Genomic DNA, 91,124 nt, shown 5'->3' on the forward strand with positions numbered 1-91,124 from the left:
GAATCGGAAACGCTGCGCCGTAAAGCGTGCGACTTCTTCATCCGATAATCGGGTGCGGATTGGCAGGCTTCCAAAACTTTTCGACTCTTCCATCAGTTTGCGTAAGCGCTTGCGATGTTTCGGCTGAATATCGACTAATGCTGAGAGCTCATCAATCAAGCTATCGAGATCTTGGGTAATCTTGGAAGGGGTAATTTCTAAAGTGTAGGCAGAATAATTACGCGCCAAAATGACGCCATTTCTGTCCAAAATCAAGCCACGATTCGGTACGATAGGCACCACCGAGATCCGGTTTTCATTTGCTTTGGTTGCATAGGCTTCATGTTTGATAATCTGCAGCCAAACATAACGCCCCAATAAAATACTAAAACAAACGAAAGCCAGCACACCAATCACCAGCAGGCGCACCCGAAATAAATATAGCTCACGCTCAGTATTTTTTAGTTCCGTCATACTTACTTCACTCCAGACTGAGATTGACTTAAATCGGACGCGTATTGTCTTTGTTGACTGCGCGACGCTGCGGAGCGAGAAGTAGCCAGGAAGCGACAGGCCACAATGCGGTGGTCACTGCGCATTCTAAGAAAAATAGCCAGCCAGGAAAATGCGAATCAGAAGACAGTAGTCGCACGGTCAACTGAACTAATTGAACGCCAAGAAATAATGGGAAGACATGCAAGCTCTGAGCGACCGGAGGAAACCACAAAACACGGCGATGAATAGAAATCGCAAAGTAAGATAATAAGGTGAACGCCAAAGCATTCTCGCCCAGATAAACAGCGTCATGTACATCCATCAGCAAGCCCATCACGAAAGCCACGCCGATTCCCACTTTACGTGGTTGATGGATACTCCAAAACACCAGCACCAGTGCGACGAAATCTGGCATACCGACATGCACGCCCCAAGGAAACAAGTTCAACATGAACGCAGCTATCAAACTGATCGCGATGAAAAATGAATTTGCGGGCAATAAAATGTAATGAGGATGGCTCATTTTTTATCCTCTTTGGCGGCACTTGCTGTCACACCACGCACCTCGGTTTTTGGCGGGTTTGGATTTTGCGTGACAGGCGTTGAAACTATAGGACTCGCAGGTACGACATCGGCGCTCAACGGAATCGCTTCCTTAGGCAACGTCTTGTCATCGTCTTTTACCGAATCGCGCGTAACACGACGATTAATCTTTTCTTTCTTCGTCCGCTCTTCTTCTGATTCTGGTGGTGCTAACTGACTGGTATCGACTAACAAAATCAATAATTGCTTATGCTGTTCAATACCAGCCACTGGTGTACACAAAACGACTTCAAATGTCGTACTCGCCTTGCTCTCCACCTGGGTCACTTTAGCGACTTGCAAACCTGCGGGATATACACCATCCAAACCCGAGGTAATCAAAATATCTCCGAGCTTCACGTCCGCATTACTAGTGACACGCATTTCTAGATGCGCGGAACGACCTCGCCCGTTAATCACACTGCGCATTCCGCTGCGCTCGACCTGCACGGGTATGGCCTGATTTTTATCCGTCAACAAAGTTACTTCCGCGGTCAGTGGAAAAACTCGCGTCACCTGACCAATCACACCGCGCTCATCAATCACTGGCTGCCCGATCGCAACACCTTGCTGCGAACCTTTATTCAAAATAATTTTGCGCGCATACTCATCGCGCGCGTCATATAACATTTCTGCCAACAGCGATTTGCTTGGAGTGCGTTCTTTCAATTCCAATAAACGACGCAAGTGCGCGTTTTCACTTTCTAACAAAGTGCTCTTTTGCAGGGTTTGTGCTTGCAAGATCTGCTGCTGTTTTAAAGCCCCAAGCTCACTCTGCAAACGGGTGGTAGAAGCAAAATACTCGCCGAGGGATTTAACCGCATCGCGCGGCATTAACACGAGCATTTGCAAAGGATAGAGTGCGGTCGCCACGACCTGACGTACTCGCACCAACGAATTCAAGCGCGAATCAACCACCAAGAGGGCGATTGCGAAAACTGCGAAGAACACCACTTTAACGCGCGCTGATGCGCCCTGTTTAAAAAGTGGTGGTGGACTATGTTGCATAGATGAGCGCCAGCGAACAAGCAATAAAAACTTAAAAAAAGATCTGGCATTCTACATCTGCCAGATCTGACTTTAAAATATTTGTGAGTACCGCCAGACCAAAACTGGATCTGGCACTTCACTCAAAATCAACGTGAATGACGATGTGTACTTCGACGCTGATTCCGCGCAAAATCTGCGCACAGATTATTCGTAAGAGAACAAAGAACCTAATTTATCCATACGTTCTAATGCCATTCCAGAACCGCGTACCACACAAGTCAAAGGCTCTTCTGCGACCAACACAGGCAAACCCGTTTCTTCCATTAACAAACGATCCAGATCGCGCAATAAAGCTCCGCCACCTGTCAACATCATGCCTTTTTCGGCAATGTCTGCACCGAGTTCTGGCGGCGTCTGTTCCAAGGCATTTTTTACTGCAGAAACGATGTTATTCAGAGGATCGGTCAACGCTTCCAAAATCTCGTTACTAGAGATAGTGAATGAACGTGGAATACCTTCTGACAAATTGCGACCTTTCACTTCCATTTCCTTGATTTCAGAACCAGGGAAAGCGGAACCTATGGTTTTCTTAATCGCCTCAGCAGTTTGCTCACCGATCAACATGCCATAGTTACGGCGAATGTAATTGACAATCGCTTCATCAAATTTATCACCACCGACGCGCACAGAACCTTTATACACCATACCGCCGAGTGAAATCACGCCGACTTCGGTTGTGCCGCCACCGATATCAACGACCATAGAACCGGTCGCATCAGACACTGGCAAACCAGCGCCAATCGCTGCAGCCATTGGTTCCTCGATCAAATACACTTGTGACGCACCTGCGCCTAATGCAGATTCACGAATCGCACGACGCTCAACTTGCGTGGAACCACAAGGCACGCAAATAATGATGCGCGGGGAAGGTTTGAAGAACTTGGTGTCATGCACCATACGAATAAACTGCTTGAGCATTTGCTCAGTGACCGTGAAGTCGGCAATGACGCCATCTTTCATCGGACGAATCGCTTCAATATTGCCAGGCACTTTACCCAACATTTGCTTCGCTTCTTTACCTACGGCCTGGATAGTTTTCTTACCATTTGGACCGCCTTCTTGGCGAATCGCAACTACCGAAGGTTCATCCAAAACGATGCCTTGGCCGCGTACATAAATCAGCGTATTGGCAGTACCTAGGTCGATTGCCAAATCATTACTACGAAAAAAACCAAACATGTAAATTCCTGTGTATTCTGTATTGTCGATGTGGTGCCAGTGTTGCGCAACGGAATGTCACACTTCATGCCAGCATGTACCGCTACTTAGCGGTACGAAAACTTGTTCACTCTTTACGCTGCTTAAATGCCGAACAAATGCCAAATAAGTTCAAATTTTCACAAAAAGCACGGTAAAAACCACGTCCTACCGGAATGAAAATAAGATGTTTTCAATGAACTTAACAACAAAAGAGCGCAAATCACCAAACTCATTTGCATTAAGGCCTTCATCAAGCACCTCTCGCATCTCAACATCAAAACCGCAAATTTCATCATCAAACTCGATATCTTCGGCGATTTTAAGAGTATTAACCCGACATTCTACCTTATAATCCTAGAAATCATAGGCAATCAACCAAATAGAATTTGCACTTTTTTTGGCGCTTTTTACAAGGCTTGAAAAGCATAAAAAATTCATAATCCAGCATCATCGCGGATGGTTGAAAGCACAAGTTTCACGCAACTATTTATTGTTATTAACATCATTTTGGCGCGCCAAGCGGCGTGGTAAACCATGTCTTTAGAATTGAACGATGTAAAACGTATCGCCAATCTGGCACGACTCGAATTAACCGAGGCACAAGCCAACAGCAGCTTAGAGAAGCTCAATGGCTTTTTTTCTATCGCCGAGCAGTTAAAGGCTGTCGATACCACGGGCGTCGCGCCATTAAGCCACCCGATTGCAGCGCTGATGCCGGAGATTTGCTTGCGTTTGCGTGAAGATCAAGTTACCGAAAGTAATCATCGCGAAGAATATCAACAAGTCGCACCCGCGACTCAAGATGGCCTCTATCTCGTACCAAAAGTCATAGAATAGAACGCCCTCATTCAGTCATTTTAAGCATGCCAGCACAGTAAGCAAACAATGCTGGCATGAAGCTACGAATCAAAGAATACGCTGAGAAAATCCATGCACACGCACTCATTGAAACAACTCTCTGCCATGCTGCAGAGTAAACAAGTCTCCGCAAGTGAATTAGCGGCACATTATCTAAGCCGCATCGAAACCAGCAATCTCAATGCCTTTACCCATGTTGATCGCGCTTTGACATTGGCACAAGCCGCCGCTGCCGACCTGCGTTTGGCCCAAGGCAACACCACCGCATTGACGGGCATTCCGATCGCGCACAAAGATATTTTCGTCACACGCGACTGGCGCTCCACAGCAGGTTCACGCATGCTGGAAAATTACGTCAGCCCGTTTAATGCAACCGTCATTGAACTCTTTAATCAAGCTGGCACAGTCACCTTGGGCAAGCTCAATTGCGATGAATTTGCTATGGGTTCGGGCAATGAAAACTCTTATTTTGGGCCAGTAAAAAATCCGTGGGATCTCAGCGCAGTTCCAGGTGGCTCGTCTGGTGGCTCTGCCGCAGCAATTGCTGCACGCCTCGCACCAGCAGCAACTGGCACCGACACTGGTGGCTCGATTCGCCAACCGGCTGCATTCTGCGGCGTAACAGGCATCAAGCCCACTTACGGCAGCGTCTCACGTTTCGGCATGATCGCATTTGCATCCTCGCTCGATCAGGGCGGCCCGATTGCGCAGACCGCAGAAGATTGCAGTTGGCTGCTCAATGCGATGACGGGATTCGACGAAAAAGATTCAACCAGCGTGCAACGCGACAAAGAAGATTTTTCACGAAATTTAAATCAAGACATCAAAGGTTTACGCATCGGCGTACCACGTGAATTTTTCGGTGAAGGTCTCGCCAAAGATGTAGAACAAGCAGTGCGCGCCGCCTTAACAGAATACGAAAAAATGGGTGCAATTCTGGTCGATATTTCTTTGCCAAAAACTGAGTTATCGATCCCCGTGTATTACATCATCGCCCCAGCCGAAGCCTCATCAAATTTGAGTCGCTTCGATGGCGTGCGTTATGGTCATCGCGCAGCTGAGTACAAAGATTTGAACGACATGTATCGTAAGACCCGCACTGAAGGTTTTGGTGAAGAAGTCAAACGCCGCATTTTGACTGGCGCTTATGTTTTATCACATGGTTATTACGACGCTTACTACTTGCAAGCACAAAAAATCCGCCGCTTAATTGCGCAGGATTTCCAAGCTGCATTTGAACAATGCGATGTGATTATGGGCCCAGTTGCGCCGACAGTTGCTTGGGATCTTGGTGATAAATCAGACGATCCGGTGGCGAATTATTTAGCCGACATTTTCACCTTATCGACTAGCTTAGCGGGTTTACCTGGCATGTCTATTCCATGTGGTTTTGGTCAGGGTGAAAAGAACGGCAAACGTCCGGTCGGCTTGCAGATCATCGGCAATTATTTTGCAGAAGCGAAATTGTTGAATGTCGCGCATCAGTATCAGCAAGCGACCGATTGGCATACGAAGACGCCAGAATAGAAGCAAATAATAAGGCCCTCATGTCGATTAAGTTAAGGATGTAAATTTGTAGGGCGGGTGAAACCCGCGCCGTCAGAACATCGAGCACCTAAGCAGCGCGGGTTTCACCCGCCCTACGAGATAGCTCAACTGAATTGCAGTGCCCCTAACCCTCTGGCGAGAGAGTAGCTTAAAAACATAGATACACCACGAAGGTATTATTGAAGGATTCATTATGCAATGGGAAGTCGTTATCGGATTTGAGACACATGCACAGCTCAAAACCAACTCCAAAATTTTCAGCGGTTCATCCATACAATTTGGCGCAGAACCAAACACGCAAGCCAGCCCAGTTGATCTGGCCTTACCCGGCGTCTTGCCGGTGATGAATAAAGGCGCGGTAGAAAAAGCCATCCAATTTGGCTTAGCCGTTGGCGCCACCATCGCACCGGAATCGATCTTTGCGCGTAAAAATTACTTCTATCCGGATCTGCCAAAAGGCTATCAAATTAGTCAATTTGAAATCCCCGTAGTGCAAGGTGGCACGGTCACTTGCGTCGTTGAGAAAGATGGCAAATCGGAAGTGAAGGTAATTGAATTAACCCGCGCACATCTGGAAGAAGATGCGGGCAAATCGCTACACGAAGATTATCAAGGCATGACCGGCATTGATCTCAATCGCGCTGGCACACCACTATTAGAAATCGTGACTGAACCAGTGATGCGCAGCGCTGCCGAAGCAGTCGCCTATGCCAAAGCCTTACACTCGCTAGTTGTTTGGTTAGATATTTGCGATGGCAATATGCAAGAAGGCTCGTTCCGTTGCGACGCCAATGTCTCCGTGCGTCCAGTTGGTCAAAAAGAATTCGGCACGCGCTGCGAAATCAAAAATTTGAACTCTTTCCGCTTCCTCGAAGAAGCGATCAATATCGAAGTACGTCGTCAAATCGAATTGATCGAAGACGGCGGCACCGTGGTGCAAGAAACTCGCCTCTACGATCCTGATCGTAAAGAAACACGTTCTATGCGCAGCAAAGAGGATTCGCAAGATTATCGCTATTTCCCTGATCCAGATTTGCCACCATTACGCATTAGTCGTGAATGGGTAGAGCAAGTTCGCAGCACCATGCCAGAACTGCCGACAGCAATGCGTGAACGCTTCATCACGCAATTCGGTTTATCCGATTACGACGCGATGATCGTCACGCAATCAAAAGCGATGGCAGCCTATTTTGAAGCCGCCATTGCCGCCTCTCCAGATGGCGATAAGGCCGCACAAGCAAAGCAAATTGCGAACTGGTTGATGGGCGATGTATCCTCCACTCTCAATCGTGAAGGCATAGACATCACTGCAATCCCAGTCAATGCAGCTCAACTCGCATTGTTATTACAACGCATCGCCGACGGTACAATTTCCAACAAAATCGCCAAAGAAGTATTTGCAGCAATGTGGCAAGCACCATTAAGCGATGTCGATCTGGCGGACAAAGTCATCGATGCGAAAGGTCTTAAACAAATTTCGGATGTCGGCGCTTTAGAAAAAATTATTGATGAAGTGATGGCGGCAAATCAGCAATCAGTCGATGAATATCGCGCGGGCAAAGAAAAGGCGTTTAACGCCTTAGTTGGTCAAGCGATGAAAGCCACCAAGGGTAAAGGGAATCCTGCGCAAGTGAATGAATTGTTGAAGAAGAAGTTGGCGGGATAATCAACGAGATTGTCGATTACTTAGGCAAAACGCGTCTTGAAATTTATCGGGCGTTATTAACTATTTTTTTGGCCGCGATCGTAAATCTTAAAAATTAACACTCCAAATATACATCTTAAGAAAATAAATAGAACTTACGCAAAATTGCACTGACTAGGTGAATCCAACGAGGTCAGCGTCTGTTTTGCGTAAATCCTATAAATAGTAAATCGTTTTTAACTGACCGGTCGCACAACTGAGCCAGCTAACATTCCGCCATCGATATTGAGTTCGCTCCCGTTCATGTAAGCAGCTTCATCACTCGCCAACAAAACTGCAACCGTCGCTACCTCTTGCGGCATACCAAATCGTTTCATCGGACATTCACGCACTAGATCTCGCATACGTGCATCTCGATCATCGCCTTGCCCTAACATAGGCTCCCACATCGGCGTCAATATCGCCGCTGGGTGGATAGAATTACAGCGTATCGGCAAGCCTTGTTCCGCGCAGTAGAGCGCTACGGATTTGGTGTGATTACGCACTGCCGCTTTAGATGCTGCATAAGCAGTTGCAGCAGGAATGCCAACCAAACCAGAACGGGACGAAATATTAACAATCGATCCCCGAACAGCGGTTTTTCGCATGGTTTGAATCGCATATTTACATCCCAAGAATACGCCATCAAGATTGGTCGCCAGCACTGCACGCCAATCCGATAAGCTAGCATGTTCAGGATCATGAGCAACAAAGCCATTTTCGAAGCCATTTTCGAAACCAGTAATGCCCGCATTATTCACCAGTACATGGAGCATTCCGAAGCGCTGCAAAACCTCGGCCGTCGCGGCTTGCCATGCAGATTCATCACGCACATCTAGTGGCAGATAAATGGCGCGGTCTCCTAAGGAATTAGCTACTGCAGTTCCTAATTGATGATCAATATCGGTAACAATCACGATCGCGCCTTCATCGACAAAAGCGCGCGCGATAGCTTCGCCAATGCCGCGCGCCGCGCCGGTGATTAAAGCGACTTTTTGATGTAATCGCTGCATCAATTTCCCTTCTTTTCTACTTCAATTCAGGACAAAAAATTTAAAAATCTTAAACCGACATAGGTCGATTAAACTTCCATTCTGCAATGAGCAAATTGGGGACCCAACACAGCCACGAGATAATCGGATAACACAGTTCAAACGGTAGCCCGAGCACCATAGACAAAGGCAAATAAATGCGCAAAGTGACCGCTGCTAAAGTCAGTGAAAAATTGCGTATCATCCATTGCTGATGACTGACAATATCGCCTTGTCGGATTGCCCAATACGCCCGAGCACCAGTGAACAACCACAGTAATGCTAAAAGCCCAAAACCCAAGTTGGAACCTAAACCGCCATAAGCAAAAGCTGCCATCAACAAGCCAGCTAAACCACCTAATAGCACACCCAAGCCCAAATAAATCTTACCCAGCCATCGGTGTAATTGCGGTCGACTCGCACGCAAGCGTTTTGAGAATTGAAATGGACCTATCAATAAAGCCAAACTAGAAGCAAAGATATGCAGGTAAACAGCAACTCGATGATTTTCAAAATTGGTTTTCATATCGGGATGCACCAAACTTCCCAAAGGAAACGCGGCATAGGCAATCGTGGCGTAAGCCGCTACACCAAGACTTAATACCAGCATCAGGCCATACAGGATTTTCTTATGCATAGAGTCATTCCGATGAAGAATTTTTCGCTGCCAACTCGGTTAACATCGCTTGCAGTTTTGGCTCTGGTTTCCAGTAATTTGGGCCTTTCATGACCTTGCCGCGCTCATCGTAAATCGGCAAACCATCCGCACCAAGCTTAGAAAAGTTCGATTGCATAATAATCGACAATACCTGATCTAAAGGCAAACCAAATTTAGCCATTTCTGATGCGCAGTAAACTTGAATATCGCCGAGCAAATCTGCCAACATAGTCAAGACTTCAAGTGGATCTTTCCCTGCATTTTGCGCGGCAATGATGTCATCCATCTCATGCACTTCTTCCATCAAGATATCTTTAAACGCCGCCATCCGCTCTGCAGCAGGGACGCCGACATCGAGTGTGGGCGTGACACTGACAGGCAGTTTATAAATACCGTTAAATTTCTTAATATCTTCTGAAAATGGTCTCATAGCCTTATGACTCCTTTATGTATAAACAACAGCGATAAAAAACTACATGGATTCGACAATTCTTTTAATCTTTTCAGCTTTTTCAAAATGATCAAACTTGTGCGTCATGATCCACCAGGTAGCAGCTTCCATCAAGAGTTCTGGATCATCATTTTTATTCGCAAAGAAGGCGTAAAAAGATAAGCCAACATCGCCCCCTTTTTGCGCAATCTTGCGTTCACAAACGTCGAGAATTTTCTGTTTTAATCTTGGTTGCATTTTGTCTTTTTTACTTTCATTCAAATATTTCAGCATCGTTTAAAATTCAAACCTTTAAACACCATCTGTGCTGCGCCTCGTTCCAGATCATAATGCGCCAAGCGACGTTGACCGCGTTGTTGTCGTGCTTGTTGCGCATCCAATGCCGCCAATTTTTGCGCGATCAAGAGATTTGCTAATTTCTTATTCGCGTATTGACTGCGTTCGGTCTGCACTTTAACACTGATTCCGCTGGCAATATGGGTGGCGCGGATCGCACTATCCGTCTTGTTCACATGTTGCCCGCCAGGGCCGCTGGCACGACAAGCTTCGTAGCGTATGCTGTGATCCATAGCGCTTGCCTCAGCTTGAAACAAGCGCACACCGATGAACCAGTTTTTACGTGGATGACGCAAGCGATAAGGGCTTTCACAAATCCATAGCAAACTACCTTGCCAGTCTTGAATCCAGTCCAAATTTTGCTCACTATGTTGAGATTCAAGGCTAAGTAATAATGATTTATAAGTCATTGGATGCTCAGCAATTACTGCTTCGATCAAGTCTAAGCGACAGTGATGTTGCTCAGCCTCGACCTGCAATACTTGCCAGGTTTTTGCCACGGCCAAACAGCATTCCGCGGGACCTTGTCCTGCTGTGATTTGCACTAATATCATACGCAGCAAGCTCCCGAAGTTTTGTAACTCACGAGTGGTTTGAGCTTAGCGACCAAATGAATCAATCCCGCTTCTTGCAAGGAAAAAATCACACTATCAATCGACTTATATGCTTCAGGCGCTTCTTCAAAAATCAAACCTTTGTCGTGGCAGATGACGCGACTATCTAAAGCCGTTCTACTCAACTGTGCGGCGGTATAGCGTTTGCTCAAACGTGCTTCACATTCGCTCCGCATCCATTTTCTGCCCGCGCCATGTGCGAGAGAAAATAAACTGAGGCAAGACAATTCCGCGTCGAGTGCTTGCACTAAGTAAGAATAATCACCTCGTGAACCAGGAATAATCAGTAAGCCCGGATCGGCTGGTGTGGCGCCTTTTCTATGCAAAAAACCATGCTCACCATTGATACTGATTTCGCTCAAAAAATTATGATGGATATCCAATACCGTTTCGGCAGCACTCGACAAATTCGCACAAATGCGCTCGGCAATCAGACTGCGATTTGCTTGCGCATACTGCAAAGCTCTCGCATGTTGCGCCCAATATGCAGCAGCGGAAGCCGACTCAGCAAGCAGGCCCTCATGTCCAAATTGATCGATATGTTGACGTAAGATCTGTCCACCAAAGCCACGTGAACCGCTGTGTACCAAGAGCATCATTTGTTTGCGATCTAACGCATAACTTGCGAATAAAGTTTGATCGAAAATTGCATCAAACTGCTGCAACTCGGCGAAATGATTACCGCCGCCTATGCTACCCAAACTGTGTTCAAAACCCGTGTCTTGCATCTGGCAAGAGTTCACCCGCTCTTGCCAGAAATCACTTTGATCAATTAGAGGCGCATCAAGATTGCCTAAACGTTTAACAAGTTTATCGAGAGATAATTTAGCGGTCGATAAATCGGTTTTTAAGAGACGCATACCGCAACCGATATCGCCACCGATTAAGGCGGGATAAAACCGGTCAACAGAGAAGAATGCTGCGCCCACCGGGTAGCCGCGCCCCGGATGTAAATCAGGCATGCCTGCCACCCGACGCATGCCGGGTAATTTTGCTGTCGTTTGTAATTGCTGGATTGCGCCTCCTTCAATCCATGTTGTTGGTGAGGCGATCACAGAAATATTATCTGCGATGATTTGTAATGAGGAATTGCCCATTGCGTTTCAACCTGTGAAAAATGCAGGTCGTCGCCAGGCTGCTGTAGTTATCAACTAAAGCTGTACATCATATTATGAATTGAATCCGATAAATTGGTTCAAGCAAATATTATAGGGCTTACGCAAAACAGACGCTGGCGTTGTTGGTTCGCCTCGCCGTACAACCGTACTGTCTTCGGCTTCCCGCCTAGCCAGCACAATTTTGCGTAAGTCCGATATTAGAAATACGATTATGCCTGACGCAACCCGCTAAAAATAAAAGCGTGTTGAGAGTGCAGGTTGATTGAATTCATGATGAGCTCCTTTTTTTTATTATTGTTAGAGATTGAAAAAAACGAACCGACAAGGCGATTCGTTTTTTATTGTAGCAAGCTTATTCAAACTTCGTAAAGCCTTAATTTTTTCCCGCACTTAATTTTTGCATCAGAAGTCGAATCATCTCTCTGGCATCAAGCGGGTTATCAGGAAGCACGATATCAGGATGAATGAGCGCCGGCTCTCTCTTGCCGGATGGTCTATCCAAAATGAAGCGTGGCAGTGTAATTTCTAGTCGGCTATTCGGCAAAATGTGTTCGAGATTGGTACCGCCACTTTGTCGCGTGCGGGCATAACCAGTTTCACCAACCAAGCTAGCAAATCCAAAATCTTGCACAACATTACTGAACAACACGGCAGAGGAATACGTTAAACGTCCTACTAGTACATAAACTTTACCGCCGAAATGCTCAGGATGATCCGGCTCCGGCTGCACCCAAGTATCGACCTGCCCGTGAACGATGTCACCCACTTTTTCTGTTGCACTGGCACGTCCAGCCAAGACTTTTTTGGTATACGAAGAACCGTTGCGATAAGCTTGATTGGCAATATAGCGCAGCAAACCTTCCTTCCACATCACATCATCACCTCCCGTATTTTGACGTATATCGATCAACAAGGTTTTGATACCCGCCTGGCGAATTTTACTAAAAGCGTCTTGCATCAATGCCAGATAAGCTTTGTGCTCTTTCGAATAGAACGTATTCACGGTCAACAAGGCAGTATGGTTATCTAATATTTCAAACTGAAATTGCTGCTTAAAGTCCTGATTGTTTTTTACCGAGGTTGGCTCTATCGGCATTGCCTGCAAGCGCAAATGTTGTTCACCCCTTGTGGTCGCAATCTGCATATCGAAATGACTGGAATCGCCAAAGAGCTTCCAATAAAAAAACCAAAATCGTCTTGACACCAAATTCGCTTGTAAGCCGGGCGAATCGCCACTTGCATGCACTAGGATGTCCTTGACGATTTGCGTCATCGGTACTGAATTAATTTGTAAAATACGCGCACCAGCCCAAGTTGTATCGCCCATTAAATCACTACGAATACGGGCGCTACCATCGGTCTCGACTTGCACTTCAAACGGGAAGAAAGCGCCACCATGCCGCAAATGTGTTGCAACCTCATCGGCAATACTAGGAAAAGTCACCGTCACATGAGCATCATAAAAATACGGATTCAATTGCGAAAAACTACGCCAAGCTTGATCCCGTGTCATAGGCTGTTTTATCTCTTGCTCTATACGCGCAAAGCGCACGTTCAATTGCGGTAAATCCGCACTAAATCCTAAATCTGGATGGATCGTCGCTATCGCTTTTTTGATGAATTGCAAATCTTCTTGCAACTGCGCAGGCGTCAGCAAACTTTGCGCAAAGACCAATCCACTTTGAGAAAACAGCACAATCGTACAAATCGAAACCCAGCGATATAACTTCAACATAAGAATCCTATTCTTCGTCATTAATTAAGCCAGAGTGTAAGCCTTTTACATAAAGAGTAAAATTAACACTTTCTAAATTTAACATTAAGGTCAAACCTAATGATAAGCAGCGATGATCTACGCTTTTTTGCCTTATTAGCCAGCCACACATCCTTGGCAGCAACGGCACGTGCATTACATGTTACGCCGCCTTCCGTCACGCAAAGGCTGCAGCTACTAGAAGAAAAGTTGCAAATCAAATTGCTACATCGCCAAGGTAAGCACACCAGCTTGACAGACGAAGGTCAATTATTATCAGAACGGGCGATTTTGATACTGGCGGAAATGGAGGACCTGCATCAGACTTTGAGCCAACAGAAACATAGTTTGGTGGGTCGCTTAAAAATTTTAGCGCCATTTGGATTTGGCAATCAGTACGTCGCACCGCTGGCAGCACAATTTCAAGCACAGCATCGGAATTTGTCGGTGGAATTAGAGCTATCAGACAACCCCAAACATCAACCATCGCAAGCCTGGGATCTGATCATTCACATCGGTGAGCTGCATGATTCCACGATGATCAAATCGGTACTGGCGAAGAATCAGCGATTTTTATGCGCAGCGCCTAGTTATTTGGAAAAATTCGGCCAACCAAAAACTTTGCAAGAATTACGTCAACATCATTGCTTGGCATTACGAGAAAATGCAGAAGATGTCACACTGTGGCGTCTGCGACTGAATGGCAAGCAAAAAGATGAAACTCTACGTATCAGTCCACAACTCGCCAGCAATGATGGGCGCGTCGTTAAACAATGGGCGCTCGATGGCTATGGCATTATGTTGCGCTCAGAATGGGATGTGGCGGCCGAAATCAACACAGGTCAGCTAGTCAAAATTCTACCGCGATACAAATTGCCAAATGCAGATATTGTCGCCTTGTTAGGTAGCAAAGAAGCGCAACGCTCAGCACGAACCATGCAATTTTTAGATGAATTGAAACGAAGCTTGAACCCTGCACCTTGGCAAAACTGAAGATGGCATCTCAACTTAACGCTTCACCCACCACCATCGCAATAAAAGAAAAACCAGGCCGCCTAACAGCCAGCGAAATGACAGCAAAATATCTTTCCAAGAGCTTTCGCCAACGCCAGACCAAACCTGTACAGTCATTGATTCCAATTCAAAATTATCAGCTCTGACTAATTCCAATAATGGTCGCACTGCACGTGATTCTTTAAAGCGAATAGGCGAGGTCGCCTTACTCATCACCACTTTCTCACCCGCCTTGACGCCAATTTTAGAGAGCCCTGGAAAAGCCGAAGTGCGAGCGCTTCCATCATTAAAATCCCAACCTGAATTCCACAAAGTGCTGACATCACCAGCAGCTTTTGCTTTACCTTTTAAGATAACAAGCATGGTATAGGGACCACTATCTTTGCCAGCATTGATCGATTCACCCAGCCAACGCTCAGATGCTGCTGTAACTGATTCCATCGGGCCGGAAATTTTTTTATTTTCTTCCGGTGGCTGGAAGTTGGCAAGCCTTGCGATGTCTTCCGCGCTGACCTGGATTTCCAGATCTAAGCGTCGCCCATATTCACTCGATTGGGTATTACTCTGTGCGAATATTGGGCTACAACCAAACATCGATAACAAAAAAAGAGCTTTGGCAACGAAGGAAGATCTGCCTCGCAAAGAGGACAGCAATAGTGAATAAGTCAGATTCATATCATAGGGAAATTAAAAAAATGCGAGGCAGAATAGTGGCAGCAGAGACGATGACACTTAATGTGGAGTGCTTAATTTTAACCCGATAATGCCAAGTAAAATCAGCGATAAACTGAGTATTCGAGCAAGGCTTGCTGGCTCGTTAAACAAGACGATGCCAAGAATCGCGGTACCAATCGCACCGACACCCACCCACACGGCGTAAGCGGTGCCAACTGGTAGCGTCTTCATAGAAATACCCAGCAAAGTCACGCTAATTAACATCGCAAAAGCAGTGATGACGCTTGGCCATAAACGTGTAAATCCATCGGTGTACTTCAAACCAATTGCCCACACAATTTCAAATAGACCAGCACACAACAGGATCAACCAATTAATGGTTATGGAGTTCATCGTTATTGAGTTCATCTTTATTCCTTCAGTATTGAAGGGGTCGTCCCCAAGAAATACAAAGCCAGCAGGTCGTCCTGCTGGTAGGTGAGATTATATCAACTTGATTGCGTCCATATTTCTCGAACTAGAAATTCTGCCTCATCTGGATAGCTGGCTAGCTTACTCTGTAGGATGGGCGTCAATGGCACTGTTTGAAATCCAAATCGTCGCCAATAGGGTGCCGAATTTTGAACAGCAACCAAGCATGTACGTCGCATTTGCCACTGTGCGCAACGAGCAAAAAAACAATCAATGAGTGCTCTCGCAACGCCTGTGCCACGCGCATATGGGTGCACGGATAAATCATGCAGATATAGGCAATCAGGCTGTGATGGAATTTCACAAACTTGCACATTCAGCGCAGGCGGAGCTGATGAAGTCCAGGGCAAAGAAATGAGATAGGCGATCAATTCATCATTCATCGTCGCAACAAAACAACTCAAAGGTGAGGCGTTTAACTTTGCATGTAATGAAATCGCAGACTCAGGAATATCGCCACTATAGCAAGCCGCCTGCACGAGTAAAATCTCGTCCATATCTTCTGGCTGCATCGGGCGTACGATAAACTCGGTCATTACATTAACTCAAAAAACTTAACAAATTAGGTGAATGAACATCATAAACATTCTTCATCAGGGAAGCTCATGATTATTTTCGGCGTAATAGTGCTAGTCGCTGAGCGACAAAATCAATCTCTTCAGGTCGATCACAAGATTGTATGATCGGCGCATTCGCATTACCATAAGCGGCAACCAAATAAGTTTTACCAACCGCAACCGTCGTTCCACATTCGGCGCTGCGTAATGCAGAGAAAACGACCACCGAATTCTTAGGCGCGCCTTTAAAATTCTCTTGTACAGAAAACCGAAAACTCCGGCCAGGTGTATTTAGCCCTGGTAAGTTTGCAGCAGTGACTTTACCAACAAAAACCATCACCGCATTGTGCATCATAGCGTCCACCGTTTGCTGATCCGTGCTTAAAGTCGTCGGACAACTGCATGTCTGGCTCACAGGGTCCACAGGGCTCAAAGGGCTCATTAATAGCACCGTCAACAGAAATACACCTGAAAACATCGTACATCCTTTTTAATATGCGCTGACAGCTTGAAATAAATAGCAGCGTGTTCAAGGCCGCAACAAAGCTTAAACCCAGAATTTCTATTAGGATTTGAGACGATGGTGGATGCACTTTTCGAGGCAGTTTTTACGTGAATGAGGCGCAAATAGCGAGCTATTTGCAACGAAGAACGAAAAAAAATGACCGAAAATGCGCCTAATGAAAAATCTGGGTTAAATGACTGTCGTCGCCAGATATTACTCCAAACGCTTACTGCGCCCAAGTTTTTGACTAAAGACTAGAGCCTGTTAGCATTTAGATTGATTGCAAGATATTCAATAAACCAATGCTGCCTCGGTGTTTGCATGCCCAGTCATTTTCAGACGCGCTTTCTACATGCAGATTGATATCCGTTCGTTTTTAACAGTCATGAACTAAATCAGACCTGCACTGTCATAAAAAAGTATCGACAAAATCTTATTGGGATCGCTATGAGTATCGCAAATTTTTTCACTTTATTGGCACTTTCAAGCTTGCCAACTGCCGAACCTGATAAAGCGACCATCGCAGCCATTGAAGCGACATGTTTTGATTATATTGACGGCCAATTAGAAGGCAATCCGCAACGCGTTGCCAGATCATTGCATCCTGATCTGGCAAAACGCGCAGCGATTGGTGACACGCCGGACGAACGCCTTGGCTTACGTCGTATGTCGAAAGAAGAGCTGGTCAGCTTGACCAAACAAGGCGCCTTAAAAACACCAAAAGAACAGTGGGACAGAAGTTGTAAGATTCTCGATGTCACTGATAATGCAGCATCCGTGCGTCTGGAAACACCATGGTTTGTCGATTATTTCCACATGGGGCGCTTTGGAGATCGATGGATTATTGTGAACGCACTTTGGTATAGCAAACCCAAGAAGTGAGATCGAAGGCGGCTAACGACGTTCAATTCGGCAAGCATAACAACCATAAGTCGGAAACCTGACCAAGATAAACTGAACATCCTCGCGCTCGAATAATCTTCTGACGTCCATCTCACATTGCACAGGTGAAGTCAGACAGGCATCGACTATGCGTTCCTGCATGGAATAAGCACGCAAAACAAATTGCTGGCCGAGATACTCAGCTTTGACTAACTCAGTCAGGTGCGACGGAAATATCTCAGTGGACGCTTTTGCGTGAATAAAGACAGGTCCGTATTCTTTGTACGGACCCGCCATCTCAAACGGGCAATAACTTGCCAATATCAACTCTTCGCCTTTTACCGCTCTACGCAAACTGTCTCTGCACGGTTCACCGCCGCTGGCGATCAATCGTTCCACCAATTGAGCTTGGTCGTCTATGCCGACAACACGAGCACGTTGTAAGAACGTCGATTTAATAGGAATGATTTTGTAACATAAATCAAATTGCGCTTTTTGTTCTACTTTTTGTTCTACTTTTTGTTCCATGATTCGGGCTATTCAAATGGATGTTGAAGAGCCTCCATTGTCAAACATCAGACTCAATCGTGATCGCCAGATTCGGACATGCAATTACACCTATCCGTATTATGGAATCGTCTCTGCCATCATCAGCAGTCGATTAACGATTGCATCCAAACCTGGTCGTTGCGCAGTAGGAATGAACATGGCGTTTGCCAACAAAATCAGTGTCATTTTCTTCTGTGGTACTTGTCGATAGGCGGTCGCCATACCACCGGTAAATCCATAAGTCGCAACACCATTCAATTCAATTAAATCCCAACCATACGTAAAATTTCTGGGCTTTTCATACACAAAGGGCTGACGTAATTTAGTCAAACTGGCTGCTGAAATTAAGGCTCCCTCTTCCAGTTTTTTATTCCATTCGAGAAAAGTATTCATACTCAAATTCAAACCCGCCGCACCATAATTATATTGAGGAAAATGCCAATTCCGCTTAGTGAGTTTGTCGCTCGTATTGTTATAACCTGTACTAAAATTTGGCATGACCGCAAGGTGATTCCCTTCAAAAAATGCGGAAGAATGTGTCCCTGCAAACTGGGTTTCCATTATGTACGCGCTCAGGCTTTTCCCAAGTATCTTTTGAAAAATACGATTGAGTAGCCAGTAATTCGTTTGGTTGTAATCAAACTGAGTGCCGGGTTTAAATAGAATCGCCTTCGCATACACCGCTTGTTGTGCTTCTGCTTCAGGTAAGTTTTCATACGCAACAATATCGGGGAGCCCCGAAGAGTGACTCAGTAAATTTTCAATTTTTACTTCACGCCACGCCTCAGGTAAATCCGTCAAAAAATTCACTAACTTACTATCAAGCGATAATTTGCCTTGCTCTATCAATCGATGAACCGCGACTACCGAAAAAATCTTGGTACTGGAAAATAAAGGAAATACGGTGTCATCGGTAACAGGCACGGAGAATTCGATATTTGCCAGCCCATAATTAGCTCGGTGTATCAGCTTGCCATCTCTGACTATCGCCAGCACGAGACCCGGGATTCGATGTGATTGCTGTATCTGTTTCACATAACGATCAATCTCGTTCTCGGTTCGAGCACGAGATTGAGGCACAATGAACAACAATAGACAAAAAAAGCAAACTCGCGCCACACAAACCAACATCATTTCTTCCCATCGAGTAAGCGAATCACAGCTTCTGCTACAGCGACCGAAGATTCCCAATTCATTCCTGTCACCAGACGACCATCAACTTCAATATGACTGCTACCATTCGCGCCAGAGGTGAATTTTCCTTTGCGTTGCTTAATCGTGTTTTCCAGAGAAAAAGGATAGGCTTTGAAAACTGGCGATTGCTGATTCAAGTAACGATCTGGAAAACTGGTCAGCACTTTATCGCTCATCACGTATGTCCCATTACTTTGCTTTAAATTGCTAATCCCTTGCGTACCCTGGCAAATTGCTGCAAGCACGCCGCCTTGCTGCTCATAGATTTGCATAGCGATTGCTTGTATCGCCCGGTTATCCGCAATCTCGATAATTGCCGAGCCACCACCTATGTAATTGATAGCGGCATAATCCTTCGCCGCGATCTCAGCTGGATGTTTGGTATGCGCCAGCGCCCACATAAAATCAGGACTATAAAGATGCTGCCTCTGCACCGTATCTGAGGTATTGATCATTTCCAAAGGCACAGAACCGCCCTGCTGGCTCACGAAATCCACTGCATAACCGGCTTTGATAAAGGTCTGATATGCATACGCTAATTCAGGAAAATTATTCCCTGTACTCACCGATGTGCCGGGATAGTGCTGCGCATTCGACACCACAAACAGAATCTTGCGACCATGCTGCGGTGCATTTTCTCGAATCGCAGTCTTACTAATAATTTGCCAGGTGCCTTGGATTTTTTTGAGCAAAAATACATCGACAAAGCGTATGCCTGGATTAAGCAATAAAATCTCTGCTTTTGCGGTAGCGACGTCGCCAGTGACATCCATGCTAATTAAACGACCAAGTCGGCCATTAAATTGCCCTTTTTTATCCTCAGGGAAAAGTTGCGCATACTCCAATGCACCCATTTCACGCATGGCATCGTCCTTGCCCGGTAAATATAAACGTGCATTAACATAAAAGGCTTTGTTGATCTGACTTTGATCGTTATAACTGGTGCCATTCAAATACCAGTGTATCGCTTGTTTAATACCTTTTTCGTCGTCACTAACATTGATATTATTAGTCGCCGCAGACACAGCGGCAACACCGTGAATTGCCATGCCTAGCCAACAGCAAAGAAGAAAAATAATACGTACTAAGAAACCTTGATTCATCGCTTCACCTTAATCCGAAAAATAGATATTCATTATTCAAATACAAATCGGCGTTCAGAGCGAACTGAAATTCGAAAACGTCAAAAGCGCGCACGGCTATGAACACCTGTTTTGCAGATGTTCAATGTAAGCTAAATAAGGATATTTGCTGCTCCAAACCATGATTCAGGACTCCAGAATCATAATTTCAGAGAACAATGCGCTATGGGGAAGTCGTAGCGCTAGAAGCTGCGCGATAACTGGCAGGGGTCTGTCCTGTGATTTTTTTGAACGCGGCGAAGAAGGTGGAATTGGAATTGAAGCCACAACGTTCGGCGACTAATTCCATGTTCAAATGTGGCTCATTGAGCAAAAGTTTTTTGGCTTCATCAATACGAAACTCGTTCACATAAAGATTAAAACTTTTATTCAGCTTGTCGTTTAAGACTTGGGAAACGGTGGTTTGCAAGCTACCCGTTTTCTTGGCTAGTAAGGCTAGCGTCAAATTCGGATTTAAATGTAATTGCTGCTCATGCATGACTTGATTCAACGAGATCAATAAGCTGAGTGCATCGTCTTCAGCCAATTTACGATTTTGATACTTTTCTTTCTTTTCCGTCTCAACGACAGCTTCTTTACGCAACATCAATACGACAACCGTGATGTGTACAGAAAAGGTAAAGGATAAAGCGCCGACAATATACGAGGTAAATGGGGTGCTCAGATAAGCAATCAAAATCAAGCCACTACTGCCATAAACGCTCAGAAGAAGCAAAGTATGACGGGAAATACGCGCTGCCCCGTCGAACAAAATCACACGCGATTGCCACAACTGCCAACCAGCCGCCAATAAATATAAGAACCAAAAGGCATGTATGCCATACGTGCAATGACGCCAGATGTAACGATACTCAGAATAGGGAAAGAGCAGACCAAGAGCGATCACAAAAAAAGACAAGCCGAGATGCCAGCACCATTCGCGCCCCGCAACATCTTGTCGTAAAGCGCTCAGATGATAGTGCACATAAAGATAGGTCAAAGGTCCGATCAACAAACATGCTGATAAACCAAACTGTAAAAATTCAACCGCAAGATTTGGGTTGAAAAAATAGAAGGTTGATTTGGCCGTACGTACTGAGATCGCTAGCAATAAGGCTCCCAACATACTATTTGCCAAGCGATGCGGACGGCGACTAAAGAAATAGATCGCTAAGAAAATACCGTTCATCGCACCCAAGGCGCTGAATAAGAATAAGAATTGACCTGCGATCATTAACGAATGCTAGCGGAATAGGAACGAATAGAATTGGCGAGTATAAACTTATTCGTATGCACGTAGTCAGCTTATGCATTATTACTGGATCAACTTGGGGAATTTTTTAGGCGGGCTTTGCCTGTAGCAGGACTTATGCAAAATTGCGCTAGTTGAAGCTCATTGCCTGCTTCGGTGCGCACGGCGCACCCTACTTGCTCCCTTTATTCTTGAGGTCAATACGGCTTTCTCCGTTATCGAGCACTACAAGGAAACACAAGGACGCCAGCGTCTATTTTGCGTAAGTCCTATGAAATAGTGTTCGGTTAAACTCTGCAAGAAGAACTGCCATTTCCGCCTTCGTGGAAACGACAGATTTTGAGCTTATATTACTTCCAGTACTCTGTGATTTTTGAAACTTTTTCATCCTTGAATTCAAATACAGAAAGATGAATCTTTCCCGACTTATTCTCCATACGCTCAATCGCGGCACCATTTAGCCCCGCAATGACACGCAGAATTTTGTAGCGGCCTTCCTCTAAATTGTATCGACCAGCTTTTTGTATTCTGAGGGTATTGCCCAACAATGTCTCACGCGAGTAAATGCCGCCATAAGCAGCATGCACATAAGTAAAATCATCAGAGTACATCGCAAAAAGTGCCTCAACATCCTGCGGTGTTGAATTGCGCATCATTACCTTGTTTTGTGCCAGATTCACTTTGTCGATCAAAGCCTCAACTTGACTCCCATTGGCTTCCTGCTTCTCTTGTGCAGATACCATAAACGAGAAACTGAGCATCAATATTGCGAATATCCATTTCATCTTTAATCTCCAAAAATCACAAGGAAAACACCAATAAACGAGCTTTGCATGACAAACAAGAGTGCTAATTTTCTTTTGGCTAAAGCTATGCAAAAATTCGGATATAGGACTACGTCTTGAATACAAAAGTTCCCAAATTCATAAACGAATTTATATACACATTCAAAATACATAAGCCGCAGACAGAAACGGTAGCCAGAAAATGTAATCTGAATTCAACCCAAGACAACACTCGTGATACTGTACTAAACAGGCAATACTAGCTCGCTAGCAAAATACGGAGAACGACTTCATCATCCGAGGTCTGGCCTCTCTTTGAGAAGCAGGAGAACACAATGGGACTGTGGAATAAACTGCCAAATGAATCCCTCGTCATGCATCTACAACTGATGTCACTTGCAAACATTAACGACGCACATTCATATGCATGAGATCTCATTTTTAGAAGCTCACGCTAGCTTAGAAAACAGCATAGAGGATGTTTTAGCTTAAGAATGTTCAGAATTTACCCGGTCTTGCCTTGACCTTAGCACCATCGACATCTGCTCTTAACATTTCACCCGTGCCCTTCCAGGAAAAAGGTTCGCAATGGTCATTCGCCGGATTTTTTCTGCTAAGCGTGCACTGAAAGCCAGTACCAGTACAATTAGCTCGAATCTGATCGAGTAAATTACGCTGCTTCTCGATTTCCTTGGCAAAATCCTTGGAGCCAAAGCTGAGCAGCAAAGTTTCTTTGGCAAACCCACTACATTTCTGAATTCGCTCAGCAGAAATTCCTTGAAATGCCTGTGCTAAAGTTTTCGCGGTAGCAGATCCTTCAGGATTAGACTTTTTATTGTTTTTTGAATTATCACCACTTACGCTGCTCGCTGGCGCCGCTTCAACTACTGCCTCAGTGCCAGCGATTTTTTTGCCATTCATCGGTGCGGTACGTGCATCACCATAATGTACTTTACCATTTGCATCGGTCCATTTATAGACGCCTTGTGCATATCCCGAGTTCATCGGAATCGAGACAGTCAAAAGTAACATCAAGCAAACCTGCCAATGCGTTTTGCAGTACGTTTTAAGATTCGTAGCATTTGAATCAGGTGTATTAGACTTTTTCATGATGAGGAATTTGGTTAAATTACCATTTAATGATTAATTTAAATTGTAAGTAAGAAGGCTTAAATTTTAAGCATGCGGCATCATATCATTTCAACTACAGGAACATTTAGACTTCATACAAATCAGGAGCATCTGGAACTTAGCATCTGATCTGAAAACTACTTGTGATACTGTACCAAATAGGCAATACTAGCTCGCTAGCAAAATGCGGAGAACGACTTCATCACCTGAGGTCTGGCGATGAACACCGCATCAATTTGATTGTAAATTTGGCGTAATTTTTCTCACGATGAGAGGTAGGAGAACACGATGGGACTGTGGAATAAACTAAGTAATGAATTCATCGATATCGTCGAATGGTTAGACGACAATCCCAATGTGATGGTGCATCGCTTTGAGCGCTACCAGAACGAAATCAAGATGGGTGCGAAATTGACCGTGCGCGAAGGCCAGGTCGCTGTCATGGTCAACGAAGGCCAGATGGGTAAGGGACAAGTAGCCGATGTGTTCATGCCTGGGATGTACGATCTCAGCACTGAAAACATGCCGATTCTCAGCACGATCAAGGGTTGGAAATATGGTTTTAATAGCCCATTCAAAGCCGAAGTTTACTTCTTCAAAACCACACGCTTCACCAATTTAAAATGGGGCACTGCGGGTCCGGCGACCATGCGAGATCCTGAATTTGGTGTGGTGCGTGTGACCGCATTTGGTATCTACGGCCTGCGCATTCGTGATGCGAAAACGGTGTTGCTGGAATTAGTTGGCACTCAGGCAGATTTCACGATTCAAGATATCGAAGAAAATCTGCGCGGCAAAATTGGCTTGCGGATTAAAGAAGTGATGCCGGAAATCGGCGTACCGGTAATCGACTTAGAAAGTAAAGTCAGCGTCGTCGGTCAGCGCATACAAGAAAAAATCGCAGGCGATTTTGAGCAGTACGGCTTAGAGCTGTGCGAGGTGCAGGTACAAGATATCGGCCTGCCAGAAGAAGTTGAAAAAGCCATAGACCAACAAGGTGCGATGCGCGCCATCGGTAATATGCAACAGTTCGCCCAATATCAAGGCGCACAAGCACTGCGTGATGCGGCGCAAAATCCTGGCATGGCTGGCGCAATGATGGGCGTTGGCGTGGGTGGTATGTTAAATCAAAGCATGGGGAACCTGTTTACTGCGAACAATACAGCGCCTGCTGCTACCGCTGGCGCGGTGCCGCCACCACTACCGGGCGCAACGCCTTATTTTGTCGCTGTCAACGGCGCACAAGCCGGCCCTTTCGAACGTGCGGCTTTACAAGCACAAGTCGTCAATGGCACATTGACACGCGACAGTCTGGTTTGGCGTCAAGGCATGGCAGCTTGGGCGAAAGCTAGTGAACAAGCAGATTTGATAGATCTGTTTGCCGCTTTGCCACCACCACTACCGCCACAATAAATTATTTGCAGCGCCGATCTCACATCGAATGAATCTCGTCCGATGTGAGGTCAGCCGCAGTTTCAACCGTAGTTTCAGCATTAATTTCGCCATAACCGCCATCGTTTTTTGGACTAGCTTGTGACAACCAAAACTTACCCCTGCACTCAATGCGGTGCCAAACTTGAATTCGCACCCGGCCAATTGGCACTCAAATGTCCGTACTGCGGCAATCAAAATCAAATCGAAGCCGATGAGTCCGAGCAAACGATTGCTTACGAAGAGTTAGATTACGAAGCTTTCTTAAGCAAGCAAGCTGGCAACGAAGCGGTGATAGAACAGCAAACGGTCAAATGCACAGGCTGCGGCGCGCAATCGCAATTTGCACAAAACATCGTCTCGGATCGTTGCCCATTTTGTGCCGCGCCGATGATCGCCGCCAACGCTTACGCGAAACGCCAGATTCAACCCAAGGCCATCGCGCCTTTCGACATTAAAGAAAGCGATGCCCGCAAAAAATTCAGCGACTGGGTCGGCGGCCTATGGTTCGCCCCCAATGCCCTCAAACGCGCGTATCGTGCAGAACGCGGTTTGAAAGGAATTTACACACCCTATTGGACTTATGACGCCGATTCCGACACGCCCTATCAAGGACAGCGTGGCGTCGATTACACCGTCACCGAAAGTTATGTACAAGATGGTGAAACTAAAACACGTCAGGTCACCAAAACCAATTGGTATCCAGCCGCCGGTGAAGTACAAGTCAGTTTCGACGATGTCGTGGTCATCGCCTCCAAAACATTACCCAAACAATACGCTGACAACCTCGCGCCCTGGCACCTAGACAAACTACAAGCCTATCGCGATGACTACGTCTCCGGCTTCACGGTAGAAGCCTATCAAGTCGCGCTAGAACCAGGCTTCGTCGATGCCAGAACCATCATGGAAGACAGCATACGCAACGCCATCTGTCGCGACATAGGCGGCGACCATCAACGCATTACGTCTATGCAGCCACGCTATTCCAACATCAGTTTCAAACATATCTTGCTACCAATCTGGCTATCGTCCTACAAGTACGGCGAAAAGACATATCGCTTTTTGGTGAATGGACAAACCGGTGAAGTACAGGGCGAGCGACCATACTCGTATTGGAAAATCGCGGGGGCGATTTTGTTAGCGTTTGTTGCTGTGATGGTAGTGATTGCTTTGACGAAAAAGTAGCGTGAATTTGAACTTGGCGTATGAAATAAAAGACCGACGCTTGCATCACATACAGCTTGTTTTCAGATAATCTCAGCGCGAACTCGGCTTAGGCACGGCGCTAAGCACCATGCCCATAGGACGCAAAAGTTTTTCCACTGTGGCTAAGCTCGGACTTGATACTTCGCGTTCAATGTCTTGCAATGTACGTGCCGACACGCCACATAATTTTGCATACTCGGCGATAGTAAAACGTAAGCTGGTGCGTATCTTTTTGATGACTGCGGGGATGGGCATACCGGGATCTGCGGCAAGTTCTTCGGTCAAAGCACGCCGCGCCTGTATTGCCTCGGCGGGCGACAGTGGAATAAAACGTTTATCCATCTACAAACCCTCCAATTGCGATCGAACATGCGCTATCGTCTTTTCAAATGGTCTGATAAATTCTTCCTCTATCCCCAATGACTGCGCGTCTGCGACCAGCGTTGCCAAGGGTTCAGCCATTATCTGAACGCTAGTTTTCACTGCATCAAATTCCAATGCCGCCGCATCACAAGCCTGACGAATGACACTCGCCCATTTGGGCAAACCATCATCATCTTGTTGCCAACGAATACGCCTTGCGATGCCATCGGGATGTAAATGCATCGGCGCGAAATCAAATAAAGGCGTTAGGGATATCGTGCCATCATGTCGGCGTTGTATTGCCGTATTACGCGCATGATTATCTTTATTGCCCAATGCAATATTCGCGATATCACGCTTGATATACTCAACGATATCGCGCATAGGATCACTGCTGACTTTAGCTAACTGACAACACACTTCATTATGCGAAGGCAGCTTACCAAATCCGTTGACACCACACATTGACGCTATGCTCTCTTGAGCGTACCGTAACACTTTTCCATCCCGCACCTCCCGATCAAAACGAGGAATGAACAAAGCACGCTCACGCAAACTCAACTCGGCGTGAACATGCAATCCCAATCGCTTTGCCAATTGCATATACGGCGCTTCCAAACGCAAAATATTCGCTAAAGCAAGGTCACGGCCGCGACCAAACTTCACGATAAAATGCGCCTCGGCCAACTCGTCGGGCAAAGTATGATCAAGGTAGTACAGCCCATCATGCGCACGAGTGAGCAGGATCTTTGGCCACTCACCTTGTATGCCAGAAGATCCCGCTAAAAATAGTCCGTGCTGGGCGAGGTATTCATTAAAATCACCAGCCCTCGATGCGATCTCTGCCATCGTAAAGCCACGGGTGTTGGCATCGACGTTTTGACCACTACGCGCAGCAATCCACTCATGCGCCTCCTTGATCCGGATATTTCCAATAGGATTACCAGCACCTGCACAGAGCAAAGCCCAGTCTGCCGCAGGCCCTGCTGTTTCGCTCCGCGCCAATTGCTTCAACAACTCGGCCCGTCCGTAGCCTTGCGGCAGCAAGTCAACCAAAAAAGCAGGCCAAGCCTCGCCCGGATAACTACGCAAATCAACCGGGATATTCACCGACACTGCGGCAGCGTCTGATCTCTCCCAATAAGGCAGCGTATATTCAGGCAAGTAGATCAAATAGGTAGACGCAGCCATCCCCAGCACGGGGTCGCCAGTCAAATCAAGCGCAGCCGCATCGCGCCAAGCGCCATCGATAAACAACTGTAATGTACAGGTCAAGATATTCATATGCACAGAATACTATCAGCAATATATGCAAATTAACGCATATTTATGCAATAAAAATGTGTAAATGTAGCAAAAACATAAAAATGATGCGATTTGCCACTGCCTGCAGTTAAGCAATGCCTAGTATTCGAAGATATGACTAGCTTATGTACTTGGCGCTAAATGGATTCGGACCCAAGGCAATACATTGATTTTCTAAGAACGGTGTACTGGAGCATCAATACGTCATATAAGCAATAGGAAGTAGTCGTTTCGATTTCAAATTTAAAAGCACTATTTCCACTGCTTTTTCTCTACAATCCACCGCTTTACAGCATAGTGAATATCTCCCCTTATTTGCAACCTCACCACCATTCATCGCCGTAAAACGCTCATACAAGCCAAGATTCTTACCGTTAATCACAATGGCATTTGTGATCCTATTTAGTGATTCTAAAGTAAGGCTTTTTTAGATTCAGTGTCACTTTTTTTACTTCAGCGAGTGACATGCTTATAAGGAGCGTTCTATGCAAAACGATATCAAATCAGTCAAACATCTTATTCAAAAAAACCAAGCTCAAAACAAACGCACATCGCTGCAAATTCTCTTCATTATGCTCGGAGCATTTAGTCTATTTTTAAATGTCGTGATAGCCACACAATCCTATGCACAAGCATCACATACGATGCCCAAACATACTTCAGGCATACCAACATTTCAAGCGCGCGATGGTCGTACTCGCCCTACTATCGCCGTCATTGCTGAGAATCGCTTTACCGAGCTAACCGATTATGTCATTCCATATTCGATACTCAAGCATGCAGACATTGCAGAAGTCTATGCTCTAGGAATGCAGGAGGGAATAATACAAATGTTCCCCACCTTACGCCTGCGAGCACAATTTAGTGCGGCGCAATTTGATAACCTACATCCAGCAGGCGCCGATTATGTGATCGTACCTGCCGTGCATTACAGCGAAGATCCAGAATTGATATCGTGGATTCAATCTCAAGCAAAAAAAGGTGCAACCATAATTGGAATCTGCGATGGCGTATGGGTACTGGCAAATGCCGGATTATTGGAAAACAAACGAGCGGTCGGGCATTGGTATTCGTTTGATGATCTTGCCAAGCAATTTCCTCGTACTCAGTTTATCAAGAACAAGCGCTATTTAGCGGATGGCAATATTGTGACTAGTACAGGCATCAGCGCATCCATCCCCGTTTCTCTGGCTTTGGTAGACGCCATTGCTGGCGAGGTGAAAACGAAAGCGCTAGCAAATGAACTAGGAATACCGAAGTGGGATGACGAACACCGTAGCGCTGACTTCACATTGTCGGCGAAACACATATGGACAGCGTCAATCAATTGGCTAAGATTTTGGGGCAAAGATAGATTCATGGTACCGATCTCAAACGGCGTCGATGAACTATCACTGGCACTGCTCGCGGACGCTTACTCTCGTACCTATCGTTCTACTGTATTTAGCTTCGCAAAAGATTCCATCACCAGCTTACGCGGACTGCAAATTGTGCCTGAACACTCAGAGCCAGCAACAAATTCACCACTACTTTTTTTACCACCCAATTTAGCACCTGGTCACAGTTTAGACTGGATTTTGCAGCAAATTGCACTGCGTTATGACGAGAGGTCCGCCAGTTTTGTAGCGCTACAGATGGAGTACCCCTATCGTCCAGCAAAAGAATAAAGCGCATCCATATTTTTTCTCAAAAATGATAGCGCTTTATTTGATCGAGAAAATTCGCGGCACTTCAGTCGAATCAGACAACCGATGAAATTCAAGGCGAACGCCCTTATTCTTACTAGTAAATTACAGGTATGGTTTTATTCGCGTTTATTGCGGTGGTGCCGGTGATTGCTTTGACGAAGAAAGCACTTTGAAATTCGCGGTCGAAAATTCTCCACCAACACAAGAAAATAGACAAATGAGCCGTAAATCCATAAAATACGGCTCATATTATGATTGGTATTTTCTATGAATACGGCTCAAAAACCTCGTTATACATGGCAAAACCCAGAATGGCCTCGCTATCATTATGACGTTCAAGCATTAGCGACCTCGCTGGCACAAGCCCGACACAAGTTGGAACAACTAGAAATTAAACTGCGAGCAATTGGTTTAGTTCAAGGTGATGCCGATGCAATGGCGAGAGATATTTGGGTGCAAGAAGCGCTAGCAACTGCTGCGATTGAAGGTCAACAACTCGACACCGATCAGGTACGTTCATCTGTCATGCGCAAACTTGGATTAGCCAACGCAGGCATCAGCGCCAGACATATTGATGGCTTGGTCGAAGTCATGTTTGATGCCAGTCATGATCTCGACACACAACTTCATGCAGAGCAACTGTGTCGCTGGCAAGCAGCGTTGTTCCCACACGGCATATCTGGCATGCAGCGGATACAGACTGGGCAATTCCGTAGCTTCGAGGATGCCATGCAAATCGTCAGCGGCAAAATCGGTAAAGAAATCGTGCACTATCGCGCTCCTGATTCTGCCCATGTGGCGGCACTGATGGACAATTTTTTGGCATGGTTTAATGCCCCACCTGAACAGACTCATCACATCGACGGCATCCTACGCGCCGCCATCGCTCACCTCTGGTTTGAAACCATACACCCCTTTGAAGATGGCAATGGACGCCTAGGCCGAGCCATCATAGACCGCGCCTTGGCGCAAGACTCCCACATCCGCAGCCTAGGCATCGCGGGCTTTACCGCGATGTCACGCACACTACTGCATCAACGAAAAGCCTATTACGATGCACTGAACGCAGCACAAACGGGCGGTCTGGATATCACGCCATGGGTAGAATGGTTCTTGCAACAATTCATCGCTGCCTGCGCGGGGAGTGAAGACACCATACAACAAGCTTTACGCAAATCCCAATTTTGGATCAAGCATGCACACAGCAATTTCAATCCACGTCAACGCAAAACACTACAAAAACTACTAGACGCTGGTGACGGCGGTTTTGCGGGCGGCATGAGCGCCGAAAAACACAGCAAAATCACCGGAGCATCCAAAGCGACCGCCACCCGCGACCTCAGTGATTTATTGCGCCAAGGCGCGTTGCTGTCTTATGGTGTTGGTAAGGCGACTAAGTATGCGATTGATGTTGAGGGTTGGCATTTGGATTTGCGTGGGGTGGGTTGACTGGGAGCTTCGAAGAAAATACATACAATTTTCGGTCAACAGATATCAACGATCAACTTATTGAGTTATTTATTTTTTATGCTGCAGAACCTTATATTACAATGTCAAAAACCAATGAGTTAGCCTACTTGGCTTCAATAAATTTTAGCGATTCTTTCGATGAAGCACTTTGCAAAAAACCACAATTCATTATCAGCATCGCAACTAGCAGCTGCGGCGGGAATATTTTCCTCCAAAGTTATTCAAGAGATGGCTAGAACAGGCAAATCAGAAACATTTTCCCGACTAGCGACTCAATCAGGAATGATTGATTTAATATCGAGATCTACCCCAATTAGTCATTTTTTCGACCAAGTATTTAATGTACTTCAAAGATCCGATTATCGACACGAATATTCCTACAAGAACTTAATTGCAAACAAACAATTACTTGGAATTCATTCATTAAAAACCGCTTCAATGCTTAGCGAGTTTCGCATCGGAACGAGCAAGGCAGATTTGGTAATTTTAAATGGAACATCAACAGTTTATGAGATAAAGTCCGAACGGGACAACTTGCGTAGATTAGAAACTCAAATAAGTGCATATCGCAAAGTATTTGCGAGAGTAAATGTAATAACTGGCATCAATCACATTGAATCTCTAAATAAAATTCTTCCTGATGATGTTGGGATTTTACTTCTTAATAATAGAAGTAATATTAGTGTCGTTCGTAAATCTGCAGAACTGCCAGAACGAACTGATCCAGTGAGTATTTTAGATTCGGTCACAAGAAATGAAGCATTCGCGATTTTAAATCACTTGAATATAGCTTTACCAACAGCACCCAATACACAGATCTATAGCGTTTTACGGCGCATCTTTACAAATTGCGATCCCGCCGAAACCCACGAAGCGATGGTAGCAGTACTAAAAGAAACGAGAACACTAATACCGCTAACTGATCTGTTAGATCAAATCCCAACTTCACTAAAGGCTGCTATATTGTCTACTCCAATTAAAAAGCAAGATCATGAACGACTAATTGGTGCGATAAATACACCCAAAAAAGAAGCCCTGCTTTGGACATAAGGTGAATTATGTACTATCCCTACTTCCGTGGAAAACTATACGATTTAATAACCATTCGAGAAAATGCAGAATTGTTGGCAACCAATAACTTTATTCCAATTGTTGAGCCGGTAAAACAAACGCTTAATGGGCTAACAAAAACTATCGAAGCTATAAACACTGTCCAAGGTGAGATGATTTTGATAGTAAACCCTACCTATGGAGATCATGTCGGCGACTGCAAAGCGTTAAACGATCTTTTACTGGATACCTTCAAAAGTAACAGTAATATTCTCGTCGGAATTCTATTGAGCCAAACCACTACCATCACAGACATTCAATCAATCTGCGACCTCCACAAAAACTCTCGACGAATCGCTTTTATTCATAACGGATTTACGAACACAAGCGATTTAAATACATATATTCATTCAAGGATACAAAATTTTCTTCATATATTTATCGAAAAAAACGGCGGCAAACTGTATCGGGGAAAATTCAAAGATACTACCCGAATATTGGTCAGAGATAGTTTTGAAAAGCGTGCAAATCGGGCATACGAAGATACTGAGCGATTCTCAGAACTTCACCTTACCTATCAAGACGAGGGTATGGATGGATTTGGGGATTTTCTAATTGTTAGCGATGAATTTTCAGAATCTGGCGGACCAGCATACGCGGTTGCGATTCACATTACATTTATCGACACCGACGACGACGACGTAATGCATATCCATCATTTCAAGTCAGATCGATTTGACACACCAACGGACCCCGCAGGAAAATTTGCGGAAGCACTTGCCAAACTGGATCGAGAAGTGAATTCAGGGATATCAAAAGTTAAAAAAACAGACGCAATTTTGGAATTTTTAGACTTAAAGTCACGAGGACATTTTCCTGGTCTCGGATACGTAAAAAAACTGTCAATGCAACATCATCTTGAGACAATTGCAGATTTCTTTTCTACTAAGAGATAATAAATGCTGTGCTGCGCTAATTGCATTGCGGATGAATTCTTTCGTGTCGAATTTTTCGCTGGATCTAATATTGTTGGACGCTGCTCCTACTGCAATACGGATAATTCGAAACTCCTCTCTCCAAGAGCACTAAAAACTCATTTTGAATTACTGCTAAGCATATATTCACCAGCTGAAAATGGGCTATCCCTTGTTGAGCTATTGCAGACAAACTGGGCACTTTTCCCAGCAGATCGTCTAGTTCGCTCAGTCGTAAAAGACCTTCTTTCAGAAATTCTAGATGATGGAGAAATTGTAAGGCAAAAATTTGAGCTACCAACGTCGAACAATTCCGACTCTCTTTTAAAATGGAAAACTCTCCACAATGAACTCAAACATATCAACCGATTTTTTCCACAAACGAAAATCAACTTTGACCGTTTAGAAGAGTTGTTTGGACATGTTTTGATCAAAGAAGAGAATATACCTAAAATTTGGTATCGCGCTCGTATTCAGCAAGGAAGCGCCCCATACGCTATAAACGAAATGGGTGCACCTCCAAAAACATTAGCATCACATGGGCGCGCAAACCCAGCTGGTATTCCTTATCTCTATTTAGCCTCAAATGAGCTGACCGCAATTTCTGAAGTCAGACCGCATACTGGTGAAGACGTAAGCGTTGCGGAATATTCGATCATAAATGGACTAAAGCTAGCGGACTTGCGACACCCTCGTCGTACCGTATCGCCGTTCCAACTTGAGGATGAAGCAGATATTCATAGCTTACTTATTGACATTGATTTTCTAGAGCAGTTAGGAAATGAACTCACCAGACCAATCATTCCGAAGTCTGCTGCATATGACTATATTCCAAGCCAATATTTATGTGAATACATAAAACAATGTGGCTATGATGGAGTTATCTATAAAAGTTCAGTTGGAAATGGAATGAATACTGCGCTTTTCAATCCAGAAAAGGCTGATTGCCTATCTGTAAAACGAGTTCAAATTTCCAGAGTTTCAGTTGAAATAAATACGCCATAATACTTCCACATAGAAATTGTTTTTTACTATCGTTGAGAACGATCTCAACATAAAGAATATTTCATCATACTCACCTACCACTCTATCTAAATTAAGTACATTGACGGCTTGTGTTATGCCATGCTCGGTGACGACAAATGGTAAAGATTCGGAAATTTTAGATTTTTAAGGTGTTCACAACTTGTGACCACCTTGTTTTTGCGCATCTAGCTAAAACATAAAATAGACATCTTGCTTTGTCAACGAAAGCCGCTGGATTCCCGCCAAAGGCACGCGGGAATGACGTAGTTTGCGGCTACTTATGAAAACCTCAAGGACTTTAATCTCCCACGCATCCTTGAGGTATTCCCGTCAAAAAGATAATTACTTCCCACCCCGCGGATCAACCACATTCACCGCCTCAGGCGAAGGTCCATAAGCGCGGATATCTGGTCGATACATATCCTCAGCATAAGTCCCTGGTACATGGAAACGGCCTGGTGTGACGACGCGTAGCATGTAAAACAGATTGATCGGATTGCCATTGAGTCTGACCGCGGCAACGAATCTATCGTCTCTGTATTCTTTATGCTTGATGCGTTCATCTGCCATCGCGGCTGCGAGGTTCACGCCATCGATACTGAATTCACCAGCTTGAGGGCCTTGTGAGATATTGAGATTTTCTACCTCTAAGCCAGCTGGGATGTGGTCGATCACCATTGCGTCTTCTATCACTTGCTTCGACTTGGCTGTGACGCGTACGATCAACATGTCGCCAACTTTGAGATTGCCGCCACTCCATGGTTTACCTGCGACGGTAAACCATTTACGCTCTAAGCTGATTTTTTCTGTGCTTGGAATTGGCAATTTCAGTGGATAACCGCTGGCTTCCAGTTCTATCCACAGTGGATTCGACCCTTTGTTTTCCAGAGTGATGCCTTTGATTGCTAAGGCTGGATCGAAGCTGCGGCTTTCGCTGTTTTTTGAGCTGATGGTGCTACTGCCATCGGCGGTTTTGAGAACCACTTCCCACGGATCGGTGACGGTGCCACCTGCTGCACGTGCCGCTAAAAATAAGGCGATACGTTCTTGCGTAGAGAAATAGCCGCGTGGTTTGCCGAGACGATCTGCCAAATTGGTCAGCATGGTTTCGCGTTGTGGGTGCGCGACTTTATGGCGCAACATTAAGGCGTAAGACATCGCTTGATCACGCACAGCCGTACCATAATCACCGAGGTAATCCCAGTCCCAGTCAGTACGTATGCCATACGGTTTCGTCATAGCATCATTGAAGGCGACATCAGCACGTTTTTGATCGCCCATCAATTGCAATGCTAAACCCAGATGTACCAAGGCGAGTGGTGATTTGGCACGATCACGGTAGCTGTCGTGCAGCAAACGTAGCGATGCTAACGACGCCTTTTGATCACGTGCCAACATGTAGCCAATATGCGCTAATTCTGCAAAGCGTTGGTGACTATTGCGGATCAAATCGTAGTCGCGCCAATCATATTGACCGTTGGCGTTTGGTTTGACGGCTGCAGGTAATGGTGAGAATTGATTGGCTGCGCCATTGAGTTTTTCGGTCATCCATTTTTGCGCACGTTTACTCATTTCTTCGGGCACGTTAAAACCGGCTTCACGTGCGTCGGCTAAGAAGCTGGTGACGTAAGGTGTCAGCCACATTTCATAGGAACCATCATTGCCATTCCACAAACGGAAGCCACCTTCTGCGCCTTGCATGCCGGCGATGCGGCTGATCGCGCCTTCGATAAACTTAGCGCGTTGTTCACGCGTATGCGGTACTAGTCCGACCGCTTTTGCGCCTTCTTCATCGATGTAGACATGTGGATACGCCGCACTGGTGGTTTGCTCTAAACAGCCATACGGATAGTCGAGCAAACCCTTGACGATGCTGCGTACATTCAATGGTGGGCGATTCGACATCGCAACACTCAAAGTTGCCGAGCCACGGTAGAAACGTTCCACCATATTGGCATCGAGTTTTTGCGTCGCGCCGGGTTCTATACGCAGTCGACGCGCATCTTGTTCACGTGGTACGGGCGGTTGAATTTGTAGTGCGAATTCTCTATGAATCACGACAGGTTTTGCACCTGCCGTTTTGACATCGAGACTGATGCGTGACAAACCAAATGGTTCGGTCGGCTCTACATTAAAACGCAAGATCGTTCTTTGCTTAGGCGACAGCTTGACATTGCGTTCACCCTCAGCGATTTTCAATAATTTATCAGCAGAGAGTTTGATGTTAATGCTCTGCTCGCCTTGCATCATATTGGTCACATCCAATGCGAATGTCGACGTATCACCAGGGCCGATAAAGCGCGGTGTGGCGATCTCGGCGACGATAGGTGCGCTGACCACGACTTCTTTATCAGTGCTGCCATATGCGTCATCGGTCGATGCGACTACCATCACGCGCAAGGTACCATTGAAGTCAGGGATATTTAAAGGAACATCAGCTTCGCCTTTATCATTGAGCTGCACGGGGCCTGAAAAAATATCAACCAGCTTGACCTTTTTGGGCATGCTCTTCGTATCGCGTTTACCTGCGTCACCACCCCATTTGATTTTGCCGGGCGTACCATCCATACGCTCAATTAATTTGCCGTAAATATCGGTCAACTCGGCGCTGAAGCGATGCTTGCCGAAGAAGAAATCAAACGGATCGGGCGTTTTAAAACTGGTGATATTCAGAATGCCGACATCGACAGCAGATACCGTGACCATCGCCTTTTTACCAGCAGCATTCTCGACTTTGACTTTGGCGATCATGCGTTTTTCTGGTTCGACTTGGGCTGGTGTGGTCACACTCACTTTCAACTTGCGGGCTTCACGTGCCAGCGGCAACCAAGTCAAACCTACGGCGCGTGCAGGCGTGACTTTATCGCCTTGACTACCTGGGCGGAATACGACTGTCGAGATATACATGTCGGAACGATTCCAGGCTTTATCAATGGGGATACTGACTGTCGTACCGTCTGTGCTGACGGAGACACGCTTACTCCATAAGACTTTATCGGCCTCGACTAAAACCAAGGCTTCACCATCATGCGGTGGAATAATTTTGAGTTTGACATCGTTGCCCGGTTTGGCTGGCGCACCCTCCAATTGCAGGCGAACACGATCAGGTCGATTGCCTACGCTTTCACTGTCTTGCGCATTCCAGCCAGCGTAGAAAAAGTAACGTGCAACTAAATTGGTTTCAGGATCAGTGACTTCTAAACGATAGCGTCCCCACTTCACAGGCACTGTAAGTTTGGCGCGGTTCTTTAATTCCAAAGCGCCCGCATGGATGGTTTCTTCACCTTCGGTATAACCAGAGTGCCAACCGCGACCTGCTTCAAAACGCCAATAGTATTCACGATCTTCACGCACCAATTTGAATGGTGCTTGTTTCAGCACAGAAAATTTACCTGCGGTATTCACGCGAATAATTTCAAACTCCGCCATGCTGCCTTCGCGTGCCACATCTTTTTCGAACAAGGGGCGTATGCCTACCATATTTTGAGCTGGCCACCAGACGCGTTCTATCGAACGCACGACTGGACGACCGCCAGACTCTAATAGACTGAAAGCAGCACGTACTTTCAAAGGTGATTTTGCATTGGCCACGAAAGGCACATCGATCTCGGCTTTACCACTATCATCCAGACTAGTTTCTTCTAATTCAGAGCGGCTCTTATTCGTATCATCGGCAAAATCACCGAAGATAAAGCCCGGCCATTCTTTAGCCACAGGATTTTTGAAACGCTCTTGTGCCACGCTGCCGAGCAAGCGATTACCAGCCGCTGGCGCGCCGTACAAATAATCGCCTTGCACAGCTACACTGAAACTAGTGGTATCAGCCAATGGCGTGGTTTCCGATGTCAAACTCAGCTTCATGCGCTCTGGCAAAAATTCTTCCACTTGGAAAGTGTAAATAGAATCCGGTCGTTTCGCCGTCGGATCAGCGCGGAACTCTAAACTCCATTTACCCGTTGCAGCATCAGGTGGTAAATCGATTGTGTTTTGCAAATAGCCCGGTGTCTTAGAATTAGGTTGCCAAATGCTAGAGCTGACGACATCGCCACTTGGTTTTTTCAAATCGACTTTAATTGGTGCGGGCGGTAAGGCAACACCTTCGGCAGTGCGCGCCATTAAAGATGCGGTGAATTTTTCCCCCGGGCGATACAGATCACGCCCAGACCATGCGAACAATTTGGCATCTCGCGGTAAATGTCCACCGATATCAAATTCAGCTAAATCCAGTCCCGGCTCTTGCAGAGCGATAATCGAAGTTTCCTTACCTCGTTTGGCTAACAACAATTTGGCACCATTCGGCAAACCCGGCAATACGCCGTGACCATCGCCATCCGTTTTGCCGCGCAATAAAACTTTACCCTCATCGCCCAACACTTCCAGATCGACGCTACCCTGTGCTGTGCCATCTTTAAGTGAAGTGGTAAACACATCGGTTTGCTTTATTTGACGACGTACATGCAAACCAATATCACTGACATAGAAATACGTGACTTGATAATCGTAGTCATAATGTCCGGGGCGACGCATCACCGCAACATAGATGCCGGGTTCTTTGAGTTCCGTTATTTTTTCAACGGGCAGGAAACTCACTTTACGACTATTAGGCACTTCATTCGTGACGAAACGATTTTGATAAACACTCTGCGCAATTCCTTGCAAGGCATTTAATTGCCAGCCTGAAGTCAAGCCTTTGAGTTTGTTGCGGTTACCATAATAGTCATAATAATCTTCGTCGCCGCCTTCGCTGTCCCCTTCTCCCTCGTCATCAGTATTTTGATTGTGTCGGTTTTTGCCGATCACCATGTCGATGAACTTCGGCAATTTTTCTGGCGAAATGCGTAAAAACTCTACATCGACCTCGGGAATATTGACGGTAACGACTGGCAAACCGCCATTCAAACCTGCGGGCAGCACCGTCCCCTTACTCGCAAAGAAATAGGATGGCGCCATTTCATCGCTGATGACTTCGCAACTTGCCGCATTCTCCAACTTCTTGCCCGAACTGGAAGCGAGCATACCACTCAGTTTGACACTGTATTTATGACCCGCTTTCACAAATGGAAATAGCAAAACATGGGGATTGTCTGAAACGATCCACCCGCCCTTCACCAAGTCACTGGGTTTGGAGGCAGCAGTTGCCGAAGCATCGCCAGATTTCACTTTATTTTTATCTGCCTTGCTATCACCAAGATCAGAAACTTCAATTAACTTATCTAGCGCTTGATCGGCATCGACGCTTTGCGAAAACATCACCGCCAAAGCTGGTTTGTCGTCGTGTAATCGTGCCAGACATGATCCCATGGTGAACGGCGCATCGGGATTCGCCAACACCGCATCGCCGCTCACTGGCGGCACAGTCTTGTGCTTTTTCGCCCACCATAAACCAGTACCACCTGCCACCAATGCCGCACTTAGCAAAGCGATGCCTATACTTTTTTTAGAAAATTGCGCCATATCAGTTTCCCTATTTTTTGATGATGCCAATATAACATCTTGGCAGACAGAAAACACTTAAATGCCAGATTACACACAAGTATTTGTCAAAAGAAATGCTTATTTAATTGATGATTTTGCACACTTAAAAATCATGCAAATACATTAATGAGCATGAAAATGCAATTTGAATTTGCCAATAATACCCCCAAAAAACAACAAGGTTTTTGATCATATTGCACGTACCAATTCGCTCATGTAGTATGAATTGGCCTAATTCTTGAACGCAAGCGGGGCATACCAGTTATACAAAAAAACCAATCAACACTCGATTGTTGATGGATCATATTTACAAACAAATGGGAGCAAGAATTGAAAAATAAGACTACAAATTTCGGCCGTTCGCCGAATAAAGAAATTTTTGTGAAGAGTGCGATTCAAGTCGCAATCGTATTATTAGCAGCAGGTGGAATTGCCAACGCACAAACCGCCACCCCGGCCAAAGCAGATGAAAAAGCAGCGGCAACACAGGAAGTTCAGCAGGTTGTCGTCACCTCCACCGGTACTCGTGGCTCAAACCGAACGGTGATTGATACTCCAGTGCCAATTGATATTTTAGCGGCTTCAGAACTAACCAAGACCGCTCAAGCATCACTTGATAAAGCCCTAGCCTTCCGCGTCCCCTCCTTCAATACCGTACAAACCCCAGTCAATGATGCAACCTCCCTGCTAGATCCTTACGAGATTCGTAATATGGGTCCAAGCCGTTCACTAATCTTAATTAACGGCAAGCGTAAAAATGCTAGCTCACTGGTGTACACCCAGACATCACCTGGGCGCGGTGAAAGTGGCGCAGATATTTCAGCCATTCCTCAAGACGCAATCAAGCGTATTGAAGTTTTACGTGATGGCGCTTCCGCACAGTATGGTTCAGATGCGATTTCTGGTGTCGTCAATATTATTTTGAAAGACAATCCAGAGGGAACATCGATTACAGGTCGTGCGGGTGTAACCCACGAAGGTGATGGCAAGATGCAATCGATCAGTCTCAACCATGGTCTGGCGTTGGGAGATAGTGGCTTTGTCAATTTGACCGGTGAAATTTCCAAAAATGGCTTAGCCTCTCGTTCGGGCATTGTCAGTGCGCGCGGTGAAGCGGCAACGTTTGGCGGCGGGCCTGAAACATTTGCGGCAGACCTTGCCGCAGTCAACGCCTTCCTGGCAAAGAAGCCTGACGCAGGCAATATCAATGGTTCACCTGAGTCGCGTACGGGGAAGTTCTTAGTTAATTCACGATATGACGTCACTGGCGAGGTGAGCGTGTATGGTAACGCAGCATATATAGACAAGAAAATTGATAGTTATGCCAATTATCGTACGCCATACTGGCGCCCGACAGACTACGGTTTGTTACACCCAGCTGGCACACCATATGAAGGATATGTTCCTGGATTTTTAGGTGCGCTAAAGGACTATAACGCAACGATTGGTACAAAATTCGATGTTGCTGGATGGTCTGCTGATGTGAGCTTGACTATCGGTGGCAACGAGCAAAAGTATACTGTTACTAATTCAGTTAACCGCGGCATGGAAGATGCCTATCTGAAAGCAGTAGCGGATAAAACGCCGTTGCCAAAACATGGACAAACACGCTTCGAAGCTGGTGGCTCAAAGTTTACACATACAGTCTGGAATGCTGACTTTTCAAAAGAGTTAAGTAAGGGCATTAATGCTTACTTTGGTAGTGAAATTCGCTCAGAGAAATACACTTTGATCGCTGGGGAAGAAGCTTCGTATTTGTATTCTGGCGCAGATTCATATGCTGGCAACACACCAGACAACTCCTTCAGTTCCAAACGTTCCAACTATGGTATCTATGGCGGAGCCACATTTAACACAACGGATAAACTGATTATTGATGCAATCGGTCGCTATGAAAAATACAGCGATTTCGGCAATGCGATGATCGGCAAACTGAGTGCTAAGTACCAATTCAATGACCAATTTACATTGCGTAGTTCATTGTCCACAGGCTTCCGCGCGCCATCGCTACATCAAATCTACACTCAGAAAGCGCAGTACTCTTTCTCAGGTGGATCAATCCAAGTTTCCGGCTTGGCGAGCAATGTATCAAAAGAAGCTGCAGCACTGGGTGTTCCGAAGTTAAAAGCTGAAAAATCTACCAGCATCACTTTGGGGTTAGGCTATAAGCCAAACAAAGACACCAGCATGACACTGGACTACTACAATATCTCTCTCAAAGATCGCATCATTTTGGGTAAAGAAATTAAACCAAGTGGTGACGCAACTGCAGAACTCGATAAGATTCTGAAAGCAGCAAACATCGTATCTTTGAGCTTCTTTGCCAATGCATTGGATAGCCAAACATCTGGTATCGATTACGTGTTTAACCACCGTAACATGCAATTAGGTGATGGCAAATTACACTTCAACTGGTCTGGTAACTACTCATTGAAAAATGAGCGTGATGGCGCAGTCAATAATCCTGCTGCGATTGCAAAAGCTGGCCAATCTGTTTTGGATATTACGCAAGAAGCCTTGATGTTCACTTCACGTCCGAAGTACAAATCCATCATTGGTTTCGACTACGATATCAGCGACTTTAACTTCTCCGTCAACAATACGGTGTTTGGTCCAACCAAGTTCAGAAACGCAGATCTCGATCAAAACTTAGCGGTCGTCTTCAAAACCAAAACTTTGACAGACTTTTCAGTTAACTACCAAATCAACAAAAACATGACCTTGGCGTTTGCGATTAACAATATGTTTAATGTGACACCATCATGGAAATTGGAAGCAGCTGGAGACAAAGCTAAAGGTCAGGCTATTCTCGATAGCAAGACAGTGGACTACACTGGCCGTACGCCAACGCAAATTCAGTCTGATAACATCACATTTGACCAACGTTATTCCATGGTCACTTATGATGGTTCGCATTTCAGCCAATTAGGTCGTATTTACAATCTGTCTCTGAACTACCGCTTCTAATTCCATTTGGATTAAAGCAGATCGAAACTGACATCGTTTCGACAAACAAAAAGACCACGAATTATTCGTGGTCTTTTTTTGTGTTCAGACTAAGACAAGAACTACGTTGACAATTCAAGCTGCGCCAAATACGACAAACCAGCAATCGCACGACTACCATACCAAGACAGCATTTCTCCATCAACCAGTTTCACGGGCTTCTGAATTTGCTGTTGTAGCTGCTCTGCATGCAACTGCGTAAAACTATACGGTTCCGTTGACAAAAGCACGACATCAATTGTGTGCAGAGATGCATCATCCCAATCAAACACGGGATAACGTTTTTCAATTTCTGTGATTTGTGTCGTTTGCCACTGCTGCCATCCACGTAACGCAAGATTCTGTGCGATATAGGTATCGCGACTGACTGTCATCCACGGATCTTTCCAGATGCAGTAGAGCACATTTTTTGGTATTGAATCTACAGGTATTTGCAGCAGATTTTTTTCAAATTCTGCACACAATTGCTCAGCGCGTGGCAAGACGCCAAAGACCGCGCCAAGTAAGCGAAACATGCTCAAATTATCTGCAGGCTTCACTGGATGCGTCACAACAATATGCGGAATAAACTGCGCCAACAGGTCCACAGTTGGCTTTTCATTTTCATCAATATTAACGATCAAATGTGTCGGAGCTAACTTTTTCAGCTTTTCCAAATTAACGTCTTTGGTGCCACCAATTTTAGGAATATCACGAACAAGTTCTTTAGGATGTATGCAGAAGCCAGTTCGTGCCACCAAAAATTTTGCCAACCCTAAATCACATAATAACTCTGTGATCGAAGGAACGAGACAAGCGATCCTAGGGTGATCACTCAGTCCGACAGGTGTATGTTGGGTTCCTATTGCATCGGTCAACCAAGGTGTATTCAATTGCATATTGCGGCTCTTTATTGATCTGAAGATGAGCGTGACTTGCGAGGGGCATTTGCAAACAAGAAGTCATAAAGAAAATTTGGCAAAGTACGTAATACCTTGGAGACCACTCCCATCTGCCACGGGATGACGCGATAACTTATTCCACGCTGAATACAGGTGATTGCACGCTTGGCGAATTGATGTGCTGGCATCAAAAAGGGCATCGCATAAGTATTAATTTGCGTCATTGGCGTATCGATGTAACCCGGTGCGATGGTAACAACCTTAATTCCACTCGAACGCAATTCCACGCGTAAAGATTCGCAATAACTGATCACCGCCGCCTTCGAGGCACTATAAGCACTAGCACCTGGCAAACCACGAATACCGGCAACACTGGCGATACCAACCAATCGACAGTTACTGGTATCGGCATGCATTTTCATATGCTCAATAAATGGTGAGAACGTTGCGACTGTGGCGAGAACATTGGTATCCATGACACGCCGAAAGACGGCCAAATCTTCACTTAGTTCAGTCAAAGTACCAACCGAAATTCCTGCACTGGCGACAACCACATTAACCACACCAGCCAGTTGAATAAAATGTTCTGCCGCCGAATATAAGGATGCATGGTCGTTCACATCCAGCGCATATATCTGATGCAATTCTGCATTTGGCAAGGTATCACGCAAAGCTTGCAAAGCGTCGTGACGACGACCTACTAATGCTAAGCGCGCACCTTGCTCCGCATATTCGCGCGCAATCGCGAGTCCCAAACCAGATGATGCGCCTGTAATAAAAACTGCTTGCATAAAGATTGTCCTCGATTCAGTTTGCCAATATTTGCGCTGCGCACTCTGTGCCAGACAAAAAAAATCCGTCATATCGACGGATTTCTTTTGCGGCTGAAAAACGCCTTAGCTTACTTCTTTTTATTCACAACCGGTGCGGCACCGGCAGGATTTTTTTCTTTGTACGCTTTATCAACCAGCCAATCCATCACAACTAAACCAGCATGTGAACCATCACGTACTTTCGACTTCGCAAACAAATCTGCAGGAGAAACGATGAAGCGACCATCAATTGCAACCATCGGAACGCCATTAATCTTGTAATCACCCATCAATTGAACTGCACGATTGACTTTCGATTGAATCGCGAAAGAACCATAGATGTCGGTGAATTTCTTTTTATCCAAACCAACTTTCTCTACATATCTAAACACGTCTGCATCACTTGACAATCGATTACGGTCGATATGATAAGCGTTAAAAGTTTTCAATTGATATTCATCCACCTTACCCATCGCTTCTAAAGTGAAATACAACTTTTGTTGCGAGGCCATCAAATCACTGAACTTCACATGCACACGCTTCACCACGATGCGATCACCTTGCTTTTTAATCCAAGCTTCGAGGTAAGGCTCGAATGCATTACACGCTGGACAATAATAGCCAAAGAATTCTGTGACTTCTACTTTTTTACCTGCATCGGTTGGCTGTGGGCGATCCAAAACAGTGTATTCCTGACCTAGACGCGGTTCTTGCGCTGCCGCAGAGAAAGATAGGAAGGCAATACTGACTAACAGTAACTGACGAAATAAACGCATGGTTTCCTCTTAATGTGTGAATTCAAAATAATATGGCAATATTTACTTGGCAGATCGTACGATAGCCGTCTCTACACTGTTCTCTGACAACTTGGCGCGCATTTTGTTCATCGCATCGAAACTTTCAAACGGCCCGACTCTCACTCTGTGCAAAACGCCATTGTCGCCAGCCTTCTCAGAGACCGCAGCCTCAACACCCACCATCGCCAATTTAGCGCGCGCACTTTCAGCATCTGCAACTTCTTTAAACGCACCAATCTGCAGGAAATAAATGTATTTATCGTCTGCTACGTCTGGCTTGGAAGCTGCAGTCGGTGCCGCCTGTGCTGCAACTGAAGCAGGTGCAGCCGCTGCAGCATTGGCTGCGGCACTTAAGGCGTCTGCTGGCTTAGCCGCTTCCACAGCTTTACTCGCCGCCACTTCCTTCGCTGCCAGACTGACCGCGTCTTTATTGCCATACAATGGTTTGTTAGGATCCTGCATCTGCGCCAATGGCAAATCTGCTTTATCCGTTTTACCATTTTTATTGGTAAAAGGCGTCGACGCTTTGTTAATCACCAAGGCAACGATTACCGCAATTCCCAGACCGATGACCAGACCAATGATAATTCCCATTAAAGTATTACCAGACTGACGACGACATTGTACGGAGTTCTTCTTTGTGCTTTTACTATTAACGAAATGCATATTTCCCCTAAATCTACAGTGCTTGATTGTTATGCCAACGAACTGCTTACATTTGATTTGGTGCAGAAACCCCAATCAAACTGAGGCCATTACGTAAAACCTGACGCGTTGCCAGAATTAACGCTAAGCGCGCCAACTTGGTTGGCTCATCATCGACTAATACACGTTCGGCATTGTAATAACTATGCAATTCGCCTGCCAAATCACGCAAGTAGAATGCAACTTGATGCGGTCCCAACTCTTCTAAGGCTTTTTCCAACATTTCTGGATATTCGGCCAGCTTTTGCAATAAAGATGCTTCACGCGGGGCCGTCAATGGCGATAAATCAACCTCTTTCAATGCGGCCAAATCGGCGTCAGATTCACTGTACTGCGCTAACATACGGCAAATACGCGCATGTGCATAATGCACGTAGTACACTGGATTTTCATCAGACTTAGCCAACGCGACATCAACGTCAAACACAAATTCAGTGTCTGCTTTGCGTGAAATCAGGAAAAAACGTACTGCGTCACGACCTTTTTGCACATCGCCGCCACCCGACCATTCGATCAAATCACGCACCGTCACGTAGGAACCAGCACGCTTGGAAATTTTCACTTCCTCACCATCTTTCATGACGGTGACCATTTTGTGCAAAACATAATCTGGATAACCTTGTGGTATCCCCTGATTGACCGCCTGCAAACCAGCGCGCACCCGCGCAATCGTACCGTGATGATCACTACCTTGTACGTTAATCGCTTGACTAAATCCACGCTGCCATTTGACCACGTGATAAGCCACATCCGGCACGAAGTAGGTGTAAGTGCCGTCCGACTTTTTCATGACGCGATCTTTATCATCACCGTATTCTGTCGTACGCAACCACAAGGCGCCATCTTGCTCATAGGTTTTACCAGCAGCAATCAAGGCCGCAACAGCCGCTTCAACTTTTCCATCTGTATAGAGCGAAGACTCAAGATAATAATTATCGAACTTCACACCGAATGCTAACAAATCAATATCTTGTTCGTTTCGCAGATATGTCACGCCAAATTGACGGATAGAATCGAGATCATTGACATCACCATTAGCGGTAACAGGCTCACCGTTACTGGCAGAAACCGTTTTCTTGGCTAAGAAATCCTGAGCAATCTCGGCGATATATTCGCCGTTATAAGCAGATTCTGGCCACCCAGCTTCGCCGGGCTTAAAACCCTTGGCACGTGCTTGCACTGACAAAGCAAGATTACCGATCTGCACACCCGCATCGTTATAGTAAAACTCACGCGTCACCTGATAGCTTTGCGCTTCTAGCAGTGCCGACAAGGCATCTCCAAGCGCACCTTGGCGACCGTGACCTACATGCAGAGGACCCGTAGGATTCGCGGAAACAAATTCGACAATCACTTTCTTACCAGCGCCTTTAGCACCTTTGCCAAACTGGTCTTGCTGCTGCAAAATCGTTTTCACGACAGCTTGTTTTGCCGCCGCCGTAACACGTAGATTAATAAAGCCTGGACCGGCAAGTTCTGCGCTGGCGATCAAAGGATTGTTTTGCGCTAACAAAGCATCGACAATCTGTTGCGCTAATTCGCGTGGATTTTTCTTCAAAGGCTTCGCAATTTGCATTGCAATATTACAAGCAATGTCACCGTGTGAAGGGTCGCGCGGACGCTCAAGTGCGATCGTAGGATTGAGTTCAGTTCCAGCGATGATCGGCGCGACTACGCTTTTTAATGCTTCGAGTATGTCTTGTTTTTGCTGAGCTAACATGGTGTTTAGATAGTTTTTTGCTGCGCGCGAAAATCACGACACAAGCAAATATTTTAGAGAAAATTAGTCTGCATTATAACCTTTGTCCGACAGCTAATTTACGGCAAACGATCCCAAGCTAGGTAAAAACATCGGAATATCGTACCGACCTTCCTCCTGACCCGCATAGCAAACGCCTATTCCTCATTCAATTGAAGTAAGTTTTCTGCACAGAAGCGTCTACAAGCAAGCAACGAAGGTGTAAAATCAGTCGCTTTTCCTCTTCTCTGGATTGCACATGTGGTTTAAGAATTTACAAGTTTTCCGTCTTCCTGCGCCTTGGAAAGTCGATGTTGAACAATTGAATATGCAATTGGCATCACAGTCCTTTTCCAACACGGGCTCTGGCGATATGCAAAGCGAAGGCTGGGCATCACCTCGCGGCAATGAGCAACTGGTACACAGCGTCAACCAACAGTTGTTACTTTTATTGCAAACAGAAAAGAAACTATTGCCTTCGTCCGTCGTAAACCAGGTCACCAAAGCGCGCGCCAAAGAACTGGAAGAGCAACAGGGTTTCGCTCCGGGTCGCAAAGCCATGAAGGACTTGAAAGAGCGCGTCACTGATGAGTTATTACCACGCGCCTTTTCTATCACGCGGCAAACATGGGTTTGGATCGATCCGGTCAATGGTTGGTTAGTGATCGATAGTTCTAGCCCTAGCAAAGCCGATGAAGTGATCAAGCTACTCTTGAAGTGCGACAAAATCCCGATGGAAAGTTTGCGCACTAAGATTTCCCCGCAAACAGCGATGACCGATTGGTTAGCTGGTAATGAAGCACCAAAGGGCTTCACGATAGACCAAGACACTGAGTTACGCGCGCACACTGAAGATAAAGCCACCGTCCGCTATGTACGTCACTCAATTGATCCGGACGATGTGCAACGTCATATTGCTGCGGGCAAACAATGCACAAAATTAGCCATGACTTGGGATGACAAGATTTCCTTTGTTCTCTCCGAGAATCTGGCAATCAAGCGTATCAAGCCTTTGGATATTTTGAATGAAGATAAAGATCAGCGTACTGCGGATGAAAATGAACGTTTCGATGCCGATTTCTTGTTAATGGCTTCTGAATTAGCCAAAATGATTGATGATATTGTGTTTTCATTAGGAGGACAGCTAGCCGATCCTTTGGCTGCATAGAACGAAAGCCGCTCACTAAACGTCCTAACTGCCAGCTTATGCTGGCATTTTTTTGCCCGCACATTTGAGAATACAAAACATTTTATATAGCTATTGTCACCAAACTACTGGTTGTAGCATCAGATGCATCTGACACATCAGTTTTGTATAGACGAAAAAAAACGCGCCTTAGCGCGTTTTTTCTTACAACTTGGCGGAGCGGACGGGGCTCGAACCCGCGACCCCCGGCGTGACAGGCCGGTATTCTAACCAACTGAACTACCACTCCGTTTTAGAAACGTATCTGTTCTTCAATTATTTGATGGTGGGTGCTGAGAGGCTCGAACTCCCGACCTACGCCTTGTAAGGGCGCCGCTCTACCAACTGAGCTAAGCACCCATATTGCCAAAATTGACAACTTGCTTAGTTCAAATAACTGCTTGCTGTGTCATCAGCAACGACAGAAACAAGATTATAGGCACATTTCTAAATTCTGTCTAGGGGGTCTGCATATTTTTATTCGAATTAGCTTGAGGCCACTGGCGGACCTGGAATAATGGCAATTTCTATCATTCCTTGCTTAATCGCAGCAGAGAAGTCTCGTTCCAGCTCAGGCAAGGCTTGTTCATACGGAACCAGCAGACTCAAAAGACCGTATGCACGATTGCGTCCATTCACTTTCCCCATATACAAAGCCATGTCAGCTAGCTGCATTGCTTTCTCCCAATTGCAAGCAGACTCTGGCACGCCAGAAAACGGAAGTGAAATATAACCAGCACTGACCGTCACGGGGATCGCATTATTCCCTACTAACACCGGCGTTGTGCCAATTGCCTTCAGTACACGCTCAACCAAGGGCGCCAATAAAGCCGGTTTCGTTTTCGGTGCATAAATCAAGAACTCCTCGCCGCCCCACCGCAAAGTCATATCACTATCTCGCACAGCGCTACGTAATCGATTCGCCACTTCAATCAATACCGCATCACCTGCAGAGTGTCCCCAGGTATCATTGATATGCTTGAAATGATCGATATCCATAATAATCAAACAATCAGGGCTATCGGTATCAGCTTCACGACGCTCAGGAGAAACATCTTCCCCTCGCTCTTTCATCATTTCCAAAAATGACCGGCGGTTATACAAGCCAGTCAAAGGATCGCGCACAGAATGAAACTCCAACTGTTGATTAACCTCTTCCAAACGTTGGTTCGTTTGCTTGACCTTACGATAGAGCATGTAGATAAAAATACCGCCCATAATGGTCAGCATTGCGCCAAGCAAAGTCACGATTTGTTGTAGGCGACTATTTTTGATATCGGCATCTTTGATTTGATTTTCACGCGCCAATAATTCTATTTGTTTTTTACGCTGATCTGCATCGAACTGTTCTTGCAATGCGGCGACAGTTTTTGATCGATCCGCCCTGAACAATTCATTGCTGAGCTTTTGCTGCTCACGCGTATATTCCAAGGCTTCTTTATACATTTTCGCATTCTCATACATGCGGCTAATTTCACCAACGGTGGCTTCAACGTCCGCCTTATCGCCCTGATCTCGAGATTGCTTTAAAACTGGCGTCAGGTACTCCATCGCTTGCGAGATCTTTCCTTGTCCACCTAATGCAAATCCGATATTGGCTTTTGCATTAAAGATGGAGAACTCATCTTGAATAAATTCTGCCTTCTTTAAGGCTTGTCGCGCTACGTTTTCAGCGAGAACAAAGCTATGTGTGCGCAAATGAAGATCGGCAATATTACTAAGAATCAGTGCCTCCATTTTGGGAATATTCGCATCTTGAGACGCCTTCAGTGCACGTTCATAAGCAACCAAGGCTTCTGGATAGCGCTTCAAATCACCTAATGCCATCGCCTGATTTTGTCTTAGCGTGGCAATTAGTCGTGGCGAATCAACTTCGCCCGCCAAGGCTAGCGCGTCATTTGTGACAATCAAAGTCTGTTCAGGATTTTGCATTGTCAAATACAAACTGGCTAAAGTCGCTAAACGACGAATTTTGGAAAGCGATTTTCTCTGCGTTAATTGATCCGTCAGCCGCAAGGCTTCTAAAGAATGGCTGAGCGCTTGTTCAAACTTACTAGCAGATTGATAAATCGCACCATAAGAAATTTCCAAACGTATGAGGTGTTCTGGTTTAGTGCTTCCTTTAATCGCCGCTGCAACATCATCGAGTTTCGCAATTGCGGCATCAAATTGCCCGGTGTCTCGCAATTTGAACACTTCGTCGATTTGCATTAAAGCGATGGTTTCTTTGTCATTTTGCAGTTTTGCTAAACGCAAAATTTCGGCACGACTTTGCTCACTTGCGGGGATATCGCCAGCGTCATAATAGGCGTAAGAAAGTTCTCGCAGTGTATCGATTCGAACTTGATAATCTGTCTGAGCATTTAATTGGGAATAGAACTCTTTGAGCTGAAGCAATGCAGCTTGATTGTCTTTTTCAAGCAAGAGCTGCATGGTCTCTAATCTAGCCATATCCGATTTAAGATCAGCATGCGCTAAAGAAGTTATCCCCAAAAAGAAAGTTAGTATCAGCTTGGGCAGAATGTGATTGCGCTGGTGAGCCATAGAAATGCCTTAAATTAAATAATTTATTCAGCAAATAAAGGATGAGGCGACCGCAAAACGTGGATATGAAGTTGCTTTATCTTAACATTGTTTTTGGGCAAACATAGATCACTCATAAAATCCTTGTAGATTCTTACGACATCAATTGATTCGGGTCGACACCTTGTTGATCCGGCATATATATTTTTGACATCGGAATGGCGCTTTCCATCACAATACGTAAGGCGAGTTCTGGGGCAATCAGATCTTTGCTAGCGAATAATATTTCTTGAACAGCGACACCAAATACGATTGGCCAATCTGTCGGATTTTTACAAAAACTCTGTGCCAATGGGAACAATTGTGGCCACAAAAAACAGACATAATTCCATGGCGTTTCTTTGGCTTGATGCTCGGGATCAATTCTGGGAATACCAAAATCTTTACTACCCAGAGTATCTGTCACATGCTTAAAAATATCGTGAAGGTCAATCAACTGTTGTAAGCCGAGTTTTTGCATGGCGCCCGATGCCAAAGACCAAACCGAATAACGGCTCTCAACCAAAGGTCGGTTGAGCAAATCACCAAAATAATAAGTAGTGGCATTTTGCTTGCTATGCACAACGATAAAAATTTCTTTAATCGGCCTGCCTTGTTGTTCAACGTAAATTTCGCGCACACTAATCTGGCAGGCATAACCAGCGAGAGCACCAAGCGCACTTAACAAAGACTCTAGATGAATACCTTTTTCGGTTGACATTGCCATAAACAGCTTAGAGGCGATTTCCTTGCCGCCCCGCTTAACCGCATACAGCTGATCTTGCTGAGCTTGCTGTTCAGTATCACCAGCAACTAAAGTAGCTGCAACCGGAAATGGATGATCTGCGACCGCGGGGGTGGATAAGGGGAACATTTTATTGAAAATTCTTTTTAACACCAAAACTCCCGCGCGCTTTAACTTGGCCTACACAATGGCGATACCTTGCATTCTCACTTCCTTCACGAGACTCCAGAGCGCGCAATCATACAGCTACAAACTGGCATGCTTTCGCAAACATTTTGAAATGTGTTGTGAGCACTTTGATTTTACCTGATAGTCGAAGAGCGAAGAATTAAGCACATCAATTTCGTTGCATTTATGACGTGAGCGATAAGAATCCAGCTAGTGATCTTTAAATGCCCAAAGCTTACTACCAGCGAAATTCCAGCATAAAACTAAGCCAGTAGAGAACACTTGTGCATACCAATGCCAGATATGCCAATGATCGACTAATAAAGTAATCAATCCATAGTTAATCATCCAGCCGACAGCAAGCACGCTCGAGTATTTCGACGCAGCTTCTATATGCGACTTGCCACTTCCAAAAGTCAGAAAATAATTCAACACATAATTGACCACCGAGCCGAGCAAATAGCCGATTGACGAACCAGTCACGGCAGCAGAATTACCCAGTAAGCTAAAGTTGAACAGGACCGCCACATGCAAACTCAAATACTGTACTGCCGTACCAGATAAACCGACTGCAGCAAATTGCAGAAATTGGCGTAACGCAGGATTATTGAACAGTTGATTCATCGGTACAGTCTAGGAAAATAGTAATGGAAGAGTATGCGAGAAGCTGGCGTAAGAGCGCTCGAAACGAAAGCAAATTATACCTGCCCATGCACTCAGACTAAATCTTCTCGATGAATACGCTAAAATGACAGCTCACGCCAGATTTGGCATTCCTGTAATTTGGCACTCCCTTTTTAAGGCAAACTATGAGCGTAGAAGAACGTTTAATCGATTTAGAAATTCGCTTGAGCCGACAAGATGACTTAGTCGACACCCTCAATACTCAGGTGTATCAACAACAGAAAAAAATCGATGAACTGGAAAAATTATGTCTGGCGCTAGCTGGGCGCTTACGTGAAGTGGCTGTGGCAGCGAGCCAACGTCAAATGCCCGTAGATGAACGCCCACCACATTATTAAACCCAATTTTTCCATTCGGCGCACCTGCGGTGCTATTTGTGTGCTGACGGCGCATTTTGGGCCATTTTTGCCGCTCTTCGTTATCAATAGCTAGCTATTGATGCCTCATTCGCAACAAAACTGCCTCAAAAAGTGCATCCGCCATCATCACAAATCCTAATGGAAAATCTGGGTTAAATCGACTATCAGTTTTAAATAAAAAACTTAAACGATCCAAGAACCTTCTTTATAGACGACCCGATCGCCCAAACGTACAGATTCAGTGACGGCAAAGACATCGACATGATATTTGCCATCGCCACGTTTGAAATTTGGCTTGCCGTAAATGCCATGTTTTGCCCCCAAAGATAAATGAATTCCGCACATGCGTTCATAGGTGCCGATGTCACTCACGGTGCGGTCGCGATTAAAACTGCGGTTCAAACCAAATCCTAACTCACGCACCCACACCACTTGCTCATCTTCTTTGATCTTAGCAATCACTTCATCAAATTCTGGCGTTGAATCCTGCACATCAACAACCTGCCCACGTTCAATGATTAAAGTGATAGGGCTTGCTGGTTTATTGACGGAAAAAGACGTATCACCAAATACAAAAATACGCACCTTGCCATTCACAGCCTCTAAATCTTTGGCCTCAGTGAACACTTCTCCAATCGGAAATTGCCCGCCCCAATTTTTCATACCGCTATAGTCGCCAATATTCAATTTAGCATCTTCAAACGGGCTGGCATAAATCAGTTCCGCACCCTCGCCGCTATCTAAAACGCCGAACGGCGCTTGATCAATCAATTGCTTAAGACCACGGCCGACGCCGCGATAATACTGTTCATCATACGCAAGCGAATCAATATAAATAAGTGCTTGCTCTGCAGGCATGCGTCCCAAATGCGGATGCTCAATTACTTTCAAATCACGCTTGAACAACTCCACCCGCACGCGATAGGCATCCATGCGGAAATTTGTGGTCTGCACCAACACAACCAGATCACCGGCTTGCAAAGCATTCAAGTTAGCCATCACTTGCTCGGCGCTATGCGTATCAAAGTCGATAAACTGTGCATTCGGCAAACATTGCCGATATGCGCTGGCGAGCGCCATTGCCAAATCACTGCGCAAATCAAACACCACGATCGCTTTATGCGCGTCTGTATGAGAAAAACAAATCTGTACAACATCACGCAAATGATGCGCGGCAGTAGCGATTGCGCTATTTGGTAAGGCGACAACTGGAACGTCAGCAATCAATGGATCAACAATAGTCATGTAATTACATCTGGCCTCCGCTCGGTGCAAGAAGGAGAACCTAAAAGAAAATGGAGGCTGGTCGCCCAAGCCTCCATTTTATCGGATAGTCCTACGACCATCGTAAAATTGCCCAAGAATTTCACATAAGTTTGATTATTTCGTAGTCGGTGCTGGCGTCTGTCCTTCATGCATCCGCATTGGCTTTCCATCATGCATAGGATGCTGCATACGTTTTTTCATGCCATCATGCATACGCTTCTTCATACGATCATGCATTCCTTGATGGCTAGCATCAAAAATCTTTTGCTGTTCAGGTGTCAACACAGCATAAAAACTTTTCAAGGCATCCAAGTGTTGTTGCATACGTGCCAGACGCTCCTTAGAACGTTCCAGCATTTTTTCCATGCGAGCTGGAGCTGGCATCGCTGCCATCGCCTGATGATCTGCTCTAGATTGCATCAGTTTTTGATCATGCTGAGGCTTGGTCGCCTCAGTAAATGCTTTCCACGCAGGTTCTTGCTGTGGCGTTAATTTCAATTTGTCATGTAATTGATGGCGATGTTTTTCCATGCCTGCTTGCATTCTTTGCTGTCTTTGCTCCATCCTCTTAGCATGCTCGGCAGAGCGCGCTGAAGCTTGTGCCGGAGCCGATGTCGGAGCTTGTTGTGCAAAAACACCTGCAGCAATAGCGAAGCTTGCTGTCGTTAAGCTGAGCACAAGCGTATTTTTTAAAAATTTCATGATGATATTTCCTTTTTCCAATAAGATTTCACAGAACACCTAAGGATTAAAAACCTATGGCTGCCGCGCGTTCGGATCATCTGTGTCTGTTCCGATTTCAATCCGCAGTGCACATGGAACACATAGTGCGCTGTATTTATAAGAAGTAAATGTCGGTGTGTACAAACAGTGTATCTCGATGTAACGGCAGACGATAATCACAGTGCGCATGTTTCAGTTTGTTTCAATTTATGCTGCCGATAACAAGTCGATACAAAACTTTAGGTCTAAATCTGTGCGCAGCAAGAAAGCTTGGTCAATAATATGCCTATGGATACGCTAAACACTCTTTTAATTGTCGATGACGATCGTGAAATCCGCAGCTTACTGGCGGATTATCTGGAAACCCATGGTTACACCACCTTAACGGCGGGCGATGGTCAAGGCATGTGGGCCAACTTAGAAAAGCAATCGGTTGATCTGATCGTGCTAGATCTCAACTTGCCAGGTGAAGACGGCCTGACTTTATGCCGCAATTTACGGGCAAAATCTACGGTGCCCGTTATCATGTTAACCGCTCGTAGTGAACCTTTAGATCGTATTTTAGGTTTAGAAATGGGCGCCGACGACTACCTGCCAAAACCATTCGAACCACGGGAATTATTAGCCCGCATTCGTAGCGTGTTACGGCGCTCACAAGCGAACGGTGAACATAGTGATCTCAATAAACCGCAGAAATTAAAATTCGGGGATTGGACGGTCGATCTGGTGGCACGGCATTTGATTAGCCCAGATAACAGGGTGATTGCTTTATCAGGTTCTGAATATCGCTTACTGAATATTTTTTTGGATCAACCGAATACCGTACTCAACCGCGATCAATTATTAAATATGACGCAAGGGCGTGATGCCGACCCGTTTGATCGCTCGATTGACATTCAAATCAGCCGCTTGCGTCAAAAGCTCGGTGAAGACGCACGCTCGCCACAGATTATTAAAACGGTGCGTAATGGTGGCTACGTACTCACCGTTAACGTTCATTCTGAAACTTAAGATCGCACATGAAACGCTTCGATACGATTTCTGCCCGGATTTTTTCTGTCTTGCTATTTGGTATTCTGTGCTCTGCTGCACTGACTTGGTGGCTAGCGTTTGGTGAGCGTCAAACAAGTATCAGCAATGAACGTAGTTCCTATCGCGCTGATCGCGCAAAACATGCAGAGCAATTAATCCAAGCGATCGACGATCTGCCTGCTGCCAACCGCGAAGGTCTGCTCAAAGCAATTCATCGCTTTGGTTTAAAAGTTGTGCCAGTTCCAACCAACGTCCCGGCCTATCAGGCCAGCACACCGTACGGCATCGTTTTAAGTGAACGTCTGAGCAAATCTTTTAAAATTATTCCACTGCCACCTGCGCCAGAAAATTGCCTGATGCGTCCAGATGATCGCGGCCCGGTCGATGCCTGCGAGGCCTTAATTTTCGTATTGAGTGATGGTTCAGGATTGCATCAAACCATCTTCCCGTCGAAACCGCCATCGAATCCAATTCAAGCAGAAACCTACTATTACCTCGGCCTGTTCCTTGCCTGTATCGCCGGACTCGCGCTACTCGTTTCCCGCATGACGATTCGCCCCTTACAACAATTGGCGCAGGCGGCAACCGATCTGGGACAAGATATTAATCGCCCGGCCTTAAAAGAAGTGGGCGCAAAAGAAATTCGCCAAGCGATCAGCGCGTTCAACTTTATGCAATTACGGATTCGAGATCACATTCAACAGCGCACACAAATGTTGGCGGCGATTACCCATGATTTACAAACACCATTGACACGTTTGCGTTTGCGTCTGGAGAAGGTCAACGACAATGAACTACACGACAAACTTGTCGGTGATCTGTCAACGATGCAAATGATGGTAAAAGAAGGTTTGGATTTAGCGCGCAGCATGGATAGTAACGAAAACTTACAGGCGCTCGATATCGATTCTTTACTCGATAGTATATGTACAGACGCGAGCGATGCAGGACATGATGTCAGCTTAATCGACAAATCAAAAGTGACTGTGATGGCGCGTCCACAGGCGTTACGGCGTTGCTTGAATAATTTGCTGGATAATGCGATCAAGTATGGTCATCGTGCGCAAATTCACTTAATGCAAACGATGGAAGAAAAACAGAAATGGCTACATATTTGTGTGCGAGACGGCGGTACCGGGATTCCACCCGATCAGCAGAACCGTGTGTTCGAACCCTTTTATCGTATCGAAACTTCCCGCTCACGTGAAACTGGCGGCACAGGCTTAGGATTAACTATCGCGATGAACATCGCCAGACAGCACAATGGCAAATTGAGTTTATCGAACCTGCCAGAAGGTGGCTTGGAAGTCCGTTTAAGTTTGCCTATTAAGCATTGACGCAAGGTGCTTAGTTTGTAGATCCAAGCTTTAAATGAAGCCCAACCAACCCAATAAAGCACCAGCGCCCAATAGCCACAATAAATGAATTTGTGTACGCCAAACTAAGATCGCGGACACAGCAGCGAGCAGATACATCGCCCACTGCCGTGCTGTGTCGTGCGAAGCGCTTGCCATAATCCATCCGGTCGCAATCAATAGGCCAATCACAATTGGCGCCATTCCCAATTTAAAACTGCGAACGAGAATCAAATCGCGATTTTTATGACTCCAATTAGCAAAGGTAAAAGTGAGTGTTGCACTTGGCAAAATAATGCCGACCATTGCAATTAACACCCCCAATAAAGCTGCCCATAAACTCCCTGTGTTTGCGCCTACATGCCAGCCCATCAAGGCAACAAATAAAACATTCGGGCCAGGCGCCGCCTGCGCTAAGGCAACTGAAGCATTAAATTGCGCATCACTCATCCAATGTTGTTGATCGACCAGATAACGATGCATGTCGGGCAGAGTCGAAACGGCACCACCAACTGACAACAATGACAGCAGCATAAAATGCAAAAAGAAATTCAGCCAATCTAGCCAATCCATACTAATCAGGGGAATCGCTGACATCACGCTCACGATTGACGCTCCGCAATTTGTTTCAGCCGGCGATACACCATGCCCATAGAAAGCGTTCCTAGCGGCAGTAGCACATAGGCTAAGGGGACACGAAAAATAGCAATTGCGATAAAACTCAAGCATGCAATCAATGCTGCGAACACTGCGCCTAATGGATGCGTTTTTAATGCGGGCAATAAGCGCAAGCCTGCGGCGATGATCATACCTGCCGCGACCGCACTCATACCGCGTAGCGCACCCGCTACGCCAGGGTGCTGCGCAATTTGCGCGTACAAAAGCACCACTAGCAATAACAACATTAAAGGGAAGCACAACATGCCCGCTAAAGCGCTCATGGCGCCGGCCAAACCAAAGAAACGGTTACCGATGATCATCGCCAGATTCACCACATTCGGTCCGGGCATCACTTGCGCGACGGCCCATTCTTCCACAAATTCTTCACGTGTCATCCAACGTTTTTTATCAACCAACTCACGCTGCACGATCGCCACCACCCCACCAAATCCTTGCAAAGCTAAGATAGTGAATGACCAAAACAGATCCGCAAATGAGCGCGGCTGTGAAGCGACGGGGGTTATGTGTAGGTCTGACATTGTCTAAAGAAGAGCGATGACATCATCATGGAGGCGTGACTGCAGAGAGCAACACAATCACGAAAAAGACAGGAGCAGTATCTGCTGCTCCATCAGCGAAAAAGCCCAGCGGCCTCTAGTTTAGTTTGTTTTGTGATGTTGCCGGATTCGTGCGCGCCATTCACCAATCGCGGCCAATGCGGCCTGAAATTCACGTTCAATCAAGTCGGCTTCCATGCTGGTAATCACTCTATCCATCATGGCTTCTGAAACCGCTTCTGCTGCATTCCCCACTTGACTCATGACACGGCAAACCGTTTGCGATAAATCATCGTCGGTAAATTCCTGAGGCTCTGGCACAATAAAACCTGCCATACCGTGTCGCGCCAACATCGCATGCAAAGGCAATAAGGCATCTTTTACACCAGCTTCATGGCAAAGACTAATAATCACCGAGGTTTCTTCAAAAGAAGGGTAATGCGTTTCAATACCCGGCGCTAATTTATTCCGTAAAACATTCACCGACATCTGCATACGTGCCGCCAATGCATCCAAACCACCTGGATAAGCGCGGGCAACTTTATACAATGCGTCGTGTTGATTCATGTCGGAATAGCGGCGTGTCATAATTTAATTTCTTTCGAGATACATGGGCTGCGTCTTGTGATCTTCACAATCCCAAGCAAAGCAGCGAGTTGAAGCAAATTGACATTGTACCGAATCAATATCGAAATAACTATGTACCATTTGCCACAATCAAGATAATCGTTCGCTCAACAACCGCAACCAGCGATCACTTCCCTCGCCATCGCTGACCACCAAAGCGAAGTCTGTCACCGTTCTGGCCGCACGTTCCAATAACTGAATATCGGCTTCGTGCTGGCGCGCAACATGCGGGTCTTCCAGAAAAACAATGCGGCGTATTTTTCTTTCCAGCACCAATTCCGCAATTTGCGCATCGCCACCCATGGGGCCTGATAAAAATGGCTGCACCCAATGGCGGCCAGTCTCTTCACCTTTACGCTTTTGCGCTAGTTGATTCAATAATGATCCAGTTGTACCGGTCGCGTAACGATGCGCGAATTGATCCAATAATGCAAAATGCTTTTCTGCGATCTGCAGCATATTAGGTTTCAATGCATCATGGGCGATCAAAGCAATGCTCTCCTGCTGCAAATCCAAACCAAGCGTGTCAGTAAAATGGGTACGGCTACCGATGGCGAGCGCTTCCAGTTCCAACCACTCACAAGCCGCTGCCAAGGTGGATAAAAAAGGTTTGCGATGAATCACACATTGACGCTTGAGCGCTAATGCCTCGGGGAAAATCGATGAGTGATCAACCGGATCAATCAGATAAATAACTGCATCAATCGAATTATGCGGATCGCTATTCACCACATGCGCAACCAACTTCATCAATCCGCCATCACGACCATAGGGAAAGCGCACATGTGGGCTACATTGTTCGAGCAAACCGTGCGCCTGAATGGCATCCAAGGTGCGTCCCACCACCACCCATTCAATCTCCAGCGCTTGGATCGATTTCGCGGCCCGTTGAAATAGCTTTACCAGTGCGGAATCTGGCGCATCTTGGTGGGCACGATTAGCGATCAATCCAATACGCAAACGTGGCTTATCAACAGTCAAAGAATCATTCGTCATCATGTGCTTCTGCTATCCATACTTTGAGAAAAAATAACTACAGGCGTTCCATACTGTGACGATGAAACTCTTCACACCAACTGATTAAATCTTTGCCTGGCATCGCCTGAGCAAAATAAAAACCTTGAATTTCATCGCAGCCCATTAATCGCAAAGCGTTTAATGTAGATTCATGCTCAACACCTTCGGCGACGACAGACAATCCAAAATTGTGCGCCAAGCCGATGATACTTTGTACGATTTGTTTATCTTGTTGCGAACTGAACATGCCCTGCACAAAGACGCGGTCGATTTTCAATTCATCTATCGGAAAACGGCGCAAATAGGCAAGCGACGAATAACCTGTGCCGAAGTCATCGATGGATAAACGAAATCCCAAATTCTTCAACTCAAATAATAAGGCGGTGGTATGTTCAATGTCATGAATAAATGCACTTTCCGTCACCTCTAAACCAATCGCGGAAGCTGGGAGATTCCAGACCTGCAAAAGCCGCTCCAAGACTTTGGGCAACTGCTCTAGCGCTAACAGTCGTGCCGATAAATTAATCCAGACCACCACATGCAAACCCTGCTTTTCCCAGTCTGCGGCTTCTTGCAAAACCTTATTGAAAACCTGGATCGTTAATTGCTCAATCAAGCCAAATTGCTCTGCCGTATCAATCAATAAATTCGTTGTTACGCTTTGCGCATGTTCAGTGGGCCAACGCACCAGTGCCTCGACCGACTTAATACTCTTAGAACGCAAATCAACTTTTGGTTGATAACGCACCTCTAAAGCATTTTCATCCAAAACTTGCTTAATCGCGCGCGGCAAATCATCTGGGCTATGTCGTTGATCACGCTTGGCACTTGCTAATTCGATTCGCAAATTATTTGATTGCGCATTCTTCAATGCTAAATCTGCGACACGTAACACTTCTACCGCAGACTGCGCATGCAAAGGTGCGCAAGCAATACCAATACTGGGATGGAAGAATATCGTCTGCGACTCAATCTTCAATGGTGCACTTAAGGCATTTAATAGACGGTGGCCAGCTAGCACGGCCAAAGCTTCCGAAGATAAATGCGGTAAGATAAACCAGCATTCATTTTCAGTCGCAAAAACAAAGCGATCTTTGACGCGCAAGCTAGGGTTTAAGTGATCGTAAAAGTGTTCTTGTACTATCTGAGCATACTGCGGACTTAACAAAGCTTGCAAGCGATCACTACGCTGTAAGGACAACACCAATACGGCCACCATATGATGTTCGTCGAGATTCTGAATCTCGGTATCTAACATCGACATGAACTCATCAAGATGATCGATCAATGCGTGCTTTTGTCTGAGTGTCATGGTTTATTGGTTCTTTCTTCAAGCACGATAAAAGTCATGACACACTAATCCATAAGCCCCATCAGGCAAACCCCGTAATATGCTGATGCGTTCAGCATCGCCAACCAAATCCTGTCGCATCAAATCAAACATCAAGGGTTTCTCTAACAAGCTCTTATCCGCCCGCGTCAAAATTAATACTTTAGGATCAAGTCTGCGTACCTTATTGTGTTCCAACACAATCGCTATTTCACCAGTGGTTAATTGAATCAAGCTTCCCACCGGAAATATGCCGATCGCTTGCACAAATTCTTCGACCAAAGGCGCGTGTAATTGGCCTTCAGCCATGCGAAACAATTCTTTCATTGCCTCAAAAGACGAACGAGTTTCACCGTAAGGTCGCGCCGATGTCATCGCGGCAAAGCTATCGGCGATCGCCGCCATACGTCCAAAAATACTGATTTCCGCCCCCACCAAACCACGTGGGTAGCCACTGCCATCCATACGTTCGTGATGCTGATTAATTCCCATTTTCACATTTGGACTTAATGGTTCTTGCGCTTCCAATAAAGAAATGCTGGCATCGACATGGGTTTGAATAATGGTGGCTTCATCCGGCGATAATCTACTTGGCTTCGCAAGTAAAGCTTCCGGCATTTCTAATTTTCCGATATCCAACAACAAACCAATAAACCCCAACTCGACTAACTGTTGTTTGGAAAAGCCGATATGCCGCCCTAAGGTCAGCATGTAAACGGATACCTTCAATGCGTGAGAAACTACATTCATATTCTCGGAACGCATGCGCAATAACCACATCATCGCGGAGGGATTTGAAATCACACTGTCGGCCAAGATTTGCACTGTCGGCAGAACTTCTTTCAGCTCTAGTGACTGCATATTCTTTAAATCTTGGTGCAACTTGTTGATCAAGCCATCCGCTTTTTCCACCACCTCACGCGCACGGATCAATTCCTCGGTCATACTCACTTGGTCTCGATAATGCACCAGATGGATTTCTTCGGGAATATACTCAGGGCGATGCAATCGATGCTTGTGATGTTTTGGACGTGTCCATAAAGAACGATGCAAGTGTCGGCCATACTGACTCCAACGCAACCAGCGCTCCCACCAATTTAAGTCAGCAAGGCTGGCATCACGCGGTTCCATTCCCTGCATCATCGCTGCAAATTGTTTGGTCACACCTGTATGCGTACGCGCCAATGCATGCGCCGGAGTTTCATCGGTATGATCGTCTGGTTCAATCTGGGCAAATTCAACAGGTGGATGAGCGATCACTTTGCGATGATGCAGCGTCTTCTTATGTTGATGTGCTTGCTGGTGGTGACGCAGACGACGTGCTACTGCGTAATCCGATTTGGTGAATTTTCTATGCAACCATCCAACCACTCTATCTAATTGACCTTGCTGTGCGTCGATCTCGACACGATGTCCTAAGGCATTCCTAGCATTCGCATGTAACTGCTCATGCGGCTTCATTTCATGCAAGAGATCAAAAGGCAAATGCACTAATGCGTGTTCATTGCTGCGGCGAGGATCGATCACCAATTCTTTGACCAAACCTTGCAAGGTTGTGAGATCTAAGGCATCGCTCAGCAAAAATCCTTGCAGCATGAATGGGGTTTGCGTCCATGGACGATCTAGTTCTGTAATAAACATGCCCAAACGTAGGTCATCAATGCGGATGCGTAATGCCTCACATAATTGATACGCTTTATTGGTCACAAGTAAATCACTTTTTAAAATGGAATAAATCTTACACAACACAACTGATCATCATTTTGCGTATAGCCCTAATCATAACGAGTTTATCTAATCAGGCGGGTGATCGACGAAAAAAAACCCGCAAATTAATAATCAATTGCGGGTTTTTTCCTACACAAATAAATGAGGACTTACGTAAAATTGTTCCCGCCGGGCTTGCCGACGAAAAGAGTGCCCAAGCAAGACGAGCTTGGAGCTGACCTCGGACTTCATCTCGAACCTCAACAAGTCCAATAGCTTATTGAGGCCTAGTGAAGGCCAAGGCCTGTGGCATTAGCGGTTTGCGTAAGTCCAATCAAACAATTATTTGGCGTTGAGACTTTCATCTAAGGCTGGCAAGATTTGAACCTGTAAACGACTTAATTTGCCTGCGCCTCGATACAGTCGATGATTGGCTTTTATAAAATCACTGTCCTTAGCCTGATAAATATTCTCCACATATTTCTGTGGGTTACGATCAATGAATGGGAACCACGAGGATTGCACTTGTATCATGATGCGGTGACCTCGCTTAAACGTATGCATCACATCATTGATTGCAAATTTGACCGAATGCACTTCGTTTGGCTGCATCGCTTTGGGCTGTTCTAGGCTATCGCGGAAACGCGCTCGGAAAGGTTCACCGCGCACTAAAGTCTGCTGTGCGCCACGATTAGGCTCCCCCACTGCGCTATCCATTTTGTTTGGATTCACATCTATCAATTTCACCACAAAATCCGCATCACTACCTGTTGTACTGACAAACAAGGCGGCTTCCAATGGGCCTGCAAAAGTGACATCACGTTCCAACACCTCGGTTTGATAAGTCAGCACATCAGGACGACTACTCGCAAAACGCTGATCCATTGCCACGTATTGGTTACTCCAGCGATTACCGATCTCGGTGGTATATGGCACTGGCTTCGCCGGATCACTAACATATTCATCAAAGCTCAGCGCGGTATCTTGCGGCATACTAAAACCAAGCTTGCCGTCCGCTTGAAAATAGAGTGATTTGGTCTGGGTATTCGCTGGCGGCCAACTATCAAAACTACGCCAGCGGTTTGCACCAGTTTCAAAAATCCAAGCCTCGGGCAAAGCTGGTTTGTCACCACCTTTCAGATGATGTTTAAAGAAAGCGAATTCAATCGGCTGGTAACTGTAAGAAGTTTTAAAACCAAAATTCGCATCACCAATTTTTTCGCCAGTGGTACTAGTCCAACCGCCATGAACCCACGGACCTATCACCAGCGTATTGTTGATACCTGGATTGTTTTTTTCTATAGCCTTATACGTTTGCAATGGTCCATATAAATCTTCAGTGTCATACCAACCACCAACCGTCATTACCGCAGCTTTGATATTTTTCAGGTGAGGTAATAAGTTCTTAGCTTGCCAATAGCTATCGTAGTTAGGATGTTCCATCAGCTCATTCCAAAACGGAATCGCCCCTTTGAAATACTTGGTGTTGGCATTCGCCAGAGAACCCATTTCCAAGAAAAATTGATACGCATCGGGCACGCCCCAATCAAATCCGCGATCACTATTCACATCGGTAGGAACGGGCCGTGGCTTACCGAAGCCGCTGAAGAAACTGAACGCCAATTGCACATTAAATGCACCATTTCTATGCATATCATCGCCGCGGAACCAATCAGCAATCGGCGCTTGGGGCGACGCTGCCTTTAACGCTGGATGTGAGTCAATTGCCCCTGCTGAAGTGTAAAAACCAGGATATGAAATGCCCCATTGTCCAACCTTACCATTATTCGCGGGCAAATTTTTGATCATCCAATCAATACTGTCATAAGTGTCGCTGCTTTCATCGACATCATTTTTGCCCATTTTTTTACTAATGTGCGGACGCATGTTAACGAACTCACCTTCTGACATATTCTTTCCACGTACATCTTGGAAAGCGAAAATAAATCCTTCTTTTTCATAGTCAAATGTTGGCCCCAGGCGCGCTTTATATTTATCTGTGCCATAAGGTGCGACGGCGTAAGGCGTACGCACCAACAAAATCGGATAACGTTTATTGGCACTTGCATCGTTTGGTACATAGACTGAAGTGAACAATAATTTACCGTCCCGAGCGGGGATTCGGTACTCATATTTTGTGTAGTTCTTGCGTATATATTCGGCTCTTTGTGCCGGACTGTCTTTTTCATCAACGACAACTGAGTGACTGGCATTGGCAGCAACGGCGCTTGGCAAGGCAAACAATTGTATGCCTACCGCACCGCAAAATAAGGCGGCAAACAAATAGCTAGGGACGCGAAATCTCATCGAAGAACCTCTCAGAATAGAAAATAAGGGCGGCAAAAGTATGACTGAGGATGTCTGACCGCGTTGAGGCGAAATAAGTTCAGCAAATGCACTGGGCTTGATGCGATGTTGAGCCCGACTGTCGTGGTTACCAGAATAAGCGCAATGCGCTTCTCGAAGTAGTCATCTCACTCTGCGGTAAAGTCTGGCAAATCGGCCTCAATTTGCACAATCGAATTCACCCCTTGCTGGCGCGCTTGCCGCAAAGCCTGATCGGCACGCGATAATACTTGTTCAGAACTATCACCAGGAGAGTTTGCCGTTAAACCGGTACAGAAACTAATCTGCAGATCAGGAGCGACCTCCTGCCAATCAAACGCTTGCAATCGATCCTTCAAACGTGCCATCGCCTTACCACTTTGATCTAACCAAGTCGTTGGCATCACAATCGCAAATTCAGTTGCGCCGATGCGACCAAACGAATCAAGACTACGCAGCACCTGTGAAGCCTCAGTCGTCAGCACCTGCAATATGCGTTTCGTGACATCTTGACCATGCAGTTCCATAATCTCAAGCAAACGATCAATTCCTATAATCGCTACCGTGAAGGTATGCCCTGTTCTTTGTGATCTTTGCAGCTCCGCATCCAAACGCTCGATGAGCGTATTTCGGTTCAATGCGCCAGTCAAATGATCGTGAGTAACCAAAGTTTGTAGCTGCGCCATCACCGCCTCTAACTTCGGCACTACATCGTCACGACTATAACCTTCTTTAATTTGCGCAATGGCCTCCAACAACTGTTGCTGGGCGAAAGGGATCGTTTGTTTGGTATTTCTTGGCATGCAGGTCGCACTCAAAAAAGGGTTGATCAGAAGCTAATGATAGAAATGCAGCCATCGGATAATTGAGCTTACAATAGCTACTTTAAAGGCGTTCAGCAAGTCTGTATGAATTTTCTGTCGTATTCCTCACCGCTGCAAGCAATTCACAGCCAACTCTTCCCCGGTATCGAATTGTGGATTAAACGTGATGATCTATTGCACCCACAGGTTTCAGGAAATAAATTCCGCAAATTAAAGTACCCATTATTAACGACGCTGCCAGAAGGTCGAACTTTGATCTCGATGGGTGGCGCTTGGTCAAATCACTTACATGCACTGGCCTATGCCGGCCATGCTATGGGATTTAACACCATAGGATTAGTCCGTGGCTTAACAGATTCAGAGCAAACCGTAAGCGCAACTTTACAAGACTGCCGTGACTGGGGCATGCAATTGCATTTTGTATCTCGATCCGGCTATCGAGGATTGCGTGAACATCCAACGCAATGGCAACAGTGGATAGATTCAGATCCTGCGCAGTATTTATGGCTGCCGGAAGGAGGCAGTAGTGTCGCTGCCGTTCGAGGCGTGGCAGAGCTAATCGAAGAATTGCCGTGGATTCCAGAAAGTGTCGTCGTTGCCTGCGGAACTGGCACCACCCTCGCAGGCATCGTCGCGGGAATGCAAAATCGCGGACGCGTCATCGGCATTGTCGCTGTTCAGAACGCCGAATACATAAGATCTGATGTGACAAAAATGTTACTCGAGGCGACCTATCCCGCTTTTGAGAATTTTAATATTTTGCACGACTATACCCATGGTGGTTTCGCCAAGAGCTCTTCCGAGTTGCGCCAGTTTTGTACGCAATTTGTCGAAGAAACCCAGATTCCCATCGAACCAATCTACACGGGCAAGATGTTCTATGCCTTGCGTCAATTATGTTTGTCTGGACAATTCAAACAAGGTGAGCGCGTGCTGGCGATTCATACCGGTGGTTTGCAAGGCAATCGAGGCTTTCAGACAAAACAAGTCTGATAGGAGAAATTAGAAACGATGCTCATCAATCAGATGTTTATTGAAACTGTATTTCGTCCCACCTTGCAAAACATCGACTAATTTTCTCGGGTTCGCAGCAGAAATAAACACATCAGCAACACCATCTTTCACTCGGAATTTGGTTGCGGGACTCAAGATACAATTTGGCTTGAGCATGATGTGTCGAATTATTTTGGCTTTTTCGCTACACAACAAAAAATGATTTTCTTTGCGAAAATTAGCAAGCGGTATATTTAACCACCACCCCTCATCGCTCACGTAACGAACCAATTGAGAGAACTGTGTATTTCCCTCATGCAGAGCATTCCCTCGTAGTGATTCGTTGGCAATTTGTATCGCTTCAGCTTTATTCATTTCTTAAAATCTCAAATAAAAAAGGGCGAATCATTCGCCCTTTTTGGTAACACGCTTAGTTGCTTACTTTCCCCAATAGGAGAGGTATTTCGCACGGAAGTCGTTTGATGGATCAAACACGTCTTTTGGCCCACCATCATAGGTAATGTTTTGCAATGTCACTAAGTGCAAAGGCGCATTGTAACCGCTTGGAGCCACTTTCGACATCGCACGATTCAATTCATCGACCAATTGCCAGCCATGTAAAAACAGCGGTTCAGGCACACTACCAATTTGTAAATCACCTTTACGGATGCGCTTAAATGCCGTTGGCGACCCGTCACCGGCAGAAATACCACGTAAATTATTGCCAGCAATTACTTTCTCAATCTCTGGTTTATCCATCATATCGAAGTAAACATCGTTGACCGCAATCACATGTGTCCATTTCGTACCATGACGTTTGACCAGTCCATCAATTGTCGCCGGAAACTTTTTACGCGACTCAGTTAAAGGTAAGTCCTCTGTACTCAAGATACGGCAAGCTTCGCATTGACGTAAAGCCTCAACAATCGCACCTGATTTGGTGGCCATAAAAGGTGTTGAGGTATCGGTAAAAACAACAATACCTGCTTTATTGCTGGCCTCCGCCGCACCGAACAAAGCGGCGATCTGGGCGGCCTCTTTTGGGTCAGTGGTGACGTTCGTGAACAATCCTGGTACGGCTCCCGACTTAAAACTAGCGTGCCATCCAACCACTGGCACTTTCGCCTCCGCCGCAGCCGTCAAGCCTTTAGTTTGACTGGCGGCATCAACCCCCGCCAAGACGATACCTTGCGGTTTCATCTCTAATGCTTGCTTGACTACTCCAGCACCTAAGTTACATTGCCCACGGCAATCTAAGGGCAAGACCTGCCAGCCAGTTCCAGCAACTGCTTCTCGCATCCCCGTAAAGACACCAAAGGTTCCTGCATCACTCAAATCATGCGCGATAAAAACAATTTTTTTATCCTTCTGCAATTGCGGCCCGGAAGTTGGGCCATCCCATTTCGACTTTAAAGCGGAAGCTTTCGCCACTTTGGCATTCGCTGCGCTCATAAATTGCATGGAATTTTGTTGTGCTTGTGCCCCAGAAATGAAGCAAGACAAAAACAACATTACAAGTAAGCTTTTACTTTGGGAAATAGTCATAAATCCAGATCAGTCAGGGTAAACAATCAATAGCACAATTTCCATGGCAAATTGAATAGATGAAAATGTGCAAACGCTCAAAGATTATCGCAGAACGCACGCAAGTGCAATTAGGACGACCAAAAGTCGATGTTTGTGTGTGGCAACTGTGCACAATTAACCGCAACCACATAGAAATTTCGAAACTGAAAGCACCAAGCTCAAGCGACAAATCGATTTTACCCATGAAAAAGCCCAGACTTGTCATCTGGGCTCATTTACGCTCACTGAACTAACTGGTATTACTTTGCGGGAGTAGTTGCCGGACTTTCTGTGCCCTGAGTGGTCTTTGCAACGACATCAGGAACCGCATGCGCTCGAATCACCATCGTGCTGACAGCACTCAAGACCAAACCAAAAACCATTAACACAGCGCCCATTTTCAATAATGCTTTCATCTCATTCTCCATTCATACGTCATTAACCATCTAAGGCGTCAACTCCAATTCGTATCATCGTGCTGAATTAAGACAACATTCAACGCCATGGTGTCTATTCAAATCAGGTTTTAACTTTCTGATCGAACTGCGGAACGGACAAGTCGCAGATTCCACATTAAATACTTCCCGAATCCAATCACAGTCCAACGTGTCATCCAAATACACAGTAACAGCAAGACAGTACCAATCAAGAGCAAGCCAAATCCTAAAAATATATGTTTGGTCTGCATCTTATTTTTGATCGTCAACGTGCTTGCGTGCCTTTCTATGCGTGTCAATTCCAAACTATTTTCCAGATCATCCGTATTCATCCTATGCACTCCTTTGTCGACAGTCAAACCAGACTCGCTGAGATTGACAGTCAAGACGCCTGAACGATGTTGGTACTGATTATCGGATTGATGAACATGCGCACGATGTTGGTGATGAGGCAGCTTAAATTCCATCTGCGGAACGCCGGAAATACTTGCCGCAAAAGTCAAAATACCAGCAGCGTAAATGGCCAAAGAACTTATATAAGCAGCGAATAAAAATGCACCATATACAAATGCCGGAATCAACATAAAGAAGTTGAAGACCACCACACCAAGCATGGCAATGAATAAGACGAAAATATTGCCGATTCTAAAATCACTCTTTAAATTTTGGAATCTGACATTTGCACGCTTTTGTGCCGCGACCAAACGTGGGTTTGGTAACTTTTCAATCAATTCAGCTTCTGTTTTACCTGCAGCCAATCCATCTGCAAACAATTTTTCGTAATGACTAATCGTCTCTGTTTGCACGCCCTCAGGCAAGCCTTGCAATTCTTGTTGCAGCGTATTCATGTATTCGGTCTTGTTCACTTTGTTCTCCCTATCTACCTGGTTCGAAGTCATTTCTATCAATCGATGACAAGACTATAAAGTGAACTCATTTAAGGCGATATCAGATCGCGATGCATTGCAAATCTATGGGAATAAAGGGTAAATTTGAGCGATAAACGAAAATACGGGCAATCAACCCAGATTTTCCATTAGGCGCGTCGTCGACGCTATTTGAGCGCTGGCGGCGCATTTTCGGTCATTTTTTTCGTTCTTCGTTGCAAGTAGCTAGTTATTTGCGCCTCATTCACGTAAAAACTCCCTCGAAAAGTGCATCCACCATCGTCTCAAATCCCCATGGAAATTCTGGGTTAAAAAGTGCGTGCGGATTGACTGTTTAGTCTCATGTATAAAACTTTGTGCATGACTAAACACAGAACTCTGTTCAAAACAGGTTCAGTATGTCGTTTTACGACGGGTTTGGCGCCATCATAGGTCAAGCTTGCCGGCGTTTGATCCAGGCATCCACGATTTCTACCGCGGTAACTGGCAGGTGCAAACCAAGCTTAGTTCGGCGCCACAAGATATCTTGCGCACTGTGAGCAAACTCTGTGTCAAGTAAATAGGCTAGCTCACATGCATACAAACCAGGTACGACTTGCTCCCCCATTGAAGCGACATCTTTGCAGTCAGCCAAAACACGGTGAATCCGTGTTCCATAGGCACGCGCCATCCTGTTGACAAGTTCTGCGGGTAAGCAATGATATTGTTGGCGACACTGATCAACAAATTGGCTAAAGCCAAAGACATTCTGATTAGAGGGCAATGCAGAAACAATATCTCCGCCTGGCAGGCAAGCATTCTTAGTCCATGCCAAGGCCTGACAATTTAAATGTGCAGCAATCTGATTCACTGCCTCTTCAGCGAGCCGCCGATACGTTGTGATTTTTCCACCAAATACGTGCAAAGCAGGTGCTGGATCTTGCAAAAACTCTAAACGATAATCACGCGTGATCGATTGAGCATCGGTACGACCATCATCCACTAGTGGCCTGACGCCAGAATAGCTATGTACTACGTCCGCAGCCGATATTTGCTGTTGAAAATAGTGATTACAAAGCTCGCATAAATATTCAACTTCTTGCGCGGAAATTGTCAGGTGATTCAAATCGCCCTGATATTCAAAATCTGTCGTTCCAATTAATGTGAATTCAGATTCATAGGGAATCGCGAATACAATCCGGCCATCAGGATGTTGAAAAAGATAGGCGTGTTGGTGCGTGAAAAGACGTTTAACGATGATGTGGCTGCCCTTAATCAATCGCAGCTTCTTACGCGAACCAATGACATCGAGCTGCGACTGGAACTGTGCTGCCCATGCACCCGTCGCATTAACAATCATTCCGGCGTCAATTTCCAAGGTTTGCGCCCGATCCGTACCAATAAATTGGCTCAGCTGTGCCTTCCAACGCCCCTGACAGGGCTGAATTTTGTCGCAAATGGTATGGGTCAAAATCTGCGCACCACGCTCCTTCGCGTCAAGCGCATTGAGCACCACTAGTCGGGCATCATCAACCCAGCCATCCGCATATTCAAAACCGCGTTGCAGGTGGCTTTGCAAGCACACACCACTCTCATGTTCAGAAAAACGAATACTTTTCGTCGCGGGTAATAATTCACGACGTGCTAAATGATCATAGAGAAAAAGACCGGCACGCAGTAAGTAATATGGTCGCAAACCCTTAACATGGGGCATGACGAAACGAATTGGGGCGATCAAATTCGGTGCGATCCGCATCAAATTCTCACGTTCTATCAAAGCCTTACGGACCAAGGAAAATTCGTAATGCTCAAGATAGCGCAAGCCACCATGGATCAACTTGGATGATGCGGACGAGGTGTGTGATGCCAAATCATCTTTCTCGCACAAGATGACAGATAAACCACGCCCAGCGGCATCACGTGCAATGCCGGCTCCATTGACGCCTCCACCAACTATTAAGAGATCACAGCGTTGTTGAGTTGTTTCCGTTGGCATCATCAGATTATTTTTATTGATTTATATCAATATTTGGGAAATCGCGTCTATTTCCCCTAATTTCATGGGTATATTTTCTACTAGCGCGACCTTGATTATTTGAAATATATTATATGCCCAAAAGCAAGCATAATTTGTTCAACTACAACGTCAACAAATTATGTAATGTTTTTTCACAAATTAGGGAAAATATTGATTGTCATTTCCCTGCAAAATTGATAGTTTATTAGGCGATCAGATAAATATATGAGGATTTATAGCACGACAACTTAGTAACATTACAACAACCGCAAGAGGAGACACTACATGGGTAACCCAGCCATTGCATCAGAAGGTATGACAAAAGAAGAGCGAAAAGTCATTTTCGCCTCGTCACTAGGAACAGTTTTTGAATGGTATGACTTTTATCTTTACGGTACGCTAGCCGCCGTCATTGGTAAAAAATTCTTTACCGCGCTTGATCCAAACTCACAAATGATCTTCTCTTTGCTGGCTTTTGCCGCTGGATTTATCGTTCGTCCTTTCGGTGCGTTAGTGTTTGGTCGTTTAGGCGACATGATCGGCCGTAAATATACATTCCTAGTCACCATCGTGCTCATGGGTGGCTCTACTTTTATCGTAGGCTGTCTGCCGGGATATGAAATGATCGGTATTGCAGCACCGATTTTGTTAATTATTCTTCGTATGTTGCAAGGTCTGGCTTTAGGTGGCGAATACGGTGGTGCTGCAACTTATGTTGCTGAGCATTCTCCTGCCAATAAGCGCGGATTCTTTACTTCGTGGATTCAGACCACGGCCACGCTTGGACTGTTCTTATCCTTGTTAGTGATCTTAGGTGCGAGAACAGCCGTGGGTGAAGAGCAATTTGCCGACTGGGGCTGGCGTATTCCATTCTGGGTATCAGCATTATTGTTGATTATCTCGGTCTGGATTCGTATGTCGATGAATGAATCTCCAGCATTCGCAAAAATGAAATCAGAAGGCAAGGTATCAAAAGCACCGTTGACTGAATCATTTGGTAAATGGAGTAACTTGAAGATCGTTATTCTGGCCTTAGTTGGTTTAACAGCAGGTCAAGCGGTTGTTTGGTACACAGGCCAATTCTATGCATTGTTCTTCCTGACCAATACACTCAAGGTTGACAACGCGACTGCGAATTTGATGATCGCAGCGTCTTTGATTATCGGCACACCGTTCTTCGTTATCTTCGGTGCGTTGTCTGACAAGATTGGTCGTAAGCCTATCATTATGGCGGGCTGCTTAATTGCTGCATTGACTTACTTCCCTCTGTTTAAAGCATTGACCGAAGCGGCTAACCCAGCACTTGCGGCAGCACAAGCGGCAAACAAGATTGTAGTAACTGCTGATCCGACCGAATGTTCGTTCCAGTTTAATCCAACAGGCACGAAGAAATTCACAAGTTCATGCGATATTGCAAAGCAAGTTTTGGCTGCCAACTCTGCCAGCTACGAAACTGTAGAAGGACAAGGCCCAGCAACGATCGCGATTGGTACAACGGTTATTCAATCCTATAGTTCGACTGGTTTAGAAGCTGCAGATGCAAAAGCAAAAGATGCTGCATTCAAAAAATCTGTCACTGACGCGTTGCGCACTGCAGGCTATCCAGCTAAAGCAGATCCAGCGGGTGTGAATAAACCGATGATCATTTTGATCTTGTCTATTTTGGTGATCTACGTAACCATGGTTTATGGTCCAATCGCAGCGATGCTGGTAGAGATGTTCCCTACACGTATCCGCTACACCTCGATGTCTCTGCCATACCACATTGGTAATGGCTGGTTCGGTGGATTGTTACCAGCAACAGGCGTTGCGATCGTTGCTCAAACTGGCAATATGTACAATGGCTTGTGGTATCCGATCATTGTCGCTGCCGCAACTTTTGTCATTGGTATGCTGTTTGTTAAAGAAACAAAAGACGTTGATATCTATGCCAACGACTAAATCACAAACATTGCAAATTGTCGCAATGAAGTAAATGAAAGCTCGATCAGAAATGATCGGGCTTTTTTTGCGCCCCAACAATGCTTTTTTTTATATAAAAATACAAATTATATAAAATGTTCGATACTATGAGCATGCGTCCGACTTCCTATATAAACTATTCGCAGTCATAACGCATAGCAATTGCCTCGCGTAATTTAATTAAGGACGAACTATGAGCAAAATCTATTTCGATAAAACCGACAAGGGCCGAGTAGAAATCACCAACCGTACTTATCAGTTAAGTGCAAAGTTTCGTCCCTTGCTTGTGATCGTGGATGGCAAGCATACGCTTGAAGAATTACTCAAAAGTGTACAAGGACTTGGTCTGTCACAGGCACATCTCGACACCTTAGAATCAGAAGGATTTATCGTTCGACGCACAGAAAGTGGCGAAACCACCGCCGTGACTCCAGTAGCAGAGATGAAAGCAGCTGTAGCCCAACCAACAGTAATCGCGAATCCAATCGCACTGACGCCTGAACAAAGCGCTGCACGGTTGATGGCGATCCGTACTTTTTTTAATGAAACCGTTAAAAGCAATTTAGGTTTGCGCGGATTTGGCATGCAACTAAAAGTAGAGCGTGCCGAAACGCTGGATGATTTTCTACAGTTAAGAGAGCCTTATCTCGAAGCGGTTGAAAAAGCAAAAAGTGCAGAACTCGCCAGAACTTTGGCCGCTAAGTTGGATCAGTTATTTGCAGGTCAACTTTCATAAATATTGATACTGCGAATACTATCTCGCAAGCAGATAGTATTCTTGTTGCTCTCAATAATTGGGTTGTAGCTTATTGAAAAGCTGAGTATCAGCTCGTCGCCATAAAATCCAAATATAAACGTCGGGCTAAACTGGCGATTTCACCCACTGGCATTTGATGCGATTCAAATCGCGTGCACGGCATCACTTTAGCGAAATTGCCAGTGTTAAAAATTTCGCGAGCGGTCAGGAGCTCTTCAACTCGAACAGATCGCTGTTCCACTTGAACGCCTTGCGTTGCGAGTAAATCAATGACCCTGGCACGTGTGATCCCGGATAAGAAAGTCCCATTTGGAATTGGCGTTACCAAGCGACCTTCTGCAGTCACAAAAAACAAATTTGCAGTCGCAAATTCTGCAACATATCCTTGTGCATCACATACCACGGCGTTCTCAAAACCACGGTTTTTTGCATCGAGCAAAGCCCTTGTTGTATTTGGATAGAGGCAGGACGCCTTGGCATCAGTCGGTGCCATCAAGGGACTTGGCCGTTGCTGACTAGCCAGGCATGCAGAGAAGCCCGTGAACGGTGGCAAAGGGGCATCAAACAAGCTCAGCGCAAAACCAGACTGACTAGGAATTAGTAAGCCTTCGGTTCCAAAAATCAAAGGCCGAATATACAACTCAGCATCCTCAGGAAACTTCCCGACACCAATGCGACAGAGATTCTCTAATTCTTCCAGAGAATAAGGGCAAGTTAGGCCTAAATATTCTGCCGAACGGATCGCTCGAGCAAGATGCAAACGCAAATCTGGTAAGTGTCCACGAATTGCTCGCGCGCCGTCAAAAACCGACGAACCTAGCCAAACACCATGATCCATCGCGCCCATCACCGGGACATTTCCCTCTGACCACACACCGTTCGTGAATGTTAAATACATGTTGACACCCTATTCTAAAATCAAATCAGCCTGCCTTGAACACGCTAATCGCTATATTCAACGTTTGTTTGCTCATTTTAGATAAAATAAAACCCGTCGGCGATGGACGGGTTTTGTATAACTCAAGCACGACTACACTACTCAAGCTTCCAGACGAAATCAATCTTTGCCCACATCTGGTCTGCTTTACCATCTTTCGTGCCAGCTTTGAATTTGCACAAACTTAGTGCTGACAACGCGGCTTTATCTAAGCTTTTAGAGCCGCTAGATTTTTCAACTTTGGACTCAACAACCTTGCCGTCTGGAGAAATCAAAAAACCCATCGTGACAGTTCCAGTTTCTTCGTTCATCAATGCGGCTTTAGGGTATTTCGGTGAATCACATGATTTACTATCCATAACAGGCGCGACATCTGCTGCATGGCTAAATCCGGACATCGCCATCAACAAACCAATTGCAATCAGGGATAATTTAGCGTTCATAGACAAACTCATTCAAATTAATTAATTAAAAGTCGGTATTTAGAAATATTAAAACTTCCAAACATAATCTACCTTGACCCACATTTGCTCTAGCTTACCATCTTTTGACCCAGCTTTAAATTTACATAGAGCAAAGGCACTCAAAGCCGCTTTATCCAAACTCTTGGAGCCGCTGGACGTGTCAATCTTGGACTCCATCACCTTACCATCAGTTCCAATTAAAAACGCCATCGTGACGGTACCAGTTTCTTCGTTAATCAGTGATGCTTTGGGGTACTTGGGTAATTCGCATGATTTGGTATCCATAGCCGGTGAAATGACTGCAGCACTAGCATTTGAATACAAAAACAAACTAACATAAAAACTCAGAAGTACAGATAAGATTCGCATATGTCCACCTTTGATCAACAAAGCATTAACCGTTATCAAATCACCTTAGTGCTACTGGATACTATACTCAGTATTTAAAACTCTTCCCAATCATCATCGTTCGCTTTCGCTGGTGCATCTCGCTTAGGTGCTGACTTAGTTGCCGACTTAGGTGCTGGTTTAGCAGCAGGCAGAGATTTAATTGATGAATTAGGCTTTTTCGCCACGGCGACTGGCTCAACACGACGTGCTGGTGGTGGGCTAGCTGGGCGATTTGCAAATGCATTCTGTTCATTGGCATTGAGTTTAAAGATGCTAACGACCTTAGCCAATTCACCTGCTTGATCCTGCAAACTTTGTGCGGCGGCGGCAGCTTCCTCAACCAAGGCAGCATTTTGCTGTGTCATTCCGTCCATCTCAATAATGGCTAAGTTCACCGCTTCGATTCCAGAACTTTGTTCTTGGCTAGCAGCACTGATCTCAGCAATGATATCGGTAACGTGGCGAACACTAGAAACAACTTCATCTATCGTTGCACCAGCTTGGCCGACCAACTTACTACCAATCTCAACCTTCTCTACCGAGTCACCGATCAATGTTTTAATTTCTTTTGCCGCTGCAGCACTACGTTGCGCCAAGCTACGAACTTCAGATGCCACGACAGCGAAACCACGGCCTTGTTCACCGGCACGTGCAGCCTCAACCGCGGCATTCAATGCAAGAATATTGGTTTGGAAAGCGATACCATCAATCACACTAATAATATCAACGATCTTCTTAGCGGATTCGTTAATAGAGCTCATGGTATCAACCACTTCAGCGACCACCACGCCGCCTTGACGAGCAACGTCAGACGCTGATGCGGCCAATTTATTCGCCTCACGTGCATTGTCGGCATTTTGTTTAACGGTCGTTGTGAGTTCTTTCATCGAAGCCGTGGTTTTTTCCAAGGAACTTGCTTGCTGTTCAGTACGAGAAGATAAATCTAAATTACCCGTAGCAATTTCACGTGATGCCGTAGCAATCGTATCGGTACCAACACGAACCTGACCTACAATATTCACTAAGCTATCACGCATCGTTTTCATTTCTGCGATCAAACTTTCCGAATCACCTTTTTCTGTATCAATTACACCTGACAAATCACCTGCCGCAATTTGACTAGCGATGTCGGCTGCATAATCTGGTTCACCACCTAACTGCTTCAGCAAACTGCGTGTGATAAACACCGCAGCAATAATGCCTAAAACCAAGGCGAGGCCGCCGAGCATTAATAAAACGTTTCGGGCGTTACTAAATGCAGACTTCGCACCCTCTGCTACAGCTGCATTTTTCTTGTCTTCCAGATCAACAAACTCATCCAATGTTTTAAACCAATCATCTTGAACCGGACGAATTTTCTTGATCAAGCCAATCGTTGCACTTTCTGGATCATTAGCGATACCCAAATCACGCGCCAAATTTGGCAAAGGTGCAGCTGCTTTTTCTTTCTCTTTCAGCTTCGTCAATAAAGTACGCTCTTCTGGGGAAGAAGTAGCGTCGTCTTTCAGCATCTCTGCAAGCTTGGTTTCCTTCTCGTTATACGATTTTGTTTGCTCGTCGATCCGCTTAAGATCTTTGGACATATCATCAATGTCGGTCAGCAAAGTCAAATTACGTAAAGACACTTGACGGTCGTACACGATAGCGCGCATATCAATGATCAAGCGGCTTTTTACATTGCTCACATTGACAATGTCTTCGAGTCGATCCTGAATCAACGCCATTCTGGAAATGCCCAAGCTTGTCACTGCGATCAGCAGAATCAAAACTAGCGCAAATCCAAGCCCAAGGCGTTTGCCCACTTTCATTGTAGTTAAGTTCATGTCGATTCAACCAAGTAAGGAAGTTTAAAAATTCCGATATTAATGCCGTCTTGAAGATCAGCGATCAATTCGAGTCTTATATTTATTAAGCAATGAGGAAAAAATTCATTCTCGCAAAAAATGCCAATTTGTCGGAAAAGACAAGTCGACTTCTTGGTTAGAATATACTCCATTTTTGCCTGTTGGCAAGTCATCTAGTGGCAAAAAACCACTGCATTTTTCCGAGTAAAAAGAAATCACTTCGCAAAGAAAAATTTCCGCAAGGTAATTTTACACCGAAGTAAGACCTCACTCAACAAAGTTTTCTCTTTACAAATCAATGACATCCGAAAACTTAATGGACGAAATTTTGTTCGCGTACGGCCACCAGAAGTTCTTGAATTGTTTGAGGATCATAAGTTCTAAGAATTTTCTTTACGCTAGCCTCTAATTCTGAAATATCGGTGCTAAGAATTTCTTGTTTAATCTCAGGCAACAAAGCTGCCGGCATCGAGAGTTCTCGAAAACCCATGCCAATTAACAAGCGCGTTAATTTAATATCACCGGCCATTCCACCGCAAATAGCCACAGGAATTTCAGCCTTTTCCCCGGCAGTTACCGTCATATGCAAGAGCTGCAGAATTGCTGGATGTGTATCATTGTAAAGGTGGGCGACTTCATGATCAGCGCGATCAATTGCTAAGGTATATTGAATCAAGTCATTCGTGCCTATTGATAAGAAATCGAGCTTTTTCACAAACATAGGCAAACTCAAAGCGGCAGCAGGAATTTCAATCATGGCGCCAACTTGTACCTGCTCATCAAACGCAATCCCTTCACTACGCAATTCTTCCTTAGCCTGACTGATCATGGACAAGGACTGGTCGATCTCGAATGCATGTGCAATCATGGGAATTAAAATATGCACAGTACCAAAAGCGGATGCACGCAAAATAGCCCTAAGCTGTGTCAAAAAAATCTGTGGCTCTTTTAGGCAATAACGGATGGCGCGTAAACCTAAGGCTGGATTTAAAATATTATGTTCGTGATGATCTAAAGGTTTATCCGCACCGACATCCAAAGTACGAATGGTAACAGGCTTACCTTTCATGGTCTGAACCGCCCGTTTATAGGCAAGAAATTGCTCTTCTTCCGTTGGCAGATGTTGTTCTGCGCCTGTACGTCCCATAAATAGAAATTCAGAACGAAATAAACCAACACCACTAGCGCCAGCATCCAAAGCTGCCTGGGCATCTTCAGGCAATTCGATATTCGCTAACAAAGTAATTTCAATTCCATCCAGACTAATTGCTGGGGTCTTTTTAAGCTTACCTAGTTTTTTCTTTTCTTTTAATAAAACTGCTTGCTGATTTCTATACTGCGCAATCAGCAACGGTGAAGGCGCCACAATCACAACACCTGCATCACTATCAATGATCAACCAATCATCTTGCATGATCAAATGTGAGGCGTTGCCTAACCCAACCACAGCAGGGATACCTAAACTACGCGAGACAATCGCCGTGTGCGAATTGGTACCGCCCTCATCGGTGACAAAGCCAGTAAACGCGACATCACGAAATTGCATCATATCGGCTGGGGAAATGTCTTTTGCCACCACAATCATGTTGGCATTTTGCTCGTCTACCCCTAGGGCACGCGGCAGCTGATAAGCACTACCTGTCAACACTTTCAGAACACGTTCTGCGACCTGTTGAATATCGGCTTTTCGCTCACGTAAATATGCATCTTCAATTTCATCAAATTGGGCGGACAGAACGTCCACTTGGGTGACCAATGCCCATTCAGCGTTGTAGTGCCGACTGCGAATAATATCGAGCGGGGCTTCCGAGACCATGGGGTCGGACAAAATTAAAGCGTGAACGTCTAAGAAAGCGCCCAATTCAGTTGGTGCATCTGTTGGCAACTCGGCCCAAATTGATTGCAAATCGATTTGCACCTTTGCGATCGCTTGTTGCAAACGTTCTACTTCAGCTTCAACTTGCTCCTGCGCGACCAAATAATGTTTGACGTCCATCGCGGCAGGGCGCAATAAATGCGCACGGCCGATCGTGATACCGCGCGATACAGGAATACCTTGTAAAGTGAAGGATGCCACGTGACCTCGTTATGTAGTGTGGTGATTCAACAAAATAAAATGCACAATCACGGCTTCATTCATTTTCGCCAAAGCGATCATTGATTAGCGCTGCAATCGCATCAAAGCACGCTTGTTCATCTTCACCATTTGTTTCTAATAAGACTTTGGTGCCTTTACCAGCGGCCAGCATCATGACACCCATAATCGACTTGCCATTAACACGACGATTATTTCGCGTCAGCCATACTTCACATTTAAACTTTCCACCTAGCTGGGTCAATTTAGCGGAAGCACGTGCATGCAGGCCTAGTTTATTAATAATTTCAATTTCTTGTTGAATCATTTTTTATTCACTTTACGTCGTGCGAACCTGATTAAAAAAACTACTTCTGTGTACGTCAACTCTGCCCGATACGAATACGATTCTCAATCTTAGTTGCGCCATTTTGGCCACCCGCCAACGCCATCTCAACTACGACATCTAATTGATCCTGTCGATAAGTAATCGCACGCAACAGCATGGGCAAACTAATCCCAGCAATAATCGCCACTTGATTTGCTTCACCCATTTGAGGGCAGCAATTAGATGGTGTACCTCCAATAATATCTGTCATGATCAATACGCCAGAGCCATCATCCAAACGCATGATCGCCTCACGCGCTAAACGACGAACATCATCTACATTCTGATCTGCAACCACATCAAGCGCCTCAAGACGTTCTGGCTTACTGCGAAATACGTGTGACGCCGCCTCAATGAATGCACTTCCCAAAGGCGCATGCGTCAATAAAAGTAAACCTACCATGCCGTCTTCCTAGTTAAATCACAATTCTTTAATAACATTTATTGCTTGGCTACTCTTCTATTAGTTGCCATCACTTGTCTCTCAAGCGCATCAATAAACATCGCGGCGACTTTAATGCCGGTTTGTTCTGTAATTTCTTGGAAACAGGTTGGACTAGTCACATTCACTTCCGTCAGAAACTGACCAATCACATCTAATCCTACCAGTAACAAGCCGCGTTCTAACAGTATTGGCGCCAATGTCTGTGCAATTTCGAGATCGCGTGCAGTCAATTGTTGCGCCACACCGACTCCACCTGCCGCTAAATTACCACGCACCTCACCATTTTGTGGAATTCGTGCTAACGCGTAGGGAACGACCTCACCACCAATCAACAAAATACGTTTATCTCCATGCACAATCTCAGGGATATATTTCTGTACCATAATGGTACGGGCCTGATTGTCGGTCAAGGTTTCGATAATCGCCCCCAAATTCATACCGTCTTCACGTACCCGAAAAATTCCCGCACCACCCATGCCATCTAATGGCTTGAGAATAATGTCGCGATGCTGTGCAAAAAAAGCGCGTATTTTTTGCTCATTACGAGTAACTAAGGTCGGAGTCGTAAATTGCGGAAACTGGGCAATACTCAATTTTTCATTATGATCCCGAATGGCCGACGGTTTATTCAAAACCAAAGCACCTTGCTGCTCTGCCAAGTCCAGCAGATAGGTGGCGTAGATGTACTCCATATCGAATGGTGGATCCTTGCGCTGCAAAACTGCGTCAAATTCCGCCAAGCTACTTTCACATACCTCGCCTAAACGATACCAATTCTGCGCATCTTGCGTTAAATGAACCTCTTGCACGGACGCGACTACAGAACCCGAGATGAGCGCCAAATCGGCTGGTTCAAATGCATAGATCTGATGACCACGGGCGACGGCCTCAACCATCATCGCGTAGGTAGAATCCTTGTAGATTTTAAATTGCGACAACGGGTCGGTAAGAAATGCGATTTTCATAGTTTATCTGGGCTCAGTAAATTTCCGGATTTGGATCTGTCTTTTCCAACTCTAAGGATGCGGCTAATAAAGCGAGTCGCGCCACCACTCCATACATGTAAAAACGGTTCGGGGCAGCGGTACCTGGTTTCGCGCGCATATCTGGCACAGCATGTTGCTGCGCGAATGCCAATGGCACGAACTCCATTCCCGGCGCATTCAGATTTTCGTCGACGCCGCGATCTTGATGTACGCGGTAAAAGCCACCGACGACATAGCGATCTATCATGTAAACCACAGGCTCAGCGACACTTTCTTCTATCTGCTCGAATGTGTAGACACCTTCTTGCACGATGTAATCATGAACTTCACGACCATCTTTGACCACCGTCATCTTGTTTCGCTGTTTCGAGTTTAGATCACGAACCTCGCGTGAATCGCGCACGGTCATAATCCCCATGCCGCAGGTACCCGCATCCGCTTTTACAATAACGAAAGGCTTATCCTTAATGCCGTATTCTTTGTACTTTTTACGGACCTTTGCCAAGATCGTGTCAACCGTCGCCATCAAGCCATCAAGACCTGTACCCGCTTCAAAATCGACATCGCCACATTTAGCAAAAAATGGATTAATCAACCAAGGATCAATTTCCACCATTTTCGCAAACTTTTTCACGACCTCGTCATAGCTGGCGAAATGATTCGTTTTACGCCGCATCGCCCAGCCGGCATGCAAGGGCGGGAGTAAGGTCTGCTCATGAATGTTTTCTAAAATCGCTGGGATGCGTGTCGACAAATCATTGTTTAACAAGATCGTACAAGGATCAAAGTTTTTTAAGCCTAATCGACGTCCATTGGCAGACCGCTGCAAGGGTTCCAACAATAATTCTCCACCGTCAGGCAACACGATGCTCTTCGTTTCAAGACAACTCTCATCCAAGTTACCCAAGCGAACATTTAAGCCAGTTTGACGATAAATCTGCATTTGGCGTGCAATGTTTTGCCAATATGAAGCATTGCATGGCCGGTCTTCAGGAATTAACAACAAATTACGCGCATCTGGACAATATTTCTCAATCGCCGCCATCGATGCTTGTACTGCTAACGGCAGCATTTCTGAACCAAGATGATTAAAACCGCCCGGAAATAAATTCGTATCAACTGGTGCCAACTTGAAACCTGAGTTGCGCATGTCAACTGAACAATAGAAAGGTGGCGTGTGCTCCTGCCACTCCAAGCGAAACCAACGCTCAATTGAGGGCGTCGCCTCAAGAATTTTTTTCTCAAAATCGAGTAAGGGACCGTTTAAAGCGGTGGCGAGATGGGGAACCATAATGACCTTTACAAACAATGGGACACTGCGACTTTCAAGAAACCCATCAGGTATTCAAAAAGCACGTGCGTTAATCTTTACAACTTGGGGCGGTTTAACAATTCTCAAGATCTCGAGCAACCAGCCTTCAAACTCAAATTTCTAACGGAATTATTCACGCATTTCGATTTCTATGCAGACTTCGCCAATAAATTGAAATGTTCGACCATTGGTGGCGCAGAGAAAAATGGCCCAACGATGCTACGCCACTCAGTAAATGCAGCAGATTCGCGAAAATCAATCGTATGATTTTCTAAAGTATCCCAAAAAATCATCAGTACATAACGTTCAGGAGACTCAATGCCCTTATTTACTTTAAAACCACGAAATCCTTTCGCGTGCACAATGACTTGATTCAAGCCTTGTTGAATCGCGACATCAAATGCGACTTGTTGACCGGAGTGGATACGTATATCGGCTAATTCCAAAATCATCTTTCAAGCTCCTTTTCATTATCGATTCATTATCAATTTCTTAGCGGCTTCATTGTATTCAATGCTAAATGAAGCAATCAAACTCAAACCAAGCCATATTCACTTAATTCTTTTTTTACATAAGAATAAAACACGGGTGCGGCCACCACGCCGGGTAAACCAAACAATGCTTCCATGACTAAAATCGCAGTCAATAATTCCCACGCTTTTGCATTGACTTGAGACCCGATAATTTTTGCATTGAGAAAATATTCTAACTTATGAATGACCACCATAAATGTCAGCGATATTGCTGCCATATATAAAGAATGAGACAGACTAACAATCACAATCACCGTGTTTGAAATGATATTGCCAACCACTGGGATTAATCCTGCAATGAAAGTCACCGCTATCATGCTTTTCACTAATGGCAAATGAACACCAGCGATTGGCAAAATAAGCGCCAAAAAGATCCCCGTAAATACGGTGTTAATGAGTGAAATACGTACCTGTGCAAAAACTACCCGATGAAACATATCCGCTAAATACGCGGTTCTTTGATGTAGAGCCGCAGCAAACGGGCGATATTGATGAACCCGTGTCACGTCTTGCAAAGCAACCATACTACCAATGACCATGCCAAGTAAAAGATGAATAATCAAGTGCCCAGCTTCTTGTCCAAGTATCTTCGCTTCGCCAGCATGTTCGCGCAAAGCAGTCGTTAACATCCGCTTTAATGCATCAATATCTTCTGGCAAATAGGTGCTGACCCAAATCGGCAACTGCTGCCTTGATGTTTCAAGCAGCTCAGCAAGTCTTTGTAGCAAAGACTGCAAATTTCCAGAATCGCTGCGCAAAAAGATAACGACACCCCAGATCCCCATGCTAATCATGAAAATAATCAGCACCGATAAAAACACAACGGCAATCATTCTCGCTTGTTGATTACTGAACTTATGTTGGATTGTAGGCACTAACAGCCGCACTAGCGAATACAGTAATAAGCCAGAAAACAAAGCGACCAGTAATCCCGCTTTCAATACCAGCAATAAAGCCAATCCTGCGCAAAGATAAGAGGCAATAATGGGGGTAGATAATTTATTCGCGACATGCATAGTTTTTCCAATTCGAGGAGTTTCGAGATTCACTTTGAGATGTCCAAAAATCATTTCAAAGTTTCGCAATAAATAAAGTCATGACATGCTAACGGCATTTGACTTGAAAAGCATTGTTATCACGAGAATAAGCTGTTTCTTTTTACGCAAAAAATCTTTCCACGCATCTATAAATTACAGCTACTATCGCCAATTCAACCAATACAATTAGTGGTTTATAGTATGATCTTGACACGCAATTTGTGCATATTCGACGCCACCTTCACCTCTTACCCAACCACCTTCGTTCCGCAATCGGTCTATGAGTAAATCACTAAAACAATACAGTCTACTGATCTGGATTTCATTAATTCTCATTCTCGGTTTTATGGCGGTGTTAGCGACCAGCTATTTGGTTTCAAAAGATGCCTTGCGTCGTGGCTTGTCTGAAAACATGCTACCGATTACTGGCGACAATATTTACTCGGAAATTCAGAAGGATATTCTCCGTCCTGTTTTTGTCTCGGCTCAGATGGCGAACGATACGTTTGTACGCGACTGGATTCTTGATGGTGAACAAGATGGCGCGCAAATTTCAAGATACTTAAAGGAAATCAAACTCAAGAACAATGCGATTTCTAGCTTCTTTGTGAGTGATGTAACGAGAAATTATTACTACCCAGATGGCTTACTCAAAAGTGTGAGCGAAACCGAAGTACGTGATCAATGGTTCTTCCGTGTCAAAAATCTAAAGGCTGCATATGAAACCAATGTCGATATTGACATGGCGAACCAAGATAGCATGACCATTTTTACCAATTATCGGGTACTCGATTACAACGGAAAATTTCTGGGTGTAGTCGGGATTGGACTGACGCTCAATACGATGAAGCATTTGATTGATACTTATCAATCACGCTTTCAAAGAAAAATTTACTTCGTCGACAAAAAGGGGAATCTGGTTCTATCGGGAAGTTCATTTAAACAAAAGAAAGTGAATATTTCGACGCTGCCAGGTCTTGATCAAATTGCTAAACAAATTTTGGCCAACACTAAAAATGAATCATTACATCTAGAATATTCCTTAGACAATGAATCTATCTATTTGAATTCTCGTTTCATCCCTGAGCTTGGCTGGCATCTTTTGGTTGAACAAAATCTGGAGTCGGAATTAAAACCTTTGCAAAAACTATTGCTGGTCAATGCAGCGATTGGCTTTGGCATCACCATTGCAGTTTTACTGATCGTGTTGTTTTCAGTGCGTCGCTACCAAAATCGAATAGAGAAATCCGCTGCGACCGATCCGCTAACCAAACTATTGAACAGACAGGCATTTGATTTCGTTTTTCAACAAGCGATCTTAGATAGTGAGCGTTCACGTCAAACCTTGTGTGTCGCCTTAATGGATATTGATCACTTCAAAAAGATTAATGATAAACACGGTCACTTGGTTGGTGATCATGTGTTGAGAGAAATTGCTGCAATATCGCGTCGGTCATTACGTGAGAGTGATGTGATATGCCGCTGGGGTGGCGAAGAATTTCTTCTATTATTGAAAAATTGCTCGTTAGAGAAAGCGACATCCATAGCGGAAAATCTGCGCAGTACAATTGCGGCGAACGATTTTTCTCGCACCACCGATTTGACCAAAGGTCGTTTATCTTTAACTGTTAGTATGGGTGTGGCTGAATGCAAGGCGCAAGAAAGTGAAGATAGCGTTTTCGAACGCGCGGATGTCGCCCTGTACCAAGCTAAAGAAAACGGCAGAAACAGTGTTTACTTTGCAGAGTAATTTGGCAGACAACAAAGTCTCATCAAACCTTAGCGTTCAGAAGTACGCTTTGCAAGATGCATGGTTGGCTTAATAAACGCTTGATACAAGTCACCCAACTCCGTATTCCATGCGGCAACCTGAGCAGCCTGTGCCGTTACCGTTGCCAGGTCACCACGCTTAATGGGCCCCGTCAACGCATCACGGGTACCAAGCGTGGAAATATTTGCTAAGGAATTTTGCGCCAAAGACTGCGCCATTTTTTTTGCCAAATCGGGCGCAATTCCCGCCGCACAATAAGCGGCTATCGCGGTGTCCAACAAGCTCACCAGATAGTTACTCGCAAATACAGATCCAGCATGATAAAGCAGTTTATGCTCGGGATTGATGATCACTGTTTCTGCTCCAATCTTTTGGAAGGCAGGAATGAGGACATCTAAGGCTTGAGGACTACCTTCGACGCTACAAATTGTTCCCGAAAAATCACTCACTGCTAAAGCAGGTTCTGCAAAACTACGTACCGGATGAACACTCGCTAATTGCAGAGAAAGCTGGGCTAATGCCGGGCATAAGCTAACAAGGTCCCGGGAAGATTTCGCGCCACTGCAATGAAATAGAATACTGCCAGGCTTTAATTGATTCGCATCAATCAAAGATTGCGTGACTGACGCGAAAGTATCATCTGGCACAGAGAGCAAAGTGATGTCCGCCGGAACCATCTTAGTCAATTCTGTGACCGGCTGACCTTGTCCAATAAATGCCAATGCGCGTTGGCTACCTTCTAAGCTCGTACTAAAAAGCTGTGAAATCGCAAAGACCTTATGCTGTGCGAATAAACGCCCAAGCGTCTTGCCGACGCGTCCGGTGCCGATCACGCTGAAATTTAGCATACTGAGGAATTACCCTCGTAAGAGAAGTTCACATCATTCACTTTATAAGGATTCTTTGATAATTCGGCCACTAGTTTTTTGTATGGGTCGGGCATTGTGCGGATATAGCCGCGCGAAGATTGCTGACTGTTCCGGTGATATTTGCACGGGTTCTTTCATGACCATCCACAGAACGCCCTCACTGCATGGAGGCGTCGTTAATGAGCCCATGTAAGTATAGTATTCATGGCGCTTCGGCAGCAACTGTGTCACATCGAGATTCTTTAAGGCTTTAACAATCTCATTCTTTTCCAAAGGTAAATTGTTCCACACGCTTTGTATCACAGGGTGCGGCTCTCCTAGTTCCAGCAAAACGGCGACTACAGCCAACTTCGCATCACGATCCTTATGTACAAGATGCGCAACCATTTCAAAGCCTTTACCATTTACTCTTTCTTCAGAGGGACGATGAAAATGCAATTGATTCAACTCGAAATTTTTTCCTGACACATTCAGGTAATTCCCCGCACCCAAATTAACTTGTATGGTGTGACCTGTATCAATAACTTGAAATTGACTTGGTTTATAGTCAAAATTCAGTGTATCGAGTTCGACCTTAATACCATCACGAATATCAATTGGCGACTGACGCTCACCAAGATCACACTTGATGTTTGAAGGGTTTAACTTGCCCCAGGCTAGCGGCCCTTCTTCACCCTCATAAGACCAATGTTTCGCAGCCTTCTTTGACTTATCATCGGCACTGACCGTTTTCTTCGCAGGGATCACATATGGTCTGACGAAAGGACGAGCAGCAGGCTTGCTGACATCGTCTTTGTCTTTTCGGATTTCAGCTAAACGTTCTGCTATTTTCAGTGCCAACTCATCGGCTGCCTGTGCCTCTTTCTTTCGCGCGGCAGCCTCTGCTTTTGACTCCTTGATTGGCGTTTCCTTGAGCTGTTTGATTTCGTCTTTTAAAGGAACTGATGCCTCTTCTTTTGCCGAGGCTTGTTTGATTGGCTTTGTTACTGTGTCGCTAGCATAAGCAGGCAATGCCATAAACAATAAAGATAAAATCAAGCTAGGTGGGCGCATAATAGAATTTCCGGTTGGTCTTATGTGCTTTACGGCAATTTTCGCGAAAAACTTGAACCCGTCGAGATATTCGACATACCGCTAGTTCTCAGCCATCGTTGATTTTCGACTCTCAATTTTTACCCAAATAGCGCGCTTGGTTTCATTACTTGCTTTACTCCACAATGTAATCTCTTCGAGCGTACGCAAACAGCCTTGGCATAAACTAGTGTTACTATCAATTTTGCATTGTTTGATACAAGGTGAAGCTACTTCGACTTGAGTGACAACGTTACCGATCATTTTCTTTTTCTCCAACGACTAATTCTTTTTGCCTCAACCAATTTACTACACCTTGTCCAGCGGTGACTCCCGTCGCAAAACACGCACTTAACAGATAACCTCCTGTTGGCGCTTCCCAATCCAGCATTTCGCCAGCGCAAAACCAACCAGGCTTCGAGATCAGCATAAAATCCTCATTTACTTCGGCAAAAGCGACACCTCCAGCGCTACTGATTGCCTCGTCAATTGGAAATGGGCTTTGCAAACGCAAGGGTAGCGCTTTAATACTTTTTGCTAGCGCAACATTATCCTGAATAACAGAAACGGGTAAATTTTCATGTAGTAAGGCACAATGCACTGGATGCAGGCCAAGCTTACTACGTAAATGACTAGATAAGGAACGTGACCCACGCGGACTGCTTAGCTCTTCGATGACCCGCTCTTGCGATTTTCCTGGCAATAAATCTAGCGCTAATTCAGCACATCCGGATGCTTGAATCGTTTCACGTATGTCAGCGGAAAACGCATAAATCAGACTTCCCTCAACGCCTCTTTCCGTGATTACAAACTGTCCTGTTTTAGAAAAAGTTTCCTTGTGAATGTTTTTCAAACTGACGTTGACATTCGTGAGCGGCGTACCTGCGAATTTCTGCTTGAAATAATCAGACCATCCAACAACGAAGCCACAGTTACTTGGCTGAAAAGGCATGGTAGCAATTTTCTCACTCGCGAAAATCTCCGCCCATTTGCCATCAGAACCAAGCCGTTGCCAGCTTGCACCACCCAATGCAAATATAATTGCTTTAAATGTCTGATTGACGATCCCTTCTGGTGTAGAAAAGCGTAATTGCTGATGCTCAACACCAACCCATTTATGTCGCATATGAAATCTTACGCCATCCGCTTTTAATCGATGAAGCCAAGCCCTAAGTAATGGGGCAGCTTTCATATCGATGGGAAAGATACGGCCGGAAGTACCGATAAAGGTTTCGACTCCCAATTTACCAGCCCATTCACGAATCTTGTTCGCATCAAATTGACGTAAACTTGGCGCCAAGATGTCAGCGTTCTGTCGATAGCGTGACTTAAATTGATCAAATTCCTCTGCGTGTGACAAATTCATTCCGCTTTTTCCCGCCAGCAAAAATTTTCTTCCAGCTGACGGCATCGCATCATAAACGTGAACTTCAAAACCAGCACGTGCAACTTGCTCAGCCGCCATCAGTCCAGCTGGGCCGGCACCAATAATTGCCACTATTTGATGATCATCACTACGCATATATGTTGAAGGGGTTCAGTTTAGCTAGCAAAAGCGAGCATTAAATGATCTTCTTTGCTCTGGATTATTTACATACAAGGATTATAGCGATCAAGTAGCAAATGCAATGAGTGCTCTTAATGATAAAGAGGAAATTAGTTAGTAAGTGAGATACGAAAGGAAGCGAGGATCAGAAGAATAGGAGAGGACACAAGTGTAGAAGGAGTCATAAAAGCAAAAGCCCCTGATTCGATTTGAATCAGGGGCGATGCGGAATAAGAGCCTGACGATGACCTACTTTCACACTGGTTGCAGCACTATCATCGGCGCAAAGTCGTTTCACGGTCCTGTTCGGGA

General features: G+C 45.3%; 83 protein-coding genes and 2 tRNA genes (1 of these 85 only partly in view). 21 read left to right on the forward strand and 64 right to left on the reverse strand.

The window, feature by feature from the left end; genetic code table 11:
• The 4 genes from mrdA to H8K33_RS18210 all read right to left on the reverse strand — a co-directional run.
• On the reverse strand, window positions 1–453 hold the beginning of the coding sequence (mrdA, locus tag H8K33_RS18195; protein ID WP_186892493.1) for a penicillin-binding protein 2. It extends 1,650 nt beyond the left edge of the window; 453 of the gene's 2,103 nt are visible here — the first part of the coding sequence; its start codon is at window positions 451–453; the stop codon falls past the left edge of the window.
• A 28-nt stretch (window positions 454–481) separates the two neighbouring features.
• Window positions 482–997: a rod shape-determining protein MreD gene (gene mreD / locus H8K33_RS18200; RefSeq protein WP_186892494.1), complete on the reverse strand. Its 516-nt coding sequence runs from the start codon at window positions 995–997 to the stop codon at window positions 482–484.
• Entirely contained in the window at window positions 994–2,064 is a 1,071-nt protein-coding gene (mreC, locus tag H8K33_RS18205; RefSeq protein WP_186892495.1) for a rod shape-determining protein MreC, read from the reverse strand. The genes mreD and mreC overlap by 4 nt, the downstream gene beginning before the upstream one ends.
• 186 nt (window positions 2,065–2,250) lie before the next feature.
• The gene (locus tag H8K33_RS18210; protein ID WP_186892496.1) at window positions 2,251–3,285 is read right to left on the reverse strand and encodes a rod shape-determining protein; all 1,035 of its coding nucleotides are present in this window, start codon (window positions 3,283–3,285) and stop codon (window positions 2,251–2,253) included.
• A gap of 555 nt (window positions 3,286–3,840) precedes the next feature.
• On the opposite strand from H8K33_RS18210, the gene gatC reads away from it, so the two are divergent.
• The 3 genes from gatC (at window position 3,841) to gatB (ending at window position 7,378) form a co-directional block, all read left to right on the forward strand.
• Window positions 3,841–4,143 (forward strand): Asp-tRNA(Asn)/Glu-tRNA(Gln) amidotransferase subunit GatC, encoded by a 303-nt coding sequence (gene gatC, locus H8K33_RS18215; RefSeq protein ID WP_186892497.1) that lies wholly within the window; start codon window positions 3,841–3,843, stop codon window positions 4,141–4,143.
• 93 nt (window positions 4,144–4,236) lie between these two features.
• On the forward strand, window positions 4,237–5,691 hold the full coding sequence (gene gatA / locus H8K33_RS18220) for an Asp-tRNA(Asn)/Glu-tRNA(Gln) amidotransferase subunit GatA (protein ID WP_186892498.1): 1,455 nt from the start codon (window positions 4,237–4,239) through the stop codon (window positions 5,689–5,691).
• Window positions 5,692–5,890: 199 nt separating this feature from the next.
• Window positions 5,891–7,378 carry an Asp-tRNA(Asn)/Glu-tRNA(Gln) amidotransferase subunit GatB gene (gene gatB, locus H8K33_RS18225; RefSeq protein WP_343043847.1) on the forward strand — a complete coding sequence of 496 codons (1,488 nt, stop codon included), beginning with the start codon at window positions 5,891–5,893 and terminating at the stop codon, window positions 7,376–7,378.
• 215 nt (window positions 7,379–7,593) lie between these two features.
• On the opposite strand, the gene H8K33_RS18230 is transcribed toward gatB, so the two are convergent.
• The 7 genes from H8K33_RS18230 to H8K33_RS18260 form a co-directional block, all read right to left on the reverse strand.
• Complete coding sequence (locus H8K33_RS18230; RefSeq protein ID WP_186892500.1) at window positions 7,594–8,409, reverse strand: glucose 1-dehydrogenase; 816 nt, start codon at window positions 8,407–8,409, stop codon at window positions 7,594–7,596.
• 49 nt (window positions 8,410–8,458) lie between these two features.
• Window positions 8,459–9,064 (reverse strand): DUF2306 domain-containing protein, encoded by a 606-nt coding sequence (locus H8K33_RS18235; protein ID WP_186892501.1) that lies wholly within the window; start codon window positions 9,062–9,064, stop codon window positions 8,459–8,461.
• Between the two features lie 4 nt (window positions 9,065–9,068).
• Window positions 9,069–9,515, reverse strand: coding sequence for a nucleoside triphosphate pyrophosphohydrolase family protein (locus tag H8K33_RS18240; RefSeq protein WP_186892502.1), 447 nt, complete (start codon window positions 9,513–9,515; stop codon window positions 9,069–9,071).
• A gap of 42 nt (window positions 9,516–9,557) precedes the next feature.
• On the reverse strand, window positions 9,558–9,797 hold the full coding sequence (locus tag H8K33_RS18245; RefSeq protein WP_246443720.1) for a DUF6500 family protein: 240 nt from the start codon (window positions 9,795–9,797) through the stop codon (window positions 9,558–9,560).
• A 5-nt stretch (window positions 9,798–9,802) separates the two neighbouring features.
• Window positions 9,803–10,426, reverse strand: coding sequence for a peptide chain release factor H (prfH, locus tag H8K33_RS18250; RefSeq protein WP_186892503.1), 624 nt, complete (start codon window positions 10,424–10,426; stop codon window positions 9,803–9,805).
• Entirely contained in the window at window positions 10,423–11,583 is a 1,161-nt protein-coding gene (locus H8K33_RS18255) for an RNA ligase RtcB family protein (protein WP_186892504.1), read from the reverse strand. The genes prfH and H8K33_RS18255 overlap by 4 nt, the downstream gene beginning before the upstream one ends.
• Before the next feature lie 394 nt (window positions 11,584–11,977).
• A complete protein-coding gene (locus H8K33_RS18260) occupies window positions 11,978–13,339 on the reverse strand; it encodes a S41 family peptidase (RefSeq protein ID WP_186892505.1) in 1,362 nt (453 codons plus the stop codon).
• Between the two features lie 99 nt (window positions 13,340–13,438).
• Between H8K33_RS18260 and H8K33_RS18265 the strand changes: the two genes are divergently transcribed.
• On the forward strand, window positions 13,439–14,350 hold the full coding sequence (locus tag H8K33_RS18265) for a LysR family transcriptional regulator (RefSeq protein WP_186892506.1): 912 nt from the start codon (window positions 13,439–13,441) through the stop codon (window positions 14,348–14,350).
• A gap of 15 nt (window positions 14,351–14,365) precedes the next feature.
• Here the strand turns inward: H8K33_RS18265 and H8K33_RS18270 are convergent, their stop codons facing one another.
• From H8K33_RS18270 to H8K33_RS18285, 4 genes are all read right to left on the reverse strand, one after another.
• Window positions 14,366–14,965 carry a hypothetical protein gene (locus H8K33_RS18270; protein WP_222613493.1) on the reverse strand — a complete coding sequence of 200 codons (600 nt, stop codon included), beginning with the start codon at window positions 14,963–14,965 and terminating at the stop codon, window positions 14,366–14,368.
• A gap of 138 nt (window positions 14,966–15,103) precedes the next feature.
• Complete coding sequence (gene sugE / locus H8K33_RS18275) at window positions 15,104–15,454, reverse strand: quaternary ammonium compound efflux SMR transporter SugE (protein WP_281387353.1); 351 nt, start codon at window positions 15,452–15,454, stop codon at window positions 15,104–15,106.
• Between the two features lie 80 nt (window positions 15,455–15,534).
• On the reverse strand, window positions 15,535–16,053 hold the full coding sequence (locus H8K33_RS18280; protein WP_186892508.1) for a GNAT family N-acetyltransferase: 519 nt from the start codon (window positions 16,051–16,053) through the stop codon (window positions 15,535–15,537).
• Window positions 16,054–16,126: 73 nt separating this feature from the next.
• On the reverse strand, window positions 16,127–16,552 hold the full coding sequence (locus H8K33_RS18285; protein WP_186892509.1) for a hypothetical protein: 426 nt from the start codon (window positions 16,550–16,552) through the stop codon (window positions 16,127–16,129).
• A 474-nt stretch (window positions 16,553–17,026) separates the two neighbouring features.
• On the opposite strand from H8K33_RS18285, the gene H8K33_RS18290 reads away from it, so the two are divergent.
• Complete coding sequence (locus H8K33_RS18290) at window positions 17,027–17,461, forward strand: nuclear transport factor 2 family protein (RefSeq protein ID WP_186892510.1); 435 nt, start codon at window positions 17,027–17,029, stop codon at window positions 17,459–17,461.
• A 12-nt stretch (window positions 17,462–17,473) separates the two neighbouring features.
• On the opposite strand, the gene H8K33_RS18295 is transcribed toward H8K33_RS18290, so the two are convergent.
• The 6 genes from H8K33_RS18295 to H8K33_RS18320 all read right to left on the reverse strand — a co-directional run bounded on the left by H8K33_RS18295 (window position 17,474) and on the right by H8K33_RS18320 (window position 23,394).
• Window positions 17,474–17,989: a DUF1203 domain-containing protein gene (locus H8K33_RS18295; protein WP_186892511.1), complete on the reverse strand. Its 516-nt coding sequence runs from the start codon at window positions 17,987–17,989 to the stop codon at window positions 17,474–17,476.
• A 99-nt stretch (window positions 17,990–18,088) separates the two neighbouring features.
• Window positions 18,089–19,090, reverse strand: coding sequence for a serine hydrolase (locus H8K33_RS18300; protein ID WP_186892512.1), 1,002 nt, complete (start codon window positions 19,088–19,090; stop codon window positions 18,089–18,091).
• A 50-nt stretch (window positions 19,091–19,140) separates the two neighbouring features.
• Window positions 19,141–20,307, reverse strand: coding sequence for a nuclear transport factor 2 family protein (locus H8K33_RS18305; RefSeq protein ID WP_186892513.1), 1,167 nt, complete (start codon window positions 20,305–20,307; stop codon window positions 19,141–19,143).
• Between the two features lie 202 nt (window positions 20,308–20,509).
• Window positions 20,510–21,559, reverse strand: coding sequence for an AraC family transcriptional regulator (locus tag H8K33_RS18310; protein WP_186892514.1), 1,050 nt, complete (start codon window positions 21,557–21,559; stop codon window positions 20,510–20,512).
• Between the two features lie 368 nt (window positions 21,560–21,927).
• Window positions 21,928–22,362, reverse strand: a complete 435-nt coding sequence (locus tag H8K33_RS18315; RefSeq protein WP_186892515.1) for a nuclear transport factor 2-like protein — start codon at window positions 22,360–22,362, stop codon at window positions 21,928–21,930.
• 498 nt (window positions 22,363–22,860) lie between these two features.
• On the reverse strand, window positions 22,861–23,394 hold the full coding sequence (locus H8K33_RS18320) for a DUF4124 domain-containing protein (RefSeq protein WP_222613494.1): 534 nt from the start codon (window positions 23,392–23,394) through the stop codon (window positions 22,861–22,863).
• Window positions 23,395–23,781: 387 nt separating this feature from the next.
• On the opposite strand from H8K33_RS18320, the gene H8K33_RS18325 reads away from it, so the two are divergent.
• Window positions 23,782–24,906, forward strand: a complete 1,125-nt coding sequence (locus H8K33_RS18325) for an SPFH domain-containing protein (RefSeq protein ID WP_186892517.1) — start codon at window positions 23,782–23,784, stop codon at window positions 24,904–24,906.
• Between the two features lie 120 nt (window positions 24,907–25,026).
• Entirely contained in the window at window positions 25,027–26,109 is a 1,083-nt protein-coding gene (locus H8K33_RS18330; protein ID WP_186892518.1) for a TFIIB-type zinc ribbon-containing protein, read from the forward strand.
• A 72-nt stretch (window positions 26,110–26,181) separates the two neighbouring features.
• Here the strand turns inward: H8K33_RS18330 and H8K33_RS18335 are convergent, their stop codons facing one another.
• Together H8K33_RS18335 and H8K33_RS18340 are read right to left on the reverse strand one after the other, a co-directional pair.
• Window positions 26,182–26,472 (reverse strand): helix-turn-helix domain-containing protein, encoded by a 291-nt coding sequence (locus H8K33_RS18335; RefSeq protein ID WP_186892519.1) that lies wholly within the window; start codon window positions 26,470–26,472, stop codon window positions 26,182–26,184.
• Window positions 26,473–27,777 carry a type II toxin-antitoxin system HipA family toxin gene (locus H8K33_RS18340; RefSeq protein WP_186892520.1) on the reverse strand — a complete coding sequence of 435 codons (1,305 nt, stop codon included), beginning with the start codon at window positions 27,775–27,777 and terminating at the stop codon, window positions 26,473–26,475. It lies immediately after the preceding gene.
• A 506-nt stretch (window positions 27,778–28,283) separates the two neighbouring features.
• Here H8K33_RS18340 and H8K33_RS18345 point away from each other — a divergent pair.
• The 5 genes from H8K33_RS18345 (at window position 28,284) to H8K33_RS18365 (ending at window position 33,985) form a co-directional block, all read left to right on the forward strand.
• A complete protein-coding gene (locus H8K33_RS18345) occupies window positions 28,284–29,465 on the forward strand; it encodes a DJ-1/PfpI family protein (protein ID WP_222613495.1) in 1,182 nt (393 codons plus the stop codon).
• 288 nt (window positions 29,466–29,753) lie between these two features.
• Window positions 29,754–30,935 (forward strand): Fic family protein, encoded by a 1,182-nt coding sequence (locus tag H8K33_RS18350; RefSeq protein ID WP_186892521.1) that lies wholly within the window; start codon window positions 29,754–29,756, stop codon window positions 30,933–30,935.
• A 159-nt stretch (window positions 30,936–31,094) separates the two neighbouring features.
• Window positions 31,095–32,006, forward strand: a complete 912-nt coding sequence (locus H8K33_RS18355) for a sce7726 family protein (protein WP_186892522.1) — start codon at window positions 31,095–31,097, stop codon at window positions 32,004–32,006.
• Between the two features lie 8 nt (window positions 32,007–32,014).
• Window positions 32,015–32,962 (forward strand): sce7725 family protein, encoded by a 948-nt coding sequence (locus H8K33_RS18360; protein ID WP_186892523.1) that lies wholly within the window; start codon window positions 32,015–32,017, stop codon window positions 32,960–32,962.
• 3 nt (window positions 32,963–32,965) lie between these two features.
• Entirely contained in the window at window positions 32,966–33,985 is a 1,020-nt protein-coding gene (locus tag H8K33_RS18365; RefSeq protein ID WP_186892524.1) for an RES family NAD+ phosphorylase, read from the forward strand.
• Between the two features lie 363 nt (window positions 33,986–34,348).
• On the opposite strand, the gene H8K33_RS18370 is transcribed toward H8K33_RS18365, so the two are convergent.
• Complete coding sequence (locus tag H8K33_RS18370) at window positions 34,349–39,460, reverse strand: alpha-2-macroglobulin family protein (protein WP_186892525.1); 5,112 nt, start codon at window positions 39,458–39,460, stop codon at window positions 34,349–34,351.
• 351 nt (window positions 39,461–39,811) lie between these two features.
• Here H8K33_RS18370 and H8K33_RS18375 point away from each other — a divergent pair, with 351 nt between their 5' ends.
• Window positions 39,812–42,448, forward strand: coding sequence for a TonB-dependent receptor plug domain-containing protein (locus H8K33_RS18375; protein WP_222613496.1), 2,637 nt, complete (start codon window positions 39,812–39,814; stop codon window positions 42,446–42,448).
• 101 nt (window positions 42,449–42,549) lie between these two features.
• Here the strand turns inward: H8K33_RS18375 and H8K33_RS18380 are convergent, their stop codons facing one another.
• From H8K33_RS18380 to argS, 5 genes are all read right to left on the reverse strand, one after another.
• Window positions 42,550–43,365, reverse strand: coding sequence for a helical backbone metal receptor (locus H8K33_RS18380; protein WP_186892526.1), 816 nt, complete (start codon window positions 43,363–43,365; stop codon window positions 42,550–42,552).
• A gap of 11 nt (window positions 43,366–43,376) precedes the next feature.
• Entirely contained in the window at window positions 43,377–44,159 is a 783-nt protein-coding gene (locus tag H8K33_RS18385; RefSeq protein ID WP_186892527.1) for an SDR family oxidoreductase, read from the reverse strand.
• A gap of 110 nt (window positions 44,160–44,269) precedes the next feature.
• Window positions 44,270–44,956: a thiol:disulfide interchange protein DsbA/DsbL gene (locus H8K33_RS18390; protein WP_186892528.1), complete on the reverse strand. Its 687-nt coding sequence runs from the start codon at window positions 44,954–44,956 to the stop codon at window positions 44,270–44,272.
• Window positions 44,957–44,998: 42 nt separating this feature from the next.
• Window positions 44,999–45,643, reverse strand: coding sequence for an SPOR domain-containing protein (locus H8K33_RS18395; RefSeq protein WP_186892529.1), 645 nt, complete (start codon window positions 45,641–45,643; stop codon window positions 44,999–45,001).
• A gap of 46 nt (window positions 45,644–45,689) precedes the next feature.
• The gene (argS, locus tag H8K33_RS18400; RefSeq protein ID WP_186892530.1) at window positions 45,690–47,402 is read right to left on the reverse strand and encodes an arginine--tRNA ligase; all 1,713 of its coding nucleotides are present in this window, start codon (window positions 47,400–47,402) and stop codon (window positions 45,690–45,692) included.
• Window positions 47,403–47,679: 277 nt separating this feature from the next.
• Here argS and H8K33_RS18405 point away from each other — a divergent pair, with 277 nt between their 5' ends.
• The gene (locus H8K33_RS18405) at window positions 47,680–48,588 is read left to right on the forward strand and encodes a recombination-associated protein RdgC (protein ID WP_186892531.1); all 909 of its coding nucleotides are present in this window, start codon (window positions 47,680–47,682) and stop codon (window positions 48,586–48,588) included.
• 191 nt (window positions 48,589–48,779) lie between these two features.
• Here the strand turns inward: H8K33_RS18405 and H8K33_RS18410 are convergent.
• The 5 genes from H8K33_RS18410 to H8K33_RS18430 form a co-directional block, all read right to left on the reverse strand.
• A tRNA-Asp gene (locus H8K33_RS18410) sits at window positions 48,780–48,856 on the reverse strand.
• 34 nt (window positions 48,857–48,890) lie between these two features.
• Window positions 48,891–48,966, reverse strand: a tRNA-Val gene (locus H8K33_RS18415).
• 126 nt (window positions 48,967–49,092) lie between these two features.
• Window positions 49,093–51,057: a tetratricopeptide repeat-containing diguanylate cyclase gene (locus H8K33_RS18420; RefSeq protein WP_186892532.1), complete on the reverse strand. Its 1,965-nt coding sequence runs from the start codon at window positions 51,055–51,057 to the stop codon at window positions 49,093–49,095.
• Between the two features lie 226 nt (window positions 51,058–51,283).
• Window positions 51,284–52,066, reverse strand: a complete 783-nt coding sequence (locus H8K33_RS18425; protein WP_222613497.1) for a hypothetical protein — start codon at window positions 52,064–52,066, stop codon at window positions 51,284–51,286.
• A gap of 225 nt (window positions 52,067–52,291) precedes the next feature.
• Window positions 52,292–52,705, reverse strand: coding sequence for a GtrA family protein (locus tag H8K33_RS18430; RefSeq protein ID WP_186892534.1), 414 nt, complete (start codon window positions 52,703–52,705; stop codon window positions 52,292–52,294).
• 185 nt (window positions 52,706–52,890) lie between these two features.
• Between H8K33_RS18430 and H8K33_RS18435 the strand changes: the two genes are divergently transcribed.
• Window positions 52,891–53,103, forward strand: a complete 213-nt coding sequence (locus H8K33_RS18435) for a SlyX family protein (RefSeq protein ID WP_186892535.1) — start codon at window positions 52,891–52,893, stop codon at window positions 53,101–53,103.
• Between the two features lie 204 nt (window positions 53,104–53,307).
• On the opposite strand, the gene H8K33_RS18440 is transcribed toward H8K33_RS18435, so the two are convergent.
• Both H8K33_RS18440 and H8K33_RS18445 read right to left on the reverse strand, forming a co-directional pair.
• Window positions 53,308–54,369 (reverse strand): M29 family metallopeptidase, encoded by a 1,062-nt coding sequence (locus H8K33_RS18440; protein WP_186892536.1) that lies wholly within the window; start codon window positions 54,367–54,369, stop codon window positions 53,308–53,310.
• Window positions 54,370–54,504: 135 nt separating this feature from the next.
• A complete protein-coding gene (locus H8K33_RS18445) occupies window positions 54,505–55,092 on the reverse strand; it encodes a Spy/CpxP family protein refolding chaperone (protein ID WP_186892537.1) in 588 nt (195 codons plus the stop codon).
• Window positions 55,093–55,401: 309 nt separating this feature from the next.
• Here H8K33_RS18445 and H8K33_RS18450 point away from each other — a divergent pair, with 309 nt between their 5' ends.
• The gene (locus tag H8K33_RS18450) at window positions 55,402–56,124 is read left to right on the forward strand and encodes a response regulator (RefSeq protein WP_186892538.1); all 723 of its coding nucleotides are present in this window, start codon (window positions 55,402–55,404) and stop codon (window positions 56,122–56,124) included.
• An 8-nt stretch (window positions 56,125–56,132) separates the two neighbouring features.
• Window positions 56,133–57,482, forward strand: a complete 1,350-nt coding sequence (locus tag H8K33_RS18455; protein ID WP_186892539.1) for an ATP-binding protein — start codon at window positions 56,133–56,135, stop codon at window positions 57,480–57,482.
• Window positions 57,483–57,512: 30 nt separating this feature from the next.
• Here H8K33_RS18455 and H8K33_RS18460 read toward each other — a convergent pair whose 3' ends face one another.
• The 8 genes from H8K33_RS18460 to H8K33_RS18495 all read right to left on the reverse strand — a co-directional run bounded on the left by H8K33_RS18460 (window position 57,513) and on the right by H8K33_RS18495 (window position 66,526).
• Entirely contained in the window at window positions 57,513–58,097 is a 585-nt protein-coding gene (locus H8K33_RS18460) for a chromate transporter (RefSeq protein WP_186892575.1), read from the reverse strand.
• 5 nt (window positions 58,098–58,102) lie between these two features.
• A complete protein-coding gene (locus tag H8K33_RS18465) occupies window positions 58,103–58,699 on the reverse strand; it encodes a chromate transporter (protein ID WP_186892540.1) in 597 nt (198 codons plus the stop codon).
• Window positions 58,700–58,819: 120 nt separating this feature from the next.
• Complete coding sequence (locus H8K33_RS18470; protein WP_186892541.1) at window positions 58,820–59,305, reverse strand: phage regulatory CII family protein; 486 nt, start codon at window positions 59,303–59,305, stop codon at window positions 58,820–58,822.
• A gap of 129 nt (window positions 59,306–59,434) precedes the next feature.
• A complete protein-coding gene (locus H8K33_RS18475) occupies window positions 59,435–60,343 on the reverse strand; it encodes a methylglyoxal synthase (RefSeq protein ID WP_246443724.1) in 909 nt (302 codons plus the stop codon).
• 34 nt (window positions 60,344–60,377) lie between these two features.
• Entirely contained in the window at window positions 60,378–61,673 is a 1,296-nt protein-coding gene (locus H8K33_RS18480) for a bifunctional diguanylate cyclase/phosphodiesterase (RefSeq protein ID WP_186892542.1), read from the reverse strand.
• An 18-nt stretch (window positions 61,674–61,691) separates the two neighbouring features.
• Window positions 61,692–63,398 (reverse strand): HD domain-containing phosphohydrolase, encoded by a 1,707-nt coding sequence (locus H8K33_RS18485; protein ID WP_186892543.1) that lies wholly within the window; start codon window positions 63,396–63,398, stop codon window positions 61,692–61,694.
• Between the two features lie 342 nt (window positions 63,399–63,740).
• Window positions 63,741–65,705, reverse strand: a complete 1,965-nt coding sequence (locus H8K33_RS18490; RefSeq protein WP_186892544.1) for a CocE/NonD family hydrolase — start codon at window positions 65,703–65,705, stop codon at window positions 63,741–63,743.
• 167 nt (window positions 65,706–65,872) lie between these two features.
• On the reverse strand, window positions 65,873–66,526 hold the full coding sequence (locus H8K33_RS18495) for a GGDEF domain-containing protein (RefSeq protein WP_186892545.1): 654 nt from the start codon (window positions 66,524–66,526) through the stop codon (window positions 65,873–65,875).
• Between the two features lie 105 nt (window positions 66,527–66,631).
• On the opposite strand from H8K33_RS18495, the gene H8K33_RS18500 reads away from it, so the two are divergent.
• Window positions 66,632–67,540 (forward strand): 1-aminocyclopropane-1-carboxylate deaminase/D-cysteine desulfhydrase, encoded by a 909-nt coding sequence (locus H8K33_RS18500; RefSeq protein WP_186892546.1) that lies wholly within the window; start codon window positions 66,632–66,634, stop codon window positions 67,538–67,540.
• Window positions 67,541–67,549: 9 nt separating this feature from the next.
• Here the strand turns inward: H8K33_RS18500 and H8K33_RS18505 are convergent, their stop codons facing one another.
• The 5 genes from H8K33_RS18505 to glpD all read right to left on the reverse strand — a co-directional run bounded on the left by H8K33_RS18505 (window position 67,550) and on the right by glpD (window position 72,408).
• A complete protein-coding gene (locus H8K33_RS18505; protein ID WP_186892547.1) occupies window positions 67,550–67,915 on the reverse strand; it encodes a hypothetical protein in 366 nt (121 codons plus the stop codon).
• A 63-nt stretch (window positions 67,916–67,978) separates the two neighbouring features.
• Complete coding sequence (locus tag H8K33_RS18510) at window positions 67,979–69,085, reverse strand: substrate-binding domain-containing protein (protein WP_186892548.1); 1,107 nt, start codon at window positions 69,083–69,085, stop codon at window positions 67,979–67,981.
• A gap of 281 nt (window positions 69,086–69,366) precedes the next feature.
• Window positions 69,367–69,522, reverse strand: coding sequence for a hypothetical protein (locus H8K33_RS18515; RefSeq protein ID WP_186892549.1), 156 nt, complete (start codon window positions 69,520–69,522; stop codon window positions 69,367–69,369).
• A gap of 110 nt (window positions 69,523–69,632) precedes the next feature.
• Window positions 69,633–70,409 carry an HAAS signaling domain-containing protein gene (locus tag H8K33_RS18520; RefSeq protein WP_186892550.1) on the reverse strand — a complete coding sequence of 259 codons (777 nt, stop codon included), beginning with the start codon at window positions 70,407–70,409 and terminating at the stop codon, window positions 69,633–69,635.
• A 454-nt stretch (window positions 70,410–70,863) separates the two neighbouring features.
• Complete coding sequence (glpD, locus tag H8K33_RS18525) at window positions 70,864–72,408, reverse strand: glycerol-3-phosphate dehydrogenase (RefSeq protein WP_425507815.1); 1,545 nt, start codon at window positions 72,406–72,408, stop codon at window positions 70,864–70,866.
• 303 nt (window positions 72,409–72,711) lie between these two features.
• Between glpD and H8K33_RS18530 the strand changes: the two genes are divergently transcribed.
• A complete protein-coding gene (locus H8K33_RS18530; RefSeq protein WP_246443727.1) occupies window positions 72,712–74,367 on the forward strand; it encodes an MFS transporter in 1,656 nt (551 codons plus the stop codon).
• A gap of 214 nt (window positions 74,368–74,581) precedes the next feature.
• Window positions 74,582–75,124 carry a hypothetical protein gene (locus tag H8K33_RS18535; protein ID WP_186892552.1) on the forward strand — a complete coding sequence of 181 codons (543 nt, stop codon included), beginning with the start codon at window positions 74,582–74,584 and terminating at the stop codon, window positions 75,122–75,124.
• Between the two features lie 88 nt (window positions 75,125–75,212).
• On the opposite strand, the gene H8K33_RS18540 is transcribed toward H8K33_RS18535, so the two are convergent.
• The 11 genes from H8K33_RS18540 to H8K33_RS18590 all read right to left on the reverse strand — a co-directional run bounded on the left by H8K33_RS18540 (window position 75,213) and on the right by H8K33_RS18590 (window position 85,534).
• Window positions 75,213–76,043: a branched-chain amino acid aminotransferase gene (locus H8K33_RS18540; protein ID WP_186892553.1), complete on the reverse strand. Its 831-nt coding sequence runs from the start codon at window positions 76,041–76,043 to the stop codon at window positions 75,213–75,215.
• Between the two features lie 137 nt (window positions 76,044–76,180).
• A complete protein-coding gene (locus H8K33_RS18545) occupies window positions 76,181–76,525 on the reverse strand; it encodes an energy transducer TonB (protein ID WP_186892554.1) in 345 nt (114 codons plus the stop codon).
• 48 nt (window positions 76,526–76,573) lie between these two features.
• Entirely contained in the window at window positions 76,574–76,915 is a 342-nt protein-coding gene (locus tag H8K33_RS18550) for an energy transducer TonB (RefSeq protein WP_186892555.1), read from the reverse strand.
• A gap of 74 nt (window positions 76,916–76,989) precedes the next feature.
• Complete coding sequence (locus H8K33_RS18555) at window positions 76,990–78,759, reverse strand: methyl-accepting chemotaxis protein (protein WP_246443729.1); 1,770 nt, start codon at window positions 78,757–78,759, stop codon at window positions 76,990–76,992.
• Window positions 78,760–79,093: 334 nt separating this feature from the next.
• Window positions 79,094–80,857: a phosphoenolpyruvate--protein phosphotransferase gene (ptsP, locus tag H8K33_RS18560; protein ID WP_186892556.1), complete on the reverse strand. Its 1,764-nt coding sequence runs from the start codon at window positions 80,855–80,857 to the stop codon at window positions 79,094–79,096.
• Window positions 80,858–80,912: 55 nt separating this feature from the next.
• Window positions 80,913–81,182 (reverse strand): HPr family phosphocarrier protein, encoded by a 270-nt coding sequence (locus H8K33_RS18565; RefSeq protein ID WP_186892557.1) that lies wholly within the window; start codon window positions 81,180–81,182, stop codon window positions 80,913–80,915.
• Between the two features lie 55 nt (window positions 81,183–81,237).
• The gene (locus H8K33_RS18570; protein ID WP_186892558.1) at window positions 81,238–81,645 is read right to left on the reverse strand and encodes a PTS sugar transporter subunit IIA; all 408 of its coding nucleotides are present in this window, start codon (window positions 81,643–81,645) and stop codon (window positions 81,238–81,240) included.
• A gap of 38 nt (window positions 81,646–81,683) precedes the next feature.
• Window positions 81,684–82,652: a glutathione synthase gene (gshB, locus tag H8K33_RS18575; RefSeq protein ID WP_186892559.1), complete on the reverse strand. Its 969-nt coding sequence runs from the start codon at window positions 82,650–82,652 to the stop codon at window positions 81,684–81,686.
• A 13-nt stretch (window positions 82,653–82,665) separates the two neighbouring features.
• Window positions 82,666–83,964 carry a glutamate--cysteine ligase gene (gshA, locus tag H8K33_RS18580; RefSeq protein WP_186892560.1) on the reverse strand — a complete coding sequence of 433 codons (1,299 nt, stop codon included), beginning with the start codon at window positions 83,962–83,964 and terminating at the stop codon, window positions 82,666–82,668.
• Window positions 83,965–84,134: 170 nt separating this feature from the next.
• Window positions 84,135–84,437: an antibiotic biosynthesis monooxygenase family protein gene (locus H8K33_RS18585; RefSeq protein WP_186892561.1), complete on the reverse strand. Its 303-nt coding sequence runs from the start codon at window positions 84,435–84,437 to the stop codon at window positions 84,135–84,137.
• An 83-nt stretch (window positions 84,438–84,520) separates the two neighbouring features.
• Window positions 84,521–85,534 carry an AI-2E family transporter gene (locus H8K33_RS18590; protein WP_186892562.1) on the reverse strand — a complete coding sequence of 338 codons (1,014 nt, stop codon included), beginning with the start codon at window positions 85,532–85,534 and terminating at the stop codon, window positions 84,521–84,523.
• Between the two features lie 301 nt (window positions 85,535–85,835).
• Between H8K33_RS18590 and H8K33_RS18595 the strand changes: the two genes are divergently transcribed.
• Window positions 85,836–87,305 carry a sensor domain-containing diguanylate cyclase gene (locus tag H8K33_RS18595; RefSeq protein WP_186892563.1) on the forward strand — a complete coding sequence of 490 codons (1,470 nt, stop codon included), beginning with the start codon at window positions 85,836–85,838 and terminating at the stop codon, window positions 87,303–87,305.
• Window positions 87,306–87,334: 29 nt separating this feature from the next.
• Here H8K33_RS18595 and H8K33_RS18600 read toward each other — a convergent pair whose 3' ends face one another.
• The 4 genes from H8K33_RS18600 to H8K33_RS18615 all read right to left on the reverse strand — a co-directional run bounded on the left by H8K33_RS18600 (window position 87,335) and on the right by H8K33_RS18615 (window position 90,788).
• Window positions 87,335–88,174: a Rossmann-like and DUF2520 domain-containing protein gene (locus H8K33_RS18600; RefSeq protein WP_186892564.1), complete on the reverse strand. Its 840-nt coding sequence runs from the start codon at window positions 88,172–88,174 to the stop codon at window positions 87,335–87,337.
• Between the two features lie 42 nt (window positions 88,175–88,216).
• The gene (locus H8K33_RS18605; protein WP_186892565.1) at window positions 88,217–89,248 is read right to left on the reverse strand and encodes a carbonic anhydrase; all 1,032 of its coding nucleotides are present in this window, start codon (window positions 89,246–89,248) and stop codon (window positions 88,217–88,219) included.
• An 81-nt stretch (window positions 89,249–89,329) separates the two neighbouring features.
• On the reverse strand, window positions 89,330–89,530 hold the full coding sequence (locus H8K33_RS18610; RefSeq protein ID WP_186892566.1) for a DUF1289 domain-containing protein: 201 nt from the start codon (window positions 89,528–89,530) through the stop codon (window positions 89,330–89,332).
• Window positions 89,520–90,788 carry a TIGR03862 family flavoprotein gene (locus tag H8K33_RS18615; RefSeq protein WP_186892567.1) on the reverse strand — a complete coding sequence of 423 codons (1,269 nt, stop codon included), beginning with the start codon at window positions 90,786–90,788 and terminating at the stop codon, window positions 89,520–89,522. The genes H8K33_RS18610 and H8K33_RS18615 overlap by 11 nt, the downstream gene beginning before the upstream one ends.
• Window positions 90,789–91,124: the final 336 nt, after the last annotated feature.

The organism is Affinundibacterium amnicola (genome assembly GCF_014284275.1).
In the GTDB taxonomy this organism is placed as follows: Bacteria; Pseudomonadota; Gammaproteobacteria; order Burkholderiales; family Burkholderiaceae_D; genus Undibacterium; species Undibacterium amnicola.

What these genes read in the sequence shown, in the direction of transcription:
- H8K33_RS18325 (WP_186892517.1), top strand. Translation starts at nt 23,782, where the DNA reads ATGGGACTGTGGAATAAACTAAGTAATGAATTCATCGATATCGTCGAA.
- H8K33_RS18595 (WP_186892563.1), top strand. Translation starts at nt 85,836, where the DNA reads ATGAGTAAATCACTAAAACAATACAGTCTACTGATCTGGATTTCATTA.
- H8K33_RS18545 (WP_186892554.1), bottom strand. Translation starts at nt 76,525, where the DNA reads ATGAACGCTAAATTATCCCTGATTGCAATTGGTTTGTTGATGGCGATG.
- H8K33_RS18605 (WP_186892565.1), bottom strand. Translation starts at nt 89,248, where the DNA reads ATGCGCCCACCTAGCTTGATTTTATCTTTATTGTTTATGGCATTGCCT.
- gatC (WP_186892497.1), top strand. Translation starts at nt 3,841, where the DNA reads ATGTCTTTAGAATTGAACGATGTAAAACGTATCGCCAATCTGGCACGA.
- H8K33_RS18455 (WP_186892539.1), top strand. Translation starts at nt 56,133, where the DNA reads ATGAAACGCTTCGATACGATTTCTGCCCGGATTTTTTCTGTCTTGCTA.
- glpD (WP_425507815.1), bottom strand. Translation starts at nt 72,408, where the DNA reads ATGATGCCAACGGAAACAACTCAACAACGCTGTGATCTCTTAATAGTT.
- H8K33_RS18335 (WP_186892519.1), bottom strand. Translation starts at nt 26,472, where the DNA reads ATGGATAAACGTTTTATTCCACTGTCGCCCGCCGAGGCAATACAGGCG.
- gshB (WP_186892559.1), bottom strand. Translation starts at nt 82,652, where the DNA reads ATGAAAATCGCATTTCTTACCGACCCGTTGTCGCAATTTAAAATCTAC.
- H8K33_RS18295 (WP_186892511.1), bottom strand. Translation starts at nt 17,989, where the DNA reads ATGGAACAAAAAGTAGAACAAAAAGTAGAACAAAAAGCGCAATTTGAT.
- H8K33_RS18535 (WP_186892552.1), top strand. Translation starts at nt 74,582, where the DNA reads ATGAGCAAAATCTATTTCGATAAAACCGACAAGGGCCGAGTAGAAATC.
- H8K33_RS18370 (WP_186892525.1), bottom strand. Translation starts at nt 39,460, where the DNA reads ATGGCGCAATTTTCTAAAAAAAGTATAGGCATCGCTTTGCTAAGTGCG.
- H8K33_RS18570 (WP_186892558.1), bottom strand. Translation starts at nt 81,645, where the DNA reads ATGGTAGGTTTACTTTTATTGACGCATGCGCCTTTGGGAAGTGCATTC.
- H8K33_RS18235 (WP_186892501.1), bottom strand. Translation starts at nt 9,064, where the DNA reads ATGCATAAGAAAATCCTGTATGGCCTGATGCTGGTATTAAGTCTTGGT.
- H8K33_RS18480 (WP_186892542.1), bottom strand. Translation starts at nt 61,673, where the DNA reads ATGACACTCAGACAAAAGCACGCATTGATCGATCATCTTGATGAGTTC.
- H8K33_RS18600 (WP_186892564.1), bottom strand. Translation starts at nt 88,174, where the DNA reads ATGCTAAATTTCAGCGTGATCGGCACCGGACGCGTCGGCAAGACGCTT.
- H8K33_RS18465 (WP_186892540.1), bottom strand. Translation starts at nt 58,699, where the DNA reads ATGTCAGACCTACACATAACCCCCGTCGCTTCACAGCCGCGCTCATTT.
- H8K33_RS18305 (WP_186892513.1), bottom strand. Translation starts at nt 20,307, where the DNA reads ATGAATCAAGGTTTCTTAGTACGTATTATTTTTCTTCTTTGCTGTTGG.
- H8K33_RS18280 (WP_186892508.1), bottom strand. Translation starts at nt 16,053, where the DNA reads ATGACCGAGTTTATCGTACGCCCGATGCAGCCAGAAGATATGGACGAG.
- H8K33_RS18210 (WP_186892496.1), bottom strand. Translation starts at nt 3,285, where the DNA reads ATGTTTGGTTTTTTTCGTAGTAATGATTTGGCAATCGACCTAGGTACT.
- H8K33_RS18475 (WP_246443724.1), bottom strand. Translation starts at nt 60,343, where the DNA reads ATGATGACGAATGATTCTTTGACTGTTGATAAGCCACGTTTGCGTATT.
- H8K33_RS18430 (WP_186892534.1), bottom strand. Translation starts at nt 52,705, where the DNA reads ATGAATCAACTGTTCAATAATCCTGCGTTACGCCAATTTCTGCAATTT.
- mreD (WP_186892494.1), bottom strand. Translation starts at nt 997, where the DNA reads ATGAGCCATCCTCATTACATTTTATTGCCCGCAAATTCATTTTTCATC.
- H8K33_RS18515 (WP_186892549.1), bottom strand. Translation starts at nt 69,522, where the DNA reads ATGAAAGCATTATTGAAAATGGGCGCTGTGTTAATGGTTTTTGGTTTG.
- H8K33_RS18320 (WP_222613494.1), bottom strand. Translation starts at nt 23,394, where the DNA reads ATGTTACTTTTGACTGTCTCGATTCCGATGAACTCGGGATATGCACAA.
- H8K33_RS18550 (WP_186892555.1), bottom strand. Translation starts at nt 76,915, where the DNA reads ATGCGAATCTTATCTGTACTTCTGAGTTTTTATGTTAGTTTGTTTTTG.
- H8K33_RS18365 (WP_186892524.1), top strand. Translation starts at nt 32,966, where the DNA reads ATGCTGTGCTGCGCTAATTGCATTGCGGATGAATTCTTTCGTGTCGAA.
- H8K33_RS18355 (WP_186892522.1), top strand. Translation starts at nt 31,095, where the DNA reads ATGAAGCACTTTGCAAAAAACCACAATTCATTATCAGCATCGCAACTA.
- H8K33_RS18240 (WP_186892502.1), bottom strand. Translation starts at nt 9,515, where the DNA reads ATGAGACCATTTTCAGAAGATATTAAGAAATTTAACGGTATTTATAAA.
- H8K33_RS18290 (WP_186892510.1), top strand. Translation starts at nt 17,027, where the DNA reads ATGAGTATCGCAAATTTTTTCACTTTATTGGCACTTTCAAGCTTGCCA.
- H8K33_RS18380 (WP_186892526.1), bottom strand. Translation starts at nt 43,365, where the DNA reads ATGCAATTGAATACACCTTGGTTGACCGATGCAATAGGAACCCAACAT.
- argS (WP_186892530.1), bottom strand. Translation starts at nt 47,402, where the DNA reads ATGTTAGCTCAGCAAAAACAAGACATACTCGAAGCATTAAAAAGCGTA.
- H8K33_RS18540 (WP_186892553.1), bottom strand. Translation starts at nt 76,043, where the DNA reads ATGTATTTAACATTCACGAACGGTGTGTGGTCAGAGGGAAATGTCCCG.
- H8K33_RS18610 (WP_186892566.1), bottom strand. Translation starts at nt 89,530, where the DNA reads ATGATCGGTAACGTTGTCACTCAAGTCGAAGTAGCTTCACCTTGTATC.
- H8K33_RS18310 (WP_186892514.1), bottom strand. Translation starts at nt 21,559, where the DNA reads ATGATCGCAGGTCAATTCTTATTCTTATTCAGCGCCTTGGGTGCGATG.
- H8K33_RS18405 (WP_186892531.1), top strand. Translation starts at nt 47,680, where the DNA reads ATGTGGTTTAAGAATTTACAAGTTTTCCGTCTTCCTGCGCCTTGGAAA.
- H8K33_RS18590 (WP_186892562.1), bottom strand. Translation starts at nt 85,534, where the DNA reads ATGCATGTCGCGAATAAATTATCTACCCCCATTATTGCCTCTTATCTT.
- H8K33_RS18615 (WP_186892567.1), bottom strand. Translation starts at nt 90,788, where the DNA reads ATGCGTAGTGATGATCATCAAATAGTGGCAATTATTGGTGCCGGCCCA.
- H8K33_RS18340 (WP_186892520.1), bottom strand. Translation starts at nt 27,777, where the DNA reads ATGAATATCTTGACCTGTACATTACAGTTGTTTATCGATGGCGCTTGG.
- H8K33_RS18390 (WP_186892528.1), bottom strand. Translation starts at nt 44,956, where the DNA reads ATGCGTTTATTTCGTCAGTTACTGTTAGTCAGTATTGCCTTCCTATCT.
- H8K33_RS18555 (WP_246443729.1), bottom strand. Translation starts at nt 78,759, where the DNA reads ATGAACTTAACTACAATGAAAGTGGGCAAACGCCTTGGGCTTGGATTT.
- H8K33_RS18460 (WP_186892575.1), bottom strand. Translation starts at nt 58,097, where the DNA reads ATGTCAGCGATTCCCCTGATTAGTATGGATTGGCTAGATTGGCTGAAT.
- H8K33_RS18450 (WP_186892538.1), top strand. Translation starts at nt 55,402, where the DNA reads ATGGATACGCTAAACACTCTTTTAATTGTCGATGACGATCGTGAAATC.
- H8K33_RS18360 (WP_186892523.1), top strand. Translation starts at nt 32,015, where the DNA reads ATGTACTATCCCTACTTCCGTGGAAAACTATACGATTTAATAACCATT.
- H8K33_RS18470 (WP_186892541.1), bottom strand. Translation starts at nt 59,305, where the DNA reads ATGACACGCCGCTATTCCGACATGAATCAACACGACGCATTGTATAAA.
- H8K33_RS18255 (WP_186892504.1), bottom strand. Translation starts at nt 11,583, where the DNA reads ATGGGCAATTCCTCATTACAAATCATCGCAGATAATATTTCTGTGATC.
- H8K33_RS18420 (WP_186892532.1), bottom strand. Translation starts at nt 51,057, where the DNA reads ATGGCTAGATTAGAGACCATGCAGCTCTTGCTTGAAAAAGACAATCAA.
- H8K33_RS18350 (WP_186892521.1), top strand. Translation starts at nt 29,754, where the DNA reads ATGAATACGGCTCAAAAACCTCGTTATACATGGCAAAACCCAGAATGG.
- H8K33_RS18440 (WP_186892536.1), bottom strand. Translation starts at nt 54,369, where the DNA reads ATGACTATTGTTGATCCATTGATTGCTGACGTTCCAGTTGTCGCCTTA.
- sugE (WP_281387353.1), bottom strand. Translation starts at nt 15,454, where the DNA reads ATGAACTCAATAACGATGAACTCCATAACCATTAATTGGTTGATCCTG.
- H8K33_RS18315 (WP_186892515.1), bottom strand. Translation starts at nt 22,362, where the DNA reads ATGAAATGGATATTCGCAATATTGATGCTCAGTTTCTCGTTTATGGTA.
- H8K33_RS18530 (WP_246443727.1), top strand. Translation starts at nt 72,712, where the DNA reads ATGGGTAACCCAGCCATTGCATCAGAAGGTATGACAAAAGAAGAGCGA.
- H8K33_RS18285 (WP_186892509.1), bottom strand. Translation starts at nt 16,552, where the DNA reads ATGTTTTCAGGTGTATTTCTGTTGACGGTGCTATTAATGAGCCCTTTG.
- H8K33_RS18585 (WP_186892561.1), bottom strand. Translation starts at nt 84,437, where the DNA reads ATGATTTTGGAATTAGCCGATATACGTATCCACTCCGGTCAACAAGTC.
- H8K33_RS18490 (WP_186892544.1), bottom strand. Translation starts at nt 65,705, where the DNA reads ATGAGATTTCGCGTCCCTAGCTATTTGTTTGCCGCCTTATTTTGCGGT.
- H8K33_RS18345 (WP_222613495.1), top strand. Translation starts at nt 28,284, where the DNA reads ATGCAAAACGATATCAAATCAGTCAAACATCTTATTCAAAAAAACCAA.
- H8K33_RS18445 (WP_186892537.1), bottom strand. Translation starts at nt 55,092, where the DNA reads ATGAAATTTTTAAAAAATACGCTTGTGCTCAGCTTAACGACAGCAAGC.
- H8K33_RS18565 (WP_186892557.1), bottom strand. Translation starts at nt 81,182, where the DNA reads ATGATTCAACAAGAAATTGAAATTATTAATAAACTAGGCCTGCATGCA.
- H8K33_RS18265 (WP_186892506.1), top strand. Translation starts at nt 13,439, where the DNA reads ATGATAAGCAGCGATGATCTACGCTTTTTTGCCTTATTAGCCAGCCAC.
- H8K33_RS18395 (WP_186892529.1), bottom strand. Translation starts at nt 45,643, where the DNA reads ATGCATTTCGTTAATAGTAAAAGCACAAAGAAGAACTCCGTACAATGT.
- H8K33_RS18385 (WP_186892527.1), bottom strand. Translation starts at nt 44,159, where the DNA reads ATGCAAGCAGTTTTTATTACAGGCGCATCATCTGGTTTGGGACTCGCG.
- prfH (WP_186892503.1), bottom strand. Translation starts at nt 10,426, where the DNA reads ATGATATTAGTGCAAATCACAGCAGGACAAGGTCCCGCGGAATGCTGT.
- H8K33_RS18270 (WP_222613493.1), bottom strand. Translation starts at nt 14,965, where the DNA reads ATGTTTGGTTGTAGCCCAATATTCGCACAGAGTAATACCCAATCGAGT.
- gatA (WP_186892498.1), top strand. Translation starts at nt 4,237, where the DNA reads ATGCACACGCACTCATTGAAACAACTCTCTGCCATGCTGCAGAGTAAA.
- H8K33_RS18505 (WP_186892547.1), bottom strand. Translation starts at nt 67,915, where the DNA reads ATGAATAAAGCTGAAGCGATACAAATTGCCAACGAATCACTACGAGGG.
- H8K33_RS18230 (WP_186892500.1), bottom strand. Translation starts at nt 8,409, where the DNA reads ATGCAGCGATTACATCAAAAAGTCGCTTTAATCACCGGCGCGGCGCGC.
- H8K33_RS18500 (WP_186892546.1), top strand. Translation starts at nt 66,632, where the DNA reads ATGAATTTTCTGTCGTATTCCTCACCGCTGCAAGCAATTCACAGCCAA.
- H8K33_RS18260 (WP_186892505.1), bottom strand. Translation starts at nt 13,339, where the DNA reads ATGTTGAAGTTATATCGCTGGGTTTCGATTTGTACGATTGTGCTGTTT.
- mreC (WP_186892495.1), bottom strand. Translation starts at nt 2,064, where the DNA reads ATGCAACATAGTCCACCACCACTTTTTAAACAGGGCGCATCAGCGCGC.
- H8K33_RS18435 (WP_186892535.1), top strand. Translation starts at nt 52,891, where the DNA reads ATGAGCGTAGAAGAACGTTTAATCGATTTAGAAATTCGCTTGAGCCGA.
- gshA (WP_186892560.1), bottom strand. Translation starts at nt 83,964, where the DNA reads ATGGTTCCCCATCTCGCCACCGCTTTAAACGGTCCCTTACTCGATTTT.
- H8K33_RS18495 (WP_186892545.1), bottom strand. Translation starts at nt 66,526, where the DNA reads ATGCCAAGAAATACCAAACAAACGATCCCTTTCGCCCAGCAACAGTTG.
- H8K33_RS18510 (WP_186892548.1), bottom strand. Translation starts at nt 69,085, where the DNA reads ATGACTATTTCCCAAAGTAAAAGCTTACTTGTAATGTTGTTTTTGTCT.